Source organism: Streptomyces griseorubiginosus, assembly GCF_001514195.1.
GTDB lineage: Bacteria > Actinomycetota > Actinomycetes > Streptomycetales > Streptomycetaceae > Streptomyces > Streptomyces griseorubiginosus.
This window is the reverse complement of record NZ_KQ948742.1, coordinates 228,153-333,811: the sequence shown is the minus strand read 5'-3', so window position 1 is coordinate 333,811 and position 105,659 is coordinate 228,153. Positions and strand designations below refer to the sequence as shown.

The window sequence follows — 105,659 nt, the reverse complement described above, 5'->3', positions numbered from 1 at the left end:
GCCGGTGCGGGCCGCCCTCTCGTGCCGGTGCGGGCCGCCCTCTCGTGCCGGTGCGGGCCGCCCTCTCGTGCCGGTGCGGGCCGCCCTCTCGTGGTGGGCGGCCCGCACCGGGGTGGGGGGTGGCGGCTGGTGGTCGGGGGGTGGCTAGCGGTCGGACTTGTGCAGGGCCTTGTCCATGGCAGCGGCCAGACCGTTGGCCCACAGCTGGTTCACCCGGCTGCGCTCGGCGGAGTTCGGGATCGCGTTGGTGCAGGACGTGCCGGGGCCGCCGCCCGACATCAGCTCGCTGCACGGACCGGAGTAGTGGTCCGGCAGCCCGAGCACATGGCCCGTCTCGTGGGCGGTGACCCGGGTGGAGTCGTACTGCTGGTTCTGGCGGTAGTCCAGGAAGACGTAACCGCGCCCGTGCCCGTCCGTCGAGGCGTACGAACCGCGCGAGTCGTTGCCCTCCCGGTAGGAGAAGTCGGCGCTCGCCGCGGACCCCGACTGGAGTCTGACGTTCGACACCGAGCTGTTCCATATCTGGGCGCTGCGGGATATCTGGCCGCTGAACGTGGGTGCCCGGGAGGCGTCGTAGACCACGGTGACGGCGGCCGCGCTGTCCGGGTTCGCGGCCCGCTTCTCGGCGACGGACGCGAGGACGGCCTGGAAGAAGGCCTCGCTGGTGTCCGTGGTCGTGGCCGACGTCGGGGTCGCGGTGTAGCCGGCGTGCGGGGCGGGGCTCTGCGGTGCGGGGGCCGCGGAGGCGGGAACCGCCGTGACCAGACCGGCCGTTGCCAGACCGAGGGCGACCGCCGTGGCCGTGAGGGCATGGGTGTGCTTGCGCATCGAGGACTCCTTGGTGGGGGTGAGTCGTCGATGTGAGTGTCGGTGCCTGTGCGGTGGCTGTGATGATGCCAACCGGCGATAGTACGGACCTATCACCGGAGTTCGGCACCCCTGGTGCAACCCCTGCCCCCGCCTTACCCTCCGATCGCATGGACCTCGAGGTGAGACACCTCCGCGCGGTGGTGGCCATAGCCGACACCGGCAGCCTGCACCGGGCCGCCCGTCAGCTGGGCGTCGCCCAGCCGTCGCTGAGTACCCAGCTGCGCCGGATCGAACAGGCCCTGGGCGGCGCACTGTTCGTCCGCGCCCGATCCGGCTGCCGCCCCACCCCGCTGGGCCGGCTCGTCCTCAGCCGCGCCCGTCCCCTGCTGGCCGAGATGCGCTCCCTGGTGGCGGACGCCCGCGCGGCCGCGACGGGCGGCCCGCAGCTGCGCGTCGGATCCACCGCGAGCCGGGCCCTGTCGGGCTGGCTGCGCCGGCTGCGCGCCCACGGCCAGGACCCCACCCTCCACATGAACGTCTCCCCCAACGCGCTGCTGCGCATGGTCGCCGACGGCCAGCTCGACGTGGCCTTCGTGCACGAGGTGGAGGGCTGCCCGCTGCACATCCCGCGCGAGCTGTGCCTGCGCGTCCTGGTCGAACGCGAGCCGCAGTTCGTGTCCTTGCCTGCGGACCATCCGGCGGCCACGAAGCCCGTGGTCACCCTCGCCGACCTGGCCGGGGACCGCTGGATGATCGACCCCACGGTCGACGGCGAATGGGACGCCGTGCAGCGGATGTTCCGCGCGGCGGGCGTCAACCCTGCGGTCCTGCACGGCGATTACCACACGGCCGACGCCCTGGTCGCCACCGGTGAGGTCGTCACCGTCTGCCAGCCCACCCGGGTGCCCCGCCCCGACATGGCGGTACGACGGCTGCACGGCGACCCGCTCGGCGTACGGCTCCTCCTCGCGGCCCGCACCGAGACGGACCTGGACGGGGTCCGTCCCGCGCTGGAGGAGGCGTACTGGGAGAGCGCACGGCAGGCACCGGCGTACCGGGAATGGCTGGAACGGGGCGGTGCGGGATGCGGGGAGAGGCGACCGACGGTTCCGGCCGCCCCCTGAGTCATTTGTCCGGCTCAGACTCCGATGTCGGTGCCGTCCTTGCGCCACACCGCCACGACCGCCGGACGGACGATCTTCCCCGGGCCGTCGGGCCAGGTGCTCGCCGGCTGCTCGACCGTCGCCCCGTTGATCTCACCGGGGTGCTGCACGGCCACCAGCACCCGCCGGTCCTGGACCAGCGGACCGCAGGTCTCGGCACCGGTCGGCACGGTCAGGAACTGCTTGAGCTCACCGCGCCGCTCGCCCCGGGTCGCGACCCCGAACAGGCCGTCGTGGGAGCCGAGCTGGTTGCCGTCGGTGGAGATCCACAGGTTGCCGTGCGGATCGAAGGCCACGTTGTCCGGGCAGGAGATGGGGCTGACGTGGTCCTTCGGGAACCCGGCGAAGTAGGTGGCCGGATCCTCCGGATCCCCGGCGACGAGGAACAGCGTCCAGCCGAACTCGGTGCTGTCGGCCCGGTTCCAGCGCTCGGTGAGTTCGAGGACGTGCCCGTGCTTGTTGGCGTTGCGGGGGTTGGCCTCGTCGGCCGGGGCGTTCGCGCCGACCCCGCGATTGGTGTTGTTCGTCAGGGCGACGTACACCTTGCCGGTGCGCGGGTTGGGCTCGATGTCCTCGGGCCGGTCCATCTTCGTCGCGCCGACCTTGTCCCCGGCGAGCCGCGTGAACACGAACACCTCGTCGGCCGTCATGCCCTCGACGTGCGACACGGCTCCCTTCGCGGTGGCCGTGGCCAGCGGGATCCACTCCCCGCCGCCGTCGAACTCCCCGTCGGCGGGCAGCTTCCCGGTCCCGTCGATCTCGAGGGCGGGGGAGTCACCGGTGAGCCGGGCGACGTACAGGGTGCCCTCGTCGAGCAGCGAGAGATTGTGCTCCCGCACGGCCCGCCCGCCGCCCTTGCGCATCCGCTTGCTGCCGACGAACTTGTAGAAGTAGTCGAACCGCTCGTCGTCCCCGGAGTACACCACCGGCCGCCCGTCGTGCGTCAGCCGTACGGTCGCCCCCTCGTGCTTGAACCGGCCGAGCGCGGTGTGCTTGCGGGGCGTGGCGGACGGGTCGTACGGGTCGAGCTCGACGACGTACCCGAAGCGGTGGGGCTCGTTGGGCTCCTGGGCGACGTCGAACCGCCGGTCGAACCGCTCCCACTTGCGCTCGCTGGCGCCGGTCCCGATCCCGTACCGCTTGTCGGTGGCCCGGGAGGCGTTCGCGAAGTACTGGTTGAAGTTCTCCTCGCCGTGCAGGGTGGTGCCCCAGGGGGTGGTCCCGCCGGAGCAGTTGTTGAGCGTGCCGAGGACCTTGCGGCCGGTCGGGTCGGCGGAGGTCTTCAGCAGGTCGGACCCGGCGGCGGGCCCGGTCAGCCGGAACTCGGTGGTGGCGGTGACGCGCCGGTTGAGGGGGTGCCGGGGGACGAGGGTGAGCGCGCCGTTCCTCTTGTTCTCCTCCACCACGACGACACCGAGACCGTGCGCGGCCCAGGCGATCTCGACCTGCTCGCGGGTGGGGTTCGCGGCGTCGTAGCCGCGGAACATCAAAACCTCGTCGGTGTACTCGTGGTTGGCGACGAGCACCTGACGGCCGCGCTCGCCCGGGAGGGGCAGCAGCGCGAGGAAGTCGTTGTTGTACCCGAACTGGCCGGCCTGGGCGGCGGCGGTCTGCCGCTCCGGGTCGAAGGCCGGGGCCCCGCGCAGAATGGGCTCGCCCCAGCGCACGACGACGTTCTGGGCGTAGCCGGCGGGGACGGTCACGGTGTCGGCGGTGTTGGGCGCGACGGGCGCGAACCGGAGGCCACGGGCGCCCTTGCCGTGGGGCGTGCCCTTCCTCGGGGCGGCCTCGGCGTCGGGAACGGAGACGGCGGTACCGGCGGCGGCCGCGACGGTCACGACGGCGGCGGCCCGCATCACGGAACGGCGGCTGAGCGCGGCGGCGATCACGTCACCGACGTACGGGTTGGCGGAGGTGTTGGGCGCGGGCTGGGAACAGGCGTCCCCGCACCGGAAACGACAGGTCAGGGCGGACCGCCCGTGGACGGCGTTGATCAACGGCAGCTGCACACGCACTTTGCTCTCCCCTTGCTTCCCCTTGAATCTCGCTTGACGGACGGTAGGGGGGCGTATGTGCGAGAGCGGGGCGGGGCCGTGAACGGTGGATGAATCCGGGGTGGACGAAGGGGTGGACGGAAGGGTGGAAGGAGGGGTGGACGGAAGGGTGGACAGAGAAGAGTCGAGGGCGCCCACGGGTTACGTCCGGAAGTAGGTCTTGACTGGGAGCGGTCCCGTCACCCGCCCCTGCCCAAGATCGCCATCCGGGGCCGCTAACCTTACGTGTCCGTCCTGGCCAGGGATTGACGGGCTTCAACTCATGCGAAGGGTTGCGCTAATGGGCATTCTCACTCTCCTGCGGAACGCGTTCGGCGGCCGATCACGCAAGGCCGCTGCCACCGAGGCAGAGGGTGCGGTTCCTTCGCAGGAGGCGACGGAACCGAAGCCGGCCCCTCCGGCGGAGGCGACGGCCACGGTCCCCGAACCCCGCACCGAGACGCCGGCCACCGACACCGACTCCGAGCACGAACTGGTCTCGGCCGCGTTCGACAACGTGACGGTCCCGAAGCAGGCGCCTCCGGCGGGGGCGACGGAGCCGACACCCGAGGAAAAGCCGACAGCGAAGCCCACGGTCACGGAGACGCCGGCTGCGGAGGCTCCGACGGGGGTGCCCGAGGCGTTCGCCGAGGAGCGGACGGCTGAGGAGGAGCCGGTGGCTGAGGCGCCGGTGGCCGAGGAACCGGTGGCTGAGGAGCAGGCCGCTGAGGCGCCGGTGGCTGAGGAACCGGCAACCGAGCAGCCGGTGAATGAGGAGTCTGCGATCGAGGAGCCGGCCTCCGAGAAGGCTGCTGCCGAGGAGCCCGTAGCGGAAACGGAGTCGCCGACGGAGCCCGAGACGGCGACGGAGGAGCCTGCTTCTCAGAACACGGCCGCAGAGGAGGCCGTTGCCGAGGAGCCCGCCCCCGCGGCAGCGGAGGAAGCGAAGCCACAGGCCGCAGAGCCCGAGCCGGCAGCCACCGCGACCCCCGAGCCCGAGCCCGCTCCGGAACCGGCAGCCACCGACGCCGCCCCCACCCCGGAGCCGGAGGCCGTCGCAGAGCCCGAGGCGGCAGCAGCCTCGACCCCCGAGCCCGAGGCCGTCGTAGAACCCGAATCCGCCCTCGCCCCCGAACCCGCCCCGGAGCCGGAGGCCCCCGCGGCCGCCGACGGCGAGAACGCCCCACAGGGGCCACCCGCAGCCGACGACGAAAGTGGTACGGGTGGTGCGGGTGGGAACGACGACCCGGCCGAAGGCCGGTCGGTGTCGGTGACCGTCCCCGCCACCCTCCGCAGCGCCTACGACACCGCCGCCACCACCCTCTCCGCCCACGACCTCACCGGCACCACAGCAAGGACGTACCTCGTCCTGGACCGTTCCGCGAGCATGCGCCCGTACTACAAGGACGGCTCAGCCCAGGCCCTCGGCGAGCAGACCCTCGCACTCGCCGCCCACCTGGACCCCGAGTCCACGGTCCACGTCGTCTTCTTCTCCACCGAACTCGACGGCACCGGCGAACTCACCCTCACCGACCACGAGAACAAGATCGACGACCTGCACGCGGGCCTCGGCCGCATGGGCCGTACCAGCTACCACGCCGCCGTCGAGGAAGTCCTCGCACAGCACACCAAGAACGCCCCCGACGCCCCCGCCCTGGTCGTCTTCCAGACCGACGGCGCCCCGGACGCGAAGACCCCCGCCACCCAGGCCCTCACGGAGGCGGCGAAGACCCACCCCGCCGTCTTCTTCTCCTTCGTCGCCTTCGGTGACCCGGAGAACAAGGCCTTCGACTACCTCCGCAAGCTGAAGCTCCCCAACACGTCCCACTTCCTCGCGGGCGAGACCCCGAAGGAACTCACGGACGCGGAGATCTACGAGGGCATCCTGGCGAACTGGCGCCCGTGACGCCGAGTACACGCGCCACGCCGACGGGACCCGGCCGATCGCCGGGCCCCGTTCGCGTGCCCCGCCTCAGCCGGTGGCGAAGCCCAACAGTCCCAGCGCGGAGGTGATCAGGGTGACGACCGTGGTGGCATCCGCGCACATCGTCCGGATCAGCTGCAGACGGGACCGTGCCAACTCCCGCTGTGCCGTCTGGCCCACGTCCTGGTTCCGGATCAGACCGAGCAGTTGCCGACAGCTCTCCGGATCGGACACGCCTTCCGGCTGACCGTCCAGTGCCCGGCCGAGATCACGGAGGACCTTGGTCCAGTCGGGTGCGGAATCCGTCTCGGAGGAGCCGCCCCCCTGACGCTGCTCGACTCCTTCGGATTCGACCGTCGACTGCACATTGCCCATGGTGCCGTGCACATTGATCACCCCCTTGTTCTGCATACCGTCGCTCCACGCCCTGCCGGCATTCCTCGTCATGAGCCGTCTCCTTGGGAGGGTGACGTCGTGTTGATGGTCGTGCTGCTCTGGTTCTGGGCCGAGTTCTGGGTGAAGGACTGGTTCTGCACGTCCCCCATGACACCCGAGTTGATGACGCCGGTGTTCTGCAGGATGTACGTGGCCTGCTGCACGAACGCACTGATGTCGACGTTGTGGTCCCGGAGGAAGCCCAGCGCCGCGCGGAAGACGCAGCGCTGCATCCAGTCGACGTGCCTGCGTGCGTCGTCCCACTGGAGCATGTCGTCCATGTAGCGCGAGGAGTAGACCTCGCGCAGGCTGACAGGACCGCGCCCCGGGTCCACCGGCGCGCGGGTCGAACGCAGTGGTGCCCGCAGGCGGTTGAGGAAGGCGAAGACGTCCAGCAGGGCGTTGAGAGCGGTACGCGCGTGCCAGCCGACCCCGCCCCGTTCCGCGGCCTTCACCGCGGTGCGCAAGGTCGGATGCACCGGATTGATGACCTGGGCGCGGATGATGATGCGCAGGAAGTGGTGCTCGTACGCGAAGCTCACGTACAAGGCGGCGACGAGTTCACCGTCCCAGGAGACGATGCGTGTGCACAGCAGCCGACGGGACTCCTTCGTGGCTGAGCTGGCGCCCGCCGCACCGGTTCCGAGCCGGGCCAGCACGAGGAGGGAATCCCATTCCTTGTCGGTGATGTCGTCCCACCGTTCCGCGGAGACCGCGGCCACGTCGAAGACATCGAGTCTGTTCGCCGGATGGTGGGAGGGCCGGTGGTCGGTCAGCCGCCGCATCTCGTCGGCCACATGACGGTGAAGCTCCTCGGGGGTGAAGGCGACGACCCCGTCCTTCCCCTCGCTGTCGCGCAGGATCTCGTCGACGCTGCGGAACGCCTGCCGTACGAGCTTCTCCTCCTCCGTCTCGTCCTTGAGCGTCTCCTTCTCTGTGGCTGAGGTGACGTCGACGCCGATGGACCGCTCGAACCACACGGTCCCTGCGCCCACCAGGTGGTGCACGGCCTCGCCGTCGCTACGCAACCGGATCGCGTACGGCACGACCAGTCCGTCCCGTTCCCGCGGGTCGCGGCGCAGCATGCGGCGGCGCCAAGGGCCCACCCACCAGCGCAGGTCGTGTTCAGCGCGCCGACCGCTCCAGTGCGCCCGCCTGAAGCCGAGGTGGGCGAGCAGGCGGTCCGCGTAGCAGGCGGCCCAGGTCCCGCCGAGCAGGACCAGGAGGGCCGGGCCGATCCCTCCGGCCATGCCGGTGACCACTGCCTCGGCGAACACCCCGAACAGGAGGACTCGGCGCAGGAGGGTGAGCTTCTCCGCTGAGGCGGCGCTCTGCAGGACCGGGGTGAGGTGAAAGCCGTGGGGCGGAACAGGACGTCCGCGACCAACGCGACGGCGCACCCAGCGGACGTATCCATGACCGAGATGCACAGGCCACTGACTGTCCTCCGGGGGGAGGTTGTGGCGGGCCGCCCGCAGTGCCCGGTACCGCTTCTCGCGATCACGACGGGTGAGCAGTATCCAGACGAACCTCGGCAGCAGGACCGCGTGCGTGGAGGCCAGTTTCGCCAGGGCCCCGGCATGGTCGTCGCGCAGGTAGCCGGCCGCGCAGAGCCAGTTTGTCGTATCCGACAGACCCTGGCGGCGACCCGCCTTCAGGGCTTCATCGGCCATCGCAGCGGTACCGTCCGGGACCCGCTCGGCCGGCGCTTGACCCGGAAGGGGCATGACGGGTTCCTTGCGCAGGGTGAAGCGACGTCGCTTCGACGCTTCCGGCCCAGCCGGCCTTCTCGGTGGATCGTCCCGGTCGAGCCCGTCCGCGCCTTCGTCGCGGCGCTCGAAATCGGTCCCCAGCCCCATACTCCGTCCCCCTCCACGCGTGTGGTGGTGACAGGGTGCTGACGCGGACCTCCGCGGAGAAGAGGGCCTGTGCCTCGGCGGAGCGATTTCGGCCACGTTCACCCCGTAAAACGGGAAGCGGGCGGCCCACCCATGTCGGATACGATTTCAAGACTCGCGAACGACTGGCGACTCACCCGCACGACCAACCTGGGAGCAGCCCCCGATGGCTCGACACCTCATCACCAGCGCCCTTCCGTACATCAACGGGATCAAGCACCTGGGCAACATGGTGGGGTCCATGCTCCCGGCGGACGTCTACTCCCGTTACCTGCGCCAGCGCGGCCACGACGTCCTCTACATCTGCGCGACGGACGAGCACGGCACCCCCGCCGAGCTGGCCGCGAAGGAGCAGGGCATCCCGGTCGCCGAGTTCTGCGCGCAGGCGCACGACGCGCAGAAGGCGGTCTACGACGGCTTCGCGCTGGCCTTCGACTACTTCGGCCGCAGCTCCAGCGAGCAGAACGTCGAGATCACCCAGCACTTCGCCCGCCGCTTGAACGAGAACGGCTTCATCGAAGAGCGCGCGATCCGCCAGGTCTACAGCCCCACCGACGGCCGCTTCCTCCCGGACCGCTATGTCGAGGGCACCTGCCCCCACTGCGGCTACGACAAGGCCCGCGGCGACCAGTGCGAGAACTGCACGCGGGTCCTGGACCCCACCGACCTGATCAACCCGCGCTCGGCGATCTCCGGCTCCACCGACCTGGAGGTCCGCGAGACCAAGCACCTCTTCCTCCTCCAGTCCAAGCTCCAGCACGAGGTCGAGGAATGGGTCTCGCGTCACGAGGACGACTGGCCGCAGCTGGCCTCCTCGATCGCCCGCAAGTGGCTGAACGAAGGCCTGCACGACCGCGCGATCACCCGTGACCTGGACTGGGGCGTACCGGTCCCGGCGGACACCTGGCCGGAGCTGGCAGCGGAGGGCAAGGTCTTCTACGTCTGGTTCGACGCCCCGATCGAGTACATCGGCGCGACGAAGGAGTGGGCGGACCTGGACCCGGAGAACCGGGACTGGAAGTCGTGGTGGTACGACGTCGACACCGACGTCCGCTACACCGAGTTCATGGCGAAGGACAACGTCCCGTTCCACACGGTGATGTTCCCGGCGACCGAGCTGGGTGTGCGCGAGCCGTGGAAGAAGGTCGACTACGTCAAGGCCTTCAACTGGCTGACGTACTACGGCGGGAAGTTCTCCACGTCCCAGAAGCGGGGCGTCTTCACCGACCAGGCCCTGGACATCCTGCCCGCCGACTACTGGCGCTACTTCCTCATCGCGAACGCCCCGGAGTCGGACGACTCGTCCTTCACCTGGGAGCACTTCACCGCGACGGTCAACAAGGACCTGGCGGACACCCTCGGCAACTTCGTCAACCGCGTCCTGTCCTTCTCCAAGAAGCGCTTCGGCGAGGAGGTCCCGGCGGGCGGTGAGCCGGGTGCGGCGGAGGCGAAGCTGGGCGAGGAGATCGCCCGTCTGCTCGCCGAGTACGAGCAGCAGATGGAGGCGCTCCAGTTCCGCAAGGCCGCGGCGGCCCTGCGCGCGCTGTGGTCGGCGGGCAACTCCTACCTGGAGGAGAAGGCCCCCTGGCTGGAGATCAAGACGGACAAGGACGGCGCGGCCCTCACGCTCCGCACGGCGATGAACCTGATCCACCTCTACGCGGTGGTCTCGGAACCCTTCATCCCGGCGACCTCGGCCGCGATGCGCCAGGCGTTCGCCCTGCCGTCCGACACCGCCACCTGGATCTCCGCCGACGAGGCCCGCACCCTCACGGCCCTCACCCCCGGCATCCCCTTCACGGTCCCCCCGGTCCTGTTCGCCAAGCTGACGGACGAGGACCTGGAGAACTACAAGGAGCGCTTCGGCGGCTCCCCGGAGTAGTCCCGGACCGCTCCAGGGACTTCGGCCCCGTCCGGATACCGACCCGGGCATCGCCGTGTCCGCGCCAAGCCGTATGGTTTGCGCCATGGCAGTGCCCGGGGTCATTCCTGTCGCGTACGAGCCGAAGCACCGCACCGAGACGATCGGGCGGTATGCGGAGGGTCAGTTCCTGGCGTCGATCACGTATGCCTTTCCCGAGGGGTTCCGCCTCGACGAAGGCTGGGAGGATCAGAAACGCCTGTTCGCGGTTCTGCACACCTTCGACACGGAGGGCAATTACCGCGACTCGGACATCTGGTGCGCCGGCACCTGGGCGGAGCAGCAGCGCGACCCGGTCGGCGACACCTCTCCGCTCACCCGCGCCCAGGTGCACCGGGCGACCCTGCTCCGGAGCCTCCCCCGCCGCTCCTACACGGACATCGCGATCCGCCCCTTCAGCGTCCTCCACGACGGCGTCCGCTTCGGCCTGGTGATCCGCGAGGACGAGGGCGAACAGTGGGCAGAGCTCTACCCCGACCGCCTCGCCTTCGCAGACCCGTGGGACGGGTCCTACGACACCTGAGCCAGGAGAGCCGGCGGCCCACGCGGTCGCCGTACAGGATCTGGGAGATCTTCACCGATGTGTGAACAACCCGGTGCCCAACCACCCCTCCTGCATCTCCTTACCCTCCCTTCACTCCTCTCTTACCTGTAGATAGGGTTTGCTGACTCATAGGGAAGGACCCCAGTTGGGCAGACACGCCCCGAGACGAGCGGGCCGTGCCACGCTCTTCTCCTCCCTGGCCGTAGCGGTGGCGGCCGGTTCGATCACCCTGTTCTCCAGCACCGAGGACACCGGCGCGCAGGCGGCGACAACCGCCGCGGCCGGTACCACCGAGATCGTCCTGGACGATCCGCGCAGCGACACCCCCCGCACAGACCGCTTGCTCGCCGCGGGCACGACCGGTTTCCTGCACCGCCAGTCAGGGATCGCGGGCCTCCTGTGGACGGGCTACGGGGACGGCGTCACCTCCCCCGTCGAGGGCCCGGCCGGGACCTACCAGCCGACCACCACCAGCTGCTACGACATCAACGTGCGCTGCGCCTCGGGCGTGTTCGGGCAGGCCGCCGACACCGTGGCCCTGCCCCACCGCACCTACGGCGACCCCGTGTCGCTGTGGAGTCCGGGCGGCGGCGCCCTCAAGACCGTGGACCTCAGCCATTCGGCCACCCGGGTCGGCACGTACGGCGAGACGACCGTCACCGTCGAGCGGAACGGCATCGTCGACGGCCAGCAGCTGGACGGCTATGTGCTGCACCTCGTCGACCTCGTCGACGGCAAGCAGCGCGACCGGGTGGTCTCCGGCCTGCCCGCCGACGGCACCTGGGAGATCAACACCGGGCGCACCGGCGACGCCGAGGGCGCCCTGCTGACCTACCCGGCCCGTGACGCGAACGGCGAGTTCACCTCGTACACCGTCGGCTACCTCGACTTCGCGACCGCCGAGTTGACCCCGGCCTTCACGGGTCTGTCCCGGGAGACGGTGCCGGAGGTCGTGCTCACCGAGGACCGCGTCGGCTGGTACACCGAGACCTCCGGTCTGCACCTCAAGCCCCGCACCGACCTCACCGCCGCCGAGACGACCCCGGTGGCCGGCGAGGACTTGCCCGGCACCCCGGTGCCCGTCCTGATCGGCGACTGGCTGGTCCTCGCCACCGACGGCGGCTCCGTCCGGGCCGTCTCGCTGGCCGACGGCACCACGAAGAAGCTGCTGACCTGGTCGTACGGCACCCCCCTGGCCGCCCCCGACGGGACCGCGCTGGTCACCGGCGGCTCCGGCGCGGCCGACTGGTGGGTCCAGCAGGTCGTCACCGGCGCGGACGGCACCCCGCAGCTGAAGAAGATCGTCAAGGTGCCCCCGCTGGAGAACGCCAAGAAGGGCATCGCCCTGAGCCGGGGCAGCCTGCGGGTGGCGGAGGACAGCTCCACGAGTTCCCGGGACACCACCTCGGTCCGCACCCTGACCACCAACGGCAGCACCGAGCTGACCGCCTCCGCGGCCAAGGACGGCGACTCGATATCCGCCAAGTGCCCCTACCCGGGCACCACCTGCTCCGCCCTGTGGGGCAACAACGTCACGGGCCCCGACGACGTCTACCTGAGTATGTATGCCGACCTCGACGAGGGCGGCAGCGGCCTGGAGAACGCCGACGTGCTGGTCTCCCTCCACGACGGCTGGTCCGACTACACCCTGAGGTACGGCACCGGAGGCGGCTCGATCGTCGACGTCTCCGACGACTACGCCGTCTACGACTCGGGCGGTACGACTCCGACGCAGTACATCGCGGAGTTCGGCTACGGCGATCCCCTCAAGCGCTCGGTCCGCGCCGCCGCCCTCAACGGCTCCGTGCTGTGGAGTGCGACCACGACTCCGGGCCGGCTGACCTCGTACAGCCTGACCGCGAAGAAGACGCTCTCCACGGTCGACGTCCCCGACCTCGGCTGTGTGCCGAGCGAGCTCCAGGCGGCGGGCCGCTGGGTGTACTGGTCCTGCGCCGACGCCTCGGCGGGCGTCTACGACAGCAAGGCCGCCCGGTCGGTCACCGTCACCCCCGGAGACGTCCTGCTCGGCGACGGCTTCACGGTCCGCCACGACCACGAGGCCGACCAGCTGGTCCTCACCGACACGACGACGGACACCACGCGCGTGGTCGCCTCCGGCCTGCCCGACTCCGGGCTCCCCGTGGACCGCCGCTTCCGGTGGACGGTCGACGAGTACACCGGCCTGGTCGCCTGGTTCGACACGTTCGAGCAGACGCACGTGGCCACGACCGGCGTCACGCCGTCCGCGGTGACGGCGTTCCGCACCGAGGCCGAGAGCTATGTGGAGCCCGGCTCCACGCCGGCCTGGACCGGCCGGTGGGTGCTGTCCCGTCCCGTCACCTCCTGGTCCCTGACCTTCACCTCGGTGCAGAGCGGTGCGACCGGCAGGGCCACCCGCACCCTCACCGGCGGCGCCGCCTCGGCGGAAGTGACGGCGAACTGGAACGGCAGGACGTCAAGCGGGATCCCCTTCCCCCACGGCGAGTTCACCTGGACGCTCAAGGCCACCGGCCTGGGCACGGCCGCCCCGGTCACGGTGACGAGCGGCGAGGGCTACCTGTTGCGCGGCTCGGCGGTCCGCCACGACTTCGTCAGCCCCGACGGCCCGGACGGCCGCGGTGACCTGCTCACCCTGAGCACCTCCGGCGGCCTGACCTTCCACGGCGGCACCGGCACGGGCAGGCTCGGCGAGAAGGTCGGCGCGGGCGGCTGGCCCACCACCATCAGGGCGATCCCCTTCGGCGACCTGAGCGGCGACCGCTGCAACGACATCCTGGTCCGGCTGAGCAGCGGTGCCCTGCGCCTGTACAAGCCCGGCTGCGGAGCGGCCCTCAAGCCGTCGACGTCGTACACCTCGCTCGGCACCGGCGGCTGGAACCAGTACGACGTGCTGACCTCGCCCGGTGACCTCAGCGGCGACGGCCGCCCGGACCTGATCGCGCGAGGGGCGTCCACCGGCACGGTCTACCTGTACAAGGGGACCAGCACCGGCAAGCTCTCCGCGCGCGTGAAGCTCTACGACAGCTGGAAGGGCTACAAGAAGATCATCGGCGCCGGAGACCTGAACGGCGACGGCATCGGCGACCTGCTCGCCCAGGACACGTCCCACACCCTCTACCGCTACGACGGCACCGGTGCGGGCACCTTCAAGGCCCGCGTGAAGCTGTTCACCAACTGGGGCGGGTCGTACAACGTCGTCGTCGGCGTCGGGGACATCACCGACGACGGCAAGGCGGACCTGGTCTCGCGCGACACCGGCGGCACTCTGTGGCGCAACAGCGGTGACGGCAAGGGGTCGTTCGGAGCGAGGGTGAAGATCGCGACCGGCTTCGGCAGCTACAAGTTCCTTTCCTAGGGGGAGTTCACGTGCGCAGATGGAGTGCGGCCGCACTGGTGGCCGTGAGCGTGACACTGGGTGCGCTGCTGCCGGTCACCCCGGCGGCGGCCGTCCACGGAGGCGTGCCGGGCGACTTCAACGGCGACGGCTACAAGGACGCGGTGCTGCCGGCGCCGGGGGCGGACGTGTCCGGCAAGGAAGCGGCCGGGGCGGTGGTCGTGCTGTACGGCTCGTCGTCCGGCCTGGCCGCGAGCCGTCGCAGGACGATCACGCAGAACACCGCTGGGGTGCCGGGCACGGCCGAGGCGTACGACCGCTTCGGCGCCGCCACCGCGACGGCCGACCTGAACCGGGACGGGTACGCCGACCTGGTGGTCGGATCGCCGTACGAGGACACGCCGAAGGGTGCCAACGCCGGTGCGGTGACCGTGCTCTGGGGGAGCAGGAACGGGCTGACCAGCGGGACGGATCTGCCGTCGCCCTCGCAGTCCACGCTCTACTACGGCCTGGATCTCGCCACGCTCGGTCTCGGCGGGGGCATGCGAACCCAGGTGACCGTGGGCGGTTGGGACGCCTCGGTGCACATCACGGGTCCCTTCACCCGCGCCGGCGGCTACGGCACCCGCACGCTGAGCGAGGACACCGCCGCCGTGGAGTCCGTCGCGCTGGGCGATTTCAACGGGGACAGCATGCCCGATCCGGCTCTGGCGACCTCCCGGCTGGACGGTCTGAGCGGCGGCGAGATCTACACGCACGCCGCCTACGGCGAAGCACTGAAGGGCAACGGCCTCATCGTGGCCACCGGCGACCTCAACGGCGACGGCTACGCGGACCTCGTGGCCGGCGACCCGGACGAGCCCGACAAGGCCGGCGAGGACGGAGAGCTGGGTGGCCGGGTGCTCGTCTGGTACGGCTCGGCCGACGGCATCACCAAGGACACCACGCCCGTCTCCCTCACGCAGAACACCGCCGGGGTCCCCGGTGCGAGCGAGAGCGGCGATGCCTTCGGCGGGTCGCTGGCCGTGGCCGACCTGAACCGGGACGGACTCGCGGACATCGTGGTCGGCTCTCCGTACGAGGACCTCGCACGGATCAACGCCGGCCAGGTGACCGTCATCCCGGGCCGCGCCTCCGGGGCCCTCGGCACGGGGTCGTACTCCTTCTCCCAGGACACCGCGGGAGTGCCGGGCGCCGCCGAGATCGACGACTTCTTCGGTACGACGGTGTCGGTCGGCGATGTCAACAAGGACGGCAGGCCGGAGCTGTTCGTCGGTGCGGTCGGTGAGAACAACTTCACCGGAGCGGTCTGGGTCATCCCCGGCGGCTCCACCCGGCCGACGGCCACCGGCAGCAAGTTGTTCACGGCCGCGTCCGTCGGGCTCACACAGAGCAACGGCACGCTGCTGGGCGGCAACGGACTGTTCTGGGTGATCTGAGCCGCCGTGAGCCGGCGAAGGCGCCCGGGACCCCCACGGTCCCGGGCGCCTTCGCGTGCGTGGGTCAGAGGGACGTGCCCTCGTTCGTCGTGTCCGGGTCCACGCCCATCGTGATCGAGCCGATGACTCCCTTGGCGATGTTCTTCTTGTTGTACTTCAGCTTGAGCAGGCCGCCTGCGGTGCCGCTCTGGTCGTAGATCGTGTCCTCGGTGAGCGTGGTCCGCTCGGTGGTGCTGGTGGAGTACGGCTCGACCTCGGCGGAGGCCAGCACGGACTCCTCGTCGAAGAAGAACTGGCCGGTGTGGCAGGTGTGTCCGCCCTCGTAGCCGGCGTCGGTCCAGGTGCCGTCCACGTGGACCTTGGTGTGGATGTGCACGGTGCGGCCCCGGTACCAGCCCGGGAAGATCGTCTTGAAGGTGACCTGGCCGTGCTTGTCGGTCCTCCACGTACCGCGCAGATAGCGCTCGTCGTCGGTGGGTTCCTCGTGGCCCCCGCCGCCGGTGCCTCCGGAGGGCGCACCGGACGGCGGCTCACCGGTGGGCGTACCGCTCGGAGTGCCCGAAGGGGCGTCGGTCGGGGTTCCGGAGGGGGCGTCGGTCGGAGCACCCCCGCCCCCGCTCCCGCCTCCCGTCGACAGGCTCTCGTAGCCCGAGTAGATGCCGAGCGCGTCGCAGTGCCAGATGTCGACGGCCGCGTTGGCGACGGGCTTGCAGGTCTCGGAGTCGATCACCTTGAGCTGGAGGGTGAGGGGGATGCCCTCCTTGTCCTCGGTGATGTCCCGGCGGATCTTGTCCGCGTCGATGTAGTACGGCCCCTCGGTGGTCTCCGAGGTGAGCCGGTAGCAGGCCTCGGCGGCCGTGGAGGTGCTGCTCGCCGAGGCCGCCCTGCCCTTCTCGCTCGCGAACGCGCCCGACGCGGCGAGCGTGCCCGCGGCGCCCACCGCCACGGCCGCGCCCGCTCCGGCCACGACGACCTTGCGCCGCGTCAGGTCCTTCTTGTGCTTCGGCCCGTGGGCCGGCTGCTGGAGTTGCGGGTGGTTTTCCGTCATGGACAGCGAAGGTAGGTAAGAACGCTGTCATGGGCATGGGTGCCAACTGTGGTTCCCCACAGGGAGGTTCACGACGGCGGGGTTCCGGCGGGGTTCACGACAGAGAAGTGGCCCGGAACCGACTTCGGCTCCGGGCCACCCCCTCAGCTCACCGCCTACTTCGGCTGCGGCTTGCGCACCGACAGGTGCAGCTCCCTCAGCCGGGCCTCCTCCAGCTCCGTCGGCGCGCCCATCATCAGGTCCTGGGCGTTGCCGTTGAGCGGGAAGGAGATGGTCTCGCGGATGTTGGGCTCGTCCGCGAGCAGCATGACGATGCGGTCGACGCCGGGGGCGATGCCGCCGTGCGGCGGGGCGCCGAAGCGGAAGGCGCGCAGCATGCCGGCGAACTTGTCCTCGACGGTCTCACGGTCGTAGCCCGCGATCTCAAAGGCCTTGAGCATGATGTCCGGCTCGTGGTTCCGGATCGCGCCGGAGGACAGCTCGACGCCGTTGCAGACGATGTCGTACTGCCAGCCCAGGATGTCCAGCGGGTCCTGGGTCTCCAGGGCCTCCAGACCACCCTGCGGCATGGAGAACGGGTTGTGCGAGAAGTCGATCGCGCCGGTCTCCTCGTCCTTCTCGTACATCGGGAAGTCGACGATCCAGCAGAACCGGAACACGCCCTCCTCGAAGTGCCCGGCACGCTTGGCGGCCTCGACACGGACCGCGCCCATGATCTTCGAGACCTCGTCGAACTCGCCCGCGCCGAAGAACACCGCGTGTCCGGCGGCCAGCGACAGCCGCTTGGTCAGCTCGGCGACGTTCTCCTCGGTGAGGAACTTCGCGATCGGGCCGGACAGCGAACCGTCCTCGGCGACCCGCACCCAGGCCAGGCCCTTGGCGCCCTGCGAGACCGCGTAGTCGCCGAGCTGGTCGAAGAACTTCCGGGGCTGTGCCGAGACGTCCGGCACCGCGAGGGCCCGCACGTGCTTGCCGGCGAACGCCTTGAACTCCGAGCCCTCGAAGACGTCGGTGATGTCGACGAGCTCCAGCTGGGCCCGCAGGTCCGGCTTGTCGGAGCCGTACTTCAGCATCGCCTCACGGAACGGGATCCGCGGGAAGGGGGACGTGACCTCCCGGCCGCCGCCGAACTCCGTGAACAGCTCGGTCATAAGCTGCTCGATCGGCTGGAACACGTCCTCCTGCTCGACGAAGCTCATCTCGACGTCGAGCTGGTAGAACTCGCCCGGCGAACGGTCCGCGCGCGCGTCCTCGTCGCGGAAGCAGGGCGCGATCTGGAAGTAGCGGTCGAAGCCGGAGATCATCAGCAGCTGCTTGAACTGCTGCGGCGCCTGCGGGAGGGCGTAGAACTTGCCCGGGTTCAGGCGGGAGGGGACCACGAAGTCACGGGCGCCCTCGGGGGAGGTCGCGGACAGGATCGGGGTCGCCATCTCGTTGAAGCCGAGGGCCACCATCTTCGAGCGGATCGAGGCGATCACCGACGAGCGCAGCATGATGTTCTTGTGCATGCGCTCGCGACGCAGGTCGAGGAAGCGGTACTCCAGGCGCCGCTCCTCGTTGACCCCGTCCTCGGTGTTGATCGTGAACGGCAGCGGGGCGGCCGCGCCGAGCAGCTCGACCTCGCCGACCTCGACCTCGATCTCACCGGTCGGCAGGTCCGGGTTCACGTTCTCGGTTCCACGTGAAACAACACGGCCGTCGATACGGACCGTGGACTCCTTGGAGACCTTGTCCAGCGCCTCGTAGGCCTCCGTGCCCGGCCGGGCGACGAGCTGCGTGATGCCGTAGTGATCACGCAGATCGATGAAGAGGATGCCGCCCAGGTCGCGCCGATTGTGCAGCCAGCCACTCAGTCGGACGTCGGTGCCGACGTCAGAGGAGCGGAGCTCGCCGCAGGTGTGGGACCTGTACCGATGCATCGTCGTTCATCCAGCCTTCGCGGATCGGGGGCTGCCTCACGTGTCTGTTTCACGTGAAACTCCCCCAAGGGTACCGGGGCACCCAGGACCGGCTCCCCACCATTACGACTCGGTCAACAGTGGCACTCCTCGATCCCCTGTTCTTAAAGTGGGGCAATGCGCACTGGTGAGCCCCTGCCCGCCGTGGGGGACGTCCTCACCTCCCTCGCGACCGGCCTGTGGCACTGGGACACCGCCACCGAACTGGTCACGGTCGACGCGGAGGCCGCCCGGTTGCTCGGCCTGCCCGCCGAGCAGGCCACCCTCACCGAGGCCCAGACCCGGGCCCGGCTGCACCCGGTCGACTGGAACGAGATCATCAGCGTCGTCGGCCTCGCCGTCGCCGAGGACACCCTCGCCGAGGTCCGGATCCGGATCATGGACGAGCAGGGCCGGGTGATCCGTACCGTACGCAGCCGTTCCAAGCCGTCGTACGACCGGCAGAAGAAGTCGTTCCGGCTGATCGGCACCCTCCAGGAGGTCACCGAGCCGACCCCCGGCACCCCCGCCGGACGCACCGCGGTCACCGGCGACTGGCGGCGCTCCCGGGAGGCCTTCCTGCTGGACGCGGGCCGCGCGCTGGCCGAGGCCCGCTCCACCGCCGAGGTGCTGCGGGTGGCCGCGGGCCTGTCCATGCCCGGCTTCAGCCCCGACGGCCTGGCCGTCTTCGGCGTCGAGGGCGACCGGCTGACGATCATCGGCCACCACGGTCAGCAGCCCGGCGACGAGAGCCCCTTCTCCCACATGTCCCTGGAGACCGACTATCCGGCCGCCGAGGTCGTCCGCACCGGCCGTGCCGTCTATCTCTCCAGCCCCGAGGCCTACCGCTCCCGCTACCCGGTCACCTGGCCCCTCGCCCAGCGCTTCGACCGCCAGTCCTGGGCGTTCCTGCCGCTGACCGTGGCCGGCCGCACCATGGGCGCGTGGATGGCGGGCTTCGCCTATCCGGTCGCCTTCACGCCGGACGAGCGCTCGGTGCTGACGACGGTGGCCCGGATGCTGGCCCAGGCCCTGTCCCGCGCGGGCGTGGCCGAGTCCGAGCGCGAGCTGACCGACGGGCTCCAGCGCTCCATGCTCCCGAGCCTCGGCCCGGAGATACCGGGCATGACCGTCGCCGCCCGCTACGTCCCCACCGGCGGCGGCCTCCAGGTCGGCGGCGACTGGTACGACATGATCCCGCTGCCCGGCGGCACCTCCCGCACGAGTGCCGGAGCCGGCCGTTTCGCCCTGGTCATCGGGGACGTCCAGGGCCATGACGTACGGGCCGCCGGACTGATGGGCCAGCTCCGTATCGCCCTGCGCGCCTACGCCTCCGAGGGCCACCGCCCCGACGCGGTCCTCTCCCGCGCCTCCCGCTTCCTCAACGGCATGACGTACGGCGCCGGCGAGGGCGGCGATCCCGCCGACACCCGGTTCGCGACCTGCCTGTACATCGAGGTCGATCCCGCGACCGGAGCCCTGGAGGTGGCCCGGGCCGGCCATCCCGAGCCGGCCATCCGCCTGGCCGACGGCACGGTGCTGGCCCGCACCACGCACGTCGGTCTCCCGCTGGGCATCGACCCGGACGCCGACTACCCCACGACCCGGATCGTCCTTCAGCCCGGCGAGACGCTGATGCTCTGCACGGACGGGCTGATCGAGACCGGCGGCCATGACTTCGAAACCGGGTGGAAGCGCGTCCGGACGATCCTGGAGACCCACGACGGCGGTCCGGAGGAGCTCGCCGACGCCCTCGTCCAGGCCGTCCACGGCCCCTCCTCCCACCACACCACCGGCCCGCTCGCCGACCGCCGCGAGGACGACATAGCGGTCCTCCTGCTGCACCGGCACGGCTCGCAGGACGACGACACGGCCACCGCGCGGCCGCCGGTCCGCCGTTCGATGCTGTCGGTGGCCCAGGCGGAACCGGAACGGATCGCGGTGGCCCGCCACCAGCTGCGCGAGCTGCTGCACGACTGGTCCTCCGCCGACCAGGTCGACTCGGCGGTCCTGCTGGTGTCCGAGACGCTGACGAACGTCCTGGTCCACACCGACGCGGACGCGCTGCTGGTCTCCGAGGTCCGCGGCGAGCCCGGCGACCGCCGGCTGCGCGTCGAGGTCACCGACACCAGCGACGACCTCCCCCACAAGCGCCGCCCCGGCGAACTGGCCTCCTCGGGCCGCGGCCTGATGCTGATCGAACTCCTCGCCGACCTGTGGGGCGTCGACCCCCGCGGCGAGGGCAAGACGATCTGGTTCGAACTCCACGAGCCGCCGGACTCGGCTTCGGCATAGCACGGGACAGCGAGCGGGCATCCACGCTCGCCGCATCATCACCCTTTCAGGTGTGCACCGAGCGACTCACGGCGACGGTCGCCGCACCGCCTGCACGATGTGTGCCCTGGCCGTGATCCGACCGCACGCAAGGAAGTCGTATGGGCAAGCCCTCATCCCAGAAGGACCGCGGCAAGGGGTCCTCGTTCTCGCTGTCGTACGAGGGCGCCGCACGCGAACCCTCCAACCACATCAAGGTGGGGTCCGGCGGTTTCTCGTTCAAGGGCTCGACCATGGCCCTGGTGGCTCTCGCGGTGCTGGCCCTGGCCGGCACGGGGGCCTACCTGGCGTTCTCCGGTCAGAACCAGGGCAGCCCGAGCACCGGGAGCGGGGCACCGAGCACGAGTACGAGCACGAGCGCGACCTCGGGCGGAACCGGCGCCGCCGCACCGGCGAGGTCCGGGACTCCGACGTCCGCGACGCCGGAGGTCGGTCAGGCGGCCGATGCACAGCCGGCGGCGGTACGGGAGCACCGCAAGGTCGTCCTGCGGTCCGGATCCAACGTGGACCTGGACTTCACCAACGGCCAGCCGGACATCATCTTCTCCCTGCCGGCGAACGCCGACGACGGCTACACCATCGTCGGCGAGAACGGTGACCTCGCCACCGTCGACGGACCGGCGACCGCCGAGAGCTGCGCGGCGGCCACCGCCTTCGGATTCGCCATCGACCAGAAGAACATCCGCCGGGGACTCACCGCGTGTGTGCTCACCGACGAGAACCGGGTCGCGGCCCTCACCGTCCTCGGCTGGCAGGCGGACGACCCGAACTACGCCGGCGGCCTGTCGTCCGTCACCATGGACGTCACCACCTGGGAGAAGCCCGAAGGCGCCGCCTGACGCCAGGGCGCCTTACAGCCCGCCCTCGGACATGCCGTGCACGGCCGGGATCGTCCCCAGGCGGCCCTTCTGGAAGTCGTCGAACGCCTGCTGGAGTTCCTCGCGGGTGTTCATGACGAACGGGCCGTAGTGCGCCATCGGTTCACGGATCGGCTGTCCGCCCAGGAGGACGACCTCCATGTCCGGCGTGTGGGAGTCCTGCTTCTCGTCCGCGCGGACCGTGAGGGAACCACCGGCGCCGAAGACGGCCGTCTGGCCCAGGTGGATCGGGCGGCGCTCGGCACCGACGCTGCCGCGGCCCGCCAGGACGTACGCCAGACCGTTGAAGTCCTCGCGCCAGGGCAGGGTGATCTCCGCACCCGGCGCCAGCGTGGCGTGGATCATCGTGATCGGGGTGTGGGTGATGCCGGGGCCCTGGTGGCCGTCCAGCTCACCCGCGATGACACGCAGCAGCGCCCCGCCGTCGGGGGTGGACAGGAGCTGCACGTTGCCGCCGCGGATGTCCTGGTACCGCGGTGCCATCATCTTGTCCTTGGCCGGGAGGTTCACCCACAGCTGGAGGCCGTGGAAGAGCCCTCCGGACATCACGAGGGACTCCGGCGGGGCCTCGATGTGGAGGAGGCCCGAACCGGCCGTCATCCACTGGGTGTCGCCGTTGGTGATGGTGCCGCCACCGCCCTGGCTGTCCTGGTGGTCGAAGATCCCGTCGATGATGTAGGTGACGGTCTCGAAGCCGCGGTGCGGGTGCCACGGAGTCCCCTTCGGCTCGCCCGGCGCGTACTCCACCTCACCCATCTGGTCCATCATGATGAACGGATCCAGGTGCCGGTAATGGATCCCGGCGAACGCCCGGCGTACCGGGAATCCCTCTCCCTCGAAGCCACTCGGCGCGGTCGTCACGCCGAGGACGGGACGGGCGACCGCGTCCGCCGTCGCGGCCACGCGCGGCAGGGTCAGCGGGTTGTCGACAGTCACTGCAGGCATGTCGGTACCTCCTTGTGGTTCGAGTTTAGTTGAGCGTTGAACTTTCTGCCACCTCTAACGGCAGAAGCCCGGAGGGCATTCCCTCCGGGCCCTCGCTTCAGGCCGTGCCGCGTCAGTTGCTGAAGTACAGGTACTTCCACGATCCGTAGGTCGTCGAGTTCACCGTGTCGCCGGACGAGCCGTTGACGTACACCGGCCGGATCCGCGCCTTGAGGCCGGACTCACCGGGCGCGCCGAGGCTGACCGCCGACTTCCCGTTAGAGCCGAGGGAGAAGTACCGCGAGTCCGAGGAGCGCCACGCGCCCGCGTAGTAGACCTCGAGGTCGAGGCGCTGCTGACGGCCCGGGTAGTAGGTCATCGTGGTGGTGATCACCGGGGACGTGGTCTTGTGGAACCAGTAGTAGGAGGTCGAGCCGATCTTCGCCTTCTTGTAGTGCTTGGAGACGGCGGAGGAGACCTTGACCCGGGCGTACGCCGTGGACTTGACCGTCTTCGGCTTGTACCGGGAGTCGCCGGTGAAGACGGCGGTGACCGTGGTGTCACGGGTCATGTCGACGACGGCCGTGACGTTGCCGTCCGCGTTGACGTTGGCGGTCCTGATCAGCTTCTTCCCCCGGTCGCTGCCGAAGGGGTCCGCGTAGATCGAGACGGAGCGGTTCTTGTAGGTCTTGCCGAGGTGCGCGGTGAACTTCACGTCGGTGCCGTAGTTGTACAGCTTGCCGTTGTTGTTCAGGCTCAGGGCGGTGGCGGCGCGGGAGACGTCGACCGTGTCGGAGGCGCTGACGGCCGCGTGCCCGGCGTCGCCCGCGTACGTCACCGTGTACTTGACCTTGCTGCCGGCGGGCGGGGTGTTGGTGAAGGAGTAGGTGCCGTCGGACTTCACCGTGACGCCGGGCAGCGCCTTGCCGTTGGGGCTCTCCAGGTCGGTGCGGGTGACCGAGAGCCGGGCTCCGGCGGGCAGCGGCACCGTCGCCGAGAGCTTGCCGGTGACGGTGAGCGACTTGGCGCGGGGGGCGGTGGCGGGAGCGTTGACGGTGAGGGTGGGGACGTTGAGGGTGGGGCCGGTGAGCGCCTTGAGCGTGTAGCCTCCGCTGCCCGCGACGAGGGCGAAGACCCGGGAGGAGTCGCCGGCCCAGGCCACGTCGGCGGCCGGCCGGCTGCCCGTGCTGTAGGTGCGGAGCGGCCGTGTGGCGTTCGGCCGGTAGATCGCGATCTTGGTGCCGGTGACCTGGGCGATCAGGCCGCTGCGTCCGACGTCCGCCCCCTGCCCGGCCGGGTAGACGCCGGCCTTGCTGAAGCCGCCGTTCGCGTAGGCGTCCCGGTCGGTGCCGTTGACGAGCACCTGGTCGGCGCCGGCGACGAGGTCGATGTCCGAGATGCCGCTGTTCAGCGAGTAGTCGCCTTGGTACCAGGCGGTGAGCCCGGGGGTCCCGTTCGACACGTCCAGGACGGCCATCGAGTCCGTGGAGATGCCGGTCTCGCCGACGGCCAGTACGCCCGGCCGGAGCGGGTCGGTGTCCAGCAGGGCCTGGCCCCACACCCCGATCGAGGTCCCCTGGGAGGGGAACTGGGCCAGCTGCACCGGGTCGGTCCCGCTCGCCGGGTCCACGGCCGGGTCGACCGAGCCGAGGTCGCCGTCCCACTGGTCGCCGTAGGTGAACCAGACCTTGCCCGCGGAGAAGGCGACGTAGCGCGGGCCGGTGTCGGTGGCGACGGGGTAGCGGGCCTTCACCGTGAGGTCGGTCGCGTCCAGGGCGACGATCTCGTGGCTGCCGGCGAGGGCGGCGTAGAGGGTGGTGCCGTCGTCGGAGACGGTCAGGTCGGTGGCGCCGCCGAGGCCGGTGGCCCGGGCGACGAGGGTGCCGTTGTAGTCGGTGGCCAGGATCCGGCCGTCGGCCTGGTCGCTGACGAAGACCCGGCGCAGGGCGTCGTCCACGACGAGGCCGCCGGGGCTGCTGACCACGGCGGAAGCGGCCGAGGCGGTGCCGGCGGCGGCGACGCTCAGCGCTGCCGAGCTGAAGAGGACCGCGAGTGCCGTCGCGGCCGAGGTGCTGCGCATGCGCACAGTGATGAACCCCCACAGAGAATCCCGGCGGTGCCGGGAGAGCTGAAGGCGCCGCGCGGCGTCCGGACGCGGACCGCCGTGGAGGCGGTGGCGTGCGGGGCGCGGCTGCCGGAGGGAACTCTATGGCATGGCTGTGACAATCGAACGGAGTTTTCGATCTCGCGGAGCGACCGCTACCCGTACATCCTGCGCATCGCGAAGTCGACCATCTGCTCCACGGCCTTCGCGTCGAACACGATCCGGTGCTCGCCCTCCATGTCGAGGACGAACCCGTACCCGGTGGGCAGCAGGTCGAGGACCTCCGCGCCGGTGATCACGAAGTACTTGGACTCCTTGCCCGCGTACCTGCGCAGTTCCTTCAGCGTGGTGAACATGGGGATCACCGGCTGCTGGGTGTTGTGCAGGGCGAGGAACCCGGGGTTGTCGCCGCGCGGGCAGTAGACCTTGGACGTGGCGAAGACCTGCTGGAAGTCCTCGGCCGCCATCTGCCCGGTGGTGAAGGCACGCACCGCGTCCGCGAGGGAGGGCGGGGACGGCTCGGGGTACAGCGGCGGCTGCTGGCCGTACCCGCCCACACCGCCGGCCATGGGCTGCTGGGGCGGGACGCCGTACTGCTGCTGGGCACCAGCGTTCTGGTCGTAGCCGTACATGGGCGTAAGCGTACCGAGGGGGGCGGGGGCGGCGGGCAGCTACCGGCCCCGGAACCCGACAGTCGCTACCGGCCCCGGAAACCGACAGTGACCTGACAGCGGCCGGCTCTGGGTTTCGGGTGGGGGTCGCTCGTAGCGTCGGGGCATGGGCCGACAGCGCGACGACGAGATGCACGAGCACGACCGGGGACTCTCCTACGACCTTCCCGTGCTCGCCCGCCGCCGGATGATCCGGCTCATGGCGGGGACGGGGGCGGGCCTGCTGCCCCTGGTGGGCTGCACCGGTTCCTCCTCTCCTACGGCCGTGACGTCGCCGTCGGCCACCGGAGCGGACGCGGGAACGGGCACGACCTGCGCCGCCGTCCCCGAGGAGACCGCCGGCCCCTACCCCGGCGACGGCTCGAACGGGGTGAACGTGCTGAAGGAGAGCGGGGTCGTCCGCCGGGACATCACCGGCAGCTTCGGCGACTCCGCGGGCGGCACCGCCGAGGGCGTGCCCCTGACGCTGACGCTCACGGTGGTGGACGCGGCCTCGGGCTGCGGGACCCCGCGGAAGGAGGCCGCCGTCTATGTGTGGCACTGCGACCGGGAGGGCGGCTACTCCCTCTATACGGAGGGCCTGACCGGGGAGAACTACCTGCGGGGCGTCCAGGAGACCGACGAGCAGGGCCAGGTCACCTTCAGCAGCGTCTTCCCTGGCTGTTATCCGGGCCGCTGGCCGCACGTCCACTTCGAGGTCTACGGCAGCCTCCGGGACGCCGTGAGCGCGACCGCGATCACCAGCACTTCCCAGCTCGCGTTCCCCGAGGACGTGTGCGACGCGGTCTACGCGACCGAGGGGTACGGGCCGAGCGCGCCCAACCTGCGCCGGCTGTCCCTGGAGACGGACAGCGTCTTCCGGGACGGTCACGACCGGCAGCTCGCGACGGTGAAGGGGAGCGTGGCCAAGGGGTACACCGCCTCGCTGACCATCGCGGTGTGACTCCTCACAGATGGCCGGATCGGGGTTGCGACTTATTACCGACGGGTAGCATCATCGTAGCTACTTGTTGGTATGTGTACGGGCGCGAGGAACCAGGTGCCTCGCCGATCTCTTGACGGAGCCATCGCCATGGGGCACTACAAGTCCAATCTCCGCGACATCGAGTTCAACCTCTTCGAAGTACTCGGGCGCGACAAGCTGTACGGCACGGGCCCGTTCGCGGAGATGGACGTCGAGACCGCGAAGAGCATCCTGGAGGAGCTGACCCGCCTCTCCGAGAACGAGCTCGCGGAGTCCTTCGCGGACGCCGACCGCAACCCGCCGGTCTTCGACCCCGAGACGAACACCGCGCCGGTCCCGGCGTCCTTCAAGAAGAGCTACAAGGCCTTCATGGACTCCGAGTACTGGCGGCTCGGCCTGCCCGAGGAGATCGGCGGCACGACCTCGCCCCGCTCCCTGATCTGGGCCTTCGCCGAGCTGATCCTGGGCGCCAACCCGGCCGTGTGGATGTACTCCTCGGGCCCCGCGTTCGCCGGCATCCTCTTCGAGGAGGGCAACGAGGTCCAGAAGCACATCGCCAAGGTCGCCGTGGAGAAGCAGTGGGGCTCCACGATGGTCCTCACCGAGCCCGACGCGGGCTCCGACGTCGGCGCCGGCCGCACCAAGGCGGTCCAGCAGGAGGACGGCTCCTGGCACATCGAGGGCGTGAAGCGCTTCATCACCTCCGGTGAGCACGACATGGAGGAGAACATCCTCCACTACGTCCTCGCCCGCCCCGAGGGCGCCGGACCCGGCACCAAGGGCCTGTCCCTCTTCCTCGTCCCGAAGTACCTCTTCGACTTCGAGACCGGCGAGCTGGGCGAGCGCAACGGCGTGTACGCGACGAACGTCGAGCACAAGATGGGCCTCAAGGCGTCCAACACCTGCGAGATGACCTTCGGCGACCGGCACCCCGCCAAGGGCTGGCTGATCGGCGACAAGCACGACGGCATCCGCCAGATGTTCCGGATCATCGAGTTCGCCCGGATGATGGTCGGCACGAAGGCGATCTCCACGCTGTCGACGGGCTACCTGAACGCGCTGGAGTACGCCAAGGAGCGCGTGCAGGGCCCCGACCTCGCGAACTTCATGGACAAGACCGCGCCCAAGGTCACCATCACGCACCACCCGGACGTGCGCCGCTCGCTGATGACGCAGAAGGCGTACGCGGAGGGCATGCGCGCGCTGGTGCTCTACACCGCCTCGATCCAGGACGAGATCCAGGTCAAGGAGGCGGCGGGCGAGGACGTCAAGGCGCTGGAGGCGCTGAACGACCTGCTGCTGCCGATCGTCAAGGGCTACGGCTCGGAGAAGGGCTACGAGCAGCTCGCCCAGTCGCTCCAGACCTTCGGCGGCTCCGGGTTCCTCCAGGAGTACCCGATCGAGCAGTACATCCGGGACGCCAAGATCGACACCCTGTACGAGGGCACGACCGCGATCCAGGGCCAGGACTTCTTCTTCCGGAAGATCGTCCGCAACCAGGGCGCGGCCCTGAACTCCCTCGCCGAGGACATCAAGAAGTTCCTGGCGGTGGGCACGGGTGGCGAGGAGCTCGCGGGCGCCCGTGAGCAGCTTGCCAAGGCGGCCGTGGAGCTGGAGGCCATCGTCGGTCTGATGCTGACCGACCTCGCGGCCACCGAGCAGGACGTCAAGAACATCTACAAGGTCGGCCTCAACACCACCCGCCTGCTGATGGCCTCGGGTGACGTGGTCGTCGGCTACCTGCTCCTCAAGGGCGCCGCGATCGCCGCCGAGAAGCTGGAGACGGCCGCGGCCAAGGACAGGGCGTTCTACACCGGCAAGATCGCGGCGGCGAAGTTCTTCGCGGCCAACGTCCTGCCCGGCGTGACCCTGGCCCGCAAGATCGCCGAGGGCGTCGAGCTGGACCTGATGGACCTGGACGAGGCGGCGTTCTAACAGAACGAGAGGGACGGCCCAGCCTGACGAGGACCGCGGTCCAGCTCGGCGGGGGCCGAGGTCCAGCTCGATGAGGGCCAGGTTCAGCCTGACGAGGACCGTTGTCCAGCTCGGCGGGGCCAGGTTCAGCCTGACAAGGAAGGACCGTGGTCCGATCCGGCGAGGGCCGTGTTCCAGTACGACGAGGCCGCGCCCCGGTTCCGACCGGGGCGCGGCTCGTTCGTCGGGAGCGGGTTTTCATCGGGGCCGGGTTTTCATCTCGGCGGGGCCAAAGTCCCGTTGCGGCGAGGCCGGGGGCGCGTCCCGGCGAGGCGCCGGTCCACTTCCGGCGGGGCCGCGCCGCCGCCCGGACGAGACCCGGGGGTCCGCCCCGGCAAGGCACCGGTCCCCTTCCGGCGGGCCGCGCCGCCGCCTGGAGGAGACAAGGGTCCCGCCCAGACGAGACCATGACCCCGCCCGGACAAGACCCGGGGCCCAACGGACGAGACCCGGGGCCCCCGACGAGCCCGCAGTCCCGTCCTAGCGAGTCCGGGCCCCCTCCCGACGCAGCATGTCGCCAGTCCCGAGGAGATTAGGTCCAGCCCCGACGGAGCCACGCCGTCCCCGCAAGGCCACAGTCCCGACCCGACGGAGCCACGCCGTCCCCGCAAGGCCACAGTCCCGACCCGACGAGACGGCATCGCCGACCGAGCGAGGCCCCGCCCCGACACATCGCCACCCCGACGCCCCCCCAGCCACTCACCGCCCCGCCAAGACCCCACCCCCAACCACATCACCACCCCCGACGAGACCCCGCCCCAACCACGCCACCACCCCGCCCCCAACCCCCGCAGGGCCACGTTCTAGGACACACCCGTACAGCTGTACTCAGTCCTCACGAGGGCCCGTTCCGATCGCTCGGGAGAGGGTGCTCGTACGTCGTTAAGGTGAACCCCATGAGCGCACCCCACCGCCTCGACCGCGGCCACACCGACGACCTCATGTCCTTCCTGGCGGCGAGCCCCACGCCGTACCACGCCGTGGCGAACGCCGCCGAGCGGTTGGAGAAGGCAGGTTTCCGCCAGGTCTCGGAGACGGACGCCTGGGAGGGGTCGAGCGGCGGCAAGTACGTGCTGCGCGGCGGCGCGATCATCGCCTGGTACGTCCCCGAGAACGCGGCGCCCCACACGCCGTACCGCATCGTCGGCGCCCACACCGACTCCCCGAACCTGCGGGTCAAGCCGCTGCCGGACAGCGGGGCGCACGGCTGGCGCCAGGTCGCCGTCGAGATCTACGGCGGCCCCCTGATGAACTCCTGGCTCGACCGCGACCTGGGGCTGGCCGGCCGGCTGACCCTGCGGGACGGCTCGACGCGGCTGGTGAACGTGGACCGCCCGCTGCTGCGGGTGCCGCAGCTCGCCATCCACCTGGACCGCGCGGTGTCCTCGGACGGCCTCAAGCTCGACAAGCAGCGGCACCTCCAGCCCATCTGGGGGCTCGGCGACGACGTGCGCGACGGTGACCTGATCGCGTTCCTGGAGGAGGAACTGGGGCTCGGCGCGGGCGAGGTGACCGGCTGGGACCTGATGACGCACTCCGTGGAGGCGCCCGCCTACCTGGGTCGGGACAACGAGCTGGTGGCCGGCCCCCGGATGGACAACCTGCTGTCCGTGCACGCGGGCGTGGCCGCGCTGGCCGCGGTGTCCTCCGGTGACCTGCCGTACATCCCGGTCCTCGCCGCCTTCGACCACGAGGAGAACGGCTCCCAGTCGGACACCGGCGCCGACGGCCCGCTGCTCGGCGGGGTCCTTGAGCGCTCGGTGTTCACGCGCGGCGGGTCGTACGAGGACCGGGCGCGGGCCTTCGCGGGGACGGTCTGCCTGTCCTCCGACACCGGGCACGCGGTGCACCCCAACTACGCCGAGCGGCACGATCCGACGCACCACCCGCGGGTCAACGGCGGTCCGATCCTCAAGGTCAACGTCAACAACCGTTACGCCACGGACGGTTCGGGGCGGGCCGTGTGGGCCGCGGCCTGCGAGAAGGCGGGGGTGCCGTTCCAGTCCTTCGTCTCCAACAACTCCATGCCCTGCGGCACCACGATCGGCCCGATCACCGCGGCCCGGCACGGCATCAAGACCGTCGACATCGGCGTGGCGATCCTCTCGATGCACAGCGTCAGGGAGTTGTGCGGCGCGGACGACCCGCACCTGCTGGCCAACGCTCTAGTGGCGTTCCTCGAAGGGTAGTTCGGACTCCCCGACGGGTATTCGCCGAAAGTGGGGGTACCCGGGGTTCCGGACCGGAACGACCGGACCGGACAGGGAGGCGACACTCATGGGCCTCGGCGGATGCATCATCCTCATCGCCGTGGGAGCAATCCTCACGTTCGCCACCGACTGGCACATGCAGGGGGTCAACCTCGATCTGGTCGGTGTGATCCTCATGATCGTGGGGCTGATCGGCGTGACGACGTTCAGCAGCATCGCCCGGCGGCGGCGCGTGGTGGTTCCGCCCACCACGCAGACCGTCGTCGAGGAGCCGCACGGACGCCGCGACGGCTACTCCGACGGATACGGCGTGTAAGGGACATCAGCGGAACCAAGGACGCACAGGGCGAGGACAGACAACCGTGAGCAATCCGTAATCACGGTTGTCTTGTCCGCTTGTGTGGAAATAGTGAAAGCTGATGGCCTTGAGAGCCCGGGGGGTTGGCAGTAGCCGGGCGTGGCCCATCAGCACACCCGGGGGCTCCCCGTGCACCACCCTGCGTCGACGCTCGCGGCCCCCGCCGCGAGCCCACCGCGCCCCCGTCGGCACGCCGCCCGGCGTGCGCACGCCGCACCCGACGACTTCGACGGCCCGCTGCGCCTGGTGGTGCTGATACCGGCCCACAACGAACAGGACCGCATCGCCGACGCGATCCAGGGCCTGTGGCGGCAGACCCGCCGTCCCGACCTGATCGTCGTGGTCGCCGACAACTGCACCGACGCCACCGCCGAGATCGCCGTCGCGCACGGCGCGCAGGTCTTCGCCACCCAGGGCAACACCCACAAGAAGGCCGGTGCCCTCAACCAGGCCATCGCCTGGGTGCTGCCCCATCTCGAGGACCGCGACCTGCTGTTGGTGCAGGACGCCGACACCGTCCTCAACCCCTGGTTCAGCGAGACGGCCATCGGCACCTTCAACCGCAAGGTCGGCGCCGTGGGCGGGGTCTTCTACGGCGAGGAGGGCGGCGGCCTCCTCGGGCTGCTCCAGCGGATGGAGTTCCACCGCTACGCCTGGGAGCTGGAGCGCACCGGCGGCAAGGCCCAGGTGCTCACCGGCACCGGCACCATGTTCCGCGCCCGCGTCCTGCGCGAGGTGCGCGCCGCCCGCCGCGGCGGGGTGCTCGGCGGCGGCAACGCCTACTACAGCCTCGCCTCGCTCACCGAGGACGACGAGATGACCAAGGCGGTCAAGACCCTCGGCTACCGGGCCATGTCCCCGGCCGGCTGCGAGGTCACCACCGAGGTCATGCCCACCCTGGGCAAGCTCTGGCACCAGCGGCTGCGGTGGCAGCGCGGAGCCCTGGAGAACCTGCGCGACTACGGCTGGACACGTGTCACCGCCCGCTACTTCATGCAGCAGTTCCTGATGGGCTTCGGCGCGCTGTCCTTCCTCGTCTACCTCACCTACATGGTCACGTACACCACGCTGTACGGCTGGCCCGGCTTCTCGCCCTTCTGGACCGTGATCGGACTGATCTTCCTGGTCGAGAAGACGGTCTCGGTACGGCGGGCGGGGCCCCGCGCGGTGCTGGTGGCGGCGCTGATGATCCCCGAGATGCTCTACGACCTGTTCCAGCACGCCGTCTACTTCACCTCGCTGTGGGGGCTGTTGCGCCGCAGCGAGGAGAAGTGGGTCGCAACATAACCCTCTAGGAGAGACACGATGTACGGACGAGTGATCGGCGCCGGCACGACCGGGGCCGGAGGCGCCACGCTGGCCGCGACCGGGATGTGGCTGAACAGCATGGCGATGCTGGTGGCCGCCACGACGCTGGTCGCGGCGGGCGTCGCGCTGTTCAAGCTGGCCCCGCGCCGGCGGTAGTCGAGCCCCGCATCGGGCTGCATTCGCGTCGAGGGTGCGGGGGAGAGCTGTCCCCCGCATCCTCGACGCCGTTCAGCGCCCCTCACCCCAGCGCGCGCCCCGTCGTCGCCTCCACATGCGCCGGGACCTCGTCGTGGCGGTCGCCGACCGTGGACGTGCCGGTCGGTTCGAGCAGGAGGATGTCGGTCGGGACCGGGGCGTACGGCTTGTGCTCGACGCCCTTGGGGACGGTGAAGACGGACAGCTTCGGCAGGACGACCGTGCGCTCTCCGGCCGCCTCGCGCAGCGCGATGTGCAGTTCGCCGTCGAGGACCAGGAAGAACTCGTCCGTGTCGTCGTGCACGTGCCAGAGGTGCTCGCCCTCGACGTGCGTGACGCGGACGTCGTAGTCGTTGACGGCGGTGACGATACGGGGGCTCCACTGCTCGGCGAAGGAGGCCAGGGCGGTGGGCAGGGAGACGGGTTCGGTTGCCATGGCGCCATCGTGCGGGCTGGCCCGGGCGGCGTACGAGTGCTAGGAATCGCACATGCCGCAAGGATCCTCGCACCGTGTCGTCCTGGTCGTGGACGAGAACTCGAACCCCTTCGAGATGAGCTGCGCCATCGAGGTCTTCGGGCTGCGCCGGCCCGAACTCGGCCGTGAGCTGTACGACTTCACGCTGTGCGCCGCCGCACCGGACACCCGGATGCGGGACGGGTTCTTCACGCTCACCGGGGTGCCCGGCCTGGAGGCGGCCGAGTCGGCGGACACGCTGATCGTGCCGAACCGGCCCGACACCGACACCCCGCGCTCGCCCCGCGTACTGGACGCCGTACGCCGGGCACACGCGCGCGGCGCCCGGCTGGTCGGCTTCTGCTCGGGCGCGTTCACCCTGGCGGAGGCCGGTCTGCTGGAGGGGCGGCGGGCGGCCTGCCACTGGATGTGGACCGACTCGTTCCGGGCCCGTTTCCCGGGCGTCCTGCTGGAGCCCGACGTCCTCTTCGTCGACGACGGCGACATCCTCACGGCGTCCGGCAGCGCCTCGGCGCTCGACCTGGGGCTGCACCTGGTCCGCCGGGACCACGGCGCCGAGATCGCCAACCACGTCTCCCGCAGGCTGGTCTTCGCCGCCCACCGCGACGGCGGGCAACGGCAGTTCGTGGAGCGTCCCCTGCCCGACGTACGGGACGAGTCGCTCGGCCCGCTGCTCGCGTGGGCGCAGGAGCGGCTGGGGGAGACGCTGACGGTGGCCGACCTGGCGGACCGTGCGGCCGTCTCCCCCGCCACCCTGCACCGGCGCTTCCAGTCGCAACTCGGCACTACACCGCTCGCCTGGCTGACGGCGATGGGGGTCCCCCCACGCCCTCAAGGCAGTGGGGGAGGGTGGCACTCGCCTGCCGGCTCATCGAGCGCGGGGAGGAGCGGCTCGACGTGGTGGCCGCCAGGAGCGGTCTCGGCACGGCGGCCAACCTCCGCGCGCGCGTGCGGCGCGAGACGGGACTCAGCCCGTCGGCCTACCGGCGGCGTTTCGGACCGGGCGCCGGGGAAGCGGTAAGGGCATGAGATTTCTCGTGCGCGACCGGCTCCTCGGCTTCGGTGAGGACTACTGGATCGAGGACGACCACGGAAACAAGGTGTTCCTGGTCGACGGCAAGGCCATGCGGCTGCGGGACACCTTCGAGCTGAAGGACACCCAGGGGCGGGTCCTGATCGACATCCGCCAGAAGATGTTCGCCCTGCGCGACACCATGCTGATCGAGCGGGACGGCGAGCCGCTGGCCACGATCCGCCGCAAGCGGCTGTCGCTGCTGCGCAACCACTACCGGGTGGCCCTCGCTGACGGCCGCACCGAACTCGACGTCAGCGGCAAGATCCTGGACCGGGAGTTCGCCGTCGAGTACGACGGTGAGCTGCTCGCGGTGGTGTCGCGGCGGTGGCTGCACGTCCGCGAGACCTACGGCGTCGACATCGTCCGGGAGGACGCGGACCCGGCGCTGCTCATCGCCGTGGCGGTGTGCGTGATCCACCTCGCGGAGAAGGAGCGGGAGGACGACTGACCTCCCGCGCGGCACAGGTGATCGCAGGTGTCAGAGCACCCGGTCCTTGAGGGCCGGGAACTGCTCCCGGGTCGCGGCCACCTTCCCGGGGTCGAACTCCACGGTGAGGACCTCCTCGCCGGCGCCCGCCTCGGCCAGCACCTCGCCCCACGGATCCACCACGATCGAGTGACCGGCCTGCGGAACTCCCGCGTGCGTCCCGGCCGTTCCACAGGCGAGCACGAACGCCTGGTTCTCCACCGCCCGCGCCTGGGCCAGCAGCGTCCAGTGCGCCCGGCGGCGCTCCGGCCAGCCCGCCGGGATCACCAGGGTCTCGGCGCCCGCGTCGACGAGACCGCGGAAGAGTTCGGGGAAACGGAGGTCGTAGCAGGTGGCCACACCGACGGTCGTGCCGGGCAGCCGGACCGTCACCAGGTCCTCGCCCCGGCCCATCAGCACAGCCTCGCCCTTGTCGAAGCCGAAGCGGTGGATCTTGCGGTAGCCGGCGGCCAGTTCGCCGGAGGGGGAGAAGACGAGGGAGGTGTTGTAGAGGGCGCCGTCAGGGTCCCGCTCGGGGATCGAGCCCGCGTGCAGCCACACGCCCGTGTCGCTCGCCGCCTTCGCCATGGCCTCGTACGTCGGCCCCTCCAGCGGCTCGGCCGCGCGCCCGAACTCCTCGAAGGCGAAAGCCCCCGTGGTCCACAGCTCCGGCAGCACGACGAGGTCGACACCGGCCTGGTTGCGTACCAGCGCGGCCACCCGCCCGCGACGGGAATCGACCGATTCGTCCTCATCCACGGCGATCTGGATCAGAGAGGCGCGCACACTACCACCGTCCTGGCATTCGAGCCGTCCCTTACGGGCCTACGATCGTCACACGAAAGCACTGCCGGGGTGCCTCACAGCAGCGTAACTTAGCGTTCCAAGACACCCGCCGACAGCCACCGCCGCCTCCCACTGGCAACGACGCCATCACCAGCCCGTGCTCCGACCGCCGAGGGGTCCCGTTCCGTGAGTCTGCATCCCACCCTCCAGCCCTACGCCGACGCCTGGACCCATTCCATCGAAGCGATATCCGAGCTGGTGACCCCGCTGGTGGAGGGCGAGTGGAACCGTCGTACCCCCTGCCCGGGCTGGTCCGTCAGGGACGTGGTGTCTCATGTGATCGGCCTGGACTGCGAGATGCTCGGCGACCCGCGCCCCATCCACACCCTCCCGCGCGACCTGTACCACGTCACCAACGACATCCAGCGGTACATGGAGATGCAGGTCGACGTCCGCCGCCACCACACCGCGCCGGAGATGACCTCCGAGCTGGAGTACGTCATCATCCGCCGCAACCGGCAGCTGCGGAACGAGTCCCGCGACCCCGGCACCAAGGTGCGCGGTCCGCTGGGATCCGAACTGACGCTCGCGGAGTCCATGCGCCGGCACGCCTTCGACGTCTGGGTGCACGAACAGGACCTGCGCACCGCCCTCGGCCGGCCCGGCAACCTCGACTCCCCCGGTGCCCACATCGCCCGTGACGTCCTCCTCGACGCGCTGCCCGACGTCGTGGCCGTCAAGGCCGACGCCCCCCGCAGCTCGGCGATCGTCTTCGACATCCACGGCCCCGTCGAGTTCCTGCGGACCATCCGCGTCGACATCCAGGGCCGCGGCACCCTGGAGACCGCCCCGGCTCTCGGCCCGGCCGCCACCCTCACCCTCGACTGGGAGACCTACGTCCGCCTGGCCTGCGGCCGCGTGACCCCGGAGGCGGTGGCGGACCGGGTCAAGGCGGAGGGCGACCCGGAACTGACGGGGGCGATCCTGCGGAACTTCACGGTCACGCAGTAGCGTTCGGGCCCACCGGGGTCGCGGTGGCGGGTGGGCCGGCATCCGATGGCGTGGGCGAGCCTGGTCGTCGGCGCCCACGCCTCGACCGGCACCGCGCCCAGTGGTCGACCTGCCGGGGCGTCCTGGGCCTTGCGTACGTCACGCTCGTCCCCGTGCGCCGGCCCGCTCAGGCGGGCACGTGCACCGTCTCCACGCGGCTCGCCACCAGCCGTTCGCGCTCCCGTCGCGCCGCCCGCCCGCGCAGCCGCAGGATCTGGGTGACGCCGAGGACCTGGAGCACGAAGACCGAGGAGAAGGCGACGCTGTAGTTCTCGTCGGTCGCGTCCAGCAGCACCCCCACGGCGAGGAGGGTGGTCATCGACGCGACGAAACCGCCCATGTTCGTGATGCCGGACGCGGTGCCCTGCCGCTCCGGCGGGTTCGCCGGGCGCGCGAAGTCGAAGCCGAGCATCGACGCCGGTCCGCAGGAACCGAGCACCACGCACAGCACGATCAGCAGCCACATCGGCGCGCGCTCGCCGGGCCAGGCCAGCGTGGCCGCCCACAGCAGCGCCGTCACACCCACCGTGCCGAGCGCGAGCGGCAGCCGCGCCTCGTGGTGCCGGGCGACGACCTGGCCGTAGACGAGACCGACGACCATGTTGGACAGCACGACGAGGGTGAGCAGTTCACCCGCCGTGGCCCGGGACAGCCCCTGTGCCTCGACGAGGAACGGCAGGCCCCACAGCAGCAGGAACACCATCGCCGGGAACTGGGTCGTGAAGTGCACCCACAGGCCGAGCCGGGTGCCGGGCTCGCGCCAGGACGCGGCGATCTGACGCCGTACGTAGGCCGCCCCGCGGTGCGGGAAGGGCTCCGGCTCGTGGCCCTCGGGGTGGTCCTTGAGGAAGAGCAGCAGCAGGACGAGGACGATGACTCCGGCGAGCGCGCTGCCCGCGAACGCGGCGGTCCAGCCGACCCCGTGCAGCAGCCGGGCCAGGACCAGCGTGGAGACCAGGTTGCCCGCCATGCCCGCGAGGCCGGCGAGCTGGGCGACCAGGGGCCCGCGCCGGGCCGGGAACCAGCGGGTGCCCAGCCGCAGCACGCTGATGAAGGTCATCGCGTCGCCGCAGCCGAGCAGGGCGCGCGAGGCGAGCGCGGTGCCGTACGACGGGGAGAACGCGAAGCCGAGCTGTCCCGCGGTGAACAGCACCACGCCCAGGGTGAGCACCTTCTTGGTGCCGAGCCGGTCCACGAGCAGGCCGACGGGTATCTGCATGCCCGCGTAGACGAGGAGCTGGAGGATCGAGAAGGTCGACAGGGCCGAGGCGTTCACATGGAAGCGGTCGGCCGCGTCGAGTCCGGCGACCCCGAGGGACGTACGGAAGATGACCGCGACGAAGTACACGGAGACGCCGATGCCCCAGACGGCCATCGCGCGCCGTCCGCCCGGGGGATCGCCCGGAAGGACCGCGGGGCGGCTCATCGCACCTCCCCGCGCGCCAGGTGGGAGAACCACTCGACGTGCCCGTGGATCAGGCCCGTGACCGCCTCCGTGTCGCCGGAGCGCAGGGCCCGCAGGATCTGCTCGTGCTCGGCGAGGGTCTTGGTGATGCGGTCCGGGTGGGCGTGCATGACGGCGACCCCCATCCTGAGCTGACGGTCGCGGAGCTGGTCGTAGAGCCGGTTGAGGATCTCGTTGCCGCCGCTGCGGACGATCTCGGCGTGGAAACAGCGGTCGGTGACGGCCGCGCCGGCCAGGTCCCCGGCGGCGGCCTGCGCCTTCTGCTGGGCGAGCAGTTCCTCCAGCCGGGCGATGAGCTGCGGGGAGGCCGGTACGGCCTTGCGGACGGCGTGCGTCTCGACCAGCTGGCGGGTCTCGACGACGTCCGCGATCTCCTGCGCGGAGACGGGCAGGACCAGCGCTCCCTTTTTCGGGTAAAGCTTGATCAGCCCTTCGACCTCCAGCCGCAGCAGCGCTTCTCGCACAGGCGTACGAGAAACCCCGACGGCCTCGGCGAGCTCGCCCTCGGTGAGCAGACTCCCGCCCTCGTAACGGCGGTCCAGCACACCTTGCTTGACGTGGGTGTAGACACGGTCGGCGGCGGGGGGCTGTTTCACTGCCAGGGTCATGCCTACAGCTTAGATACAACACGTACGCATGGAATATCCGTCCACGATGCGGACCTGTGTACCAACGGTGTCACAGAAGGCCCCCCTGACCGCTTCACCCCACAACCATTCGTGCTAGATACGTGTCTCATGCGTGCGGCCCCCTTTCTTCCCCTTCAACTCGGCCGCACCTCAGGGGCATTCAACACAATCGGGGTATTCCAGTTGATTACCGCCATCACCGGCACCAAGGGCAGCCGTCTCCGCCGCGTAGCCGCGGCCGGCGTCACCACCGGCGCCATGCTCGCGACCGGCGCCCTGGCCGCCGCGCCGGCCCAGGCCGCCACCGCGCCCTCGATCGTGGCCAAGGGCGGCTACGTCATGAACAACTCGACCGCGAAGACGCTGTACACCAAGGCGGCCGACACCAAGCGTTCCACGGGTTCCACGACCAAGATCATGACCGCGAAGGTCGTGCTCGCGCAGTCGAACCTGAACCTGGACAAGAAGGTCACGATCCAGAAGGCGTACAGCGACTACGTCGTCGCCAACAACGCCTCGCAGGCCCACCTGATCGTCGGCGACAAGGTCACCGTCCGTCAGCTGCTGTACGGGCTGATGCTGCCGTCGGGCTGCGACGCCGCGTACGCGCTCGCCGACACCTACGGCTCCGGCTCGACCCGTGCCGCGCGCGTGAAGTCGTTCATCGGCAAGATGAACAAGGCCGCCACGGACCTCGGCCTGCGCAACACGAAGTTCGACTCGTTCGACGGCATCGGCAACGGCAACAACTACTCGACGCCGCGGGACCTGACGAAGATCGCCAGCAGCGCGATGAAGAACTCCACGTTCCGCACGATCGTGAAGACGAAGAAGTACACCGCGAAGACGATCACCAAGACGGGCTCCACCCGCACGATGGCCGCGTGGACCAACACCAACGGCCTGCTCAGCAGCTACAGCGGCACCATCGGCGTGAAGACCGGCTCCGGCCCCGAGGCCAAGTACTGCCTCGTCTTCGCCGCCACCCGCAACGGCAAGACCATCATCGGCACGGTCCTCGCCTCCACCTCGATCGCCCAGCGCGAGGCGGACGCGAAGAAGCTCCTCAACTACGGCTTCGCAACGGCCGGCTGACACCCACAGCTGACGAAGGGGCCTGCCTCGGTATCCGGGGCAGGCCCCTTCGCTTTGTCTCCACGCAAGCGAAATCCGGGGTTTTTACCTCGCATTGGTGAATATCATTACGTAAATTGGCATATTCGCATTCCTCCGCCCTAGGTTCCGCTGCGGAGGTGGTTCCCGTGAACGAACCCAGCAAGCGGCATGAGGCGATCGACATCAGCGGCTTCGTATACGCAGCCACTGGAGCGCGGGTACGCAGGTTGACCATGCCGGATGGGATGCACTGGTTCCCGGCAGTGGATGTGTGCAACGAATTGGGGCTCCTCAACACGGCGAAAGCCCTTAGGGACCATGTACCGGAGAAACATCGAGAGATGCTTGGGAGCGTCAGCAGCGCTTACGGTCTCACCGTTCCTCCAGGTCGTAGATGGCGCCGAGACCTGCAACTCATCGATCTACATGGACTGATCATCCTGGTGAATGCTTGCACCAAGCCGCTCGCTGCGCCTTTCAAGCAATGGGCAGCTGAGGTGCTCGCAAGCGTGCACAGGGAGGGCTCCTACGCCCTCGAAGAAGCTGAGGTCCAGCTCCCTGGCATTGGCAGCCCCGTTGCCTACGCGATGCCGGAGCAGGTCGCCGAGGCCATCGTCCGGCTCGAGGAACGCAATCTCCAGGCGGACGAACAACTCGCAGTCGCCCAGCACAAGTCGATCGCGCTACAGGAGGACATCCTGGAGACGCAGCGGGCCACTCTCGCCGCTCAACAGGCCATCGCCCTGGCCATGGAACGCATCGCCGACCGCCTCGACGCCCTCGCTCTCAAACGGCCTTCGCACACGGCCGACCTGTCCGCCCCGCCGACCACCGAATCCGTCCTGGCCGACTGGCGGCAGCGGTTGTCAGGAGGGTGAGCTGCGGCAGCCGCTCGAATCGATCGCGGCCCCGACGGGACTTTCAGTGCACCGGGTCAACGAAGACGGACGCCGGCGCCCCGGTGTACGTGCTCAACCGTTCGTGACCCACCCCGCAAAAAGGTGAAGGGGCGGCCGCAATCAGAACTTGCGGCCTCCCTTCACCGTTGAACAACCTGATCCGCTCAGGACAGGTCACGCCCAGGTGATGAGTTTCTTCGGTTGTTCCAGGATCGCCGCCACGTCGGCCAGGACCTTGGAGCCCAACTCGCCGTCGACCAGGCGGTGGTCGAAGCTCAGAGCCAGGGTGGTGACCTGGCGGGGCTTGACCTTGCCCTTGTGGACCCACGGCTGGAGTTTGATCGCGCCGACGGCGAGGATCGCGGACTCGCCGGGGGGCAGGATCGGCGTGCCGGTGTCGACGCCGAAGACGCCGACGTTGGTGATGGTGACGGTGCCGCCCTGCATCGCGGCCGGAGAGGTCCTGCCCTCCTTGGCCGTGGCCACCAGCTCACCCAGCGACTCCGCCAGCTGCGGCAGCGTCTTGGCGTGGGCGTCCTTGATGTTCGGGACGATCAGGCCGCGCGGGGTGGCGGCGGCGATGCCCAGGTTGACGTAGTGCTTGACCACGATCTCCTGGTTCGCCTCGTCCCAGGAGGCGTTGATGTCCGGGTGGCGCTTGATCGCGACCAGCAGGGCCTTCGCGATCAGCAGGAGCGGGTTGACCCTGAGGCCCTGGAGGTCCTTGTCCTGCTTGAGTTCCTCGACGAGCTTGAGGGTCCGGGTGACGTCCACCGTCACGAACTCGGTGACGTGCGGGGCGGTGAACGCGGAACCCACCATCGCCAGGGCGGTGGCCTTGCGGACACCCTTGACGGGGATACGGGTCTCGCGGGCCGAATCGTAGGAGGCAGCGGGCGCCGCCGGGATCACCTGAGCCTGAGCCGGGGCCTGCACCGGCGCCGTCGCGGGCACCTCCGTCGGCGTGACCGCCGCGTGCACGTCCTCACGCGTGATGATGCCGTCCGGGCCGGACGGGATCACCGTGGCGAGGTCGACGCCCAGGTCCTTGGCCAGCTTGCGCACCGGCGGCTTGGCCAGCGGACGGGACTGCCCGGCCGGCGGCGCGGTGGGCGCCGGAGCGTGGCCGTTCAGCTCGGTCTGGACCGCCACGACCGCCGGGGCCTGCTGGAAGGGGACCTCGGGGCCCTTGCGGGGGCGGCGTTTGGTGGAGGAGGTGGCCACGCCGTAACCGACCAGGACCGGCTGACGACCCGAGCCCGCCGGCTTGGTCTCCTTCTCCGCCGGAGCGGCCTCAGCAGCGGCGGGCTCCGCGACCGCAGGCTCCGCGACCGCAGGCTCCGCGACCGCGGGCTCCGCGGCCGCGGGCTCCGCGGCCGTGGGTGCCCCACCCGCCACGTCCACCGCGATGATCGCCGTGCCCACGTCCACCGTGGTGCCCGCGGGGAAGCGCAGTTCGCGCACCACCCCGTCGTAGGGGATGGGCAGTTCGACGGCCGCCTTGGCCGTCTCCACCTCGCACACCACCTGACCGTCGGTCACGGTGTCGCCGGGCTTGACGTACCAGGTCAGGATCTCGGCCTCGGTCAGGCCCTCGCCCACGTCGGGCATCTTGAACTCGCGTACGGACGCATCCGTCATCGTCGTCACGACCCTCTCCTCAGTACGCCAGAGCGCGGTCGACGGCGTCCAGCACCCGGTCCAGGCCGGGCAGGTACTCCTCCTCCAGCCGCGCCGGCGGATACGGGGCGTGGTAGCCGCCCACCCGCAGCACCGGCGCCTCCAGGTGGTAGAAGCAGCGCTCGGTGATCCGGGCCGCGATCTCCGCACCCGAGCCGAAGAACACCGGCGCCTCGTGCACCACCACCAGACGGCGGGTCTTCTCCACCGACGCCTGGATCGAGTCGAAGTCCAGCGGCGAGACCGACCTGAGGTCCACGACCTCCAGCGACCTGCCCTCCTCGGCGGCCGCGTCGGCCACCTCCTGGCACAGCTTCACCATCGGGCCGTAGGCGACCAGCGTCAGATCGGTGCCCTCGCGCACGACCTTCGCCTTGTGCAGGGGGCCGGGGATGGCCTCGGTGTTGACCTCGCCCTTGTCCCAATACCGCCGCTTGGGCTCGAAGAAGATCACCGGGTCGTCGCTCTGGATGGCCTGCTGCATCATCCAGTAGGCGTCCGAGGCGTTGGACGGCGAGACCACCTTGAGGCCCGCCACATGTGCGAACAGCGCCTCGGGGGACTCCGAGTGGTGCTCGACCGCGCCGATGCCGCCGCCGTAGGGGATGCGGACGACCACCGGCATCTTGACCTTGCCCAGCGAGCGCGCGTGCATCTTCGCCAGCTGGGTGACGATCTGGTCGTAGGCCGGGAAGACGAAGCCGTCGAACTGGATCTCGACCACCGGGCGGTAGCCGCGCAGGGCCAGACCGATCGCGGTGCCGACGATGCCCGACTCGGCGAGCGGGGTGTCGATGACCCGGTCCTCGCCGAAGTCCTTCTGAAGCCCGTCGGTCACCCGGAACACACCGCCGAGCTTGCCGACGTCCTCGCCCATGACGAGGACCTTCGGGTCGGTGTCCAGGGCACGCCGCAGCGATTCGTTGATCGCCTTGGCCAGAGCCATCTTTTCCGCTGCCATGATCAGGCCCCTTCCCCATCCGCGAACGACGCCTGGTAGGCGGCGAACGCGGCCCGCTCCTCGTCGACGAGCGCATGCCCGTCCGCGTACGCGTGCTCGAAGATCGCGAAGCGGTCCGGATCCGGCATCGCCCGCACCACCTCACGCACTCGCCTGCCCAACGCCTCGGACTCGGTCTCCAGTTCCGCGAAGAATCCCTCGTCCGCGTGGTTTGAGGACTCCAGGTACCGGCGCAGGCGCAGGATCGGGTCCTTCGCCTCCCAGGCCTCGCGCTCCTCGTCGGCCCGGTACTTGCTGGGGTCGTCGGAGGTGGTGTGGGCACCCATGCGGTAGGTGTACGCCTCGACGAGCGTCGGCCCCTCACCCGCGCGGGCCCGCTCCAGGGCCCACTTGGTGACGGCCAGGGAGGCGAGGACGTCGTTGCCGTCGACCCGCACACCGGGGAAGCCGAAGCCCTGCGCGCGCTGGTAGAGCGGGACGCGGGTCTGCTTCTCGGTCGGCTCGGAGATGGCCCACTGGTTGTTCTGGCAGAAGAACACGACCGGGGCGTTGTAGACCGCGGAGAAGGTGAACGATTCCGCCACGTCGCCCTGGCTGGAGGCGCCGTCGCCGAAGTACGCGATCACGGCGCTGTCCGCGCCGTCCTTGGCGACGCCCATCGCGTAGCCGGTGGCGTGCAGCGTCTGGGAGCCGATGACGATCGTGTAGAGGTGGAAGTTGTTGCTGTTGGGGTCCCAACCGCCGTTGTTCACACCCCGGAACATGCCGAGCAGGTTGGTCGGGTCGACCCCGCGGCACCAGGCGACGCCGTGCTCGCGGTAGGTGGGGAAGACGTAGTCGTCGTCGCGCAGCGCGCGGCCGGAGCCGATCTGGGCGGCCTCCTGGCCGAGCAGCGAGGCCCACAGGCCCAGCTCGCCCTGGCGCTGGAGGGAGGTGGCCTCGGCGTCGAAGCGACGGGTGAGCACCATGTCGCGATAGAGGCCGCGGAGCTCTTCGGGGGTGATGTCGGCGACGTACTTGTCGTACGCGGCGTTCTTGACGCGCTTGCCCTCGGGCGTCAGCAGCTGAACCAGTTCGGGCTTGGTGCTCGGGGACTTCCTCGTCCCGGCGCTGCGTCGCGGCTTGCGCGCGGCAGTGCTCTCCACGGTCACGTGTGCTCCTCCGTCGGTCCGGCCCCCGGGGTTGCCGGGTGTACCAGTGCGGCTCACCTGTTCCCGACTCCCGTGCCACGGGGTGGGTGCCACTCGGCCGGAACAGGCGTGACAGGTGCCCCGGCGAGCGCCCTGCAAGAATCACGTTACCCAGTGCTCCACATTTCTGTGAAACCCCCTTTGACCTGCGATTTTGCTTGGATTTCCAAGTAAATCGGGAAAGGGCCGAAGGGGCGCTGGTCACAGCCTTGCAGCAGGCCGGAGCAACGGCACGTTATCCCGTCTACCCAGGTCACCGGAAGAGTTTCCGTGTCCGACTTCCGGAGTGCGCGAAGAAGGGGAAATCGGGGCATTTCACCTGGACGGTCGCACGCGGTCCGGAGCGTCACTTCCTGTGCCTACCCTGAACGAATATGACTGTCTGTGACAACGCCCAGCTCAGCGCGGTGTCCCGTGCCCTAGCATCTGGCGCGTGCCGCGCTCTTCTGTACCACCCCCGGTGTCTCACGCGCCCCCGCTGGGCGCTCTCCTCCGCCGGTACTCCGCCGGATCCGCCCTCACCTGCGACCCCGTCGACCAGGGGCTGCTGAACCGCGGCTACCGGTTGTGCACGACCCGCGGCCGCTACTTCCTCAAGCACCACTTCGACCCCGAGACCGCCGCCCCGGAGGCCATCGCCCGCCAGCACCGGGCCACCCAGCGCCTGGCCGACCTCGGTGTCCCGGTCGCCCCGCCGCTGCCCGCCCACGACGGCCGCACGGTCGCGGTCGTCGGCGGCCACGCCTACGCCCTGCACCCCTGGATCGACGGCCGCCACCGCCACGGCGCCCAGCTCAGCACCGCCCAGTGCGGGCGCCTGGGGGCGCTGCTGGGGGTGGTGCACGCGAGCCTGGAGCGCGTGATGCCGACCGGCCGCGCCGCACCGGCCCACCGTGCCGCCCCTGCCTCTTCCCTCGCCGCCGACCCGGAGGTGACCTTCACCGTCATCGACGACCTCCTCGCGCGCGTACGCCGGCACCGGCCCGCCGACTCCTTCGACGAGCTGGCCCGGCACCGGCTGCTGGAGCGGCGGACCCTGCTGGAACAGCATGTGGCGCGACGGCCCCCGCACGGCGGCCCCGTGGGCTGGGTGCACGGGGACTTCCACCCCTTCAACCTGCTCTACCGGGGCGACGCGCCCGCGGCGATCGTCGACTGGGACCGGCTCGGTGTGAAGCCCCGCGCCGAGGAGGCCGTACGCGCCGCCGCGATCTTCTTCGTACGGCCCGCGGGCGCCCTCGACCTGCCGAAGGTACGGGCGTACGCGCGCGCGTACCGGCGCACGGCGGGAGCCACGCCCTCGGAACTCGCGGCGGCCGTGCACCGGGTGTGGTGGGAGCGCCTCAACGACTTCTGGATGCTGCGCTGGCACTACGAGCGCGGGGACACCCGCGCGGACCCGCAGTTCCCGGCGGCCTCCGCGCTGGTCGTGTGGTGGACGCGGGAGTACGACGCGGTGTGCGACGCGTTCGCCGGCTGAGGTCGGCGCCGTAACGGCCCACGCCCACGCCCCGTCAACGGCACGCGCGCGTGGGTCCGTTCACGGACCCACGCGCGCGTGGAGGACTTCAGCGGATCAGGGGTCTCTGTGGAGGACCCAGCGGATCAGGAGTCATCGCCGCCGGTGGGCCCCGAGATGACGCCCCCGCCACCGGTCGGCGGCGCCGTGTCGGTGGGCTCCGCCGTCTCCGTCGGCTCCGCCGTCTCCGTGGGCTCCGTCGCCGTCGCCGTCGGCTCGGTGGGCGTGGGAGTCGGCGAGTAGGAGCGCGTGTACGACGGGGTGTAGGACGGCGTGTAGTTGGAGCCGCCCGAGCCGTTGTCGTCCGAGGACGTCTCGCTCGAGTCGTCCGTCTGCGTCTCGCTGGGCGTCTCGCTGGCCGACTGGTCGTCGGTGGACTTCGAGGTGGTCGCCGTCGGACTGGTCTCGGTGCCGCCGCTGCCCTTGCCGCCGCCGTTGAGCGCCAGCGCGACGCCCGCCGCGATCGCGATCACCGCGAGGACGGCCAGTATCCACAGCTTGCCGCGGCCGCTGCCCCGGTTGCCGTGGCCCTCGAAGCCGCCGTCGTCCCCGCCGCCGTAGCCGCCCGGCAGGATCGGCTGCGGGATCTGGGTGGTGCCGGAGGCGGCGCCGGGGTGCGGGAGCACGCTGGTGCTCGCGAAGCCCGCGGGGGGCGTGCCGCGGCCGTCGTGCGCCGTCACGGGGCCGGTGTTCCAGGTGCCGGTGTGGCCGCCCTGGTCGTACAGCATCTGGAGGCCGTACTGGACGAGTCCGCGCATCTCCTCGGCCGTCTGGAAACGGTCGTCCGGCTCCTTGGCGAGCGAGCGCATGACCAGGCCGTCGAGCTCCGGCGGGACCGACTGGGAGACCTGGGAGGGAGGCGTCGGGATGTCCTGGACGTGCTGGTAGACGACGGACAGCGGGGTCTCACCGGTGAACGGGGGCCTGAGGGCGAGGAGTTCGTAGAGGAGACAGCCCGTCGCGTACAGGTCGGAGCGGTGGTCGACGGCCTTGCCGAGGGCCTGCTCGGGGGAGAGGTACTGCGGGGTGCCCATGACCATGCCGGTCTGCGTCATCGTGGTGGACGCGCCGTGCAGGGCGCGGGCGATGCCGAAGTCCATCACCTTGACCGCGCCGTTGTGCGTGATGATCACGTTCGCCGGCTTGATGTCGCGGTGCACGATGCCGTGCTGGTGCGAGTAGGCGAGCGCCTCCAGGACCCCGGAGACGATGATCAGGGCCTGCTCGGGCCCGGGCGCCTCGGCGTTGAGCAGCAGGTCGCGGATCGTCCGTCCCTCGACGATCTCCATGACGATGTACGGCACCGACTGGCCGCCCACGTAGTCCTCGCCGGAGTCGTACACGGCGACGATCGCGTGGTGGTTGAGGCCGGCCACGGACTGGGCCTCGCGCGTGAAGCGGGCCTTGGAGGTCGGGTCCTCGGCGAGGTCGGCGCGGAGCAGCTTGACCGCCACGGTGCGTCCGAGCCGTACGTCCTCGGCCGCGAACACCTCGGCCATCCCGCCCCGGCCGAGTCTGCGGGTCAGCCGGTACCGGCCGTCCCCGACCAGTCCGCCGTTACCCCACAGCTCCGGCGCATCTGACATTCCGCCGCCAGTCGCCTCGGGGTCGGACGGGCCCTGAGCGCGCTGCTGCTGTGCCATCGGTCCTCGCCGTCGTTTCTGCCCGCGGTGCGCGCGGTGTTGTTACGGTCTCCGTCGGCCACGCTACAGCCTTCGCGCAAGCCGCCGGTCCGGGATGAGCCCGGGGGCCGGCCCGAGACGGACCGGTCATCAAACCTGTACTACGTCTCGGCGTGCAAATCCTGTGTACCGGTGGTGGGCCACCTGTAACGCCCGCGCGACCCATCTTTCCCGTACGGTCACGGAACGGGCACCGCGTCCGACGGGCCGACGGACCGTGTCACGGGTCGGGCTCCGTGTCCAAGGTCACGGAAGAAGAACCCGAACGAGCGCTTCCGGCGCCCGACCTGACAGGAAGGGCCCGGCAGCCGACGCTGCCGGGCCCCTTGGTCGTACGACGTCTACGGGTACGGTCCGCGGCTACAGGTACGGTCCGCCCGAGCGGCCGCCCGCGCGCGGGTCACCGCCCTCCTCGTGGCCGCCGACGCCCGGCGGGAGAGCGCGGCGCATCGACTCCAGCTGGGCCCGCGCGGCCATCTGCTGGGCGAACAGGGTGGTCTGGATCCCGTGGAAGAGGCCCTCCAGCCAGCCCACCAACTGGGCCTGCGCGATGCGCAGTTCCGCGTCGCTCGGGGTCGCGTCCTCGTTGAAGGGCAGGGAGAGCCGCTCCAGCTCCTCCACGAGCTCCGGGGCCAGACCGTCCTCCAGCTCCTTGACCGAGCTGGAATGGATCTCCTTGAGGCGGGCCCGGCTGGCCTCGTCGAGGGGAGCCGCGCGCACCTCTTCGAGCAGCTGCTTGATCATGCTGCCGATCCGCATGACCTTCGCGGGCTGCTCGACCATCTCCGTGACCGGAACCTCGCGGGAGTCGTCGTCACCCCCGCCGCCCAGTGCCATCCCGTCCTGACCCACGACCAGGATCTGGGGGCTTTCCGGCGAACCTTCGTTCCTCGGCATCTCCATGCGGCCATTCTCTCGCACCCGTACCTCTCACCGGTGGGGTGCCCCCGGTGCGGGCTGATCCACCGTTCCGGCTGCGGATCCACACCTGCGCCTCTCCCGGAATGCCGGTCGGTGACCTGAATGCCAGTCTTGTCCCGTGACTCCCTGGCTGCACGCGACGGTACTGGCGCTCGTGGTGGGGTCGAGCACGGCCGTCCTGCCGTCCGGGGGATGGCCCACGGGCACGATCCAGCCGTACGACGCCGGGCCCCGGCCCCTGCTGTCGGCCGTCGGCGCGACCTCGCCGGGCGTCTTGCAGCGGCCGCTGCCGCCCCTGCGGCTCTCCGCGCCCACGCACGGACCAACTCATCGGCGGGCGCCGGGCACGGCTGGGCCCAGCCCGAGCGCCTCCCCCTCGCACCCGGCGTCTGCCCCGCTCGCGGAACACGAGCCGAGGAACAGCCCGACCCCCTCACACCCCGCCGACTCCGCACAGGCCCACGGCCCCCACCGGGCCTCCCCCTCGCCCTCCCTCGCGCCCGCCCCGTCCGCCGCCACCCCCTCCCGCGCCGGCAGCCGGGCCGGCGAGGGGCGGGAGCGGCCCGGGCGGCGTGAGGAGCCGCCACCGGAGGACGACGACGCCACCGACGCGACGGGGGACGGCACCGACTCCACCGGAAACAGCACCGACTCCACGGGAAGCGCCACCGATGACGGTGACCTCACCGCCGTGTCGGAGCCGCCGCGCGCGACCGCCGCCGCGGCCGCGCCGCGGGGTGCGGCACAGACCGCGGCCAAGGTGTTCATCCTGCCGCTCGGCACCGGGCTGGTACTGATCGGCCTGGGGATCGGCCTCGCCCTGTTCGCCCTGCGGCTGCGCCGGGGTTAGGACCGGCGGTCAGGACATGAGGAGGGGGTCTGCGGTCAGGGCGTGACGAGGGGACCTGAGGTCAGGGCGTGACCAGCAGGACCTTGCCGATGTGGCCGCTCTCCTCGACGACCCGGTGCGCGGCGGCCGCGTCGCTCATCGGCACTTCCCGGTCGACGACGGGACGCACGTGCCCGGCGTCCAGCAGCGGCCACACATGCTCCCGCACGGCCGCCACGATCGCCGTCTTCTCGGACGTCGGCCGGGCCCGCAGCGAGGTCGCGCTGATCGCGGCCCGCTTGTTGAGCAGCGCGGCGATGTTCAGTTCGCCCTTGACGCCGCCCTGCATGCCGATGATCGCGAGCCGCCCGTTGACGGCGAGCGCCTGGATGTTGCGGTCGAGGTACTTGGCGCCCATGTTGTCGAGGATGACGTCCGCCCCGGCACCGTCGGTCGCCTTCTTGATCTCCTCGACGAAGTCCTGCTCCCGGTAGTTGATCAGGATGTCCGCGCCGAGCTCGGCACAGCGGTCCAGCTTGGCCCGCGTGCCCGCCGTCACCGCGACCTTGGCGCCCACGGCCTTCGCGAGCTGGATCGCCATCGTGCCGATGCCGCTGGAGCCGCCGTGCACGAGGAGCGTCTCGCCGGGGCGCAGGTGGGCGACCATGAACACGTTCGACCAGACCGTGCAGACCACCTCGGGCAGCGCGGCCGCCCGCGTCACGTCGAGGCCCTTGGGCACCGGCAGCAGCTGCCCGGCCGGTACGGCGACCTTCTCGGCGTAGCCGCCGCCCCCGAGCAGTGCGCACACCTCGTCGCCGACGGCCCAGCCGGAGACCCCGGGGCCGAGCGCGGCGATCCGCCCGGAACACTCCAGACCGGGGTAGGGGGAGGCACCGGGCGGCGGGTCGTAGAAGCCCTGGCGCTGGAGGATGTCGGCACGGTTGACGGCCCCGGCGACGACGTCGACCAGGACCTCGCCCTCACCGGCCACAGGATCCGCCACCTCGTCCCAGACCAGCGCCTCGGGCCCACCGGGTTCAGGAATCGTGATCGCATACATGACACCGACGCTACCCGCACGCGGCGCCGCACCCGCCCGACCACCCTCCCCGGCACCCGGATGGCGCCCGCTCCGAAAAACCCCGTGCGTCACCGATGAGTTCGCGCGACGGCAAAGGTCTCCCCATGCGTAGCCCAAGCACGCGGAAGGAACCCGCCCATGAGCCAGCACACGTCAGCCCTGGCGATCGAGACCGCGGGCCTCGTGAAGACGTTCGGTGAGACCAGGGCCGTCGACGGGGTCGACCTGGCGGTGCCGGCCGGCACGGTCTACGGCGTCCTCGGCCCGAACGGCGCCGGCAAGACCACCACCGTGAAGATGCTCGCCACCCTGCTGCGGCCGGACGGCGGCGAGGCCCATGTCTTCGGTCACGACGTCGTCCGCGAGGCCGACGAGGTCCGCGGCCGGGTCAGTCTCACCGGCCAGTACGCCTCCGTCGACGAGGACCTCACCGGCACCGAGAACCTGGTCCTGCTGGGCCGTCTCCTCGGCCACCACAAGAAGGCCGCCCGTGAGCGCGCCGGCCGGCTCCTGGAGGCGTTCGGGCTGTCGGAGGCCGCGGCCAGGCAGGTCAAGCACTACTCGGGCGGCATGCGGCGCCGTATCGACATCGCCGCGTCCATCCTCAACACCCCTGACCTGCTCTTCCTCGACGAGCCCACCACCGGGCTCGACCCGCGCTCCCGCAACCAGGTCTGGGACATCGTGCGCGCGGTCGTCGCCCAGGGCACCACCGTCCTGCTGACCACGCAGTACCTGGACGAGGCCGACCAGCTGGCCTCCCGGATCGCCGTGATCGACCACGGCAAGGTGATCGCCGAGGGCACCAAGGGCGAGCTGAAGGCGTCCGTGGGCGCCGGGACCGTCCATCTGCGCCTGCGCGACAGCGGCCGTCGCCCCGAGGCGGCGGAGATCCTACGGCGGTCCCTGGATGCCCGGGTGCAACTGGAACCGGACCCGGTCGCGCTGTCGGCCCGGCTCGGCTCGGCGACCGGCGACACGGCCGCCGAGCAGGCCTCGCGGGCCCTGGCGGAACTGGCCCGCACTGGCATCACCGTCGACAACTTCTCGCTGGGCCAGCCCAGCCTGGACGAGGTGTTCCTCGCCCTCACCGGACACCCCACCGATGACACCGACGACACCGACGCCGAGGAGATGGCGGCATGAGCACCGTGACCCAGCCTCACGACAGGGCGGCGAAGGACCTGGCACCCGTCAGCGCCGAGTCGCTGGCCGCGCTGCTGGTCACCGGGGAGCGGCCGCCTCGCCCGAGCGCGCTGTCGGCCTCGCTGACCTTCGGCTGGCGGGCGATCCTCAAGATCAAGCACGTGCCGGAGCAGCTCTTCGACGTCACGGCGTTCCCGATCATGATGGTGCTGATGTACACGTACCTGTTCGGGGGCGCTCTGGCCGGCTCCCCGAAGGAGTACATCCAGTTCCTGCTGCCCGGCATCCTCGTCATGTCGGTCGTGATGATCACGATGTACACCGGTGTCTCGGTCAACACCGACATCGAGAAGGGTGTCTTCGACCGGTTCCGCTCGCTGCCCATCTGGCGGCCGTCGACGATGGTCGGCTATCTCCTCGGCGACGCCCTGCGCTACACCATCGCGTCGGTGGTGATGCTCACCGTGGGCGTGATCCTGGGCTACCGCCCGGACGGCGGGGTCGGCGGTGTGCTCGCCGGGATCGCGCTGCTCGTCGTCTTCTCGTTCGCGTTCTCGTGGATCTGGACGATGTTCGGGCTGCTGCTGCGCACCGAGAAGTCGGTGATGGGCGTCAGCATGATGGTGATCTTCCCGCTGACCTTCCTGTCCAACGTCTTCGTCGACCCGAGGACCATGCCGGGCTGGCTCCAGGCGTTCGTCAACAACAGCCCCATCACCCATCTGTCCTCGGCGGTGCGCGAACTGATGGCGGGCGACTGGCCCGCCGACGAGATCGCCTGGTCGCTGGGGTGGGCGGGCCTGTTCGTCGCGGTCTTCGGGCCGGTCACCATGCGCCTGTACAACCGCAAGTGACCAGCCCGAAAGCCTCGATCTCCGGTGATCGGATCGAAGGCCCGACCTCCGGTGATCAGCTGGACGGCATCGGGGGCAGCGGGCGCGCGTCGGGGGTCACCTGGGCTCCCGGCGACACCCGCACGATGGTGATCAGCCGGTCCGTCAGTTCCAGCGTCCCGACGGCCGGATCGTCGTAACCGAGCACCCGGTGCCCGCGCAACACGCTCACCACCAGGTCGTCCGTGTGCCGTGGGGTCCGGCCCACCTCGGCCTTTATGACCGGCCGTTCCACGATGTCGAGCCCGCTGCCCTGATGGATCAGGTCCTCCATCACCATGCCGGCCGCGGGACTGAGCACCGACAGACCGAGGAGCCGGCCGGCCGCGCTGGCGCTGGTGATGACCGCGTCGGCCCCGGACTGCTTGAGCAGCGGCGCGTTCTCCTCCTCGCGCACCGCGGCCACGATCTTCGCGGCCTTGTTGAGCTGCCGGGCCGTCAGCGTCACCAGGACCGCCGTGTCGTCCCGCTGGGTGGCGATGATGATCTTCCGGGCCTTGTGCACCTCGGCCCGTTTCAGCACCTCGCTGCGGGTCGCGTCCCCTATGACCCCGGCGTAGCCCTCGGCGGTCGCGGCCTCGATGGCCTTGCCGCTGGGGTCGACCACCACGACCTGCTCCTTCTTCAGGCCCGTCGCGCAGACGGTCTGGATCGCGGAACGCCCCTTGGTTCCGAAGCCGATCACTACGGTGTGGTCGCGCAAGGTGGACCTCCAGCGGTCGAGTCGCCATGCCTCCCGGGTGCGTTCGGTGAGAACCTCCAGCGTGGTGCCGACCAGGATGATCAGGAACAGCACCCGCAGGGGCGTGATGACGAAGATGTTGGTGAGCCGGGCGGCGTCGCTGACCGGGGTGATGTCGCCGTATCCGGTCGTGGAGAGCGTGACGGTCGCGTAGTACCAGGAGTCGAGGAAGTCGACGGACCGGTCGGAGTTGTCGTTGTAGCCGTCGCGGTCGAGGTAGACGATCAGGGCCGTCGCCGCGAGTACCAGCAGGGCCATCAGCACCCGCTTGGCGACCTGGCGGAACGGATGCTCCACCACCTTCCGCGGCAACTTCACCTTGTGGGTCACGAGATGCTCGTCCGCCTGGCGGGCGATGGCGTCATGGCCCGGAAGTTTCACGTGAAACACACCCCGATTCCGGCGGACGCCCAGGGCAGATCGAGCAGTTCGGCCTCCTGCCCCGCCCGCGCGCCCCCGGGCGGTACGACGGCCAGGGCGTCGGCGGCCGCGATGCCCCGCAGCATGGCCGGACCGTTGTAGTGCAGCGGCACGGCACTGTCGCCGCGCAGGACGACCGGCACGAGCCGGGTGTCGTACGGGTGGCCGTGCGCCTCGTCCCGCAGGGGCAGCGTGTACGGCTCCGGGGCCGGCCGGGCGGCCAGGGTGCGCAGCAGCGGCTCGGCGAGCGTGAGCAGGCCGGAGACGGCCGCCAGGGGGTTGCCGGGTAGCCCGACGAGGTGCTGGTTCTCCTTGGTGCGGGCCAGCAGCATGGGGTGGCCCGGACGCACCTTCACCCCGTCGACCAGGAGCTCTGCGCCGATGCGCTCCAGGGTGGGGTGGACATGGTCGACAGGGCCGGCCGCGGTGCCGCCGGTCGTGACGATCACGTCGGCCGTGGAACCGCTGACCGCCTGGTGCAGGGCCTTTGCGGAGTCGCCGAGCCGCCGTACGGCGGTCACCTCGGCGCCGAGCGCACGCAGCCAGGGCGGCAGCATCGGGCCGAGGGCGTCCCGGATCAGGCCGCCCCGCGGGGTGCCCTCGGTGAGCAGCTCGTCGCCGAGGACGAGGACGTCGACGCGGGGGCGGGGAACGGCGGTGAGGGTGTCGTAGCCGGCGGCCGCGGCCAGGCCCAGGACGGCCGGGGTGACGAGGGTGCCAGGAGGCAGGAGCTGGTCGCCGCTGCGGCACTCCTGGCCGCGCGGGCGGATGTCCTGCCCGTGCGTCACCTCGCGGGTCGCGTGCAGCCGGCCCTTCTCGTCCAGCTGCCCGTGCTCGCTGCGCAGGACGCCGGTGGTGTCCGCCGGGATGCGGGCGCCGGTGGCGATCCGGGCCGCCTCGCCGTCGGCCAGCGGGGCCGGCTCGGCGTGTCCGGCCAGGACTCCCTCGTCCCGGACGGACCAGGGGCCGGGTCCGGAGACCGCCCAGCCGTCCATGGCGGAGGTGTCGAAGGAGGGGAGGTCGGTGAGGGCGTCGAGGGGGGCGGCCAGGGTGAGGCCGAGGGCGTCGTCGAGCCGTACGGACACGGGGGCGCGGCGGGCGCCACGGGTGACCGCGCGGGCGGCCCGGGCGGCGTCGGCGCGGGCCTCGGGCCACGGGGTGGCCTTGTGGTGGGCGTCGGGGCGGTGTGCGGTCGGCGGGCGGTCCACGTGTCCCGTGGAGTGCCGCGGTCCGTGCCCGGCGGAGGTGCCGCCCGGCGCGTGCGGGTGGTCGCCCGGGGCGCGGTCGTGGTCGTTCCTCACGAGGGCCAGCGCCTCCTCGACGTCGAGCTCGTCGGCGTCCTCGGCGGGCCCGGTGTTCTCTCCGGTGTGCAGGGACCGGGCGGTCATCCGGCGTCCGGGCGGGAGTCGGGGGCGGCGTCGGTGTCCTTTTCGGCCTCCTCGGCCCAGCGCAGGGCCAGGGCGGCGGCCTTGCGGGAGGCCTCGGCGACCGCTTCGGGGTCACCGCCCGCCTGTGCGGCCGCGTAGCCGACGAGGAAGGTGGTCAGCGGGGCCGCGGGCCTGGCCACGCCGTGCGCGGCGTCCCTGGCGAGGTCGAGCAGCACCCCGGTGTCGACGTCGAGGTCGATGCCCAGCTCGTCCTTGACTGCGGAAATCCATTCATCCAACACGTGCTCATGCTCCCTGATGCGTGCCCTGGCGGTGGCGATGTCGTCCCAGGTGTCGCAGTCGAAGGACGCGACGGGGTCGGGGACACGGGTGAGGTCGAGCGCGCCGGTGAGCCGGCGCAGGGGGAGGCCGGCGAGGGTGCCGTGCTCCTTGGTGAGCGCGGCGAGTTCATGGCGCAGCGAGGGTGCGCGGTACGCCGCCACCAGCGGCTGGTCGCGGCCGTCGGCGTCGGTGAGCAGCACGCCGTCGGCGCCGCCCGTGCGCAGGACGGTCAGCAGCAGCCGGACGGTGCCCTCCTGGAGGAAGGGCAGGTCCGCGGAGAGCACCAGGACGTACCGGGCGCTGGTGTGCCGCAGACCGGCGTCCAGGGCGGCCAGCGGGCCGCCGCCGGGCGGGTCCTCGCGGGCCCAGGTGATCTCCCGGACCGTGGGGCGGGGATCGGCGACGACGACGGTGGTGCGGGCGTCGGCGCACGCGGCGAGGACCCGGTCGAGCAGGGCCCGTCCGCCCACCCGCACACCGGGCTTGTCGGCGCCGCCGAGCCGCCGGGCGGCGCCCCCGGCGAGCACGACCACGTCGTACGCGGCTGCGGTCCCGGGGGTGCCCGGTGTGCCCTGGGGGTCCTGGGCGTCCGGGGGCTCGTACGCGGTCACCCCCCGAGTATGCGTGCCGCCGCGATCACAGGGAACGATCGGGCGGCGCCGTGATCCGCGTGTACGGCCGCCGGGCCGCGCTCACGGGGTGTGCCGGCCGCACTCACAGGGGGTGCGGCCGGTGCTCACGGGGTGTACGGGCGGCCCCCGCTCACAGGGTGCGCAGCAGGACCGCGGGCTGTTCGACGCAGTCGGCCACGTACCGCAGGAACCCGCCCGCGGTGCCGCCGTCGCAGACCCGGTGGTCGAAGGTGAGCGAGAGCTGGACGACCTGACGCACCGCCAGTTCGCCCTCGTGCACCCACGGCTTGGGAACGATCCGGCCGACGCCGAGCATGGCCGCCTCGGGGTGGTTGATGATCGGCGTGGAGCCGTCGACGCCGAACACGCCGTAGTTGTTCAACGTGAAGGTTCCGCCGGTGAGTTCGGCCGGGGTGAGGCTGCCGGTGCGGGCCGACTCGGTGAGCCGGGCGAACTCCGCGGACAGCGACTCGGCGTCCCGGCCCTGCGCGTCCTTCACGACCGGCACGACCAGGCCCCGCTCGGTCTGCGCGGCGAACCCGAGGTGGACGGCGTCCAGCCGCACGATCTCCCGGGCCGCCGTGTCGACGGTGGAGTTGAGCTCGGGGAACCGGGCCAGGGCGGCGGTGCAGATCCGGGCGAGCAGCGCGATCAGGGAGATCTTCGGCCCCCCGGCGGCGTTCATCGCGGTGCGGGCCCGCATGAGTTCCGTCGCGTCGGCGTCCACCCAGCAGGTGGCGTCGGGGATCTCGGTCCGGCTGCGGGAGAGCTTGTCGGCGACCGCGCCCCGGACGCCCTTGAGGGGGACGCGGGTGCCTGCGGGCGCTGGCGCGGTGGCCGTCGCCGCGGTGGTGGCCGGTGCCGGTGTCGCGGCGGTCCGCAGGGCGTGCTCGACGTCGGCCCGCAGGATGAGTCCGTCGGGGCCGGAGCCGGTGAGTGCCCTCAGGTCGAGGCCGTTCTCGCGGGCGAGGCGGCGGACGAGCGGCGAGATCACGGCGACGGGGCCCTGGGCCGCCTCGGCGGCTTCGGGTGCCGGCCGGACCGCCCCGGGAACATCCGGAGCCGGCCGGACCGCCTCGGGAGCTTCGGGAGCCGGCCGGCCGTTCACCGGCGCGAGCACCTGCTGCTCCCGCCGCACCCTGCGCCTGCGCGCGGGCGCGTCCGACGTGCCGTAGCCGACCAGGACGTTCCCCGAGCCCTCGGTCTCCCGGGCCTCGGTCTGCGGGACCTCGGCGGGGCCGCCGGAGGCCGGCGCTCCCACGGCCACCGTGATCAGCGGTGCTCCGACGGGAAGCTCGCTGCCCTCCTCGCCGTAGCGGGCGGTGACGACGCCCGCGTAGGGGCAGGGGACGTCGACCATCGCCTTGGCGGTCTCCACCTCGACGACCGGCTGATCGACCGCGACGACGTCGCCGACCTCGACCAGCCAGCGGACGATCTCCGCCTCGGTCAGGCCCTCGCCGAGGTCCGGCAGCCTGAACTCCAGCACCTGCGCCATCAGTTCTCCGCCTCCCATTGCAGCCGTCCCACCGCGTCCAGGATCCGGTCGACGCCGGGCAGGTGGTGACGCTCCAGCATCGGCGGCGGGTAGGGGATGTCGAACCCGGCCACGCGCAGCACCGGCGCCTCCAGATGGTGGAAGCAGCGCTCGGTGACCCTGGCGGCGATCTCCCCGCCCGGTCCGCCGAACCCGCCCGACTCGTGCACGACGACGGCCCGTCCGGTCCGCCGTACGGAGGCCGCGACCGTCTCGTCGTCGAACGGCACCAGGGAGCGCAGGTCGACCACTTCGAGGTCCCAGCCCTCCTCGCGCGCGGCCTCGGCGGCTTCGAGGCACACGGGCACCGACGGGCCGTAGGTGATGAGGGTGGCGCTGCGGCCCGGGCGCCGCACCACCGCGCGGCCGATGGGCTCGACGGGCTGCGGCTCTTCCGGGTTCCAGGTGTCCTTGGACCAGTACAGGCGCTTGGGCTCCAGAACGACGACGGGGTCGTCGGAGGCGATCGCGGCGCGCAGCAGTCCGTAGGCGTCGGCGACGGTCGCGGGGGTGACGACCTGGAGGCCCGGGGTCGCCATGTAGTACGCCTCGGAGGAGTCGCTGTGGTGCTCGACGCCGCCGATGCCGCCACCGTAGGGGACCCGGATGGTGATCGGGAGCGGCATCGCCCCGCGGGTGCGGTTGCGCATCTTCGCCACATGGCTGATCAGCTGCTCGAACGCCGGGTAGGCGAAGGCGTCGAACTGCATCTCCACGACCGGGCGCAGCCCGTACATCGCCATGCCGACCGCGGTGCCGAGGATGCCGGCCTCGGCGAGCGGGGTGTCCGTGCAGCGGTCCTCGCCGAACTCCTTGGCGAGTCCGTCGGTGACCCGGAAGACCCCGCCGAGGGTGCCGACGTCCTCACCCATGACGTGCACGGTCGGGTCGGCCGCCATCGCGTCGCGCAGGGCGCGCGTGAGGGCCTGCGCCATGGTGGCCGGTTTGAGGGCGACGGTGGTCATCGGTGCGCACCCCCGTGGGAGTCGTGCTCGGCGTCCAGCTCGGCACGCAACTGGGCCTGCTGCTCGCGCAGTTGCGGGGTGGGCTCGGCGTAGACGTGGGCGAAGAGGTCCATGGGGTCGAGGACCGGGTCCTGGTTCATGCCGTCGCGCAGCGCGGCGGCGAAGACCTCGGCGTCCTGGCGCACGGCTTCCAGGCCGGCCTCGTCGATCAGCCCGCGCTCGGTCAGTTCGTGCTCCAGGAGGGCGATCGGGTCGTGTCCGCGCCAGGTCTCGACCTCGGCGTCGCCGCGGTAGCGGGTCGCGTCGTCGGCGTTGGTGTGGGCGTCCACGCGGTAGGTGATCGCCTCGACCAGGGTGGGTCCGCCGCCCGCGCGCGCGTGGCGCACGGCGGCGGTGAGGACCTCGTGCACGGCGACCGCGTCGTTGCCGTCGACCAGCCGGCCCGGCATGCCGTAGCCGACGGCCTTGTGGGCCAGCGACGGGGCCGCGGTCTGCTTGGCGAGCGGGACGGAGATCGCGAAGCCGTTGTTCTGGACCAGGAAGACCACCGGGGCCTGCCAGACGGCGGCGAAGTTCAGCGCCTCGTGGAAGTCGCCCTCGCTGGTGCCGCCGTCGCCGACCATGGCGAGCGCGACCACGTCGTCTCCCTTGAGGCGGGCCGCGTGGGCGAGGCCGACGGCGTGCGGGAGCTGGGTGGCGAGCGGGGTGCACAGGGGGGCGACGCGGTGTTCGCGCGGGTCGTAGCCGGTGTGCCAGTCGCCGCGCAGGAGGGTGAGCGCCTGGACGGGGTCGAGGCCCCGGGCGACGGCGGCGAGGGTGTCGCGGTAGCTGGGGAAGAGCCAGTCGCGGTCCTCCAGCGCGAGCGCGGCGGCGACCTCGCAGGCCTCCTGGCCGGTGCTGGAGGGGTAGACGGCGAGGCGGCCCTGCTTGGTGAGGGCGGTGGCCTGGGTGTTGTAGCGGCGGCCGCGGACCAGCTCGGCGTGCAGGCGGCGCAGCAGGGCCGGGTCGGCCTCGGCGGCCGCGTCGGTGCCGAGGACGCGGTGGGGCTCCGGGTCGGGCAGCAGGGGCGCGGGGTCCGTGCGGGGCTGCCAGGCGGGCGGCGGCGATGGCCGGTACGCGCCCCGCTGCTCCATGACCGTCATGACGGCACCTCCTCGTGGGAGACGGCTTCGGGCGCTGCACGGGTGTGAGGCGCCTCACCTACCGATTGTTCGGTCGTCGGCACATTTTGGCTACAGGGCCCCTCAGGCTGTGGACAAACGGTTCTCCACAGCCTGAGATGGACGCAGTACGTCCATGCTAGGGAGGCGGGGGGACATGGCACCTGAACAAATGGCCGAAAGCCCGGAGGACGGGGTGCCCCTTCCGCCCCCTCGTCCGCTCGACGCCATCGATCAGGACATCCTCCAGATGCTCCAGGCGGACGGCCGCGCGTCGATACGGTCGGTCGCCGAGCGGGTGCACGTCTCGCGCGCCAACGCCTACGCCCGCATCAACCGTCTCGTCGAGGACGGCGTCATCCGCGGTTTCGGCGCTCGCGTCAACCATGAGCGGGCCGGCCAGGGCACCTCGGCGTACATCACCCTGAAGATCGTCCAGAACTCCTGGCGCACGGTCCGCGAGCAGCTCAGACAGCTGCCCGGGGCGTCCCACATCGCCCTGGTCGGCGGCGACTTCGATGTGCTGCTGCTCGTCCACACCCCGGACAACAGATCCCTGCGCGAGCTGGTCCTCACCCGGCTCCAGGCCATCCCGGAGGTCCTGAGCACCCGCACCCTGCTGGTCTTCGAGGAGGAGGACCTGGAGCCGCAGGGCTGAGGTCAGGAGGCCTCGGAGCCGAAGGTCCGGCCTCAGGAAGCTCGGCGCAGTCCCCCGAAGATCAACTGGGCCACCGCGTCCGCCACCTCGCGTTCGTTCATGCCGCGTCCGTCCGGGCGGTACCACTCCACGATGGAGTTGATCATCCCGAAGACCAGGCGGGTCGCGAGCCGCACCTCGACGTCGTCGCGCACGTCGCCGTCCGCGGCCGCCGCCTTCAGCAGCTCGGCGACCCGGTGGTCGAAGTCCCGGCGGCGCTCCAGCGCCCAGCGCTCGGTGCCGGTGTTGCCGCGCACCCGCAGCAGCAGGGTGACGTAGGGCAGTTCGGCGATCAGCACCTCGACCATGCGCCGCACGACGTACTCCAGCCGGTCCGAGGCACGGCCCACGCGCGCGTGCTCCTCCTCGAGGATGCCGAACAGGCCGTCCAGGGCCCGGCTGACGGCCCGGCGCAGCAGTTCCTCCTTGCCGGTCACATGGTGGTAGATCGACGACTTGGAGATGCCGGCGGCCTTGGAGAGGTGCTCCATGGAGGTGCCGTCGTAGCCGCGCTCGATGAAGACCTGGACGGCGACGGACAGCAGCGTCTCGGGGGTGTACGTGTCCCGCTTGGCGGTCGTCATGAGGTGCTGCCCTCCCGCTTGTCGGAGGCGTAGGCGTGCCGGTACAGCGCGAGCGAGGGCGCGTACCGACCCGAGGGGTCGCGCAGGTGCAGGTCGTCGAGGAGGCTGTAGGCCCAGTTGCGGCCGAGCCTGCGGCTCCACTCGAAGGGGCCGAGCGGGTAGTTCACCCCGAGCCGCATCGCGGTGTCGATGTCCTCCTCGGTGGCCACGCCCTTGGCCACGGCGTCGTGCGCGAGGTCCACGATCCGGGCGACCGTGCGGGCGACGATCATGCCGGGCACGTCCCCGATGACGCTGACGTCCTTGCCGAGCGCCTGGAAGAGCCCCACGGCCTCGGAGAGGGTCTGCTGCGCGGTGTCCTGCGAGGCCGACAGGGCGATGCGGGTGGCCTTGCGGTAGTCCAGCGCGAGGTCGAAGTAGACGACGTCCCGGAACTCCACCGAGGTCTGCCCGTCGGCGAGCGCGAGCTGTCCGCCGCTCGGCAGGACCAGCCGGGTGCCGTGGTCCTCCTCGTCCTCGCGGACCGGGATGCCCGCCTCGCGGATCAGCGCGAGCAGTTCGGACGCGGGGCCCAGGTCACCCTCGACGACGACGTAGGCGGGCGCGGGGGCCCGCTCCGCGGTGTGCGGCTCGTCGCGCTCGGCGCCCTCCGCGTAGTCGTACCAGCCCCGACCGCTCTTGCGGCCTAGCCGGCCCGACTCGACCAGGCGCTGCTGGGCGAGGGAGGGCGTGAAGCGCACGTCCTGGAAGAAGGCGCGCCACACCGAGTGCGTGACGGACTCGTTGACGTCTTGCCCGATCAGGTCGGTCAGCTCGAAGGCACCCATCCTGAAACCGCCGCACTCGCGCAGCACCGCGTCGATGGTGGCGGGCTCGGCGCCCTGGGCCTCGTGGACCGCGAACGCCTCGGCGTAGAAGGGCCGCGCGATGCGGTTGACGATGAAGCCGGGGGTGTCGGCGCAGGCGACCGGTGTCTTGCCCCAGGCGCGGGCCGTCTCATACGCGCGCGTGGCCGAGGAGACGTCGGTGGCGAACCCGGAGACGACCTCGACCAGTGGCAGCAGCGGGGCGGGGTTGAAGAAGTGCAGGCCCACGAACCGGCCCGGGTGACGCAGGACGCCGCCGATGGCCGTCACCGAAAGGGACGAGGTGTTGGTGGCGAGCAGACAGTCCTCGTCGACGATGTCCTCGAGCGCGCGGAACAGCTCCTGCTTGACGTCCAGCCGCTCCAGGACTGCCTCGACGACCAGGGTGCAGTCCGCGAGGTCTTCGAGCTGCTCGGCGGCCACCAGGCGGCTGCGTGCGGCGTCGCGGTCGGCGGCGCTGAGCCGGTCCTTCTCGACGAGCCGGTCCAGGCGGGCGCCGATCGCGTCGGCCGCCTCGCGGGCCCGGCCGGGGACGGCGTCGTAGAGCCGCACGGGGTGCCCGGCGACCAGCGCGACCTGGGCGATGCCCTGGCCCATGGTGCCGGTGCCGACGACGGCCACGGGGCTGCTGAGGTCGAGTCCTGTCATGTGCGCGATCCTCCCGCACGGGGTTTTCCACAGATGCGGCGGACCCCCTTGTCCCGACCGATCGTTCGGTTACTCTAACTCTGACTGGCTGTTCCCGCCCCTGTTTCTGCCCAGGTCATGGACTCGACGAAGAGTTCGAAAGACGAGGAGTTGGTCCCGCATGGCCGCCGAACTGACCGCCCACGAGCTGATCGCCGCGCACCGGCCCACCCTCGACCAGGCACTGGAGGCGATCCGCACCCGCGCGTACTGGTCCCCGCACCCGGAGCACCCCAAGGCCTACGGGGAGAACGGCAGCCTCGACATGGCCGCGGGCAAGGCCGCCTTCGACGCCCTCCTCGGCAGCCGCCTCGACCTCGGCCAGCCCGGCACCGACGACTGGGTGGGCGGCGAGGTGTCGCCGTACGGCATCGAGCTGGGCGTCGAGTACCCGCACGCGGACCTGGACGTGCTGCTGCCCGCGATGAAGGCGGGCCAGAAGGCCTGGCGCGACGCGGGCGCGGAGATCCGCGCGGTGGTCTGCCTGGAGATCCTCAAGCGGATCAGCGACCGGACCCACCAGTTCGCCCACGCGGTCATGCACACCAGCGGCCAGGCGTTCATGATGGCGTTCCAGGCGGGCGGCCCGCACGCGCAGGACCGCGGCCTGGAAGCAGTGGCGTACGCGTACGTGGAGCAGGTCCGCACCCCCGACACCGCGGAGTGGACCAAGCCGCAGGGCAAGCGCGACCCGCTCGCGCTCACCAAGCGGTTCACCCCGGTCCCGCGCGGCATCGGCCTGGTCATCGGCTGCAACACCTTCCCGACCTGGAACGGCTATCCGGGCCTGTTCGCCTCCCTCGCCACCGGCAACGCCGTCCTGGTCAAGCCGCACCCGCGCGCGGTGCTGCCGCTCGCGCTCACCGTCCAGGTGGCGCGCTCCGTGCTCGCCGAGGCGGGCTTCGACCCGAACCTGGTCGCGCTCGCCGCCGAGCGCCCCGGCGAGGGCATCGCGAAGACCCTCGCCACCCGCCCGGAGATCCGGATCATCGACTACACCGGCTCCACGGAGTTCGGCGACTGGCTGGAGGCCAACGCCCGCCAGGCGCAGGTCTACACCGAGAAGGCCGGCGTCAACTCGGTGTTCGTCGAGTCGGCCCGCGACTACAAGGGCATGCTCGCCAACCTGGCCTTCTCGCTGTCCCTCTACAGCGGCCAGATGTGCACCACCCCGCAGAACCTGCTGATCCCCCGCGACGGCATCCGCACCGACGAGGGCCCCAAGACCTACGACGAGGTGGTCGCCGACCTCGCCCGCGCGGTCGACGGCCTCCTCGGCGACGACGCGCGCGCCAACGCCCTGCTGGGCGCGATCGTCAACCCCGACGTGAAGGCACGCGTGGAGGCCGCGGCGGGGCTCGGCGAGGTCGCCCTCGCCTCCCGCGAGGTCACCAACCCGGAGTTCCCGGGCGCCGTCGTGCGCACCCCCGTCCTCGTCAAGCTGGACGGCGCCAAGCCGGACGACGAGGCCTCCTACATGAGTGAGTGCTTCGGCCCGGTGTCCTTCGCCGTGGCGGTCGACTCGGCCGCCGACGGGGTCGAGCTGCTGCGCCGGACGATCCGCGAGAAGGGTGCGATGACGGTCGGCGCCTACACCACCGACGAGGAGGTCGAGCAGGCCGTCCAGGAGGTCTGCCTGGAGGAGGCGGCGCAGCTGTCGCTGAACCTCGTCGGCGGGGTGTACGTCAACCAGACGGCCGCGTTCTCCGACTTCCACGGCTCCGGCGGCAACCCGGCGGCGAACTCCGCGCTGTGCGACGGCGCGTTCGTCGCGAACCGGTTCCGGGTCGTCGAGGTGCGCCGGGAGGCCTAGGAGCCGCCGGGAGTTCCAGGACTCCCGGCACTCCCGAGGCTCCAGTGGTAGAGCGTCATCGCCACACTCGTGGCCAGGTTGTAGCTGGAGACCTGGGGGCGCATCGGGAGGGCCACCAGATGATCGGCACGCGCGCGTACGTCGGGTGACAGCCCGCTGCGTTCCGAGCCGAAGGCGAGGACGGCGTCGTCCGGGAGCTTCAGGCCCCGGATGTCGTCGCCCTCGGGGTCCAGCGCGAACAGCGGGCCCGGTGGCAGCTCGGGGGCCGTCAGACGCTCCACGGCGGTCGCGAAGTGCAGACCCGCCCCGCCGCGCACGACCGTCGGGTGCCAGGGGTCGAGCGGGCCCGTGGTGACCACACCGGTCGCCCCGAAACCGGCGGCCAGGCGGATCACGGCCCCCGCGTTGCCGAGGTTGCGGGGCTGGTCGAGGACCACCACGGGGGCGGTGCGCGGGGTGCGCGCCAGCTGTTCGAGGTGCGCGGCCCGGGACGGCCGTACGGCCAGGGCCGCCACCGCGGTGGGGTGCGGGCGCGGCACGAGCGCCCGGTACGACTCCTCCGGGACCTCCGTCAGCAGCGCGTCCAGGGACGGCCGTACGTCCGGAGCGAGCTCGTCGGCCAGGGCGAGCGCGGCACCGCGGTCGGCGGTGACCGCCACCGGGACCTCCGCCCCGAAGCGCAGGGCGTGCTTGAGGGCGTGGAAGCCGTCGAGCAGGACGCAGGTGTCGGCGAGCCGGCGCCACGGGCTCAGCGGATCGGTACCGGTCATGCGGGGAAGCCTACGTGCGTCGGATCGGGGTTCTCGGGGTTCTCCCGGCCCGGTTCCTTCGGTGTGCGCTGCTTCGGTGGTCGCGGCAGCGGGGCGTCCGGGTCGCCCGCGAGGCGCTTCCGGAACCGGGTGCGCAGTCGGGCACGCGCGCGTGCGGCTCCCTCGCCGAGGCGGCGCAGGAACGGCGTCGGCAGGAAGACCGAGTCGGCGGCGATCATCGCCAGCGAGAAGAACGGCAGGCCGAGGACGACCGCAATCACCGCGTGCTCGGTGATCATCGCCGCCAGCAGCACGTTCTTGACCCGGCGGTTGAACAGGGTGAAGGGAAAGGCGACCTGGACGGCGACCGTGCCGTACGTCACCAGCATCACCATGAGGCCGTTGGCCGACAGCAGGTCGGCGAGGGCGGGCCAGGGTGAGAAGGACTCCAGGTGCAGGGGGTAGTAGACGGCGGTGCCGTCCTGCCAGCGGGAGCCCTGGATCTTGTACCAACCCGCCGTCGCGTAGATCAGACAGGCCTCGGCCATGATCACGAGCAGTGCGCCGTTGTGGACGATGTTGCCGATGACGTCGAGCATGATCCGGGACTGACCGGACCGCCCGAAGCGTCCGACGGCCCACCACAGGGCCTGCGCCAGCCACAGGACCCACAGCAGCACCGGCACGACCGGATCGCCGTCCAGCCTGCCCAGGAAGGTCGCCGACACCAGCACGAGCCCGAGCACGACCCACAGGGCCGGGCCGGCCCGGTCGACGACGTGCTCCCCGCGCGCGTGTGCCTCGCGGGTGCGCCGGGCCCGCCGCTCGTCGAGCGACCAGACCTGGCCGCAGCGGGTGAGGACCAGGTAGATCGACATCAGGTGCAGGACGTTGTCGCCGCCGTCGCCCATGAAGACGCTGCGGTTCTGGAGCGAGAGCACACCGACCATGAACAGCACCGACATCGCACGGGTGTGCCAGCCGAGCAGCAGCAGGAGGCTCGACAGGACGGCGAGCACATAGACGGTCTCGAACCAGAGCTGTCCGTCCGACCACATCAGAGCGCTGAACGCGCCGTTGGCCGAGACCAGCTGCTCGGCGAGGTTCCAGCTCCAGGGGCCGTCGGGGCCGTACAGCTCCTGGCGGTGCGGCAGCTCGCGCAGCAGGAACAGCAGCCAGGTCGCGCTGAAGCCGATGCGGATCATCGCGCTCTGGTAGGGACCGAGGGCGGCCTCGGTGACCCGGGCGATCGCGTTCGACACCGCGAGGACGAATCGGTTCACCGGACGCTCCCCTCGGTGTCGTCCGCCGTCACCGGCCACCAGGACAGCTCCCGGAAGACCGGCTGCACCGAGACCTTCTCGTCGCTCCACTTCGGCGGCGGGACGTTGGAGGTCCGGGAGCGCACCTGGACGCTCACGAGCACGTCACCGCGCGCGAGGGCGTCCTCGCGCCCCATGCGGAGCACCGCTATGCGCCGCAGATACGCCTCGGACAGCGAGCCGCGCAGACCAATCGGGCGGTTGTTCGCGTCGTGGGTGGCGACGAAGAGGTCCCAGGAGCGCCGCAGCTCGTTCTGCTGGGTGTGACTGGGCAGCGGATTGCCGTCGATGGCCCGGCCGTCCTGGGCGGACAGGTCGTACCAGCCCGTCGTACGGCTGCCCCCGTCCGCCCCACGGATCCGGGCCCTCACCTGCACCGCGACGTTCTGCTGCAACGGGTTCGGGGCGAACAGCTTCCAGTTCTGCTCGAACTCCGGGTAGATCCAGTCGTCCACCGCCCCGCCGTGCTGCCTGGTCACCGTGTTCACCGGCGCGACGTGCAGGAACACCATCCCGATGTGCACACAGACGGCGATGGCGACGAGGGCGAGCGCCAGGGCGACCCCGATCTGGTGGCGGAGGGAGAGGGCGGCCACGCCGGTGCGGGGGTTGGGGTCGGGGTCGGGGTCGGGGGGCGTCGGGCGGGGGGTGGGTATCGCGGTGCGCGCGGGGGCGGGGGCCGGCGTGGACCCGGGGGGTTCGGCCGGTTCGCTCGCAGCGCTCGCTTCGGGGCTGGGGGTCGGATCGCTCGGGGTGCCCGCTTCGGGGCTGGAGGTCGGATCGCTCGGGGTGCCCGCTTCGGGGCTGGAGGTCGGATCGCTCGGGGTGCCCGGGTCGTCGTGCCGGGGGGTCGAGCCTCTGTCGTGCGCGTCCATTCCGCCCCGTTCCCGATTCCGGTCCGTTCCGCGGCCACCCCGGGCCGTGGGGCGCCGCGGTGGCTCGCACCGGCACGGTACTCAGGCCCGACCGCCCCGCACAGCCCTTGTCGAAAGCCCCCGGCGTGGCCGTCCTCACGTCCGGTCCGGTTTTCCACAGGGGACGGCCGAGGGTTTTCCACAGCGGTGGACACCTTACGGCGCCTCGCCCACCATGGATCACATCAACCGAACGATCGGTCGGCCTCCGCTCCGCCCGGAGGTCCGTCGACCGTTCCCTTCTTCTAGAACCTGTTCTATCTTGACGGACCGTCAGATCAGCTGACCCGATCTGCCGACCCGTCGGAAGGACAGGGACCGTGGACTTCACCTTCAGCGAGGAGCAGCAGGCGGCGGCCGAGGCGGCGCGGGGGGTGTTCGCCGACGTCGCACCGGACGCGGTGCCGTCCCCGGCCCTCAGCACGGGCGCCGTGGCCGACGAGTTCGACCGCGCGCTGTGGGCGAGGCTCGCCGAGGCGGACCTGCTGAGCCTGCTGGTGGCGGAGGAGCACGGTGGGGCGGGCCTGGACGCGGTCGCGCTCTGCCTGGTGCTGCGCGAGTCGGCGAAGGTGCTGGCGCGGGTGCCGCTGCTGGAGAACAGCGCGGCCCTGGCCGCCGTACAGGCCTACGGCGGCCAGGAGTTGAGGGCTGACCTGCTGGAGCGGGCCGGGCGCGGGGAGCTCGTGCTGACCGTCGCCGCGAGCGGCCGGACGGGACATGACCCCGCCGAACTCGCCGTCACCGCTCGGCAGGTGGAGGGTGCGGGCGAGGGTGCCGGCTGGGTCCTGGACGGGGTGCAGACCGCCGTGCCATGGGTGTACGACGCGGACTTCGTCGTCGTCCCCGCGCACACCGCCGCGGACCGGACCGTCCTCGCCCTGGTGCCCCGGGACCATGACGGGGTCGCGCTCGGCGAGCAGTTCTCCACCAGCGGGGAGCGGCTGGGCGAGCTGCGGCTGGACTCGGTGCGGATCAGCGCGCGGGACGTGATCGAGACGGAGGGGGCGTGGGAGTGGCTTCGCGACCTGCTGACCACCGGGACCTGCGCGCTGGCGCTCGGTCTCGGCGAGCGGGTGCTGCGGATGAGCAGCGAATACACCAGCGGGCGCGAGCAGTTCGGGTACCCGGTCGCCACCTTCCAGGCCGTCGCCGTGCAGGCCGCCGACCGGTACATCGACCTGCGCGCGATGGAGGTCACGCTGTGGCAGGCCGCGTGGCGGCTCTTTTCCGGGGCACGCGGGGCGCTGCCGGTCTCGGGTGACGTCGCCGTGGCGAAGATCTGGGCCTCGGAGGGGGTACGGCGGGTGGTGCAGACGGCCCAGCATCTGCACGGCGGCTTCGGCGCGGACGTCGACTACCCGCTGCACCGGTACCACGCCTGGGCCAAGCATCTGGAACTGTCCCTCGGCCCGGCGGCGGCGCACGAGGAGGCGCTGGGGGACCTGCTGGCGGCGCATTCCCTGGGATAGGTGAAACCGCGGGGCCCCTGATCGGCGACTGAGAGGATGACGGACCGCTCCGACCGAAGGAGGCTGAGCATGATGCTGCTCGCCCTGTCCGGCATCCTCGTGCTCACCGTCGGGGGATGCGTCTGCGTCTGGTGGGCGGCCCGGGGCGGCCCCCGCTGGACGCGCGTGGTGTCGGCCGCCACCCTCGCGACGGGCGAACTGACCCGCCGCGCGAGCCGCTACGACCGGAATCCGAGCGGCCAGGACGACTGAGCGCCACCGCGCGGGGCCGACGGCGGCTCAGACCGCCGGAGACACGGCCCTTCTCGACACCCGGGCCCGCCCGACCCCGTGCCGCCCTTCTCGACACCCTGGCCCGCCCGACGCCGTGCCGGTCCGGGCTCCCGGTACCGCCGGAGGCTAGAGCACGAAGCCCGGTCGGCCGTCGTCCGTCACCACGGGGCGGCCCGTCTCGGCCCACAGCTGCATGCCGCCGTCGACGTTCACGGCGTCGATGCCCTGCTGGGCCAGGTACATGGTGACCTGGGCCGAACGTCCGCCGGAACGGCAGATCACGTGCACCCGGCCGTCCTGCGGGGCGGCCTCGGTCAGCTCGCCGTAGCGGGCGACGAACTCGCTGATGGGGATGTGCAGGGCCCCTTCGGCATGACCCGCCTGCCATTCGTCGTCCTCGCGGACGTCCAGCAGGAAATCGTCGTCCTTGAGGTCCGTGACCTGGACCGTGGGCACACCACCACCGAAATTCATGGTGCCGACGCTACCCGACGCCTTCGGCGCCCTGCCGGTCACTCCTGCGCGAGCAGCTCCGCGAGCTCCGCCTCGCGCGCGGAGACGTCGGCCAGGAGCTGCTCGGCGATCTCCTCGAGCAGCTGGTCGGGGTCGTCCGGGGCCATCCGGAGCATCGAGCCGATCGCGCTCTCCTCCAGCTCCCGCGCGACCACGGACAGCATCTCCTTGCGCCGGGAGAGCCATTCGAGGCGGGCGTAGAGCTCCTCGCTGGGCGTGGGCCCCTGCTCCGGGAGCTTCGGCCCGGCGGCCCACTCCTCGGACAGCTCCCGCAGGAGCGCCTCGTCGCCGCGGGAGTAGGCCGCGTTGACCCGGGTGATGAACTCCTCGCGCCGGGCCCGCTCGGTGTCGTCCTGGGCGAGGTCCGGGTGGGCCTTGCGGGCCAGCTCGCGGTAGAGCTTGCGGGCCTCGTCGCTGGGGCGGACCCGCTGCGGGGGCCGCACCGGCTGGTCGGTGAGCATGGCGGCGGCCTCCGGGAAGAGGCCCTCCCCGTCCATCCAGCCGTGGAACAGTTCCTCCACGCCGGGCATCGGCAGCACCCGGGCGCGGGCCTCCTCCGCCTTGCGCAGGTCCTCGGGGTCGCCGGTACGGGCGGCCCGGGCCTCGGCGATCCGCGCTTCCAGCTCGTCGAGGCGGGCGTAGACCGGGCCGAGCCGCTGGTGGTGCAGGCGGGAGAAGTTCTCGACCTCGATGCGGAAGGTCTCCACCGCGATCTCGTACTCGATGAGCGCCTGCTCGGCGGCCCGCACGGCTCGCTCCAGCCGCGCGGTGCCTGTGCCTGCGGCAGCCGTGCCGTCGGGTTCCGGGGACGTCATCCGGACAGCGTAACGGTGTGGGGGGAAGGCGGGCGCCAACTGGGGTGCCGGGGCCGGTCTAGGGGCGGGTGCGGGTGCGTGGGGGCTGGTCGCGCAGTTCCCCGCGCCCCTGGGTGGGTGCGGCCGGACCAGCTCGAAGGCCGATGCCTCCGCTCCCCGCGCCCCGGGGTGAGTGCAGCCGGACCGGCGCGAAAGCCACCGTCTCCGCTCCCCGCGCCCCTGAGTGGGTGCAGCCGGACCAGCTCGAAGGCCGCTGTCTACCTCAGCCCCCCACCTCCTCACACCCCCGTCTCCGCCGCCACCCTTCCCGACCGGATTCCCGTCACCAGCTCGCCGTGGTCCGCCTCCGTGCGGTCCGCGTAGGTGACGGCGAACGTGGCGATCGCCTCGTCGAGTTCGTCGTTCTTGCCGCAGTAGCCGGAGACCAGGCGGGGGTCGACGCTGTGGGAGTGGGCGCGGGCCAGGAGGGCGCCGGTCATGCGGCCGTAGTCGTCTATCTGGTCGGCGGAGAGGGCGGCAGGGTCGACGCTGCCCTTGCGGTTGCGGAACTGCCGGACCTGGAAGGGGCGGCCCTCGACAGTCGTCCAGCCCAGCAGGTTGTCGCTGACGACCTGCATCCGCTTCTGGCCCAGCACCACCCGGCGGCCCTCGTGATCGACCTCCGGGACCTCGAAGCCCGCGGTGACCAGGTGGGGCACGAGGGCCGAGGGCCTGGCCTCCTTGACCTGGAGGACCAGCGGTTCGCCGCGGTGGTCGAGGAGCAGGACGACGTAGGAGCGGGTCCCCACACTGCCCGTACCGACGACCCGGAACGCCACGTCGTGCACCGCGTGCCGGGCCAGCAGCGGCAGGCGGTCCTCGGAGAGCGTGGTCAGGTAGTGCTCCAGGGACGTGGCCACCGCCGCGGCCTCCGCGTCGGGCACCCGGCGCAGCACCGGCGGCGCGTCCACGAACCGGCGTCCGCCGTCCTCGGTCGGTTCGGTCGACTTGGCCGCGAAGCGTCCGCTGGTGTTGGCCCGCGCCTTCTCCGAGACGCGCTCCAGGGTGCCGACGAGGTCGTGGGCGTCGGTGTGGGAGACGAGTTCCTCGTCCGCGATGGCGTTCCACGCGTCCAGCACCGGCAGCTTGGCCAGCAGCCGCATGGTGCGCCGGTACGCGCCGACCGCGCCGTGGGCCGCCGCACGGCAGGTGTCCTCGTCGGCGCCGGTCTCCCGGCCCGCGAGGACCAGGGACGCGGCGAGCCGCTTGAGGTCCCACTCCCAGGGGCCGTGCACCGTCTCGTCGAAGTCGTTCAGGTCGATGACCAGTCCGCCGCGGGCGTCGCCGTACAGACCGAAGTTGGCCGCGTGGGCGTCACCGCAGATCTGGGCGCCGATCCTGGTCATCGGGGTGCGGGCGAGGTCGTAGGCCATGAGGCCCGCCGAGCCGCGCAGGAAGGCGAACGGTGTGGCCGCCATCCGTCCGACCCGCAGCGGGGTGAGCTCGGGGATACGGCCACGGCTGGACTCCTCGACCGCGTCGACCGCGCCCGGACGCGAGATGTCGAGGTCGAGCGCGGCATGGGCACTGCGCGGCACGCTCTCGCGCAGCGCCTTGCCCTGCTTCTTGGGCGAGTCCTTGTGGGGGTGAGCGGGCCACCGGGCGAAACCGCGCACGACAGGCCGCCGCGCCGCGCTCGCGACGGCAGCACTCCCTGCCGCAGCACTCCCTCCGGCAGCACTCCCCGCGGACTCTGCCGCTGCCTCCGCCGCTGCCCCGTCCTGTGCCCCCGCACCGGTCTCGGTCATCGCGACCGCCTCCCCCGCACCTTGCTCCGCGCCGGTCCGCCGTCCGGTCCGCGCGTCAGGATCATCAACTGGTGCAGACCGTACAGCCACCAGCCGAAACGCGTCAGACCCCGTGGACAACCGGGTGACCGTCAGCCGGCCTTGTCCACAGCCTGGTCCTGGGACCTTGTCCACAGCCTGGTCGTGGGACCTTGTCCACAGCCTGGTCATGGCTCCTTGTCCACAGCCGGGCCGTTGGCCCCTGTTGGTCCCTGTCCACAGCCGGGCCGTGGGTCCATGCGGCCTGCGTGGCACGTGTCGGCCCTGTCATGCCCGCAGATACGCCAGCACGGCCAGCACCCGGCGATGCGTCTCGTCCGCCGGTGGCAGGTCCAGCTTGGTGAGGATGCCCCCGATGTGCTTGCCCACCGCCGCCTCGGAGACCACCAGTTCCCGTGCGATCGCCCCGTTGGACTTGCCCTCCGCGATCAGCGCGAGGACCTCCCGCTCGCGCGGGGTGAGCCGCTCCAGCGGATCGCGGCGGCGGCGCAGCAGCTGCCGTACGACTTCGGGATCGACCACGGTGCCGCCGGCCGCCACCTCGGCGAGGGCGTCGACGAACTCCTCGACCTGGCCGACCCGGTCCTTGAGCAGGTAGCCGATTCCGGTGCCGTCGCCGGAGTCGAGGAGTTCGGAGGCGTACGTGCGCTGCACGTACTGGCTGAGGACCAGCACCGGCAGGGCGGGGCGGCTCTCGCGCAGGCGGACCGCCGCGTGCAGGCCCTCGTCCTGGAAGCCGGGCGGCATCCGGACGTCGGTGACGACGATGTCCGGGCCGTGCTCCTCGACCGCGGCGATCAGCGCCCGCGCGTCGCCGACGGCCGCGACGACCTCGTGGCCGCAGCGGTCGAGCAGGCCTATGAGACCCTCGCGCAGCAGCACGCTGTCCTCGGCCAGGACTACGCGAAGCGATCGGCCGCCTCGCTCAACTCGGTCGCCTCGCAAGGGAACTCCACACGCAGCAGGGTCGGTCCGCCCGGCGGGCTGGACAGCGAGAGTCTGCCATCGAGGACCGACACCCGGTCCGCGAGTCCGGTCAGTCCGCTGCCCGCCGAGGCGTCGGCGCCGCCACGGCCGTCGTCCCGGACCTCCAGCAGCAGCCGTCCGGCCGCGTACCCACCGCGCACCTCGGCGCGGCTCGCCCCGCTGTGCCGGGCGATGTTGGCGAGTGCCTCGCAGACCACGAAGTAGGCGGCCGCCTCCACCGCCTGGTCGAACCGTCCCGGAAGGGAGAGGTCCACCTCCACCGGGACCACGGAACGGTCCGCCGCGTCGGCGACGGCGGCCTCGATGCCGTAGTCCGCAAGCACCTTCGGGTGGATGCCGTGGATGAGCTCGCGCAGTTCGGCGAGTGCCTTGCCCGCCTCGTCGTGGGCCTTGGCGAGCTGGTCGGCGAGCGGTCCCGGCGGGGCGTCGAGGCGGGCCAGGCCGAGGGTCATCGTCAGGGCGACCAGGCGTTGCTGGGCGCCGTCGTGCAGGTCGCGTTCGATACGTCGGCGCTCCGCCTCGAAGGCGTCCACCAACCGCACCCGGGAACGGCTCAGTTCGACCACCCGGGCGCCCAGGTCGCCGTCCCGGTCGGCGATCAGCAGCCGCGTCAGTTCGGCGCGGGCGCCGGCCGCGACGCCCAGGGCGTAGGCGCCGAGGGCCAGCAGGAGCACACCGAGCACGGCGACCCCGAACGCGGTCGGCCAGGTGGTGACCGTCCACTGCTTGAGCACCTTCGTCTCGTCGCCCTCCCCGATCGTGGCCATGAGGAGCGGGGTGGCGGCCATGGAGAGGGGGAAGAGCAGCGCGACCGTGACCACCAGCGCGTCCAGGGGCCACAGCAGGACCGTGAACAGCACGGTGTACGCGAGTTCGCGCCAGGTGATCTGCTCCCTGAGCCGGGTCGTGAGCCACGACCGCAGTCCCGGGGCCGCCGGCAGCTGGTGCGGTTCGGGCACCGGGTCCCGGTCGACCATGCGCAGCCTGCGCCGTTCGACGCGGCCCACCGGGAGGCCGGCGAGCGCGAGCACGAGCAACAGTGGCAATCCAACCAGCATCACGGCCAGCACACCGCCGACGGCCGCCGACGTCACCAGGGCGACCAGGGCGAGGACACCGGTGAGCGCGCCGCTCAGCAGGTACCCGGCCGCACGCCAGGGCCACGCCGACAGCAGGAAGCCCGGCCGGGACATGGCCTGCCACACATTGCGAAGGTGCATGCGCATCACCGTAGGAGGGCGGTCGGTGCCTGGGCGATGGGGCCAGGGGGTGGGCCGGGGGTATGCCCTGCCCTACCCCGACTCTCGCCCCTGCCGCACTGCGCGGCGGTCGCCCCGCGCGGTTTGGTGGAGCCACGGTTCAGCCCGGACCGCCCACGGCCGCACAGTCCATGCCGGCACCGGCCACGGACGCCGACGGCCCCACCACCCGGCCACAGCCGCCGACGACCCACCACCCGGCCACAGCCGCTCGCCGCACCACCCGGCCACAGCCGCTCGCCGCACCACCCGGCCACAGCCGCTCGCCGCACCACCCGGCCACAGCCGCTCGCCGCACCACCCGGCCACAGCCGCTCGCCGCACCATGCCCGCCCCAGTCCGCCCCAGGTACAGCCACCCCCGTCATGCCCGCCCGACCATTCCGCCACCAAGTGGGGACAGATGAACCACAACGACCACGCCATCCAGCTGTGCTCCGTCAGCAGGAGCCACAAGGCGGGCGACAGCGCCGTCACCGCCCTCGACCGGGTCTCCCTCTCCTTCCCGCGCGGCACCTTCACCGCCGTCATGGGCCCCTCCGGCTCCGGCAAGTCGACGCTGCTCCAGTGCGCCGCGGGGCTGGACCGCCCCACCTCGGGCTCGGTCACGGTGGGCGGCACCGAGCTGACCGGGCTCAGCGAGACCAAGCTGACGCTGCTGCGGCGTGAGCGCATCGGGTTCGTGTTCCAGGCGTTCAACCTGCTGCCCGCCCTGACCGCGGAGCAGAACGTCGCCCTGCCGCTGCGACTGGCCGGCAAACGGGTCGCGAAGGCCCGGGTCCGTGAGGTGCTCCGACAGGTCGGCCTCGGCGACCGTGCCCGGCACCGGCCCACCGAGATGTCCGGTGGCCAGCAGCAGCGTGTCGCCCTGGCCCGCGCCCTGATCACCCGCCCGGAGGTCCTCTTCGGCGACGAGCCGACCGGCGCGCTGGACTCGCGGACCAGCCGTGAGGTGCTGACCCTGCTGCGCTCCATGGTCGACCGCGAGGGCCGGACGATCATCATGGTCACCCACGACCCGGTGGCCGCCTCCTACGCGGACCGTGTGATCTTCCTCGTCGACGGCCGCGTCAACGGCGAGCTGACCGGTGCGAGCGCGGACGACATCGCGGCCCGTATGACCAGGCTGGAGGCCGTGCCGTGCTGAGTGTCGCCCTGCGCACCCTGCGCACCCGCTGGGTCACCTTCGTCGGCAGCTTCGTCGCGCTCTCGCTGGGTGTCGCGCTGCTCGCCGTGATGGGTCTGGCCCTCGCCTCCTCCCTGGACGCGCCCGAGCGCCAGCCCGAGCGGTTCGCCGCGGCGCCGGTCGTCGTCCGGGGGCAGGACACCCTGTCCGTGCGGACCCCGATCGGCGACCGCACCCAGAAACTCGTCCACCCCCGCGCGGTGCCCGAGGCGACCGTGGGCAGGCTCCGCGAGCTCGGCACGGTCGTCGCGGACCGGTCCTTCGCCGTACGCGCCGCGAAGGGCCCCGGCGACCTGGTCGGACACCCTTGGTCCACGGCCGCCTTCGCGCCCTACGCGATCGACGCGGGCCGTGCTCCCCGAGCCGCCGACGAGGTCGTCGTCACCGGTGACTGGGCGCGGCCGGGTCAGCGGGTCGAGACCGACCGGGGGACCGTGACGGTCGTCGGCACCGCCACCCCGCGCCGCTCAGGCACCGACACCCCGCACCCCTCCGGCCCCACCACCCCGCACCCCTCCGGCCCCACCACCCCCCACACCTCCGCCCCCACCACCCCCCACACCTTCGAGAACGCCCTCTTCTACACCGACGCCCGCGCCGCCGAACTCTCGCCGAGGAGCACCCAGCTGGTGGTGAAGGCGGCGGCGGCCGATGTGCGGGCGGCGGTGCAGGGCCAGGGCCTCCAGGTCCTCACCGGCACCGACCGCCGGCTCGCCGACGCCGACCCGGACCGCGACAGCGAGGCGCTCACCGCGATGAACGCCCTGTTCGGCACCGCGGGCGGGGTCACCGCCTTCGTATCGGTGTTCGTCGTGGCGTCCACGTTCGCCTTCGCGGTCGCCCAACGGCGCCGGGAGTTCGGCCTGCTGCGCACCGCTGGGGCCACTCCCGGTCAGGTACGGCGGATGGTGTTCGCGGAGGCCCTGATGGTCGGTGTGACGGCGTCGGCGGCGGGCTGTGCGCTCGGCGCGTACGGCGCCCCGAAGCTGGCCGCGTGGATGGTCGACGGCGGCCTCGCGCCCGCCTGGTTCACCATCGGCGACTTCACCTGGCCGTACCACGTGGCCTTCTGGACCGGGCTGCTCGTCGCGCTGCTCGGGGTGATCGCCGCGTCCTGGCGGGCCGGCCGCACCGGGCCGACCCAGGCGCTGCGCGAGGCGTCCGTGGACACCGAGGCGATGACGTGGGGCCGCAGCCTGTTCGGGGCGGGCCTGCTGCTGACCGCGACCGTGACACTGGGGCTGGCCCTCTTCTCCGACCCGGGCGAGCTGCTGCACCGCAAGACCTATGTGAGCCGCCCGATGCTGCTGATCACCGCGATCGCGCTGCTCGCGCCGGTCCTGGTCGGTCCGCTCACCCGGCTGATCGCCTGGCTGCCGGCCCAACTGCCCGGCGCGGGCGGGATGCTGGTGCGGGAGAACGCGGCCGCGGGCATCCGCCGCACGGCGGCCGTCGCCGCGCCGGTCCTGGTCACCGTCGCCCTCGCGGGCTCACTGCTGGGCGCCACGGCCACCCTGAACGAGGCGAAGGCCACCGAGACCCGCGAGCAGACGGTCGCCTCGTTCGTCGTCACCCCGGCCGGGGGCGGCGGGTTCGACGCGGCCACCGTGAAGAGGTTCGAAGCGGTCGAGGGCGCCGAGGTCTCGGCGACCTCGTCGAGTGCGGTGTACGTCCTGGAGGACGGGGTCGCCCTCGTCAGGTCCGAGGCCCGCGCGGCCGACGCGGGACCGCTCGCGAGGACCGTCCGTCTGCCGCTGGCCGCGGGGAAGGTGAGCGACCTCGACGACGACTCGATCATCGTCAACGAGGAGTGGGAGAAGCACACCGTCGGACAGCGCGTGGACGTGTGGCTCGGGGACGGCACGAAGAAGTCGCTGCGGATCGCCGCGGTGATGACGACCGGCACCGGCAACAACGGGGCCTATGTCACCCCCGCCAACGCCCCCGGCGCGACCGTCGACCGGGTGGACGTCGCGCTCGCCGAGGGGGCCGACCCGGCCACCGTGGCCGCCGCGCTCACACGAGCCGGCGGACATGTCTTCACCAAGGACCAGTGGGTGCAGGCCAGTTACCCCGAGACCAACCGGACCACCCGGTACGGCTTCATCCTGGTCCTCGGCATCGCCCTGCTCTACACCGGGATCTCCCTGGCCAACACCATGGTCATGGCGACCTCCGACCGGGTGCGTGACCTGGCCGTCCTGCGGCTGGCCGGGGCCACCCGGTGGCAGGTGCTCGCCATGGTCGCCGGGGAGGCACTCATGGTCGTCGCCGTCGGCGGAGTGCTCGGACTCCTGGTCGCCGCGCTCAATCTGGCGGGCCTGTGGAGCGCACTGGGTCTGCTGTCGGTGCGGAGCCCGGTGCGGCTGCCGTGGGCGGAACTCGGAGCGACCGTCGGCTCGTGCGCCGTACTCGCGATGGTGTGCTCCCTCGCCCCCGCCGCGCTGGCCATGCGGCGCCGGGCGGGGGAACTGGCCGGCATGCACGAGTGACCCGCTGACCAGGCCCCGGCTCATGAGAACGGTGCGCCTTCGCTCAAGAAGCGTCCACTTTCGCTCGAGAAGCGTCCACCTTCGTGAGAGACCTCACAGCGTGACCCCCACCACCACCCGGTCCCCCGACCAGGCACAACAAGAAGCCCCTCAGGTCCAGGACCTGAGGGGCTTCCAGTGTGGTGCGCGAGGGGGGAGTTGAACCCCCACGCCCTTGCGGGCACTGGAACCTGAATCCAGCGCGTCTGCCTATTCCGCCACCCGCGCATTGGGTGTGTCCTCTGGCTCCTCGCCTTGCGGTCCGGCGCCTTCCGACACGCAGAACATTAGCACGCTGGAGGGGGTGGGTTCACATCGCTTATCGGCGGGCAGCCGCCCACCAGCGGGTACGCACGCACCCGCCGGACCCGGGGTGCCGCCGGCCACGTAACAACCCGCGCCGGATCACGTACCAACCTCGTACCGGAGGCCCCGTCCGCCCAGGAGCCGGTCGGGGTCCACAGTCAGGTGCGGGACACTTGTCTGCGGCCGCCTCTACGATCCTTGACGAAGGAGTTCGACAGCGGAGTTCGAAGGGGTGCTCCACAGGGAACTTCGGAGGCGTCGACACCTGTCGACCGTGCCGACAGGGGGAACCAGCCGATTCACCGGCGCGTGGATACGATCAGTAAGCAGTACCAGCCGAGCAGCCGGCGCAGTACCCAGGACGGCAAGGACGGAGGAGGTGCCTCATGGGAGTCCTGAAGAAGTTCGAGCAGCGCCTCGAAGGTCTGGTCAACGGCACCTTCGCCAAGGTGTTCAAGTCCGAGGTCCAGCCCGTGGAGATCGCGGGAGCACTCCAGCGGGAGTGCGACAACAACGCCACCATCTGGAACCGCGACCGCACGGTCGTCCCCAATGACTTCATCGTGGAACTGAGCACGCCCGACTTCGAGCGGCTCAGCCCCTACTCCGGCCAGCTCGGCGACGAGCTCGCCGGCATGGTCCGCGACTACGCCAAGCAGCAGCGCTACACCTTCATGGGCCCGATCAAGGTCAACCTGGAGAAGGCGGACGACCTCGACACCGGCCTGTACCGGGTGCGCAGCCGCACGCTCGCCGGATCCACCGACCAGCAGGCCCCCGGCGCCGCCGCCCCGGCCGGCCGCCCCGGAGCCGGCGGCTACGGCTACCCGCCGCCCGCCCCGGCCGGCGCCCCGCCCATGCCCGCCGCCCCGCCGCCCGGCGGCCGCGGCGGCTACGGCTACCCGCCGGCCGCCCAGGCACAGCGTCCCGGCGCCGGCGGCCCGGTCGGCGCACCCGCCCCCGGCTCCCGCACCCGCCACTGGATCGAGATCAACGGCACCCGCCACCAGATCTCCCGCGCCACGCTGGTGCTGGGCCGCAGCACCGAAGCCGACGTGCGGATCGACGACCCCGGCGTCTCCCGCCGGCACTGCGAGATCCGGACCGGAACGCCCTCGACGATCCAGGATCTCGGATCCACCAACGGCATCGTGGTGGACGGGCAGCACACCACCCGCGCTACGCTCCGCGACGGCTCGCGGATCGTCGTGGGCAGCACCACCATCATTTACCGGCAAGCCGAAGGGTGAAGCGGGGGCAATGTCAGAGCTGACCCTCACGGTCATGCGGCTGGGTTTCCTGGCCGTACTGTGGCTGTTCGTGATCGTGGCCGTGCAGGTCATCCGCAGCGACCTGTTCGGTACGCGCGTCACCCAGCGCGGCTCGCGCCGGGAGGCCGGCCGGGCCCAGCAGGCCCAGCGCCAGGCGCCCCCGCAGCAGCGCCAGCAGCCGGCCTCGGGGGGCCGCCAGCGCCGTAACGCCCCCACCAAGCTCGTCGTGTCCGAGGGCACCCTCACCGGCACCACCGTCGCGCTCCAGGGCCAGACCATCACTCTGGGCCGGGCGCACGACAGCACCATCGTGCTGGACGACGACTACGCCTCCAGCCGGCATGCCAGGATCTACCCGGACCGCGACGGCAACTGGATCGTCGAGGACCTGGGCTCGACCAACGGCACGTACCTCGACCGGAGCCGGCTGACGACTCCCACACCGATTCCGCTGGGCGCGCCGATCCGTATCGGCAAGACCGTCATCGAGCTGCGGAAGTAGTGCTACATCATGAATAGGCGCGAGCGGAGCGAGCACGCGGCGTGGGCCCCCACCCCGGGCCCCGGCGCGCTCCCGACCGGAGGGTGGGCACCGTGCGGATGTATCCGGAGCCGACGGGCGAGGTGCGCATGAGTCTGTCACTGCGCTTCGCCGCCGGATCGCACAAAGGCATGATCCGGGAGGGCAACGAGGACTCCGGATACGCCGGGCCCCGCCTGCTCGCCATCGCCGACGGCATGGGCGGCGCCGCCGCCGGCGAGGTCGCCTCCTCCGAGGCCATCTCCACCATCGTCGCCCTCGACGACGACGTCCCCGGCTCCGACGTCCTCACCTCGCTCGGCCACGCCGTCCAGCGCGCCAACGACCAGCTGCGCTCCATGGTCGAGGAGGACCCCCAGCTCGAAGGCATGGGCACCACGCTCACCGCCCTGCTGTGGACCGGCCAGCGTCTCGGACTCGTCCACGTCGGCGACTCGCGCGCCTACCTGCTGCGCGACGGCGTCCTCACCCAGATCACCCAGGACCACACCTGGGTGCAGCGCCTGGTCGACGAGGGCCGCATCACCGAGGAAGAGGCCACCACCCATCCCCAACGCTCCCTGCTGATGCGGGCGTTGGGCAGCGGCGAACACGTCGAACCCGACCTGTCCATCCGCGAGGTCCGGGCCGGCGACCGCTACCTCATCTGCTCCGACGGCCTGTCCGGCGTGGTCTCCCACCAGACCCTCGAGGACACCCTCGCCAGCTACCAGGGCCCCCAGGAGACCGTGCAGCAGCTCATCGAGCTCGCGCTGCGCGGCGGCGGCCCCGACAACATCACCGTCATCGTCGCCGACGTCCTCGACCTCGACACCGGCGACACCCTCGCCGGACAGCTCTCCGACCAGCCCGTCGTGGTCGGCGCGGTCGCCGAGAACCAGAACCACCTGCACGACAACGGCATCATGCAGACCCCCGCCGGCCGCGCCTCCGGCCTCGGCCGCCAGGTGCCAGGACAGGGCGGCGGCGGATACGGCGGCCATCCCGACTCCGGCGACACCACCGGCTACGTCCAGGCGGGCAGCTTCGGCGACTACGGCGACGACGACTTCGTCAAGCCCCGCAAGGGCGGCCGCTGGCTGAAGAGATCCTTCTACACCGTCCTCGCACTCGCCGTCATCGGCGGCGGCCTGTACGGCGGCTGGCGCTGGACCCAGACCCAGTACTACGTCGGCGTCAACGGCGAACACGTGGCGCTGTACCGGGGCATCAGCCAGGACCTGGCATGGGTGTCGCTCTCGAAGGTGTCCAAGGACCACCCCGAGATCGAACTCAAGTACCTGCCCCCGTACCAGCAGAAGTCCGTCCAGGGCACCATCGCCGAGGGCGATCTGAAGACCGCCCAGAAGAAGATCGACGAACTGAGCGTCCAGGCCTCCGCGTGCAAGAAGGAAGCCGCGGCCGAGGCCACGGAGCGCGGGAAGAACTCCAAGACGGGTCAGGGCCAGGCCGGCGGCACCACGGGAACCACTCGGTCCTCCCTGACGTCAAAGGCCACACCGACCCCGACGACCACGTCCTCCCCGTCCCCGAACGCTTCCGCATCCCCGACCTCGCCCACTCCCACCCCCGGCCCCACCCTCTCGGACGAGGAGAAGCAGGTCGTCGGGAACTGCGGTACGCAGTAGGCAAGCCGTGAGAGGCCCTGTTACACGATGAGCGGTACTTCAGCCACGAACACGTCGACGCACCACACGTCCACGATCGGCGCGATCGGCGCACCGAGCCGCCGCAACACCGAACTGGCACTGCTGGTGTTCGCCGTGCTCATCCCGGTCTTCGCGTACGCCAACGTGGGCCTGGCCATCAACGACCAGGTCCCGGCCGGGCTGCTGAGCTACGGCCTGGGCCTCGGCCTGCTGGCCGGCGTCGCCCACCTCGTCGTCCGCAAGTTCGCCCCCTACGCGGACCCGCTGATGCTGCCCCTGGCCACCCTGCTCAACGGCCTCGGACTCGTCGCGATCTGGCGCCTGGACCAGTCCAAACTGCTCCAGTCCATCGGCCAGGCCGGCGGCAAGGCGACCAACCAGCTGATCTACACGGCGATGGGCATCGCCCTCTTCGCGGTCGTCCTGATCTTCCTCAAGGACCACCGCACGCTCCAGCGCTACACCTACATCTCCATGGCCGGCGCACTGGTCCTGCTGCTCCTCCCGCTCGTCCCCGGTCTCGGCGCCGAGCTCACGTACGGCGCCAAGATCTGGATCCAGGTCGGCAGCTTCACCATCCAGCCCGGTGAGTTCGCCAAGATCGTGCTCGCGGTCTTCTTCGCCGGCTACCTCATGGTCAAGCGCGACGCGCTCGCCCTCGCCAGCCGCCGCTTCATGGGCCTGTACCTGCCGCGCGGCCGCGACCTCGGGCCGATCATCGTCGTCTGGATGATCTCGATCCTCATCCTGGTCTTCGAGACCGACCTCGGTACCTCGCTGCTGTTCTTCGGAATGTTCGTCATCATGCTGTACGTCGCCACCGAGCGGACCAGCTGGATCGTCTTCGGTCTGCTGATGTCCGGGGCCGGCGCCGTCGGCGTGGCCAGCTTCGAACCGCACGTCCAGACGCGTGTCCAGGCCTGGCTCAACCCGATGCACGAGTACACGCTCAGCCGCACCCCGGGCGCCACCGGCGTCCACTCCGAGCAGGCCATGCAGGCCCTGTGGGCCTTCGGCTCCGGCGGCACCCTCGGCACCGGCTGGGGCCAGGGCCACTCCGAGCTGATCCGCTTCGCCGCCAACTCCGACTTCATCTTCGCCACCTTCGGCGAGGAACTGGGCCTGGCCGGCGTCATGGCGATCCTGCTGATCTACGGCCTGGTCGTGGAACGCGGCGTGCGCACCGCCCTCGCCGCCCGCGACCCGTTCGGCAAGCTTCTCGCCGTCGGCCTGTCCGGCGCCTTCGCGCTCCAGGTCTTCGTCGTCGCCGGCGGTGTGATGGGCCTGATCCCGCTCACCGGTATGACAATGCCCTTCCTGGCGTACGGCGGCTCCTCCGTCATCGCCAACTGGGCCCTGATCGGCATCCTCATCAGGATCAGCGACACCGCACGCCGCCCGGCGCCCGCCCCCGCCCCCAGCCCCGACGCCGAGATGACCCAGGTGGTCCGCCCGTCATGAACAAGCCCCTGCGCCGGATCGCGATCTTCTGTGGCCTCCTGGTCCTCGCCCTGCTCATCCGCGACAACTGGCTCCAGTACGTCAAGGCCGACAGCCTGCGTGAGGACCCCGACAACCGCCGGGTGCTGATCGCCCGGTACGCGACCCCCCGCGGCGACATCATCGTCGACGGCAAGTCGATCACCGGGCACGCCGAGACCACCTCCGGCGACTTCAAGTTCAAGCGCACCTACAAGGACGGCGCCATGTGGGCGCCGGTCACCGGCTTCGTGTCGCAGTCCTACGGCGCCACCCAGCTGGAGGCCATCGAGGACGGCATCCTCACCGGCAACGACGACCGGCTCTTCTTCCGCAACACCCTCGACATGCTCACCGGCAAGCCGAAGGAGGGCGGCAACGTCGTCACCACCCTCAACGCCGCCGCCCAGAAGGCCGCCTACGACGGTCTGAAGAAGCAGGGCGGCAAGGGTGCCGTCGCCGCCATCGAGCCGTCCACCGGCAAGATCCTCGCGCTCGCCTCCTACCCGTCGTACGACCCCTCGACGATCGCCGGCGGCAGCAACGCCGACGCCGAGGCATGGAAGAAGATCGACAAGAAGAACAACCCCGACGACCCCGCCCTCAACCGGGCACTGCGCGAGGTCTACCCGCCCGGCTCCACCTTCAAGGTCGTCACCGCGGCAGCCGCCCTGGAGAACGGCCTCTACACCGACGCGGACGAGAAGACCGACTCCCCGCTGCCGTGGACCATGCCGGGCACCACGACCCAGCTGAAGAACGAGGGCAACATCCCCTGCAAGAACGCCACCATGCGCGTCGCCCTCCAGTACTCCTGCAACACCGTCTTCGGCAAGATCGGCTCCCAGCTCGGCAACGAGAAGATGCTGGAGGAAGCCAAGAAGTTCGGCTTCGACGAGCAGCAGTTCGTCCCCGTGCGCTCCAGCGCGTCCGTCTTCTCCGACGACATGAACCCGTCGGAGACCGCGCTGTCCTCGATCGGCCAGTTCAACACCGCCGCGACTCCGCTCCAGATGGCCATGGTCGCCTCGGCCGTCGCCAACAACGGCACCCTGATGAAGCCGTACATGGTGGACTCCCTCCAGGCCCCGAACCTCGACACCCTCGAGAAGACGGAGCCGGAGAAGATGAGCGAGCCGCTGTCCGCCCAGAACGCGCAGATCCTCCAGTCGATGATGGAGACGGTCGTCAAGGACGGCACCGGCAAGACCGCCCAGATCGACGGCGTCACCGTCGGCGGCAAGACCGGTACCGCCCAGCACGGCGAGAACAACAGCAAGAACCCGTACGCCTGGTTCATCTCGTACGCCAAGGTCGGTGACAGCGCGCCGGTCGCCGTGGCCGTGGTCGTCCAGGACGACAACGCGGTCCGCGAGAACATCTCCGGCAGCGGTCTCGCGGCGCCCATCGCCAAGAGCGTCATGGAGGCGGTCATCAAGTCCAAGCAGTGACCCCCATCACGTCCCCTTCACATCGGTGCACGTTGCGATACCGGTCCTGTATCGGGTGACGCACTTGGCCAGGTCACACAAAGCTAGCCGGGTACGGTAGGCCCGGAGTGCAGCCTCCGACGGCACACACGTGCCGGTCGGGACCGACGGAGAGGGCTGGTAGGAAGCTATGGAAGAGCCGCGTCGCCTCGGCGGCCGGTACGAGCTGGGCCAGGTGCTCGGCCGTGGTGGCATGGCGGAGGTCTACCTCGCCATGGACACGCGCCTCGGCCGCACGGTGGCGGTGAAGACGCTGCGCGCGGACCTCGCGCGTGACCCGTCCTTCCAGGCCCGGTTCCGCCGGGAGGCCCAGTCGGCCGCCTCGCTCAACCATCCCGCGATCGTGGCGGTCTACGACACGGGCGAGGACTACATCGACGGGGTCTCGATCCCGTACATCGTCATGGAGTACGTCGACGGCTCCACGCTCCGTGAGCTGCTGCACTCCGGCCGCAAGCTGCTGCCGGAGCGCTCCCTGGAGATGACCATCGGGATCCTCCAGGCACTGGAGTACTCCCACCGCAGCGGCATCGTGCACCGGGACATCAAGCCGGCCAACGTCATGCTCACGCGCAACGGCCAGGTCAAGGTCATGGACTTCGGCATCGCCCGCGCCATGGGTGACTCGGGCATGACCATGACCCAGACCTCCGCGGTCATCGGCACCGCCCAGTACCTCTCCCCGGAGCAGGCCAAGGGCGAACAGGTCGACGCACGCTCCGACCTCTACTCCACCGGCTGTCTCCTCTACGAACTGCTGACGGTACGGCCGCCCTTCGTGGGGGACTCCCCGGTGGCCGTCGCGTACCAGCACGTGCGCGAGGAGGCCCAGCCGCCGTCGGTCTTCGACCCCGAGATCACGCCCGAGATGGACGCGATCGTGCTGCGGGCCCTGGTCAAGGACCCCAACTACCGCTACCAGTCCGCCGACGAGATGCGCCTCGACATCGAGGCCTGCCTCGACGGCCAGCCGGTCGCGGCCACCGCCGCCATGGGCTCGGTGGGCTACGGCGGCTACCCCGACGACCAGGCGACCACGGCCCTGCGCTCCGACGCGGGCGCCACCACCATGCTGCCGCCGATGAGCCCGGACGACGGCGGCTACGGCTACGACGACCGCCCCGACCGGCGCCGCCAGAAGAAGTCGAACACCTCGACGATCCTGCTGGTCGTGGCGGGCATCCTGGTGCTCGTCGGCGCGATCCTGATCGGCAAGTGGATCTTCAGCGGTGGCGGGGGCGCAGGCAACGACCAGGTGGACGTGCCCAACATCGTCAACCAGTCGCAGTCGGACGCCACCAGACAGCTGTCCAACGTCGATCTGAAGATCGGCCAGGTCACGCAGAAGGCCTGCGAGAACACGTCCAAGGGCAACATCTGCGAACAGGACCCGACGGCCGGCACCAAGGTCGACAAGAACACCGCCGTCAACATCGTGGTCTCCACCGGGGCGCCGAAGGTGGCCGTCCCCAGCGTCCTCGGCCAGGACGTCGACCAGGCCACGGAGACGCTGGAGGGCGACAAGTACCAGTTCGTCGTCAAGACCAAGCAGGAGGAGTCCGCCGAGAAGCCGGGCACCGTCCTGAGCCAGGACCCGAAACTGGGCGCCGAGGTGGAGAAGGGCTCCACCGTCACCCTCACCATCGCCAAGGCCGAGGAGAAGTCCACGGTCCCGGACGTGACGGGCCAGTCCTGCGAGGACGCCAAGAAGCAGATGCAGGCGAACAACCTCGTCGGCAACTGCACCGAGGTCGAGACCGAGGACACCAACCAGATCGGCAAGGTCATCGCGACCTCCCCGCAGGCCGGCACCCAGGCCGACAAGGGCTCGTCGGTCAACATCCAGATCGGCAAGGCGGCGGACAAGACCGAGGTCCCGGACGTCAGGGGCCGCACGGTCGCCCAAGCCCGCCAGATCCTCAACAACGCCGGCTTCACGAACATCCAGTTCGCCAACGGCAGCGACCAGAGCGACACCGCGGTCGTGGCTCAGCAGGACCCCCAGGGGGGCAGCGAGGTCGACGATCCGGGCAGCACCCCGATCAACCTGACCACGGTGAGCGTCGGGGGCGGCAACAACGGCGGCAACAACGGCGGCGGCTTCTTCGGAGGCAACGGAACATAGGTCCGCACCGAAGAATGAGCCCAATACAGGGTCGGGGCCCCGAAAACCATCGAGTTCTCGGGGCCCTTTACCGTATGACCGAGATTGCACTCGGAACACAGTCATAGGCGCTGAGCAGTCGTTACAGGTGCTGCGGTACTCCGTCAACCACTATCCAACGCACAATTTAGACCAAACTTACATGTCAATATAAATTACCCAACTGCCTTACAGTACAGGAAAGTTGTTCTAAACTGCTGGCGCTAAATGATCTCTCCGGCTAGCCTTCATCTGATCCCAGTCCGACCTGAAGGAGCATAGTGCGCAAGGCACTTGGAGCACTCGCGGCGACAGTCGCTGTCATTGCATCCGGCATGGTGTTCGCACCCGCGGCGAGCGCCGCCGGCTACGGCTGCGCCGGATCGGAGATCGACACCTATCCGGTGAAGACCTCCGGCGGAACTCAGTATGCGACGATCCATCTATTTTACGACTCTTCCACGGGCAACAACTGCGCAGTGACGGTGGCCACCACCGCTGGCGGTTACGGGACCTCCGAGACAACCATGGCGAGCATCTCGGAGTGTTCTGGTACTACACTCACCAGCTGCGTCGACGGGGCAATAACCCGCAAGGCTGATGCCGGAAGTTACCAGTACTACGCGGGGCCGGTGTCAGTCCCCGGAGCGGGCCACTGCATTCTCGTTTCCGGTAGCCGCACGCACAATGGCGTGGTCGCCGGAAATCAGTACGGCCCCGTGCACTGCTGACAGCGCTCCTCTTCTACCGCGAAGCGCCCCGGGCCCTTTTTACGCAGGGCACCGGGGCTTTTCCTATCAGCGAGGCATTTCAGCGTTGCCGCTCCAGGGTGCGGAGGGCCACGGCGATTTGACGTCATTCGATTCGGTCTGCACCGGGATCTGGGGAAGACGCGCCAGGACTTCAGCCGTGCGACGCCGTGTTCGACCGGTGCTCGTGCGGCGGACAGCGCGCGGTTTACGGTTTGCTGGGCTGGTGTGAGTTCGCGGCCCGGTGGGTGTCTGAGGGGTGTGATCACCGACGAGCCGGCTCTCACGTAGGCGCGGTCGGCAAGGATCGGGATGCCCGGGCGTTCGCGGATCCGGATGATCCGGTGGGAGCTGGGCCGTCAGGTCGTGGGTGCGGCTGGGGCAGTGCAGCCGAATTCCACAGCAACCGGCCCGATGAATCGGCCCCACCTGCACGTTGACTCCGTGTCGACGGTGCTTGTGGGAGTAATCGGCCCGGCTGTCTACGACCCGGTTGCACTCGGCAAGGGTGCTCTCCAGCAGCACGTAGTCGCTTTTGGGGCCGGCTTGTCCTCGCCAAGGAACTTCGTCGTCTGCCGGACGATCGCCAACTCGGCTTCCAGCTCATGGATCCGCCGACGAGCGGGCCGCAACTCAGCAGACTCGTTCGACGGCGTTCACGGTCGCCGCCCGTTGTCGATGTCGTCTTGCAGCAACCACTTCGACAACGTGACCGGATGGATGCCGAGCTCCACCGCCGTCTGATTGGCCTGCTTGCCGGCGGGGACCAGCGCGATGGCACGCGCCCGGAACTCAGGAGGATGGGGACGAGGCATGACTGCCAGCCTTCCGTGAAGTGCTGTCAGTTAGTCAACAGAACTGGAACCTGAGACGCCATCCGCTTTCCGATCAGCGGGTTTGTTGGTCGAACAAGGGTCTTGATCGGGTGATCGAGGTGGGGTCGGTGCATGAAGGCAGGGCCTCGCGGTAGCTCGGGGTTGTCGAAGCCAACGAGCACCGGGAGGCCCTGTTGCTGCAGTCTGTCGCGCTTGCGTCCGTGGAGTCCAACGCGCCGTCTCCGGCGTGTGACTGTCTCGCGCACAGGTTCGGCAACGCGGCGGATGGGCCGGACCGCGTCCCGTGTTACGGCTCCGATCTGACGGAGGCCGAATGGCAGGTCATCCGGCCGCTGCTGCCGATCCCCGCGTGGCTTCAGGGGCGGGACGGCCGGCCGGAGGGCTATTGCCACCGCGTGATGCTGGATGCGATCCGCTATGTCGTCGACAACGGCGTCAAGTGGGTCAACCTGCCCTGTGACTTCCCGCCGTACCGACGAGTGCACGCGTTCGCCCGACGCTGGCAGGTGACGGGCCTGCTCACCGAGCTCCACGACCGGCTGCGCGACAAGATCCGCCAGGAGGAAGGCCGTTCGCCGGACCCGACGGCCGCCATCGTGGACGCGCAGTCACTGCGGGCGGCGACGAACATCCCGCGCTCGACGTCCGGGTGGGACGGCGGGAAGAAGGTGGGCGGCCGCAAGCGGCACCTGGTCGTGGACTGCCTCGGCCTGGTCCTGGCCGTCACCGTGACCGCGGCAAGCGTGCAGGACCGCGACGCCGCCGTCCCGCTGCTCGAGCGGCTGCGCACCATGTACTTCTCCATCCGCCTCGTCTGAGCGGACGGCGGTTATGCGGGCCGGCTCGTCGAGTGGGCGGCCGAGAAGCTCCAGCTCACCTTTGAGATCGTCAAACGCACCGACGACACCAGCGGGTTCGTGGTGCTGCCGCGCAGATGGGTGGTGGAGCGCACCCTGAGCTGGCTGATGCGCTCGCGCCGCCTGGTGCGCGACTACGAGACACTGCCCGCCATGCACGAGGCCATGGTGCTGTGGTCCATGACCATGCTCATGAGCAGCCGCCTGGCGGGGGGCGTCGGCCAGGCGCCTTCAGCTGGCCGACGCCGCGAGCAGGGTGAACAGCCCCGGCCGCACCTGGAGCGCCCACCCCCGCTCCACCAGGCGCTTCGCCTTCGACCGCAGCCCTTCGACCTTCGCTGGAACCGCCTGAAGGCCCAGGGCCACGGCCAGCTGCTGGCACCGCATACCCTCCCGGGCTGCATCCGACTCCAGCACGGACATGATCCGCTGGTAGTCCGCAGGCAGGACCGCCGCCGTCATGCCCTCGGTCCGTCTGGGCACCGCCGACCCCGCCACCGCACTCACCACTGGCTCCGCGACCGCGACGGGCGGCTCGGCCAGCACCTCGGCCACCGTCACGCGGGCATCCGCCAGACGCTCAAGTGCCCGTTCCTCCTCGCCGAGGGCAGCCTCTACCCGCTCGGCCTCCTCCCGCAGCCGTGCCACCTCTTCCCGGACCTTCTTCTCCCGGGCCTCCAGCAAACCGAGCACCGACGGCACCAGCCACCTCCACCAGCGAGACGAGCAGACGAACCACGCCCATCTCTCCCGCCGCCAGCCGGAGTTCATGCCCACCCAGCCCCAACCAAACGATCACGTTCGGAAAGCGGATGGCTTCTGAGAGGGCGTTAAGTCCGTTTCTGGTAGCGGCCTCGTCCGGGCTGGGTGAGGAAGCCTTGACGGAGGAGGCGTCCGAGGCGAGCGCGGGTAACGTTGACCGATGCCTCGTCGGTGGGCATGCCGAGGAGTTCGTGCAGCTCACGGGCTCGGAACTCCTGGTCGGGGCGCTGGTGGAAGGCGTGCACGATGGCCTGGCAGACGCTGTTCGTCTCGGGCTCTTCGGAGTCTTCTTGGGTCGGTGCGAGTTCGGCGATGACTTTCCGGGTGGTCGCCAGGTCCGTGAGTCGTGCTTCGATCTCGGCCAAGGCGGCGGTCAAGTGCTCGATCTGGTCGTGTAGTTCACCGGCCCGGACCGTGGCCTTCTCGTGCTGCCTCTGGAGGTCTGCCAGGAGCTCAAGGACGTTCATGCAGCCAGCTCGAGGATGTCGCGCCAGGCCGGACTCGGGGTGGTGAGGCGGCGGGTCATGTTCGCGATGGAGGCCCAGTAGACGCGTGAGGCAGAGCTGTCGGGCCGGTGGTCGTACTCACGGGCCAGACGCCGGTGCAACATCAACGTGCCGTTGACCTGCTCCACAATCCACCTTTTCGGTTGCGGAACGAAGCCTTTGCCCTGGTCATCGGGGTTGCGGCGGACGACCTCGACGTCGATGTCCAACAACGCGCCATGGATCAGGACTTCGTCCTTGAAGCCCTGATCCACCAGGGCCTTCTCCAGCCGCATCCCGCACCGCTCGGCGACCTGGTCGAGCAGGGCGGTGCCGGCGGTGTTGTCGTGGGCCGAGGCGGCCAGCACCACGACGCCGATGACCAACCCCAGCACGTCCACGGCCAGTCCCCGCTTGCGGCCCGACACCTTCTTGTTGGCGTCCAGCCCCGTCGTGGTCTTCGGGACACCCGCGGCCGCGCGCACGGACTGGGTATCGAGGATCACGAGGGACGGGTCCTCTAATCGGCGGGCCTTCTCCCGGACCTGGTAGCGCAGGAGTTCCTGGATTCGCTGGTCAAGGCCGTCCTGGCGCCAGAGCGTGAAGTAGTAGAACACCGCCGACCAGGCCGGTAGATCGTGGGGCAGGTAGCGCCACTGACAGCCCGTCCGGTTCTGGTAGAAGATCGCGTTCACGACCTCCCGCAGATCACAGGCCCCGGGGTCGCCGGTTGCCGACCGGGCCACCCGGTCCTGCTTCCAGGCCGTGATCATCGGCTCGATCAACATCCACTGCTCGTCCGATAAGTCGCTGGGGTATGGCTCTCGCCCCATGTCCCGCATCACAGCATGGACATGCCCAGTAAGTGGTCGACCTGGCGATCAGTACCACGATCGAGCGATCACGAACCGGGGAAGATCGGACTTAACGTCCACTGAGAGGTGGGGCAGGTCAAACCTGTCACCCGAACCTGCCTCAGACCCAGGCCATGTAGCCAGGCGATGGTTCGCTCGACTACCCACCGGTAGGTGACCAGGCCGGTCCCGTGCAGGGTTCCGCGTCGGGCGATGGCGGGAACTATGCCGCGGGCGCGGACCTGGTCCCGGTAGACGTCGTGGTCGTAGCCGCAGTCGGCGAACAGGAAGTCGGGCCTGCGGCGTGGATGTCCGACCCTGCCGCGCACCAGCGCGACGGCGTCGAGCAGCGGCAGGAGCTGAGTGACGTCGTTGCGGTTGCCACCGGTCATCAGGACGGCGAGCGGGGTGCCGGGGCCGTCGGTGAGCACGTCGTGTTCGACCCGGCCCGCCCTCGGTCGGCCAGCGACGGCCCCATGTAGAGCCCCTTTTTACCGCCCGAACGTGCGATGAGTCGACCACGCACGTCGACCAGTCCAGTCGCGCGGCCGCGTTCAGTTCGGCCAGGAGCACTTCGTGCAGCCGCTGCCACACGCCCGCCTCGTTCCAGTCGCGGAGCTGGCGCCAGCACGTCATCCCCGAGCCGAACCCGAGTTCCTGAGAGAGGTGTTCCCACTGGATGCTGGTTTGCAGGACGTACAAGATCCCACACAAGACTTCCCGGTCCGTGCAACAGCTTCCGCCCCGGATACCTGAACCGCCGCTGCCGCATCGGTAGCAGCGGCTCCAAGCGGTCCCACAACTCATCCGGCACGATCCAAGGCGACGCCCCCATACCGGGCTGAACGCTCAACTCCCCCATGGACACGGCCATCAGGACCGAACCAGCTCATGTGTTAGCCGCTGTTAGTGCACCTGCGAACGAACTTAAACGCAACGCCGATCAAGGTCACAGCGACCGCCGAGAGGATCCACAGTCGTCGTTTCTCCGTACGGCCAGCACGCATGATGTCACCGAGGGGAGGAGTTTCAGACACCGGAGCTGCTGCCGCTGCGGATTGGACCAGTTCACGAAAGCGAGCCTCTTTGGAGCTTGGGAAATTTTCATCATTTACCGCAAAAGACACAATAAACTCCTCTTTACCTAAATACGGGTGGCTAATTTCAGCTTACTCAACACGGCTGCGTACCAGACCCGCTCTCTTGACTCACTTGCCGCGTTGATTACGTCCCGTAGCGATCAAGCCTCGTGATGACAAACCTTGGGGAAAGTGAGCCGTCTGCCTGTCCGTACGGCCGTGACACTTGGAGTAGCTGGGTGCGGTCGCCACCACGGTGGCTACCGCACCCAGCGCTGCTGCTGCAACGTACAACGGTGGTTGCGGCTCCGGGTATGTCTTCGACGTGGGGAGGCCTCATCTCCATGTACGCCGCTGGTCTCTGCGTCACCTGGAGCGGCAGTATCAGAAGCGCACAAGAGGCGGCACGACGCGCATGAACTGCGGGTGACTACCTTCAGCAGCGACAGCCCACGGCACAGCACACCCCCGCCCCTACCCAGTGAGCCATGAACGACTGAGCTACCCAGCTCGCCGTGCAGTTCAGTGAGGGTTTTCAGTAGGGCCACTGACCGGGTGATGCCGACGGGGTGCGCAACGAACAAGGCTCCCGTGCCGTTGGGGGAGGTCTTCGACGTCTCAACCCACAGACACAGGAGCGGCGTTGCTTTCGTATTCTGCCGGACTTGACCTGACCCACGCGCTGGTCAAGTGGGTCACGGTGCTCATCCCGCGCCCGGCCTGCTGCGCGCGCGACGCGAAGCCGACCCCGACTACGTGCTGCTGGACAGCACCCTTGCCGGGTGCAACCGGGTCGTAGACAACCGGGCCGACTACTCCCACTGTGAGGATGGTGGCCGTGTCGTTCTGGCCACGGCTTGACTGGCACTCTCACTGGCCTCTTGTGCCCAGTGTTTGATCTGTCAGCCCGGCCGGAGCGGCACGTACCGGCGCTGGGCTGGCGGAGCGTGTCCCGATAGGGGCCTTGGCCTCGAAGGCACCGTCACAGTCCTGACCGCTCCACCGACCGGCGCTGACTATCGGTACGTCGGCGAACAGGAGCACCGTGACCACCCTCGGCAGGCCCGCTGCCATTCCTGCTGTCCACGCTGCCGAGGCCGCGGCCGAGCCGCACGTGGTGGTGCTCGGCGTCGACACCCACAAGGACGTGCACGTCGCCGCCGTCCTTGACCACCTTGGCAGGCTGCTGAGCAGCGGAGAGTTCCCGGCCACCGCGGCCGGCTACCGCCAACTTCTCTACTGGGCACGCGGCACGCCAGCGCGGAAGCGCTGCGGGCCGGGGTGGAGTGCACGGGCTCCTATGCTGCAGGCCTGGCCCGCTACCTGGCGACCCAGCAGGTTGCGGTGGTAGAGGTTAATCAGCCCGACCGATCCACCCGGCGCCGCCGCGGCAAGACCGACGCCGTCGACGCCGAGGCTGCCGCCCGGGCCGCGCTGTCCGGCATCGCACAGGCGCTACCGAAGAGCGACGACGGGCAAGTGGAAGCGCCGCGTATGCTCCGATTGGCGAAGAACTCCGCGGTCTACTGATCTCTTCGGGTTGTTGTCGGGTGCTGGGCCAGGGTGAGTCCGGTGCCGGCGAGGCAGCCGTCGATGAGGTCGGGCCGGAGCTGGATGTGGCGCAGGCCGCGGCGGAGGGTGTGTTCGAGATGCTCGTCGTCGGTGAAGGCTGTGTTGGCCAGCGGGCCGCGGCGTAACAGTGACCAGATGCCCTCCGCCGGATTCAAGTCCGGTGAGTAGGAGGGCAGTTGCACGATGGTGAGCCAGTCGTGCGCAGCCGCGTACTCCTGCATCCCGGCGGCCCGGTGCACGTTGAGATTGTCCCAGATCAAGACGATGGGGGCCTTGAGCTGGATGTGGGCGCGGACGACCAGGTCGCGGTAGTCACGCCAGGAGAAGCTGTCGCGTCCGGTGCCCTTGTGCTTGCGGTGGCGGTGCGGCCGGTAGATCAGCCGGGACGCCTCGCCTTGCTTGTAGCAGCACATCGCAGCGATCGACCAGCGGCGCCAGGAGCGGCCGCGCACCCGCACCACCGGCGTATGACCACACCGGCCCCAGGTGCGGGCCCGCGGCGGTGTCATCGAGAACCCCGCCTCGTCCTCGAAGACGATGAACGCCCTGCTACGACGCGAGGGCTGCACCAACGTGACCGTGCAGGGCGGCCACGGAGACCGGGGCATCGACGTCAGCGGGCTCACCTCCGATGGACGACGCCTCGTCGTCCAGTGCAAGCGCTTCGCGCCCTACCTCAACATCACCAGCCCCGACATGCAGAAGTTCGTCGGAGCCGCCAAGGTTCTCCACAGCGCGGAGGTGGCACTCTTCGTGGCCACTTGCCCGTTCACCTCGGAAGCCCTGCACATCGCCGCCGAGACCGGGATCACCGTCGTACACCGTGGGCTGCTGGAGCAGTGGAGCGCCGGGGAGCCGCTGGAAGTCCTGCAGTAGGCGCGGCCCGACGAAAAGGGCCCGAAGCCGCAAGAGCAAGTTGCGGCTTCGGGCCTTCGCCATGCTAGGTGACTGAGTTCCTCGCAGGAACTCAATCACCTCACCGCAACTCCTTCGGCAACGTCCGCTCGCTGTCCACCTTCTGGGTCCGCACCAGCTCCCCCCACACCACGTACCGGTACCGCGACGTGTACACCGGCGTGCACGTCGTCAGGGTGATGTAGTGGCCGGCCTTCTTCTTGCCGGACTCCTTGGGGATCTGGCCAAGGACGTCGACGTTGTACTTCGAGGTCTCCGAGAGGATGGCGTAGACCTTGTAGACGTACCACTCGTCCTTGGTCTCGAAGACGATCGGATCGCCCTCTTTGAGCTTGTCGATGTTGTGGAACTTCGCCCCGTGGCCGTCCCGGTGCGCGGCGAGGGAGAAGTTGCCGGTCTTGCCGCTGGTGGGCAGCGTGGCCTTCACCGGGTCGGTGTAGTAGCCGGCCACACCGTCGTTGAGGATCTTCGTCGACGTGCCCTTCTCGACCAGGACCTCGCCGTTCCTCATCGCGGGCACATGCAGGAACCCGATGCCGTTCTTGGTGTCCAGCGCGCCCGGACCCGTGTCCCGGCCCTCCATCCAGCTGTCGCGCACCTTGTCGGCCTGCTTGTCGGCCTGCCGGTCGGCGACGACGTTCGTCCACCACAGCGAGTAGACGACGAACAGACCCAGCACCAGGCCCGCCGTGATGAGGAGTTCACCGAAGACGCTCACCGCCATGGCGATGCGTCCGGTGCCACGACGGCGCGGCGCGGACGGGCCGGTGTGCTGCTCTTGCTGCTCCGTGGTCGCTGCCACTAGTCATCTGCCCTTACTGGACGAGCGCATTCGGCTTGCCCTTGCTGCGCGGCCGTTCCTCGACCATCTTGCCCCAGACGATCAACCGGTACTTGCTGGTGAACTCCGGCGTGCACGTGGTGAGGGTGATGTACCGGCCGGGCTTGGTGAAGCCGGACCCCTTCGGGACGGGATCGATCACGCTCGTGTTGTCCGGCGAGGTCACCGGCAGCGTCGACGTCATCTTGTAGACGAAGTACTCGTCCTGTGTCTCGACGATGATCGGGTCACCCGGGCTGAGCCTGTTGATGTAACGGAAGGGCTCACCATGCGTGTTGCGATGCCCGGCGAGCGCGAAGTTGCCGGTCTTGGCGTCCGGCATCGCCGTCTTCAGCTGACCCTGGCTGTAATGCCCGACCATGCCCTTGTCGAGCACCTTCTTGTTGCTGACGCCCTCCGCGATCGGCACGACCACGTCCAGCTTGGGGATGTGCAGCAGGGCGAAGCCCTGACCCGGCTCGAACGTGCCCGGCGCGCCCTTTCCGCTCGCCCAGTCCTTCTGGAGGCTGCTCGCCTCCTTGTCCGCCGCCGCGTGCGCGCGCACGTTCGTCCACCACAGCTGGTAGCTGACGAACAGCAGCATCAGCACACCGGTGGTGATGAACACCTCGCCGATCGCCCGGCTCGCGACGACCGCCGCGCCCGGTTTGCGCGCCTTCGCCTGCCGACGGGCCTCCACGCGTGAGAGCGGCCTCCCGTCCGAGGACTCAGGCTCCGGCTGCACATCGGAGGCAGCCACCCCGCCATGACGCCCACGGCGACCCTTGGCGGCCTTTCTGCGGGCCGCACGGCCTCCCTGTGGGGATCCAGTGGCGGATGTGACGGAAGAGGCCTCAGAAGCGGGTATAGGAGGCGGCGGATCCGGTATCCGCAAGGCCACCGTCTCGTCGTCGGCCGGCGGCACATACGGCGACGGGTCACTCGCGTAGGCATCACCGCCGTAGGACGTGTACGACGCGTCGCCGTACACGTCCTCGCGCTCGGGGCGCAGCGCCGTCACGCCGTGGCCCTGCCCACCACCGGGGCGAGCCCCGCCGACCTCGCCACCGCGCCCTGATCCCCGCACTCCACCAGCCAGTTGGCCAGCATCAGATGGCCGTGCTCCGTCAGCACCGACTCCGGGTGGAACTGCACGCCCTCGACCGCCAGTTCACGGTGCCTGAGCCCCATGACGATCCCGTCCTGCGTCCGCGCGGTGACCTCCAGCTCGGCCGGCACCGTCGTCGGCTCCGCGGCCAGGGAGTGGTACCGGGTCGCCGTGAACGGGGTCGGAAGGCCCGCGAAGACCCCCCGCCCCTCGTGCTCGACCAGGGACGTCTTGCCGTGCAGCAGCTCGGGGGCACGGTTCACGACCCCGCCGTACGCCACCTGCATCGACTGCATGCCCAGACACACACCGAACACCGGCACCCCGGTCGAGGCGCAGTGGCGGACCATGTCCACGCACACGCCCGCCTCCTCCGGCGTCCCGGGCCCCGGCGACAGCAGCACACCGTCGAACCCGTCCTGGGCGTGCGCCGTCGACACCTCGTCGTTGCGCAGCACCTCGCACTCGGCGCCCAGCTGGTACAGGTACTGGACCAGATTGAAGACAAAGCTGTCGTAGTTGTCGACGACGAGAATGCGCGCGCTCACTGGTTGTCCACCGTCACATCGTTGAAGGGCAGCAGCGGTTCGGCCCACGGAAAGACGTACTGGAACAGGACATAGACCACAGCAACGACCAGCACGAGTGAGAGCAGCGCCTTCACCCATGCGTTCCCCGGCAGATGCCGCCAGATCCAGCCGTACATGCCGTCCCTTCCGTCGCACCACGGCACCACACTCACGCCGTACCGCACCAGACTAACGGCGCAGGGCAGCAGGCTTGCCGTCCTCCACAGGCTGTGTGGAGTCCAGATGTGCCCAGACGATCAGCCGGTGACTGTGTCCCCATTCCGGATCGCACGTGGTCAGCGTGAGATAGCGGCCGGGCCGCGTGTACCCGGAAGTACGTGGCACAGGATCGATCACCTCAATGTCGGTGGGAACTGTTTTGTAAGGCCCTTTGTCGATCCGATACGTGAACCAGGTCGTCCCGTCCGTCAGCACGACGGCGTCCCCACGCCGCAGCCTCGGGAAGTCCTTGAAGGGGTCCCCGTACGTCCGCCGATGCCCGGCAACCGCGAAGTTCCCCTCCTGCCCCAGCTGCGCGGTGTTGGCGTAATGGCCCAGCCCCTTCTTCAGGGTGCCGACCTCGGTGCCCTCGAGCACGGGCTTGTTCCACGTGAAACCAAGCCGCGGGATGTACATGATCGCGAAAGGCCGGCCCTTGCGATACGGCGCCGGCTCGGCCGGGGCAGCGGACGCACCCGCCGCCACCTGCGGCTGCCGCACGCTCCCCTTGGACCACTGACTCTGCAACTGGTCGATCTGGCGATCCATCACGGTGTCGGCCTTCACACCGGTCCAGAACAGCACATAGACGACGAACAACACGATCAGGGCACCGACAGTGATGCACAACTCGCTGACGGCCCTGACGAAGACTCGCACCGACAGCCCCCCGGCACCTACTCCACTGGCTTGGCGTACTGCAGATCCACTGTGCCCGAATAGCCGGGAAGAGTCACCGTGCCGTCGTCCTCGACCTTCCAGCCCAGGCCGTAGACATTGACGTAGACCATGTAGTTCTGGATCGCCTTCGAATCCGCGAGCGCCTGCTTCAGCTTCCCGGGATCACCCACCGCCTGGATCTTGTACGGCGGCGAGTACACCCGCCCCTGAAGGATCAGGGTGTTGCCGACACAGCGCACCGCACTCGTCGAGATCAGCCGCTGGTCCATGACCTTGATGCCCTGGGCGCCCCCCTTCCACAGGGCGTTGACCACGGCCTGAAGGTCCTGCTGGTGGATGACCAGGTAGTCCGGCTGCGGCTCGGGATAACCCGGCAGCTTCGCGGTGGCGTTCGGCGGGGCGTCGTCGAGGGTGACCGTGACCGCCTTGCCCTTGATCCGCTGCGTACCCGCCCTGTGCTCCAGAGCCGTCAGCTTCTCGTCCTCGGCCTTCGTGCTGCCGTCGTCCCGCTCCGCCAGCGACTCGACGTCCCGGCGCAGCGACCCGTTGGCCTCGTCCAGCAGGCCGTTCTTGTGACTGCGCTCCTGGATCAGGTCCGACAGCTTCAGCAGGGAGGCGTCCGTACGGATGTCGGTGCCCTTGGCCGTGTTGAAGCTCGTGAAGAAGATCAGCCCCGCGAGAGCGAAGACGGCCACCGTGAGCACTCTCACCGGCCGGAAACCCCGCCTGCGGACAGGACTGGATCCGGACTGGGGGGAGTCGGCAGAATTGCTCAACGTACCCTTATCTCCTTCGGCGCCGCGGAAGCACTACGCTAACGGACGCCCGGGGGAGCGCTAAGAGTCCCCTTGTACGCTGCCCGGAGCCCGACCAGTTACCTGCGCGGCCACGCAGCGCATCGACAGGAGAGACCCTCGTGCCGAAGTCACGTATCCGCAAGAAGGCCGACTACACGCCGCCGCCGGCGAAGCAGGCGACCGCCATCAAGCTGAACAGCCGCGCCTGGGTCGCCCCCGTGATGCTGGCCATGTTCCTCATCGGGCTTGCCTGGATCGTCGTCTTCTATGTGACCGACGGCTCGCTGCCCATCGACGCCCTGGACAACTGGAACATCGTCGTGGGCTTCGGCTTCATCGCCGCCGGATTCGCCGTCTCCACCCAGTGGAAGTAGCTCTGCCCACGGGTATCCGCTGAGTTATCCACAGACTGGAGCAGTTTCCACAGGGCCTGGGGAAAAGACTACGATCTGTGGATAACTCATCGGGCGTTGACGCCGGTGCGACCATCACACCGGCCCTCGCAAGGCCCTTCGCCCCCTGCCTGACCTGCGGAAACACGGGTCAGCGACAGGGGGCACAGCTGTTCCCGCACTGTATGCACAAGATCCGCCACTCGCTGTGGACAACGTGCAGCTCAGGTCAGCTGCGCGGTCCTCACCAGGACCATGACCACGATGACCAGCAGGACCACCGCGCAGGTGCCGTACTGCACCAGCGCCCGCCGTTCACGCGGGGCGTGGACCATGCCGTACCCCGTGATGAGCCCGGCGACGAGGCCTCCGATGTGGGCCTGCCAGGAGATGCTGCTCCAGCCGAAGGTGAAGATCAGGTTGATCACCAGGAGCGCGATGATCGGCCGCAGGTCGTAGTTGAGCTTGCGCATCAGGACGGCGGTCGCGCCGAAGAGGCCGAAGATGGCACCGGAGGCGCCGAGGGTCGCTGTGGCCGGGGCGGCCAGCAGGTAGGCGAGGGCGCTGCCCGCGAGCCCTGAGACGAAGTAGACGGCGAGGTAGCGGGCACGGCCGAGGGCGGCTTCGAGGGGGCCGCCGAGCCACCACAGGCTGAGCATGTTGAAGCCGATGTGCCAGATCTCCTGGTGCGCGAACATCGAGGTGACCAGGCGGTAGTACTGTCCGTCGGCGACACCCTCGCGGAGCGGGAAGGGCGGCGGCGGATAGGCGCCGACGAGGCTGAGGTCGGCCGCGAGGGACGCGTTGGCCTGGATGGCGATGAAGACCGCGAGGTTGATCCCGATGAGGATCTTGGTGAACAGCCGGGGGTCGGCGGTGACGCTGCCACCGGCGATGGTGCGCGGTCGGGCCGCGGCGGGGGCGGGTCCGGTGCCGCCGCCGTCGCGTACGCACTCGGGGCACTGGAAGCCGACGGAGGCACTGACCATGCACTCGGGGCAGATGGGACGTTCGCACCGGGTGCAGCGGATGCCGGTCTCGCGGTCCGGGTGCCGGTAGCAGCTGGGCAGGCTGTGGGCCTGCGGTGAGCTGTCCGCCTCCTGGTTCATGGCATCCCCTCGTCGCCGTGTGCGGTCGTGGCGCGTGCGCCGCCCCGCTCGTCCTTACGGTTGAGCGGGGCGTTTGGTTCCCTGCGCGGGGGTACTCCGGTGGCTCAGCGAGTTTCGACGACGACCGATTCGATGACGACGTCCTCGACCGGCCGGTCGTTGGGGCGGCTGGTCTTGACGGCGGCGATGGCGTCGACGACCTTCTGGCTCGCCGGGTCGGTGACCTCGCCGAAGATGGTGTGCTTGCGGTTCAGCCAGGCCGTCGGGGAGACGGTGATGAAGAACTGCGAGCCGTTGGTGCCGGGGCCGGCGTTGGCCATGGCGAGGAGGTAGGGCTTGTTGAAACCGAGGTCGGGGTGGAACTCGTCCTCGAACTCGTAGCCGGGGCCGCCGATGCCGGTGCCGAGGGGGTCCCCGCCCTGGATCATGAAGCCGCTGATGACACGGTGGAAGATCGTGCCGTCGTACAGCTTCTTGGTGGACTTCTCGCCGGTGCCGGGGTGCGTCCACTCGCGCTCGCCCTGGGCGAGTTCGACGAAGTTCTTGACGGTCTTCGGGGCGTGGTTCGGCAGGAGCCGGACTTCGATGTCGCCGTGGTTCGTCTTGAGGGTGGCGTAGAGCTGCTCGGCCACGATCTGCCTTCCGTTGTCTTCCTGTGCCCGACCGATCCTCGCACGGATCCGGTCGAGGAGGGCCCGGGCGGGGGCGCTGGGCGGCGATCCGTGGCATTGTCGTCGACAAGCTCCTGTTGCCACGTATTCATCCGCTATTGATCCGGATGCCCGCCCTCAGGTGCCGGGCTGAGTTCCGGCAGGCATGATCCGTAAAAGGGTGGAAAGTCGAATTACCGTACGCCACCGAGGAGGAGGATCCCGTGACCCGCATCGACAGCGTGCGCGCCGCGACCGGCTCGGCGAAGGACAGCGTGCTGCACGCCGCGGAAGTGGTGGCGCCCTACGCCGACACGGCCAAGGACAAGGCTTCGCAGTATGCGACCGAGGCGCGTGTACGGCTCGCGCCGAAGGTCTCCCAGGCCGCCGAGCAGGCTCGTGTCCAGTACGGCGCCCATGTCGCGCCACGTCTGGAGCAGGCCCGTACGCATGTTCCACCGAAGGTCGACCAGGCTGCCCACGAGGCTGCCGTTCGTACGCGTAAGGCGGCTCGTCAGGCCGCCGACTACTCCCGTCCGAAGATCGAGCAGGCCGTCGCGGTGGCCGTTCCGGTCGCCGGTGAGGCCACGGCGCGCAGTGCGGCGGCGCTGGCCGCTCTGCGCGGCCAGGTCACGCCCAAGGAGGTCCGCAAGCTGGTCCGCAAGCACGAGCGGCGGGCTCGCGCCGGCCGGCTCGCCAAGGCGCTCGCGGTCGCGGGCCTGGTGGCGGGGGGTGCTTACGCCGCGTGGAAGTGGTGGGACAAGCAGGCCAACCCTGACTGGCTGGTCGAACCCCCCGCCGCGACCGAGGTGCCCGAGTCGGGCCGGCTGACGTCGGTCGACGGCACCGGCCAGTCCGTTCTGGACCCGGAGGTCCAGGCGAAGGAGGCCGAGGAGGACGCGGCGAAGAAGGACGAGGGCCGCTGACGAACGGCGACGGCCGCTGACGAACGGCGACGGCCGCTGAGGAACGAGGAAGGGCGCTGACGCCGTTTCGGCGGCGTGTATCAGGGGTGGGGCGGGGAGTTCTCCGCCCCACCCTCATGTTCACCCGACGGGGTGGCGGGAGCGGAGGGGCAGCTCCGGCGGTGCCGGGGTGCGTCACAGTCGCGGGGTCATGTCCTGCGACCGTCTCGTGGCGGTCCCCCGACCGGATGGACCGCCGACGTCATGAAGTCCGCCGCAGTGCCGAGGTCCGCGCCTCGCGGCCTGCTCGCCCTGGCCGTCGTCCTGCTGCTTCTGGTGTCGGCGTGCACCGAGCGCGCCCCGGCCCCTGAGCCCGCGGCTGTGTCGGCGTACGGCGCGTATGTCGGCTACGAGCCTTCGGACACGGCACGCCTGATGGCGCTCGGTGCCTGGCTGGGCGGGCCGGCGCCCCGGGTGGGGCATGTGTATCTGCCGGGTGACCGCTGGAGCAACATCGAGGGGGCTCCGGGCTATCTGGAGTCCTGGGCGGCCTGGCGGCGGGCTGATCCGCGGCGGATGTTCGTCCTGAACGTGCCGATGCTGGAGCGCAGCGAGGCTCATCTTCCTGACAGCACGGTCGCGGCCGAGCTCCGGCGCGGTGCGAGGGGCGTGTACGACGCGCATTTCCGTGTCCTGGCCGGCCGGCTGGTGGCGTTGGGCGTCCCGGACACGGTGGTGGTGCTGGGCTGGGAGATGAACGGCACGACGTACACGCATCGCTGCGGCCCGGACCCGGCGGCGTGGCGGGCGTACTGGGCGCGGATCGTGCGGGCGATGCGTACGGTGCCCGGCCAGCGCCTGCGCTTCGAGTTCACGCCGACCCGGGGTCGCGACGCGATCCCGTGGCCGCGCTGTTATCCGGGGGACGAGGTCGTGGACATCGTGGGCATGGACGCCTACGACGCCCCGCGGGGCCTGGGTTTCTCCGGTCAGCTGGACGAGCCGTACGGTTTGCGAGCGCATGTCCGTTTCGCCCGCGCTCATGGGAAGCCCTTCTCGTACCAGGAGTGGGGCCTGTTCGAGAACGGGGACAACCCGGCGTACATGCGCGGCATGCTCACGTGGTTCGCGGAGCAGCGCCCTCTGTACCAGTCGATCAGCGACTACTGCCCGCACGGCGTGTGGTCCTGCCGGTCCCATCCGAGGTCGACGGCGGTGTATCGCTCGTTGATGGGCGCGGAGGGACCATAGGCGCCCTGCGGGAACGCAAATCCCCTCCGCCCGCGTTTCCGCAGGTCGGAGGGGATTCAGGGAGTGGAGCCTAGGGGAGTCGAACCCCTGACATCTGCCATGCAAAGACAGCGCTCTACCAACTGAGCTAAGGCCCCGGGAAGAGGGACGTCCGCCGGAATTACCGCTGCCGGTGGGCGCCGCAGACCAGAGTACCGGGTCATCCCCGGTATTCCGCAAAAAGATTGGGGGTCCCCGCGAACGACCACTCTCCGTAAGATGCTCGGCGTGGTTCGCTGTCGCGAACCACGGTTTTTTGGGGAAGCGATGGGGAGACGCACATGGACGCCGCACAGCAGGAAGCGACCGCAAGAGCGCGGGAGCTTCAGCGGAACTGGTACGGGGAGCCGCTGGGGGCGCTGTTCCGTAAGCTCATAGAGGACTTGGGCCTCAACCAGGCTCGTCTCGCGGGGGTACTGGGACTGTCCGCACCGATGCTGTCCCAGCTGATGAGCGGTCAGCGGGCGAAGATCGGGAATCCCGCCGTGGTCCAGCGGGTGCAGTTGCTCCAGGACCTGGCGGGGCAGGTCGCCGACGGCAGCGTGAGCGCGGCCGAGGCGACCGAGCGGATGGACGAGATCAAGAAGTCGCAGGGGGGCTCGGTGCTCAGCAACACCACGACCACGACCAGCAGTTCGGGTGCGCCGACGGTCAAGCGGGTGGTCCGTGAGATCCAGTCGCTGCTGCGCTCGGTGGCCGCCGCCGGAGACATCATCGATGCGGCCGACACTCTCGCCCCGACCCACCCGGAGCTGGCAGAGTTCCTCCGGGTCTACGGTGCCGGCCGTACCTCGGACGCCGTCACGCACTACCAGTCACACCAGAACTGAGCCGTCCGCCCGGCCGCCGAAGGGGGTTCGGCAGCCGGGCGGGGGGGCCGTGCCGGTGTGACGGGGGGCGCGAGGGGGTCGCGCTCCTCACCGGGGGTGACACACGGGGGTGTGTCAGCCGCCGGGGAGACGAGGAACACGGGGCCGTATCTCTCATCGGGGAGGCCACGAGGGGTCGATTCACTCATCGGGGGGCAGGCAAGGGGGACAGCCGCAGGGGGAGGAGCGACGCGCAGTCATGGGTGAGGTGTTCGCGGGCCGGTACGAACTGGCCGATCCGATCGGACGCGGAGGCGTGGGTGCCGTCTGGCGTGCCTGGGACCACCGGCGCCGCCGCTATGTGGCAGCGAAGGTCCTGCTCCAGAGCGACGCGCACTCCCTGCTGCGCTTCGTCCGCGAGCAGGCTCTGCGGATCGACCACCCCCATGTTCTCGCGCCGGCCAGCTGGGCCGCGGACGACGACAAGGTCCTGTTCACCATGGACCTGGTCTCCGGCGGCTCGCTGGTCCATCTGATCGGGGACTACGGCCCCCTGCCGCCGGCGTTCGTCTGCACGCTCCTCGACCAGCTCCTCGCGGGGCTGGCCGCGGTGCATGCCGAGGGCGTGGTCCACCGGGACATCAAGCCGGCCAACATCCTGCTCGAGGCCACCGGTACCGGGCGGCCTCGGCTGCGGCTGTCCGACTTCGGCATCGCGATGCGGCTGGGCGAGCCACGGCTGACCGAGACCAACCTGGTCGTGGGCACGCCGGGCTATCTCGCCCCCGAGCAGATGCTGGGCGCCGAACCGGACTTCCCCGCCGACCTGTTCGCCGTTGGCCTGGTCGCGCTGTACCTCCTGGAGGGCGCCAAGCCCGACGCCAAGGCACTCATCCAGTACTTCGCCGCCCACGGCACTCCGAGCGCGCCCCAGAGCGTTCCCGAACCGCTCTGGCAGGTCGTGGCCTCCCTCCTCCAACCGGACCCTCAGGCCCGCTTCCGCACCGCCACGGGCGCCCGCAAGGCCCTCGCCGCCGCCCGGGAGCTCCTCCCGGAGCCCGGCCCCGAGGACGACCCGATCGAGATCTTCGACCAACTCGGCCCCCTGCCACCTGGTTTCGCCCCCGAGGGCCCCCTGAAGCAGGCACCGGGTGTGGACCCGAGCAGGACGAGGATCGGCGGGTCCGGGTCGGGGTCGAGGTCCGGGTCGGGTGGAGGAACCGGGTTCCGAGTGGGCGACGGGGGCGGAGGCCGGGGGTTGGCCGGGGGTGGGCTGCCTTACGGAAGTGGGGAGTTGGTCGGGGGTGGGCCGCCCCACGGGAGTGGGAGATCTGACGGGGGTGGGCCGCCCTACGAGAGCGGGAGATCTGACGGGGGTGGGCCGCCCTACGGGAG

86 protein-coding genes, 2 tRNA genes and 8 pseudogenes are annotated in these 105,659 nt (G+C 70.4%); 44 read left to right on the top strand and 52 right to left on the bottom strand.

Going from position 1 to position 105,659, the window contains the following annotated elements; genetic code table 11:
* Positions 1-144: 144 nt before the first annotated feature.
* Positions 145-828: a snapalysin gene (gene snpA / locus AQJ54_RS33375; RefSeq protein WP_062243666.1), complete on the bottom strand. Its 684-nt coding sequence runs from the start codon at positions 826-828 to the stop codon at positions 145-147.
* Between the two features lie 149 nt (positions 829-977).
* On the opposite strand from snpA, the gene AQJ54_RS33370 reads away from it, so the two are divergent.
* Positions 978-1,934 (top strand): LysR family transcriptional regulator, encoded by a 957-nt coding sequence (locus AQJ54_RS33370; RefSeq protein WP_062243663.1) that lies wholly within the window; start codon positions 978-980, stop codon positions 1,932-1,934.
* Positions 1,935-1,948: 14 nt separating this feature from the next.
* Here AQJ54_RS33370 and AQJ54_RS33365 read toward each other — a convergent pair whose 3' ends face one another.
* A complete protein-coding gene (locus AQJ54_RS33365; protein WP_062243660.1) occupies positions 1,949-3,988 on the bottom strand; it encodes a PhoX family protein in 2,040 nt (679 codons plus the stop codon).
* A gap of 319 nt (positions 3,989-4,307) precedes the next feature.
* On the opposite strand from AQJ54_RS33365, the gene AQJ54_RS33360 reads away from it, so the two are divergent.
* The gene (locus AQJ54_RS33360; protein WP_062243657.1) at positions 4,308-5,912 is read left to right on the top strand and encodes a VWA domain-containing protein; all 1,605 of its coding nucleotides are present in this window, start codon (positions 4,308-4,310) and stop codon (positions 5,910-5,912) included.
* A 66-nt stretch (positions 5,913-5,978) separates the two neighbouring features.
* On the opposite strand, the gene AQJ54_RS33355 is transcribed toward AQJ54_RS33360, so the two are convergent.
* Both AQJ54_RS33355 and AQJ54_RS33350 read right to left on the bottom strand, forming a co-directional pair.
* The gene (locus AQJ54_RS33355) at positions 5,979-6,377 is read right to left on the bottom strand and encodes a hypothetical protein (RefSeq protein ID WP_159055581.1); all 399 of its coding nucleotides are present in this window, start codon (positions 6,375-6,377) and stop codon (positions 5,979-5,981) included.
* Positions 6,374-8,038, bottom strand: coding sequence for a hypothetical protein (locus tag AQJ54_RS33350; RefSeq protein ID WP_159055580.1), 1,665 nt, complete (start codon positions 8,036-8,038; stop codon positions 6,374-6,376). Before AQJ54_RS33350 ends, AQJ54_RS33355 begins: the two co-directional genes overlap by 4 nt.
* A 391-nt stretch (positions 8,039-8,429) precedes the next feature.
* Between AQJ54_RS33350 and metG the strand changes: the two genes are divergently transcribed.
* The 4 genes from metG to AQJ54_RS33330 all read left to right on the top strand — a co-directional run bounded on the left by metG (position 8,430) and on the right by AQJ54_RS33330 (position 15,501).
* Positions 8,430-10,145, top strand: coding sequence for a methionine--tRNA ligase (gene metG, locus AQJ54_RS33345; RefSeq protein ID WP_062243648.1), 1,716 nt, complete (start codon positions 8,430-8,432; stop codon positions 10,143-10,145).
* Positions 10,146-10,230: 85 nt separating this feature from the next.
* Positions 10,231-10,707: a hypothetical protein gene (locus tag AQJ54_RS33340; protein WP_062243645.1), complete on the top strand. Its 477-nt coding sequence runs from the start codon at positions 10,231-10,233 to the stop codon at positions 10,705-10,707.
* A gap of 166 nt (positions 10,708-10,873) precedes the next feature.
* Positions 10,874-14,083, top strand: a complete 3,210-nt coding sequence (locus AQJ54_RS33335; protein ID WP_062243642.1) for an FG-GAP repeat domain-containing protein — start codon at positions 10,874-10,876, stop codon at positions 14,081-14,083.
* 11 nt (positions 14,084-14,094) lie between these two features.
* Positions 14,095-15,501, top strand: a complete 1,407-nt coding sequence (locus AQJ54_RS33330) for an FG-GAP-like repeat-containing protein (RefSeq protein ID WP_062243639.1) — start codon at positions 14,095-14,097, stop codon at positions 15,499-15,501.
* Between the two features lie 64 nt (positions 15,502-15,565).
* Here AQJ54_RS33330 and AQJ54_RS33325 read toward each other — a convergent pair whose 3' ends face one another.
* Positions 15,566-16,549, bottom strand: a complete 984-nt coding sequence (locus AQJ54_RS33325; RefSeq protein ID WP_062243636.1) for a dioxygenase family protein — start codon at positions 16,547-16,549, stop codon at positions 15,566-15,568.
* A gap of 155 nt (positions 16,550-16,704) precedes the next feature.
* Positions 16,705-18,468: an aspartate--tRNA ligase gene (aspS, locus tag AQJ54_RS33320; protein ID WP_062243633.1), complete on the bottom strand. Its 1,764-nt coding sequence runs from the start codon at positions 18,466-18,468 to the stop codon at positions 16,705-16,707.
* A gap of 156 nt (positions 18,469-18,624) precedes the next feature.
* Between aspS and AQJ54_RS33315 the strand changes: the two genes are divergently transcribed.
* Together AQJ54_RS33315 and AQJ54_RS33310 are read left to right on the top strand one after the other, a co-directional pair.
* On the top strand, positions 18,625-20,781 hold the full coding sequence (locus tag AQJ54_RS33315; RefSeq protein ID WP_062243629.1) for a SpoIIE family protein phosphatase: 2,157 nt from the start codon (positions 18,625-18,627) through the stop codon (positions 20,779-20,781).
* Positions 20,782-20,921: 140 nt separating this feature from the next.
* On the top strand, positions 20,922-21,659 hold the full coding sequence (locus tag AQJ54_RS33310) for a hypothetical protein (RefSeq protein WP_062243626.1): 738 nt from the start codon (positions 20,922-20,924) through the stop codon (positions 21,657-21,659).
* A gap of 12 nt (positions 21,660-21,671) precedes the next feature.
* Here the strand turns inward: AQJ54_RS33310 and AQJ54_RS33305 are convergent, their stop codons facing one another.
* The 3 genes from AQJ54_RS33305 to AQJ54_RS33295 form a co-directional block, all read right to left on the bottom strand.
* Positions 21,672-22,643 (bottom strand): pirin family protein, encoded by a 972-nt coding sequence (locus AQJ54_RS33305; protein ID WP_030320071.1) that lies wholly within the window; start codon positions 22,641-22,643, stop codon positions 21,672-21,674.
* A gap of 112 nt (positions 22,644-22,755) precedes the next feature.
* Positions 22,756-24,702 carry a YncE family protein gene (locus tag AQJ54_RS33300; protein WP_062243623.1) on the bottom strand — a complete coding sequence of 649 codons (1,947 nt, stop codon included), beginning with the start codon at positions 24,700-24,702 and terminating at the stop codon, positions 22,756-22,758.
* Between the two features lie 179 nt (positions 24,703-24,881).
* Positions 24,882-25,358 carry an SseB family protein gene (locus tag AQJ54_RS33295; protein ID WP_062025793.1) on the bottom strand — a complete coding sequence of 159 codons (477 nt, stop codon included), beginning with the start codon at positions 25,356-25,358 and terminating at the stop codon, positions 24,882-24,884.
* Between the two features lie 145 nt (positions 25,359-25,503).
* Between AQJ54_RS33295 and AQJ54_RS33290 the strand changes: the two genes are divergently transcribed.
* From AQJ54_RS33290 to AQJ54_RS46255, 6 genes are all read left to right on the top strand, one after another.
* A complete protein-coding gene (locus AQJ54_RS33290) occupies positions 25,504-26,340 on the top strand; it encodes an intradiol ring-cleavage dioxygenase (RefSeq protein ID WP_211278609.1) in 837 nt (278 codons plus the stop codon).
* Positions 26,341-26,469: 129 nt separating this feature from the next.
* Positions 26,470-28,296, top strand: a complete 1,827-nt coding sequence (locus AQJ54_RS33285) for an acyl-CoA dehydrogenase (protein ID WP_062025792.1) — start codon at positions 26,470-26,472, stop codon at positions 28,294-28,296.
* 935 nt (positions 28,297-29,231) lie between these two features.
* The gene (locus tag AQJ54_RS33280; RefSeq protein WP_062025790.1) at positions 29,232-30,524 is read left to right on the top strand and encodes a M18 family aminopeptidase; all 1,293 of its coding nucleotides are present in this window, start codon (positions 29,232-29,234) and stop codon (positions 30,522-30,524) included.
* An 88-nt stretch (positions 30,525-30,612) separates the two neighbouring features.
* Positions 30,613-30,861, top strand: a complete 249-nt coding sequence (locus AQJ54_RS33275) for a DUF6458 family protein (RefSeq protein ID WP_020134285.1) — start codon at positions 30,613-30,615, stop codon at positions 30,859-30,861.
* A 288-nt stretch (positions 30,862-31,149) separates the two neighbouring features.
* Positions 31,150-32,190 carry a glycosyltransferase family 2 protein gene (locus AQJ54_RS33270; RefSeq protein WP_062026076.1) on the top strand — a complete coding sequence of 347 codons (1,041 nt, stop codon included), beginning with the start codon at positions 31,150-31,152 and terminating at the stop codon, positions 32,188-32,190.
* Between the two features lie 18 nt (positions 32,191-32,208).
* Entirely contained in the window at positions 32,209-32,367 is a 159-nt protein-coding gene (locus AQJ54_RS46255) for a hypothetical protein (RefSeq protein WP_162952070.1), read from the top strand.
* Between the two features lie 82 nt (positions 32,368-32,449).
* Here AQJ54_RS46255 and AQJ54_RS33265 read toward each other — a convergent pair whose 3' ends face one another.
* Entirely contained in the window at positions 32,450-32,842 is a 393-nt protein-coding gene (locus AQJ54_RS33265) for a cupin domain-containing protein (protein ID WP_062243620.1), read from the bottom strand.
* A gap of 52 nt (positions 32,843-32,894) precedes the next feature.
* On the opposite strand from AQJ54_RS33265, the pseudogene AQJ54_RS33260 reads away from it, so the two are divergent.
* Both AQJ54_RS33260 and AQJ54_RS33255 read left to right on the top strand, forming a co-directional pair.
* Positions 32,895-33,910: pseudogene (locus tag AQJ54_RS33260) on the top strand (GlxA family transcriptional regulator).
* Positions 33,907-34,404, top strand: coding sequence for an LURP-one-related/scramblase family protein (locus AQJ54_RS33255; protein WP_030320085.1), 498 nt, complete (start codon positions 33,907-33,909; stop codon positions 34,402-34,404). Before AQJ54_RS33260 ends, AQJ54_RS33255 begins: the two are co-directional and overlap by 4 nt.
* Before the next feature lie 30 nt (positions 34,405-34,434).
* Here AQJ54_RS33255 and AQJ54_RS33250 read toward each other — a convergent pair whose 3' ends face one another.
* Positions 34,435-35,208, bottom strand: a complete 774-nt coding sequence (locus tag AQJ54_RS33250) for a carbon-nitrogen family hydrolase (protein WP_062243617.1) — start codon at positions 35,206-35,208, stop codon at positions 34,435-34,437.
* Positions 35,209-35,394: 186 nt separating this feature from the next.
* Here AQJ54_RS33250 and AQJ54_RS33245 point away from each other — a divergent pair, with 186 nt between their 5' ends.
* Positions 35,395-36,219: a maleylpyruvate isomerase family mycothiol-dependent enzyme gene (locus AQJ54_RS33245; RefSeq protein ID WP_062243614.1), complete on the top strand. Its 825-nt coding sequence runs from the start codon at positions 35,395-35,397 to the stop codon at positions 36,217-36,219.
* A 166-nt stretch (positions 36,220-36,385) separates the two neighbouring features.
* Here the strand turns inward: AQJ54_RS33245 and AQJ54_RS33240 are convergent, their stop codons facing one another.
* Entirely contained in the window at positions 36,386-37,684 is a 1,299-nt protein-coding gene (locus AQJ54_RS33240) for an MFS transporter (RefSeq protein ID WP_062243610.1), read from the bottom strand.
* Positions 37,681-38,331, bottom strand: coding sequence for a GntR family transcriptional regulator (locus AQJ54_RS33235; RefSeq protein ID WP_062025781.1), 651 nt, complete (start codon positions 38,329-38,331; stop codon positions 37,681-37,683). The genes AQJ54_RS33240 and AQJ54_RS33235 overlap by 4 nt, the downstream gene beginning before the upstream one ends.
* A gap of 279 nt (positions 38,332-38,610) precedes the next feature.
* On the opposite strand from AQJ54_RS33235, the gene AQJ54_RS33230 reads away from it, so the two are divergent.
* Both AQJ54_RS33230 and AQJ54_RS44065 read left to right on the top strand, forming a co-directional pair.
* Entirely contained in the window at positions 38,611-39,447 is an 837-nt protein-coding gene (locus AQJ54_RS33230; protein WP_243659532.1) for a D-alanyl-D-alanine carboxypeptidase family protein, read from the top strand.
* Between the two features lie 167 nt (positions 39,448-39,614).
* Positions 39,615-40,453: pseudogene (locus AQJ54_RS44065) on the top strand (BRO-N domain-containing protein).
* A gap of 88 nt (positions 40,454-40,541) precedes the next feature.
* Here AQJ54_RS44065 and AQJ54_RS33220 read toward each other — a convergent pair.
* From AQJ54_RS33220 to pdhA (AQJ54_RS33210), 3 genes are read right to left on the bottom strand one after another with little or no spacing between them, the layout of a single operon-like run.
* On the bottom strand, positions 40,542-42,017 hold the full coding sequence (locus tag AQJ54_RS33220) for a dihydrolipoamide acetyltransferase family protein (RefSeq protein WP_062243602.1): 1,476 nt from the start codon (positions 42,015-42,017) through the stop codon (positions 40,542-40,544).
* A gap of 10 nt (positions 42,018-42,027) precedes the next feature.
* The gene (locus AQJ54_RS33215; protein ID WP_062025774.1) at positions 42,028-43,008 is read right to left on the bottom strand and encodes an alpha-ketoacid dehydrogenase subunit beta; all 981 of its coding nucleotides are present in this window, start codon (positions 43,006-43,008) and stop codon (positions 42,028-42,030) included.
* Between the two features lie 2 nt (positions 43,009-43,010).
* Positions 43,011-44,159 (bottom strand): pyruvate dehydrogenase (acetyl-transferring) E1 component subunit alpha, encoded by a 1,149-nt coding sequence (gene pdhA, locus AQJ54_RS33210; RefSeq protein WP_062025772.1) that lies wholly within the window; start codon positions 44,157-44,159, stop codon positions 43,011-43,013.
* Positions 44,160-44,658: 499 nt separating this feature from the next.
* Between pdhA (AQJ54_RS33210) and AQJ54_RS33205 the strand changes: the two genes are divergently transcribed.
* Entirely contained in the window at positions 44,659-45,678 is a 1,020-nt protein-coding gene (locus AQJ54_RS33205) for a phosphotransferase (RefSeq protein WP_063806476.1), read from the top strand.
* A gap of 125 nt (positions 45,679-45,803) precedes the next feature.
* Here AQJ54_RS33205 and AQJ54_RS33200 read toward each other — a convergent pair whose 3' ends face one another.
* Entirely contained in the window at positions 45,804-47,360 is a 1,557-nt protein-coding gene (locus AQJ54_RS33200) for a protein kinase domain-containing protein (protein WP_062243597.1), read from the bottom strand.
* Between the two features lie 399 nt (positions 47,361-47,759).
* The gene (locus AQJ54_RS33195; protein WP_020134267.1) at positions 47,760-48,302 is read right to left on the bottom strand and encodes a bacterial proteasome activator family protein; all 543 of its coding nucleotides are present in this window, start codon (positions 48,300-48,302) and stop codon (positions 47,760-47,762) included.
* Between the two features lie 136 nt (positions 48,303-48,438).
* On the opposite strand from AQJ54_RS33195, the gene AQJ54_RS47460 reads away from it, so the two are divergent.
* A complete protein-coding gene (locus tag AQJ54_RS47460; RefSeq protein ID WP_062243594.1) occupies positions 48,439-49,170 on the top strand; it encodes a hypothetical protein in 732 nt (243 codons plus the stop codon).
* A gap of 61 nt (positions 49,171-49,231) precedes the next feature.
* Here the strand turns inward: AQJ54_RS47460 and AQJ54_RS33185 are convergent, their stop codons facing one another.
* Positions 49,232-50,212 (bottom strand): NAD(P)H-quinone oxidoreductase, encoded by a 981-nt coding sequence (locus tag AQJ54_RS33185; RefSeq protein WP_062243591.1) that lies wholly within the window; start codon positions 50,210-50,212, stop codon positions 49,232-49,234.
* Positions 50,213-50,371: 159 nt separating this feature from the next.
* Between AQJ54_RS33185 and AQJ54_RS33180 the strand changes: the two genes are divergently transcribed.
* On the top strand, positions 50,372-51,379 hold the full coding sequence (locus AQJ54_RS33180) for an ATP-binding cassette domain-containing protein (protein ID WP_062243588.1): 1,008 nt from the start codon (positions 50,372-50,374) through the stop codon (positions 51,377-51,379).
* Entirely contained in the window at positions 51,376-52,233 is an 858-nt protein-coding gene (locus AQJ54_RS33175; RefSeq protein WP_062243585.1) for an ABC transporter permease, read from the top strand. The genes AQJ54_RS33180 and AQJ54_RS33175 overlap by 4 nt, the downstream gene beginning before the upstream one ends.
* Positions 52,234-52,288: 55 nt before the next feature.
* Here AQJ54_RS33175 and AQJ54_RS33170 read toward each other — a convergent pair whose 3' ends face one another.
* The 6 genes from AQJ54_RS33170 to pdhA (AQJ54_RS33145) all read right to left on the bottom strand — a co-directional run bounded on the left by AQJ54_RS33170 (position 52,289) and on the right by pdhA (AQJ54_RS33145) (position 59,419).
* The gene (locus AQJ54_RS33170; RefSeq protein ID WP_062243582.1) at positions 52,289-53,395 is read right to left on the bottom strand and encodes a potassium channel family protein; all 1,107 of its coding nucleotides are present in this window, start codon (positions 53,393-53,395) and stop codon (positions 52,289-52,291) included.
* On the bottom strand, positions 53,392-54,822 hold the full coding sequence (locus AQJ54_RS33165) for a molybdopterin molybdotransferase MoeA (RefSeq protein WP_062243573.1): 1,431 nt from the start codon (positions 54,820-54,822) through the stop codon (positions 53,392-53,394). Before AQJ54_RS33165 ends, AQJ54_RS33170 begins: the two co-directional genes overlap by 4 nt.
* Complete coding sequence (locus AQJ54_RS33160) at positions 54,819-55,754, bottom strand: NTP transferase domain-containing protein (RefSeq protein WP_062243570.1); 936 nt, start codon at positions 55,752-55,754, stop codon at positions 54,819-54,821. The genes AQJ54_RS33165 and AQJ54_RS33160 overlap by 4 nt, the downstream gene beginning before the upstream one ends.
* 151 nt (positions 55,755-55,905) lie before the next feature.
* A complete protein-coding gene (locus tag AQJ54_RS33155) occupies positions 55,906-57,273 on the bottom strand; it encodes a dihydrolipoamide acetyltransferase family protein (protein ID WP_062243567.1) in 1,368 nt (455 codons plus the stop codon).
* Entirely contained in the window at positions 57,273-58,277 is a 1,005-nt protein-coding gene (locus AQJ54_RS33150; protein WP_062243564.1) for an alpha-ketoacid dehydrogenase subunit beta, read from the bottom strand. Before AQJ54_RS33150 ends, AQJ54_RS33155 begins: the two co-directional genes overlap by 1 nt.
* Complete coding sequence (gene pdhA / locus AQJ54_RS33145) at positions 58,274-59,419, bottom strand: pyruvate dehydrogenase (acetyl-transferring) E1 component subunit alpha (RefSeq protein WP_062243561.1); 1,146 nt, start codon at positions 59,417-59,419, stop codon at positions 58,274-58,276. The genes AQJ54_RS33150 and pdhA (AQJ54_RS33145) overlap by 4 nt, the downstream gene beginning before the upstream one ends.
* A gap of 190 nt (positions 59,420-59,609) precedes the next feature.
* On the opposite strand from pdhA (AQJ54_RS33145), the gene AQJ54_RS33140 reads away from it, so the two are divergent.
* Positions 59,610-60,095, top strand: coding sequence for an Lrp/AsnC family transcriptional regulator (locus AQJ54_RS33140; RefSeq protein WP_062025745.1), 486 nt, complete (start codon positions 59,610-59,612; stop codon positions 60,093-60,095).
* 32 nt (positions 60,096-60,127) lie between these two features.
* On the opposite strand, the gene AQJ54_RS33135 is transcribed toward AQJ54_RS33140, so the two are convergent.
* Both AQJ54_RS33135 and AQJ54_RS33130 read right to left on the bottom strand, forming a co-directional pair.
* A complete protein-coding gene (locus AQJ54_RS33135) occupies positions 60,128-60,718 on the bottom strand; it encodes a TetR/AcrR family transcriptional regulator (RefSeq protein WP_062243558.1) in 591 nt (196 codons plus the stop codon).
* Positions 60,715-62,232, bottom strand: coding sequence for a 3-hydroxyacyl-CoA dehydrogenase (locus AQJ54_RS33130; protein ID WP_062243554.1), 1,518 nt, complete (start codon positions 62,230-62,232; stop codon positions 60,715-60,717). Before AQJ54_RS33130 ends, AQJ54_RS33135 begins: the two co-directional genes overlap by 4 nt.
* A 160-nt stretch (positions 62,233-62,392) precedes the next feature.
* Here AQJ54_RS33130 and paaN point away from each other — a divergent pair, with 160 nt between their 5' ends.
* A complete protein-coding gene (paaN, locus tag AQJ54_RS33125; protein ID WP_062243551.1) occupies positions 62,393-64,084 on the top strand; it encodes a phenylacetic acid degradation protein PaaN in 1,692 nt (563 codons plus the stop codon).
* Here paaN and AQJ54_RS33120 read toward each other — a convergent pair.
* The 3 genes from AQJ54_RS33120 to AQJ54_RS33110 are packed head-to-tail and all read right to left on the bottom strand — an operon-like array spanning position 64,081 to position 67,030.
* Complete coding sequence (locus tag AQJ54_RS33120) at positions 64,081-64,854, bottom strand: TrmH family RNA methyltransferase (RefSeq protein WP_062025738.1); 774 nt, start codon at positions 64,852-64,854, stop codon at positions 64,081-64,083. The genes paaN and AQJ54_RS33120 overlap by 4 nt on opposite strands.
* A complete protein-coding gene (locus tag AQJ54_RS33115) occupies positions 64,851-66,116 on the bottom strand; it encodes an HTTM domain-containing protein (RefSeq protein ID WP_062025736.1) in 1,266 nt (421 codons plus the stop codon). The genes AQJ54_RS33120 and AQJ54_RS33115 overlap by 4 nt, the downstream gene beginning before the upstream one ends.
* Positions 66,113-67,030, bottom strand: a complete 918-nt coding sequence (locus tag AQJ54_RS33110) for a DUF5819 family protein (protein WP_062243548.1) — start codon at positions 67,028-67,030, stop codon at positions 66,113-66,115. Before AQJ54_RS33110 ends, AQJ54_RS33115 begins: the two co-directional genes overlap by 4 nt.
* 359 nt (positions 67,031-67,389) lie before the next feature.
* On the opposite strand from AQJ54_RS33110, the gene AQJ54_RS33105 reads away from it, so the two are divergent.
* Complete coding sequence (locus AQJ54_RS33105) at positions 67,390-68,538, top strand: acyl-CoA dehydrogenase family protein (RefSeq protein WP_062243546.1); 1,149 nt, start codon at positions 67,390-67,392, stop codon at positions 68,536-68,538.
* Between the two features lie 69 nt (positions 68,539-68,607).
* A complete protein-coding gene (locus AQJ54_RS33100; RefSeq protein WP_062243543.1) occupies positions 68,608-68,790 on the top strand; it encodes a hypothetical protein in 183 nt (60 codons plus the stop codon).
* Positions 68,791-68,937: 147 nt separating this feature from the next.
* Here AQJ54_RS33100 and AQJ54_RS33095 read toward each other — a convergent pair whose 3' ends face one another.
* The 5 genes from AQJ54_RS33095 to AQJ54_RS33075 all read right to left on the bottom strand — a co-directional run bounded on the left by AQJ54_RS33095 (position 68,938) and on the right by AQJ54_RS33075 (position 74,145).
* Positions 68,938-69,267, bottom strand: coding sequence for a rhodanese-like domain-containing protein (locus AQJ54_RS33095; protein WP_020134247.1), 330 nt, complete (start codon positions 69,265-69,267; stop codon positions 68,938-68,940).
* Between the two features lie 56 nt (positions 69,268-69,323).
* Positions 69,324-70,139 (bottom strand): J domain-containing protein, encoded by an 816-nt coding sequence (locus AQJ54_RS33090; RefSeq protein ID WP_062243541.1) that lies wholly within the window; start codon positions 70,137-70,139, stop codon positions 69,324-69,326.
* A gap of 278 nt (positions 70,140-70,417) precedes the next feature.
* The gene (locus AQJ54_RS33085) at positions 70,418-71,926 is read right to left on the bottom strand and encodes a DUF2252 domain-containing protein (protein ID WP_079070120.1); all 1,509 of its coding nucleotides are present in this window, start codon (positions 71,924-71,926) and stop codon (positions 70,418-70,420) included.
* 306 nt (positions 71,927-72,232) lie between these two features.
* On the bottom strand, positions 72,233-72,847 hold the full coding sequence (locus tag AQJ54_RS33080) for a LuxR C-terminal-related transcriptional regulator (RefSeq protein WP_246091124.1): 615 nt from the start codon (positions 72,845-72,847) through the stop codon (positions 72,233-72,235).
* A gap of 17 nt (positions 72,848-72,864) precedes the next feature.
* Positions 72,865-74,145: a sensor histidine kinase gene (locus AQJ54_RS33075; RefSeq protein WP_062243538.1), complete on the bottom strand. Its 1,281-nt coding sequence runs from the start codon at positions 74,143-74,145 to the stop codon at positions 72,865-72,867.
* Positions 74,146-74,613: 468 nt separating this feature from the next.
* Between AQJ54_RS33075 and AQJ54_RS33070 the strand changes: the two genes are divergently transcribed.
* Both AQJ54_RS33070 and AQJ54_RS33065 read left to right on the top strand, forming a co-directional pair.
* A complete protein-coding gene (locus tag AQJ54_RS33070) occupies positions 74,614-75,357 on the top strand; it encodes an ABC transporter ATP-binding protein (RefSeq protein ID WP_062243536.1) in 744 nt (247 codons plus the stop codon).
* Positions 75,351-77,888, top strand: coding sequence for an FtsX-like permease family protein (locus AQJ54_RS33065; RefSeq protein ID WP_062243534.1), 2,538 nt, complete (start codon positions 75,351-75,353; stop codon positions 77,886-77,888). The genes AQJ54_RS33070 and AQJ54_RS33065 overlap by 7 nt, the downstream gene beginning before the upstream one ends.
* 180 nt (positions 77,889-78,068) lie before the next feature.
* Here the strand turns inward: AQJ54_RS33065 and AQJ54_RS33060 are convergent.
* Positions 78,069-78,155 (bottom strand) — tRNA-Leu (locus tag AQJ54_RS33060).
* Between the two features lie 464 nt (positions 78,156-78,619).
* On the opposite strand from AQJ54_RS33060, the gene AQJ54_RS33055 reads away from it, so the two are divergent.
* The 7 genes from AQJ54_RS33055 (at position 78,620) to AQJ54_RS45805 (ending at position 87,537) form a co-directional block, all read left to right on the top strand.
* Positions 78,620-79,483 (top strand): FHA domain-containing protein, encoded by an 864-nt coding sequence (locus tag AQJ54_RS33055; RefSeq protein ID WP_062025718.1) that lies wholly within the window; start codon positions 78,620-78,622, stop codon positions 79,481-79,483.
* A gap of 10 nt (positions 79,484-79,493) precedes the next feature.
* Entirely contained in the window at positions 79,494-80,006 is a 513-nt protein-coding gene (locus AQJ54_RS33050; protein ID WP_030319619.1) for an FHA domain-containing protein FhaB/FipA, read from the top strand.
* A 98-nt stretch (positions 80,007-80,104) separates the two neighbouring features.
* Positions 80,105-81,673 (top strand): Stp1/IreP family PP2C-type Ser/Thr phosphatase, encoded by a 1,569-nt coding sequence (locus AQJ54_RS33045; RefSeq protein WP_062026074.1) that lies wholly within the window; start codon positions 80,105-80,107, stop codon positions 81,671-81,673.
* A 27-nt stretch (positions 81,674-81,700) separates the two neighbouring features.
* Entirely contained in the window at positions 81,701-83,155 is a 1,455-nt protein-coding gene (locus AQJ54_RS33040; RefSeq protein ID WP_062243532.1) for an FtsW/RodA/SpoVE family cell cycle protein, read from the top strand.
* Entirely contained in the window at positions 83,152-84,624 is a 1,473-nt protein-coding gene (locus tag AQJ54_RS33035; RefSeq protein WP_062243530.1) for a peptidoglycan D,D-transpeptidase FtsI family protein, read from the top strand. Before AQJ54_RS33040 ends, AQJ54_RS33035 begins: the two co-directional genes overlap by 4 nt.
* Positions 84,625-84,793: 169 nt before the next feature.
* Positions 84,794-86,788, top strand: a complete 1,995-nt coding sequence (gene pknB, locus AQJ54_RS33030) for a Stk1 family PASTA domain-containing Ser/Thr kinase (protein WP_062243527.1) — start codon at positions 84,794-84,796, stop codon at positions 86,786-86,788.
* Positions 86,789-87,087: 299 nt separating this feature from the next.
* On the top strand, positions 87,088-87,537 hold the full coding sequence (locus AQJ54_RS45805) for a hypothetical protein (RefSeq protein WP_159055579.1): 450 nt from the start codon (positions 87,088-87,090) through the stop codon (positions 87,535-87,537).
* Between the two features lie 79 nt (positions 87,538-87,616).
* Here the strand turns inward: AQJ54_RS45805 and AQJ54_RS44055 are convergent.
* Together AQJ54_RS44055 and AQJ54_RS46915 are read right to left on the bottom strand one after the other, a co-directional pair.
* Positions 87,617-88,086: pseudogene (locus AQJ54_RS44055) on the bottom strand (transposase family protein); the annotation flags it as partial.
* 17 nt (positions 88,087-88,103) lie between these two features.
* Positions 88,104-88,370: pseudogene (locus AQJ54_RS46915) on the bottom strand (transposase); the annotation flags it as partial.
* Between the two features lie 221 nt (positions 88,371-88,591).
* On the opposite strand from AQJ54_RS46915, the pseudogene AQJ54_RS33020 reads away from it, so the two are divergent.
* Positions 88,592-89,425 (top strand): annotated as a pseudogene (locus tag AQJ54_RS33020) (IS5 family transposase); the annotation flags it as partial.
* 54 nt (positions 89,426-89,479) lie between these two features.
* Here AQJ54_RS33020 and AQJ54_RS33015 read toward each other — a convergent pair.
* The 4 genes and pseudogenes from AQJ54_RS33015 to AQJ54_RS44050 all read right to left on the bottom strand — a co-directional run.
* Positions 89,480-89,950, bottom strand: coding sequence for a hypothetical protein (locus AQJ54_RS33015; protein WP_062243769.1), 471 nt, complete (start codon positions 89,948-89,950; stop codon positions 89,480-89,482).
* 128 nt (positions 89,951-90,078) lie between these two features.
* Complete coding sequence (locus AQJ54_RS33010) at positions 90,079-90,477, bottom strand: hypothetical protein (protein WP_062243525.1); 399 nt, start codon at positions 90,475-90,477, stop codon at positions 90,079-90,081.
* A complete protein-coding gene (locus tag AQJ54_RS33005; RefSeq protein WP_062243766.1) occupies positions 90,474-91,328 on the bottom strand; it encodes an IS5 family transposase in 855 nt (284 codons plus the stop codon). The genes AQJ54_RS33010 and AQJ54_RS33005 overlap by 4 nt, the downstream gene beginning before the upstream one ends.
* A gap of 155 nt (positions 91,329-91,483) precedes the next feature.
* Positions 91,484-92,184 (bottom strand): annotated as a pseudogene (locus tag AQJ54_RS44050) (IS5 family transposase); the annotation flags it as partial.
* A 1,525-nt stretch (positions 92,185-93,709) separates the two neighbouring features.
* Here AQJ54_RS44050 and AQJ54_RS46910 point away from each other — a divergent pair.
* Positions 93,710-93,958 (top strand): IS110 family transposase, encoded by a 249-nt coding sequence (locus AQJ54_RS46910; protein WP_062243519.1) that lies wholly within the window; start codon positions 93,710-93,712, stop codon positions 93,956-93,958.
* On the opposite strand, the pseudogene AQJ54_RS32990 reads toward AQJ54_RS46910, so the two are convergent.
* Positions 93,952-94,545, bottom strand: a pseudogene (locus AQJ54_RS32990) (transposase); the annotation flags it as partial. The gene AQJ54_RS46910 and the pseudogene AQJ54_RS32990 overlap by 7 nt on opposite strands.
* Before the next feature lie 28 nt (positions 94,546-94,573).
* Here AQJ54_RS32990 and AQJ54_RS32985 point away from each other — a divergent pair.
* Positions 94,574-94,876 (top strand): restriction endonuclease, encoded by a 303-nt coding sequence (locus AQJ54_RS32985; protein ID WP_248845481.1) that lies wholly within the window; start codon positions 94,574-94,576, stop codon positions 94,874-94,876.
* A 100-nt stretch (positions 94,877-94,976) separates the two neighbouring features.
* Here AQJ54_RS32985 and AQJ54_RS32980 read toward each other — a convergent pair whose 3' ends face one another.
* Genes AQJ54_RS32980 through AQJ54_RS32960 form a run of 6 tightly spaced genes read right to left on the bottom strand, consistent with a single transcriptional unit; the run spans position 94,977 to position 99,088 of the window.
* The gene (locus tag AQJ54_RS32980; protein ID WP_062243512.1) at positions 94,977-95,717 is read right to left on the bottom strand and encodes a class E sortase; all 741 of its coding nucleotides are present in this window, start codon (positions 95,715-95,717) and stop codon (positions 94,977-94,979) included.
* A 13-nt stretch (positions 95,718-95,730) separates the two neighbouring features.
* Positions 95,731-96,756 (bottom strand): class E sortase, encoded by a 1,026-nt coding sequence (locus tag AQJ54_RS32975; protein WP_062243509.1) that lies wholly within the window; start codon positions 96,754-96,756, stop codon positions 95,731-95,733.
* Entirely contained in the window at positions 96,753-97,391 is a 639-nt protein-coding gene (locus AQJ54_RS32970; protein ID WP_020134176.1) for an aminodeoxychorismate/anthranilate synthase component II, read from the bottom strand. Before AQJ54_RS32970 ends, AQJ54_RS32975 begins: the two co-directional genes overlap by 4 nt.
* A complete protein-coding gene (locus AQJ54_RS44040) occupies positions 97,388-97,549 on the bottom strand; it encodes a hypothetical protein (protein ID WP_019324742.1) in 162 nt (53 codons plus the stop codon). The genes AQJ54_RS32970 and AQJ54_RS44040 overlap by 4 nt, the downstream gene beginning before the upstream one ends.
* A 52-nt stretch (positions 97,550-97,601) precedes the next feature.
* A complete protein-coding gene (locus tag AQJ54_RS32965) occupies positions 97,602-98,291 on the bottom strand; it encodes a class E sortase (RefSeq protein ID WP_062243506.1) in 690 nt (229 codons plus the stop codon).
* A gap of 17 nt (positions 98,292-98,308) precedes the next feature.
* Positions 98,309-99,088, bottom strand: coding sequence for a DUF881 domain-containing protein (locus tag AQJ54_RS32960; protein WP_079070118.1), 780 nt, complete (start codon positions 99,086-99,088; stop codon positions 98,309-98,311).
* A 140-nt stretch (positions 99,089-99,228) separates the two neighbouring features.
* Here AQJ54_RS32960 and crgA point away from each other — a divergent pair, with 140 nt between their 5' ends.
* Complete coding sequence (gene crgA, locus AQJ54_RS32955; RefSeq protein ID WP_007383302.1) at positions 99,229-99,483, top strand: cell division protein CrgA; 255 nt, start codon at positions 99,229-99,231, stop codon at positions 99,481-99,483.
* 242 nt (positions 99,484-99,725) lie between these two features.
* Here the strand turns inward: crgA and AQJ54_RS32950 are convergent, their stop codons facing one another.
* Both AQJ54_RS32950 and AQJ54_RS32945 read right to left on the bottom strand, forming a co-directional pair.
* Positions 99,726-100,610, bottom strand: a complete 885-nt coding sequence (locus AQJ54_RS32950) for a rhomboid family intramembrane serine protease (protein ID WP_062025702.1) — start codon at positions 100,608-100,610, stop codon at positions 99,726-99,728.
* A 104-nt stretch (positions 100,611-100,714) separates the two neighbouring features.
* Positions 100,715-101,242, bottom strand: coding sequence for a peptidylprolyl isomerase (locus AQJ54_RS32945; protein ID WP_062025700.1), 528 nt, complete (start codon positions 101,240-101,242; stop codon positions 100,715-100,717).
* 242 nt (positions 101,243-101,484) lie between these two features.
* Between AQJ54_RS32945 and AQJ54_RS32940 the strand changes: the two genes are divergently transcribed.
* On the top strand, positions 101,485-102,186 hold the full coding sequence (locus tag AQJ54_RS32940; RefSeq protein WP_062025698.1) for a DUF5324 family protein: 702 nt from the start codon (positions 101,485-101,487) through the stop codon (positions 102,184-102,186).
* A gap of 243 nt (positions 102,187-102,429) precedes the next feature.
* Positions 102,430-103,416, top strand: coding sequence for a glycoside hydrolase family 26 protein (locus tag AQJ54_RS32935; RefSeq protein WP_062243486.1), 987 nt, complete (start codon positions 102,430-102,432; stop codon positions 103,414-103,416).
* A gap of 64 nt (positions 103,417-103,480) precedes the next feature.
* Here the strand turns inward: AQJ54_RS32935 and AQJ54_RS32930 are convergent.
* A tRNA-Ala gene (locus tag AQJ54_RS32930) sits at positions 103,481-103,553 on the bottom strand.
* Between the two features lie 183 nt (positions 103,554-103,736).
* On the opposite strand from AQJ54_RS32930, the gene AQJ54_RS32925 reads away from it, so the two are divergent.
* On the top strand, positions 103,737-104,285 hold the full coding sequence (locus AQJ54_RS32925; RefSeq protein WP_020119478.1) for a helix-turn-helix domain-containing protein: 549 nt from the start codon (positions 103,737-103,739) through the stop codon (positions 104,283-104,285).
* 238 nt (positions 104,286-104,523) lie between these two features.
* Positions 104,524-105,421, top strand: a pseudogene (locus AQJ54_RS44035) (serine/threonine-protein kinase); the annotation flags it as partial.
* Positions 105,422-105,659 lie beyond the last annotated feature (238 nt).

What these genes read in the sequence shown, in the direction of transcription:
- snpA (WP_062243666.1), bottom strand. Translation starts at nt 828, where the DNA reads ATGCGCAAGCACACCCATGCCCTCACGGCCACGGCGGTCGCCCTCGGT.
- AQJ54_RS33370 (WP_062243663.1), top strand. Translation starts at nt 978, where the DNA reads ATGGACCTCGAGGTGAGACACCTCCGCGCGGTGGTGGCCATAGCCGAC.
- AQJ54_RS33360 (WP_062243657.1), top strand. Translation starts at nt 4,308, where the DNA reads ATGGGCATTCTCACTCTCCTGCGGAACGCGTTCGGCGGCCGATCACGC.
- AQJ54_RS33355 (WP_159055581.1), bottom strand. Translation starts at nt 6,377, where the DNA reads ATGACGAGGAATGCCGGCAGGGCGTGGAGCGACGGTATGCAGAACAAG.
- AQJ54_RS33350 (WP_159055580.1), bottom strand. Translation starts at nt 8,038, where the DNA reads ATGGCCGATGAAGCCCTGAAGGCGGGTCGCCGCCAGGGTCTGTCGGAT.
- metG (WP_062243648.1), top strand. Translation starts at nt 8,430, where the DNA reads ATGGCTCGACACCTCATCACCAGCGCCCTTCCGTACATCAACGGGATC.
- AQJ54_RS33340 (WP_062243645.1), top strand. Translation starts at nt 10,231, where the DNA reads ATGGCAGTGCCCGGGGTCATTCCTGTCGCGTACGAGCCGAAGCACCGC.
- AQJ54_RS33325 (WP_062243636.1), bottom strand. Translation starts at nt 16,549, where the DNA reads ATGACGGAAAACCACCCGCAACTCCAGCAGCCGGCCCACGGGCCGAAG.
- aspS (WP_062243633.1), bottom strand. Translation starts at nt 18,468, where the DNA reads ATGCATCGGTACAGGTCCCACACCTGCGGCGAGCTCCGCTCCTCTGAC.
- AQJ54_RS33315 (WP_062243629.1), top strand. Translation starts at nt 18,625, where the DNA reads ATGCGCACTGGTGAGCCCCTGCCCGCCGTGGGGGACGTCCTCACCTCC.
- AQJ54_RS33310 (WP_062243626.1), top strand. Translation starts at nt 20,922, where the DNA reads ATGGGCAAGCCCTCATCCCAGAAGGACCGCGGCAAGGGGTCCTCGTTC.
- AQJ54_RS33305 (WP_030320071.1), bottom strand. Translation starts at nt 22,643, where the DNA reads ATGCCTGCAGTGACTGTCGACAACCCGCTGACCCTGCCGCGCGTGGCC.
- AQJ54_RS33300 (WP_062243623.1), bottom strand. Translation starts at nt 24,702, where the DNA reads ATGCGCAGCACCTCGGCCGCGACGGCACTCGCGGTCCTCTTCAGCTCG.
- AQJ54_RS33295 (WP_062025793.1), bottom strand. Translation starts at nt 25,358, where the DNA reads ATGTACGGCTACGACCAGAACGCTGGTGCCCAGCAGCAGTACGGCGTC.
- AQJ54_RS33290 (WP_211278609.1), top strand. Translation starts at nt 25,504, where the DNA reads ATGGGCCGACAGCGCGACGACGAGATGCACGAGCACGACCGGGGACTC.
- AQJ54_RS33285 (WP_062025792.1), top strand. Translation starts at nt 26,470, where the DNA reads ATGGGGCACTACAAGTCCAATCTCCGCGACATCGAGTTCAACCTCTTC.
- AQJ54_RS33280 (WP_062025790.1), top strand. Translation starts at nt 29,232, where the DNA reads ATGAGCGCACCCCACCGCCTCGACCGCGGCCACACCGACGACCTCATG.
- AQJ54_RS33275 (WP_020134285.1), top strand. Translation starts at nt 30,613, where the DNA reads ATGGGCCTCGGCGGATGCATCATCCTCATCGCCGTGGGAGCAATCCTC.
- AQJ54_RS46255 (WP_162952070.1), top strand. Translation starts at nt 32,209, where the DNA reads ATGTACGGACGAGTGATCGGCGCCGGCACGACCGGGGCCGGAGGCGCC.
- AQJ54_RS33265 (WP_062243620.1), bottom strand. Translation starts at nt 32,842, where the DNA reads ATGGCAACCGAACCCGTCTCCCTGCCCACCGCCCTGGCCTCCTTCGCC.
- AQJ54_RS33255 (WP_030320085.1), top strand. Translation starts at nt 33,907, where the DNA reads ATGAGATTTCTCGTGCGCGACCGGCTCCTCGGCTTCGGTGAGGACTAC.
- AQJ54_RS33240 (WP_062243610.1), bottom strand. Translation starts at nt 37,684, where the DNA reads ATGAGCCGCCCCGCGGTCCTTCCGGGCGATCCCCCGGGCGGACGGCGC.
- AQJ54_RS33235 (WP_062025781.1), bottom strand. Translation starts at nt 38,331, where the DNA reads ATGACCCTGGCAGTGAAACAGCCCCCCGCCGCCGACCGTGTCTACACC.
- AQJ54_RS33230 (WP_243659532.1), top strand. Translation starts at nt 38,611, where the DNA reads ATGCTCGCGACCGGCGCCCTGGCCGCCGCGCCGGCCCAGGCCGCCACC.
- AQJ54_RS33215 (WP_062025774.1), bottom strand. Translation starts at nt 43,008, where the DNA reads ATGGCAGCGGAAAAGATGGCTCTGGCCAAGGCGATCAACGAATCGCTG.
- AQJ54_RS33200 (WP_062243597.1), bottom strand. Translation starts at nt 47,360, where the DNA reads ATGGCACAGCAGCAGCGCGCTCAGGGCCCGTCCGACCCCGAGGCGACT.
- AQJ54_RS33195 (WP_020134267.1), bottom strand. Translation starts at nt 48,302, where the DNA reads ATGGAGATGCCGAGGAACGAAGGTTCGCCGGAAAGCCCCCAGATCCTG.
- AQJ54_RS33185 (WP_062243591.1), bottom strand. Translation starts at nt 50,212, where the DNA reads ATGTATGCGATCACGATTCCTGAACCCGGTGGGCCCGAGGCGCTGGTC.
- AQJ54_RS33180 (WP_062243588.1), top strand. Translation starts at nt 50,372, where the DNA reads ATGAGCCAGCACACGTCAGCCCTGGCGATCGAGACCGCGGGCCTCGTG.
- AQJ54_RS33175 (WP_062243585.1), top strand. Translation starts at nt 51,376, where the DNA reads ATGAGCACCGTGACCCAGCCTCACGACAGGGCGGCGAAGGACCTGGCA.
- AQJ54_RS33165 (WP_062243573.1), bottom strand. Translation starts at nt 54,822, where the DNA reads ATGACCGCCCGGTCCCTGCACACCGGAGAGAACACCGGGCCCGCCGAG.
- AQJ54_RS33155 (WP_062243567.1), bottom strand. Translation starts at nt 57,273, where the DNA reads ATGGCGCAGGTGCTGGAGTTCAGGCTGCCGGACCTCGGCGAGGGCCTG.
- AQJ54_RS33150 (WP_062243564.1), bottom strand. Translation starts at nt 58,277, where the DNA reads ATGACCACCGTCGCCCTCAAACCGGCCACCATGGCGCAGGCCCTCACG.
- pdhA (WP_062243561.1), bottom strand. Translation starts at nt 59,419, where the DNA reads ATGACGGTCATGGAGCAGCGGGGCGCGTACCGGCCATCGCCGCCGCCC.
- AQJ54_RS33140 (WP_062025745.1), top strand. Translation starts at nt 59,610, where the DNA reads ATGGCCGAAAGCCCGGAGGACGGGGTGCCCCTTCCGCCCCCTCGTCCG.
- AQJ54_RS33135 (WP_062243558.1), bottom strand. Translation starts at nt 60,718, where the DNA reads ATGACGACCGCCAAGCGGGACACGTACACCCCCGAGACGCTGCTGTCC.
- AQJ54_RS33130 (WP_062243554.1), bottom strand. Translation starts at nt 62,232, where the DNA reads ATGACAGGACTCGACCTCAGCAGCCCCGTGGCCGTCGTCGGCACCGGC.
- paaN (WP_062243551.1), top strand. Translation starts at nt 62,393, where the DNA reads ATGGCCGCCGAACTGACCGCCCACGAGCTGATCGCCGCGCACCGGCCC.
- AQJ54_RS33120 (WP_062025738.1), bottom strand. Translation starts at nt 64,854, where the DNA reads ATGACCGGTACCGATCCGCTGAGCCCGTGGCGCCGGCTCGCCGACACC.
- AQJ54_RS33110 (WP_062243548.1), bottom strand. Translation starts at nt 67,030, where the DNA reads ATGGACGCGCACGACAGAGGCTCGACCCCCCGGCACGACGACCCGGGC.
- AQJ54_RS33100 (WP_062243543.1), top strand. Translation starts at nt 68,608, where the DNA reads ATGATGCTGCTCGCCCTGTCCGGCATCCTCGTGCTCACCGTCGGGGGA.
- AQJ54_RS33090 (WP_062243541.1), bottom strand. Translation starts at nt 70,139, where the DNA reads ATGACGTCCCCGGAACCCGACGGCACGGCTGCCGCAGGCACAGGCACC.
- AQJ54_RS33085 (WP_079070120.1), bottom strand. Translation starts at nt 71,926, where the DNA reads ATGACCGAGACCGGTGCGGGGGCACAGGACGGGGCAGCGGCGGAGGCA.
- AQJ54_RS33075 (WP_062243538.1), bottom strand. Translation starts at nt 74,145, where the DNA reads ATGTCCCGGCCGGGCTTCCTGCTGTCGGCGTGGCCCTGGCGTGCGGCC.
- AQJ54_RS33070 (WP_062243536.1), top strand. Translation starts at nt 74,614, where the DNA reads ATGAACCACAACGACCACGCCATCCAGCTGTGCTCCGTCAGCAGGAGC.
- AQJ54_RS33055 (WP_062025718.1), top strand. Translation starts at nt 78,620, where the DNA reads ATGGGAGTCCTGAAGAAGTTCGAGCAGCGCCTCGAAGGTCTGGTCAAC.
- AQJ54_RS33050 (WP_030319619.1), top strand. Translation starts at nt 79,494, where the DNA reads ATGTCAGAGCTGACCCTCACGGTCATGCGGCTGGGTTTCCTGGCCGTA.
- AQJ54_RS33045 (WP_062026074.1), top strand. Translation starts at nt 80,105, where the DNA reads ATGTATCCGGAGCCGACGGGCGAGGTGCGCATGAGTCTGTCACTGCGC.
- AQJ54_RS33040 (WP_062243532.1), top strand. Translation starts at nt 81,701, where the DNA reads ATGAGCGGTACTTCAGCCACGAACACGTCGACGCACCACACGTCCACG.
- AQJ54_RS33035 (WP_062243530.1), top strand. Translation starts at nt 83,152, where the DNA reads ATGAACAAGCCCCTGCGCCGGATCGCGATCTTCTGTGGCCTCCTGGTC.
- pknB (WP_062243527.1), top strand. Translation starts at nt 84,794, where the DNA reads ATGGAAGAGCCGCGTCGCCTCGGCGGCCGGTACGAGCTGGGCCAGGTG.
- AQJ54_RS33010 (WP_062243525.1), bottom strand. Translation starts at nt 90,477, where the DNA reads ATGAACGTCCTTGAGCTCCTGGCAGACCTCCAGAGGCAGCACGAGAAG.
- AQJ54_RS33005 (WP_062243766.1), bottom strand. Translation starts at nt 91,328, where the DNA reads ATGGGGCGAGAGCCATACCCCAGCGACTTATCGGACGAGCAGTGGATG.
- AQJ54_RS44040 (WP_019324742.1), bottom strand. Translation starts at nt 97,549, where the DNA reads ATGTACGGCTGGATCTGGCGGCATCTGCCGGGGAACGCATGGGTGAAG.
- AQJ54_RS32950 (WP_062025702.1), bottom strand. Translation starts at nt 100,610, where the DNA reads ATGAACCAGGAGGCGGACAGCTCACCGCAGGCCCACAGCCTGCCCAGC.
- AQJ54_RS32935 (WP_062243486.1), top strand. Translation starts at nt 102,430, where the DNA reads ATGAAGTCCGCCGCAGTGCCGAGGTCCGCGCCTCGCGGCCTGCTCGCC.
- AQJ54_RS32925 (WP_020119478.1), top strand. Translation starts at nt 103,737, where the DNA reads ATGGACGCCGCACAGCAGGAAGCGACCGCAAGAGCGCGGGAGCTTCAG.